113 protein-coding genes and 1 pseudogene (1 of these 114 only partly in view) are annotated in these 115343 nt (G+C 30.8%); 109 read left to right on the plus strand and 5 right to left on the minus strand.

Annotated features, from left to right (window positions below; all coding sequences use genetic code 11):
- The first annotated feature begins 112 nt into the window (after window positions 1-112).
- The 65 genes from nrdD (at window position 113) to uvsE (ending at window position 61656) form a co-directional block, all read left to right on the plus strand.
- Entirely contained in the window at window positions 113-2257 is a 2145-nt protein-coding gene (gene nrdD / locus ACWJKP_RS09280; protein ID WP_462961627.1) for an anaerobic ribonucleoside-triphosphate reductase, read from the plus strand.
- Window positions 2258-2770, plus strand: coding sequence for an anaerobic ribonucleoside-triphosphate reductase activating protein (gene nrdG / locus ACWJKP_RS09285; RefSeq protein WP_462961628.1), 513 nt, complete (start codon window positions 2258-2260; stop codon window positions 2768-2770).
- Between the two features lie 35 nt (window positions 2771-2805).
- Window positions 2806-3528 carry a dUTP diphosphatase gene (gene dut, locus ACWJKP_RS09290; protein ID WP_462961629.1) on the plus strand — a complete coding sequence of 241 codons (723 nt, stop codon included), beginning with the start codon at window positions 2806-2808 and terminating at the stop codon, window positions 3526-3528.
- 147 nt (window positions 3529-3675) lie between these two features.
- Window positions 3676-3909: a hypothetical protein gene (locus tag ACWJKP_RS09295; protein ID WP_462961630.1), complete on the plus strand. Its 234-nt coding sequence runs from the start codon at window positions 3676-3678 to the stop codon at window positions 3907-3909.
- A gap of 1 nt (window position 3910) precedes the next feature.
- On the plus strand, window positions 3911-4462 hold the full coding sequence (locus ACWJKP_RS09300) for a host-nuclease inhibitor Gam family protein (RefSeq protein WP_462961631.1): 552 nt from the start codon (window positions 3911-3913) through the stop codon (window positions 4460-4462).
- A gap of 71 nt (window positions 4463-4533) precedes the next feature.
- Window positions 4534-4833 carry a hypothetical protein gene (locus tag ACWJKP_RS09305; RefSeq protein ID WP_462961632.1) on the plus strand — a complete coding sequence of 100 codons (300 nt, stop codon included), beginning with the start codon at window positions 4534-4536 and terminating at the stop codon, window positions 4831-4833.
- Window positions 4834-4939: 106 nt separating this feature from the next.
- A complete protein-coding gene (locus ACWJKP_RS09310; RefSeq protein ID WP_462961633.1) occupies window positions 4940-5470 on the plus strand; it encodes a guanylate kinase in 531 nt (176 codons plus the stop codon).
- Window positions 5464-5883 carry a nucleoside 2-deoxyribosyltransferase domain-containing protein gene (locus ACWJKP_RS09315; protein WP_462961634.1) on the plus strand — a complete coding sequence of 140 codons (420 nt, stop codon included), beginning with the start codon at window positions 5464-5466 and terminating at the stop codon, window positions 5881-5883. Before ACWJKP_RS09310 ends, ACWJKP_RS09315 begins: the two co-directional genes overlap by 7 nt.
- Before the next feature lie 13 nt (window positions 5884-5896).
- On the plus strand, window positions 5897-6295 hold the full coding sequence (locus tag ACWJKP_RS09320; protein WP_462961635.1) for a hypothetical protein: 399 nt from the start codon (window positions 5897-5899) through the stop codon (window positions 6293-6295).
- A gap of 117 nt (window positions 6296-6412) precedes the next feature.
- Window positions 6413-6556, plus strand: a complete 144-nt coding sequence (locus tag ACWJKP_RS09325; RefSeq protein ID WP_462961636.1) for a hypothetical protein — start codon at window positions 6413-6415, stop codon at window positions 6554-6556.
- A 37-nt stretch (window positions 6557-6593) separates the two neighbouring features.
- Window positions 6594-8312, plus strand: a complete 1719-nt coding sequence (dnaE, locus tag ACWJKP_RS09330; RefSeq protein ID WP_462961637.1) for a DNA polymerase III subunit alpha — start codon at window positions 6594-6596, stop codon at window positions 8310-8312.
- Entirely contained in the window at window positions 8312-9862 is a 1551-nt protein-coding gene (locus ACWJKP_RS09335; RefSeq protein ID WP_462961638.1) for a helix-hairpin-helix domain-containing protein, read from the plus strand. Before dnaE ends, ACWJKP_RS09335 begins: the two co-directional genes overlap by 1 nt.
- Window positions 9863-9965: 103 nt before the next feature.
- Entirely contained in the window at window positions 9966-10124 is a 159-nt protein-coding gene (locus tag ACWJKP_RS09340) for a hypothetical protein (RefSeq protein WP_462961639.1), read from the plus strand.
- A 29-nt stretch (window positions 10125-10153) separates the two neighbouring features.
- The gene (locus tag ACWJKP_RS09345) at window positions 10154-10435 is read left to right on the plus strand and encodes a hypothetical protein (RefSeq protein WP_462961640.1); all 282 of its coding nucleotides are present in this window, start codon (window positions 10154-10156) and stop codon (window positions 10433-10435) included.
- Entirely contained in the window at window positions 10410-10685 is a 276-nt protein-coding gene (locus ACWJKP_RS09350) for a hypothetical protein (RefSeq protein ID WP_462961641.1), read from the plus strand. The genes ACWJKP_RS09345 and ACWJKP_RS09350 overlap by 26 nt, the downstream gene beginning before the upstream one ends.
- Before the next feature lie 71 nt (window positions 10686-10756).
- The gene (locus ACWJKP_RS09355) at window positions 10757-11068 is read left to right on the plus strand and encodes a hypothetical protein (RefSeq protein ID WP_462961642.1); all 312 of its coding nucleotides are present in this window, start codon (window positions 10757-10759) and stop codon (window positions 11066-11068) included.
- 63 nt (window positions 11069-11131) lie between these two features.
- A complete protein-coding gene (locus ACWJKP_RS09360; RefSeq protein ID WP_462961643.1) occupies window positions 11132-11284 on the plus strand; it encodes a hypothetical protein in 153 nt (50 codons plus the stop codon).
- Between the two features lie 13 nt (window positions 11285-11297).
- A complete protein-coding gene (locus ACWJKP_RS09365; protein WP_462961644.1) occupies window positions 11298-11510 on the plus strand; it encodes a hypothetical protein in 213 nt (70 codons plus the stop codon).
- An 11-nt stretch (window positions 11511-11521) separates the two neighbouring features.
- Window positions 11522-11899, plus strand: coding sequence for a hypothetical protein (locus ACWJKP_RS09370; RefSeq protein ID WP_462961645.1), 378 nt, complete (start codon window positions 11522-11524; stop codon window positions 11897-11899).
- A 12-nt stretch (window positions 11900-11911) separates the two neighbouring features.
- Window positions 11912-12538, plus strand: a complete 627-nt coding sequence (thyX, locus tag ACWJKP_RS09375; RefSeq protein ID WP_462961646.1) for an FAD-dependent thymidylate synthase — start codon at window positions 11912-11914, stop codon at window positions 12536-12538.
- Between the two features lie 2 nt (window positions 12539-12540).
- Window positions 12541-13101 (plus strand): sigma-70 family RNA polymerase sigma factor, encoded by a 561-nt coding sequence (locus ACWJKP_RS09380; RefSeq protein WP_462961647.1) that lies wholly within the window; start codon window positions 12541-12543, stop codon window positions 13099-13101.
- A gap of 80 nt (window positions 13102-13181) precedes the next feature.
- Window positions 13182-13637, plus strand: a complete 456-nt coding sequence (locus ACWJKP_RS09385) for a hypothetical protein (RefSeq protein WP_462961648.1) — start codon at window positions 13182-13184, stop codon at window positions 13635-13637.
- A gap of 37 nt (window positions 13638-13674) precedes the next feature.
- Window positions 13675-14325 (plus strand): hypothetical protein, encoded by a 651-nt coding sequence (locus tag ACWJKP_RS09390; RefSeq protein ID WP_462961649.1) that lies wholly within the window; start codon window positions 13675-13677, stop codon window positions 14323-14325.
- Window positions 14322-14477 (plus strand): hypothetical protein, encoded by a 156-nt coding sequence (locus tag ACWJKP_RS09395; protein WP_462961650.1) that lies wholly within the window; start codon window positions 14322-14324, stop codon window positions 14475-14477. Before ACWJKP_RS09390 ends, ACWJKP_RS09395 begins: the two co-directional genes overlap by 4 nt.
- Window positions 14478-14586: 109 nt before the next feature.
- A complete protein-coding gene (locus ACWJKP_RS09400; protein ID WP_462961651.1) occupies window positions 14587-16143 on the plus strand; it encodes a recombinase family protein in 1557 nt (518 codons plus the stop codon).
- Window positions 16118-16516: a magnesium chelatase subunit ChlI family protein gene (locus tag ACWJKP_RS09405; protein WP_462961652.1), complete on the plus strand. Its 399-nt coding sequence runs from the start codon at window positions 16118-16120 to the stop codon at window positions 16514-16516. The genes ACWJKP_RS09400 and ACWJKP_RS09405 overlap by 26 nt, the downstream gene beginning before the upstream one ends.
- Window positions 16517-16714: 198 nt before the next feature.
- A complete protein-coding gene (gene dprA, locus ACWJKP_RS09410; protein ID WP_165414690.1) occupies window positions 16715-17797 on the plus strand; it encodes a DNA-processing protein DprA in 1083 nt (360 codons plus the stop codon).
- 47 nt (window positions 17798-17844) lie between these two features.
- Window positions 17845-19956 carry a type I DNA topoisomerase gene (gene topA / locus ACWJKP_RS09415; protein WP_165414691.1) on the plus strand — a complete coding sequence of 704 codons (2112 nt, stop codon included), beginning with the start codon at window positions 17845-17847 and terminating at the stop codon, window positions 19954-19956.
- Window positions 19957-20180: 224 nt separating this feature from the next.
- Window positions 20181-20957 (plus strand): GTP-sensing pleiotropic transcriptional regulator CodY, encoded by a 777-nt coding sequence (codY, locus tag ACWJKP_RS09420; protein ID WP_165414693.1) that lies wholly within the window; start codon window positions 20181-20183, stop codon window positions 20955-20957.
- A 194-nt stretch (window positions 20958-21151) separates the two neighbouring features.
- Window positions 21152-22213 carry an IS30 family transposase gene (locus ACWJKP_RS09425; protein WP_224578705.1) on the plus strand — a complete coding sequence of 354 codons (1062 nt, stop codon included), beginning with the start codon at window positions 21152-21154 and terminating at the stop codon, window positions 22211-22213.
- 208 nt (window positions 22214-22421) lie between these two features.
- Window positions 22422-23123 (plus strand): 30S ribosomal protein S2, encoded by a 702-nt coding sequence (rpsB, locus tag ACWJKP_RS09430; RefSeq protein ID WP_165412164.1) that lies wholly within the window; start codon window positions 22422-22424, stop codon window positions 23121-23123.
- Between the two features lie 112 nt (window positions 23124-23235).
- Window positions 23236-24156: a translation elongation factor Ts gene (tsf, locus tag ACWJKP_RS09435; RefSeq protein WP_165412165.1), complete on the plus strand. Its 921-nt coding sequence runs from the start codon at window positions 23236-23238 to the stop codon at window positions 24154-24156.
- Window positions 24157-24226: 70 nt separating this feature from the next.
- Window positions 24227-24955, plus strand: a complete 729-nt coding sequence (pyrH, locus tag ACWJKP_RS09440; protein WP_165412166.1) for a UMP kinase — start codon at window positions 24227-24229, stop codon at window positions 24953-24955.
- Window positions 24956-24970: 15 nt separating this feature from the next.
- Window positions 24971-25528, plus strand: coding sequence for a ribosome recycling factor (frr, locus tag ACWJKP_RS09445; RefSeq protein WP_165412167.1), 558 nt, complete (start codon window positions 24971-24973; stop codon window positions 25526-25528).
- A 144-nt stretch (window positions 25529-25672) separates the two neighbouring features.
- Window positions 25673-26377 carry an isoprenyl transferase gene (locus ACWJKP_RS09450; protein WP_263492475.1) on the plus strand — a complete coding sequence of 235 codons (705 nt, stop codon included), beginning with the start codon at window positions 25673-25675 and terminating at the stop codon, window positions 26375-26377.
- A gap of 11 nt (window positions 26378-26388) precedes the next feature.
- Window positions 26389-27195 (plus strand): phosphatidate cytidylyltransferase, encoded by an 807-nt coding sequence (locus tag ACWJKP_RS09455; RefSeq protein ID WP_165412169.1) that lies wholly within the window; start codon window positions 26389-26391, stop codon window positions 27193-27195.
- A 437-nt stretch (window positions 27196-27632) separates the two neighbouring features.
- The gene (dxr, locus tag ACWJKP_RS09460; RefSeq protein ID WP_165412170.1) at window positions 27633-28793 is read left to right on the plus strand and encodes a 1-deoxy-D-xylulose-5-phosphate reductoisomerase; all 1161 of its coding nucleotides are present in this window, start codon (window positions 27633-27635) and stop codon (window positions 28791-28793) included.
- Window positions 28794-28807: 14 nt separating this feature from the next.
- Window positions 28808-29845 carry an RIP metalloprotease RseP gene (gene rseP, locus ACWJKP_RS09465; protein ID WP_462961653.1) on the plus strand — a complete coding sequence of 346 codons (1038 nt, stop codon included), beginning with the start codon at window positions 28808-28810 and terminating at the stop codon, window positions 29843-29845.
- Window positions 29846-29857: 12 nt separating this feature from the next.
- Window positions 29858-30907 carry a flavodoxin-dependent (E)-4-hydroxy-3-methylbut-2-enyl-diphosphate synthase gene (gene ispG, locus ACWJKP_RS09470; RefSeq protein WP_165412172.1) on the plus strand — a complete coding sequence of 350 codons (1050 nt, stop codon included), beginning with the start codon at window positions 29858-29860 and terminating at the stop codon, window positions 30905-30907.
- 203 nt (window positions 30908-31110) lie between these two features.
- Window positions 31111-35433 carry a PolC-type DNA polymerase III gene (locus ACWJKP_RS09475; RefSeq protein WP_165412173.1) on the plus strand — a complete coding sequence of 1441 codons (4323 nt, stop codon included), beginning with the start codon at window positions 31111-31113 and terminating at the stop codon, window positions 35431-35433.
- A gap of 203 nt (window positions 35434-35636) precedes the next feature.
- The gene (rimP, locus tag ACWJKP_RS09480) at window positions 35637-36095 is read left to right on the plus strand and encodes a ribosome maturation factor RimP (RefSeq protein ID WP_165412174.1); all 459 of its coding nucleotides are present in this window, start codon (window positions 35637-35639) and stop codon (window positions 36093-36095) included.
- Window positions 36096-36108: 13 nt separating this feature from the next.
- Window positions 36109-37212 (plus strand): transcription termination factor NusA, encoded by a 1104-nt coding sequence (gene nusA / locus ACWJKP_RS09485; protein ID WP_165412175.1) that lies wholly within the window; start codon window positions 36109-36111, stop codon window positions 37210-37212.
- Window positions 37213-37223: 11 nt separating this feature from the next.
- Window positions 37224-37511 (plus strand): RNase P modulator RnpM, encoded by a 288-nt coding sequence (gene rnpM, locus ACWJKP_RS09490; RefSeq protein WP_165412176.1) that lies wholly within the window; start codon window positions 37224-37226, stop codon window positions 37509-37511.
- A complete protein-coding gene (locus tag ACWJKP_RS09495) occupies window positions 37498-37812 on the plus strand; it encodes a ribosomal L7Ae/L30e/S12e/Gadd45 family protein (protein WP_187351404.1) in 315 nt (104 codons plus the stop codon). Before rnpM ends, ACWJKP_RS09495 begins: the two co-directional genes overlap by 14 nt.
- A 23-nt stretch (window positions 37813-37835) precedes the next feature.
- Window positions 37836-39911: a translation initiation factor IF-2 gene (infB, locus tag ACWJKP_RS09500; RefSeq protein WP_165412178.1), complete on the plus strand. Its 2076-nt coding sequence runs from the start codon at window positions 37836-37838 to the stop codon at window positions 39909-39911.
- A gap of 21 nt (window positions 39912-39932) precedes the next feature.
- Window positions 39933-40340 carry a 30S ribosome-binding factor RbfA gene (gene rbfA / locus ACWJKP_RS09505; protein ID WP_165412179.1) on the plus strand — a complete coding sequence of 136 codons (408 nt, stop codon included), beginning with the start codon at window positions 39933-39935 and terminating at the stop codon, window positions 40338-40340.
- Window positions 40330-41292 carry a DHH family phosphoesterase gene (locus tag ACWJKP_RS09510; protein WP_165412243.1) on the plus strand — a complete coding sequence of 321 codons (963 nt, stop codon included), beginning with the start codon at window positions 40330-40332 and terminating at the stop codon, window positions 41290-41292. The genes rbfA and ACWJKP_RS09510 overlap by 11 nt, the downstream gene beginning before the upstream one ends.
- On the plus strand, window positions 41289-42158 hold the full coding sequence (truB, locus tag ACWJKP_RS09515; protein WP_165412180.1) for a tRNA pseudouridine(55) synthase TruB: 870 nt from the start codon (window positions 41289-41291) through the stop codon (window positions 42156-42158). Before ACWJKP_RS09510 ends, truB begins: the two co-directional genes overlap by 4 nt.
- A 12-nt stretch (window positions 42159-42170) precedes the next feature.
- The gene (locus tag ACWJKP_RS09520; RefSeq protein ID WP_165412181.1) at window positions 42171-43094 is read left to right on the plus strand and encodes a bifunctional riboflavin kinase/FAD synthetase; all 924 of its coding nucleotides are present in this window, start codon (window positions 42171-42173) and stop codon (window positions 43092-43094) included.
- A 131-nt stretch (window positions 43095-43225) separates the two neighbouring features.
- Entirely contained in the window at window positions 43226-43489 is a 264-nt protein-coding gene (rpsO, locus tag ACWJKP_RS09525; protein WP_165412182.1) for a 30S ribosomal protein S15, read from the plus strand.
- Between the two features lie 93 nt (window positions 43490-43582).
- Window positions 43583-45700: a polyribonucleotide nucleotidyltransferase gene (locus ACWJKP_RS09530; protein WP_165412183.1), complete on the plus strand. Its 2118-nt coding sequence runs from the start codon at window positions 43583-43585 to the stop codon at window positions 45698-45700.
- A gap of 95 nt (window positions 45701-45795) precedes the next feature.
- On the plus strand, window positions 45796-47070 hold the full coding sequence (locus ACWJKP_RS09535) for a M16 family metallopeptidase (protein WP_462961654.1): 1275 nt from the start codon (window positions 45796-45798) through the stop codon (window positions 47068-47070).
- Between the two features lie 85 nt (window positions 47071-47155).
- Entirely contained in the window at window positions 47156-47431 is a 276-nt protein-coding gene (locus ACWJKP_RS09540; protein WP_165412185.1) for a YlmC/YmxH family sporulation protein, read from the plus strand.
- Window positions 47432-47446: 15 nt separating this feature from the next.
- Complete coding sequence (gene dapG, locus ACWJKP_RS09545) at window positions 47447-48637, plus strand: aspartate kinase (RefSeq protein WP_165412186.1); 1191 nt, start codon at window positions 47447-47449, stop codon at window positions 48635-48637.
- Between the two features lie 56 nt (window positions 48638-48693).
- A complete protein-coding gene (locus tag ACWJKP_RS09550) occupies window positions 48694-49359 on the plus strand; it encodes a ClpP family protease (RefSeq protein ID WP_411955883.1) in 666 nt (221 codons plus the stop codon).
- 183 nt (window positions 49360-49542) lie between these two features.
- A complete protein-coding gene (locus ACWJKP_RS09555; protein WP_165412188.1) occupies window positions 49543-51861 on the plus strand; it encodes an FtsK/SpoIIIE family DNA translocase in 2319 nt (772 codons plus the stop codon).
- A gap of 182 nt (window positions 51862-52043) precedes the next feature.
- Window positions 52044-53381, plus strand: a complete 1338-nt coding sequence (gene rimO, locus ACWJKP_RS09560) for a 30S ribosomal protein S12 methylthiotransferase RimO (RefSeq protein WP_462961655.1) — start codon at window positions 52044-52046, stop codon at window positions 53379-53381.
- On the plus strand, window positions 53365-53910 hold the full coding sequence (gene pgsA, locus ACWJKP_RS09565; protein ID WP_165412190.1) for a CDP-diacylglycerol--glycerol-3-phosphate 3-phosphatidyltransferase: 546 nt from the start codon (window positions 53365-53367) through the stop codon (window positions 53908-53910). Before rimO ends, pgsA begins: the two co-directional genes overlap by 17 nt.
- A 163-nt stretch (window positions 53911-54073) precedes the next feature.
- Window positions 54074-55129: a recombinase RecA gene (gene recA, locus ACWJKP_RS09570; RefSeq protein WP_165412191.1), complete on the plus strand. Its 1056-nt coding sequence runs from the start codon at window positions 54074-54076 to the stop codon at window positions 55127-55129.
- A gap of 298 nt (window positions 55130-55427) precedes the next feature.
- Window positions 55428-56984, plus strand: a complete 1557-nt coding sequence (gene rny / locus ACWJKP_RS09575) for a ribonuclease Y (RefSeq protein ID WP_224578977.1) — start codon at window positions 55428-55430, stop codon at window positions 56982-56984.
- A gap of 191 nt (window positions 56985-57175) precedes the next feature.
- The gene (locus ACWJKP_RS09580; RefSeq protein ID WP_462961656.1) at window positions 57176-58366 is read left to right on the plus strand and encodes a pyridoxal phosphate-dependent aminotransferase; all 1191 of its coding nucleotides are present in this window, start codon (window positions 57176-57178) and stop codon (window positions 58364-58366) included.
- Window positions 58367-58472: 106 nt separating this feature from the next.
- Entirely contained in the window at window positions 58473-58733 is a 261-nt protein-coding gene (locus ACWJKP_RS09585; RefSeq protein ID WP_165412193.1) for an HPr family phosphocarrier protein, read from the plus strand.
- A 92-nt stretch (window positions 58734-58825) separates the two neighbouring features.
- Window positions 58826-59803 carry a tyrosine-type recombinase/integrase gene (locus ACWJKP_RS09590; RefSeq protein WP_165412194.1) on the plus strand — a complete coding sequence of 326 codons (978 nt, stop codon included), beginning with the start codon at window positions 58826-58828 and terminating at the stop codon, window positions 59801-59803.
- A gap of 272 nt (window positions 59804-60075) precedes the next feature.
- Complete coding sequence (locus tag ACWJKP_RS09595) at window positions 60076-60402, plus strand: CGGC domain-containing protein (protein ID WP_165412195.1); 327 nt, start codon at window positions 60076-60078, stop codon at window positions 60400-60402.
- A gap of 9 nt (window positions 60403-60411) precedes the next feature.
- A complete protein-coding gene (gene uvsE / locus ACWJKP_RS09600; protein ID WP_165412196.1) occupies window positions 60412-61656 on the plus strand; it encodes a UV DNA damage repair endonuclease UvsE in 1245 nt (414 codons plus the stop codon).
- Window positions 61657-62023: 367 nt separating this feature from the next.
- Here uvsE and ACWJKP_RS09605 read toward each other — a convergent pair whose 3' ends face one another.
- Window positions 62024-62878, minus strand: coding sequence for a cell division protein (locus tag ACWJKP_RS09605; RefSeq protein WP_165412197.1), 855 nt, complete (start codon window positions 62876-62878; stop codon window positions 62024-62026).
- A gap of 251 nt (window positions 62879-63129) precedes the next feature.
- Window positions 63130-63225: a recombinase family protein gene (locus ACWJKP_RS09610; protein ID WP_224578975.1), complete on the minus strand. Its 96-nt coding sequence runs from the start codon at window positions 63223-63225 to the stop codon at window positions 63130-63132.
- 367 nt (window positions 63226-63592) lie between these two features.
- Here ACWJKP_RS09610 and ACWJKP_RS09615 point away from each other — a divergent pair, with 367 nt between their 5' ends.
- The 18 genes from ACWJKP_RS09615 to ACWJKP_RS09700 all read left to right on the plus strand — a co-directional run bounded on the left by ACWJKP_RS09615 (window position 63593) and on the right by ACWJKP_RS09700 (window position 80546).
- Window positions 63593-64228: a HutD/Ves family protein gene (locus ACWJKP_RS09615; RefSeq protein ID WP_165412198.1), complete on the plus strand. Its 636-nt coding sequence runs from the start codon at window positions 63593-63595 to the stop codon at window positions 64226-64228.
- Window positions 64229-64264: 36 nt separating this feature from the next.
- Entirely contained in the window at window positions 64265-65455 is a 1191-nt protein-coding gene (locus tag ACWJKP_RS09620) for a sensor histidine kinase (RefSeq protein WP_165412199.1), read from the plus strand.
- Window positions 65456-65469: 14 nt separating this feature from the next.
- Complete coding sequence (locus tag ACWJKP_RS09625) at window positions 65470-66126, plus strand: response regulator transcription factor (protein WP_165412200.1); 657 nt, start codon at window positions 65470-65472, stop codon at window positions 66124-66126.
- Window positions 66127-66260: 134 nt separating this feature from the next.
- A complete protein-coding gene (locus ACWJKP_RS09630) occupies window positions 66261-67199 on the plus strand; it encodes an ABC transporter ATP-binding protein (protein ID WP_165412201.1) in 939 nt (312 codons plus the stop codon).
- Between the two features lie 20 nt (window positions 67200-67219).
- Entirely contained in the window at window positions 67220-68458 is a 1239-nt protein-coding gene (locus ACWJKP_RS09635; RefSeq protein WP_462961657.1) for an ABC transporter permease, read from the plus strand.
- 47 nt (window positions 68459-68505) lie between these two features.
- The gene (locus tag ACWJKP_RS09640; protein WP_165412203.1) at window positions 68506-69681 is read left to right on the plus strand and encodes an ABC transporter permease; all 1176 of its coding nucleotides are present in this window, start codon (window positions 68506-68508) and stop codon (window positions 69679-69681) included.
- 102 nt (window positions 69682-69783) lie between these two features.
- Window positions 69784-70113, plus strand: coding sequence for a single-stranded DNA-binding protein (locus tag ACWJKP_RS09645; protein ID WP_165412204.1), 330 nt, complete (start codon window positions 69784-69786; stop codon window positions 70111-70113).
- 150 nt (window positions 70114-70263) lie between these two features.
- On the plus strand, window positions 70264-70698 hold the full coding sequence (msrA, locus tag ACWJKP_RS09650) for a peptide-methionine (S)-S-oxide reductase MsrA (RefSeq protein ID WP_165412205.1): 435 nt from the start codon (window positions 70264-70266) through the stop codon (window positions 70696-70698).
- Between the two features lie 176 nt (window positions 70699-70874).
- Entirely contained in the window at window positions 70875-72863 is a 1989-nt protein-coding gene (locus tag ACWJKP_RS09655) for a sigma-54-dependent Fis family transcriptional regulator (RefSeq protein ID WP_165412206.1), read from the plus strand.
- 357 nt (window positions 72864-73220) lie between these two features.
- Window positions 73221-73691, plus strand: a complete 471-nt coding sequence (locus ACWJKP_RS09660) for a Na+/H+ antiporter subunit E (protein ID WP_165412207.1) — start codon at window positions 73221-73223, stop codon at window positions 73689-73691.
- Window positions 73684-73953 (plus strand): monovalent cation/H+ antiporter complex subunit F, encoded by a 270-nt coding sequence (locus ACWJKP_RS09665; RefSeq protein WP_165412208.1) that lies wholly within the window; start codon window positions 73684-73686, stop codon window positions 73951-73953. The genes ACWJKP_RS09660 and ACWJKP_RS09665 overlap by 8 nt, the downstream gene beginning before the upstream one ends.
- Complete coding sequence (gene mnhG, locus ACWJKP_RS09670) at window positions 73950-74270, plus strand: monovalent cation/H(+) antiporter subunit G (protein WP_165412209.1); 321 nt, start codon at window positions 73950-73952, stop codon at window positions 74268-74270. The genes ACWJKP_RS09665 and mnhG overlap by 4 nt, the downstream gene beginning before the upstream one ends.
- Complete coding sequence (locus ACWJKP_RS09675; protein ID WP_165412210.1) at window positions 74257-74496, plus strand: hydrogenase subunit MbhD domain-containing protein; 240 nt, start codon at window positions 74257-74259, stop codon at window positions 74494-74496. The genes mnhG and ACWJKP_RS09675 overlap by 14 nt, the downstream gene beginning before the upstream one ends.
- Complete coding sequence (gene mbhE, locus ACWJKP_RS09680) at window positions 74493-75215, plus strand: hydrogen gas-evolving membrane-bound hydrogenase subunit E (RefSeq protein ID WP_165412211.1); 723 nt, start codon at window positions 74493-74495, stop codon at window positions 75213-75215. The genes ACWJKP_RS09675 and mbhE overlap by 4 nt, the downstream gene beginning before the upstream one ends.
- 2 nt (window positions 75216-75217) lie before the next feature.
- Window positions 75218-75580: a sodium:proton antiporter gene (locus ACWJKP_RS09685; RefSeq protein WP_165412212.1), complete on the plus strand. Its 363-nt coding sequence runs from the start codon at window positions 75218-75220 to the stop codon at window positions 75578-75580.
- A gap of 1 nt (window position 75581) precedes the next feature.
- Window positions 75582-77054 (plus strand): complex I subunit 5 family protein, encoded by a 1473-nt coding sequence (locus ACWJKP_RS09690; protein ID WP_165412213.1) that lies wholly within the window; start codon window positions 75582-75584, stop codon window positions 77052-77054.
- Window positions 77055-77070: 16 nt separating this feature from the next.
- Complete coding sequence (locus tag ACWJKP_RS09695; RefSeq protein WP_462961658.1) at window positions 77071-78516, plus strand: monovalent cation/H+ antiporter subunit D family protein; 1446 nt, start codon at window positions 77071-77073, stop codon at window positions 78514-78516.
- A gap of 17 nt (window positions 78517-78533) precedes the next feature.
- Window positions 78534-80546, plus strand: coding sequence for a complex I subunit 5 family protein (locus ACWJKP_RS09700; RefSeq protein ID WP_165412215.1), 2013 nt, complete (start codon window positions 78534-78536; stop codon window positions 80544-80546).
- A gap of 37 nt (window positions 80547-80583) precedes the next feature.
- Here ACWJKP_RS09700 and ACWJKP_RS09705 read toward each other — a convergent pair whose 3' ends face one another.
- Window positions 80584-81684 carry an iron-containing alcohol dehydrogenase family protein gene (locus ACWJKP_RS09705; protein WP_165412216.1) on the minus strand — a complete coding sequence of 367 codons (1101 nt, stop codon included), beginning with the start codon at window positions 81682-81684 and terminating at the stop codon, window positions 80584-80586.
- A 416-nt stretch (window positions 81685-82100) separates the two neighbouring features.
- Here ACWJKP_RS09705 and ACWJKP_RS09710 point away from each other — a divergent pair, with 416 nt between their 5' ends.
- The 8 genes and pseudogenes from ACWJKP_RS09710 (at window position 82101) to ACWJKP_RS09745 (ending at window position 90519) form a co-directional block, all read left to right on the plus strand.
- Complete coding sequence (locus ACWJKP_RS09710) at window positions 82101-82811, plus strand: pseudouridine synthase (RefSeq protein ID WP_165412245.1); 711 nt, start codon at window positions 82101-82103, stop codon at window positions 82809-82811.
- Between the two features lie 45 nt (window positions 82812-82856).
- Window positions 82857-83729: a MurR/RpiR family transcriptional regulator gene (locus ACWJKP_RS09715; protein ID WP_165412217.1), complete on the plus strand. Its 873-nt coding sequence runs from the start codon at window positions 82857-82859 to the stop codon at window positions 83727-83729.
- Window positions 83730-83920: 191 nt separating this feature from the next.
- On the plus strand, window positions 83921-85273 hold the full coding sequence (gdhA, locus tag ACWJKP_RS09720; RefSeq protein WP_165412218.1) for an NADP-specific glutamate dehydrogenase: 1353 nt from the start codon (window positions 83921-83923) through the stop codon (window positions 85271-85273).
- 246 nt (window positions 85274-85519) lie between these two features.
- Complete coding sequence (locus ACWJKP_RS09725) at window positions 85520-86701, plus strand: BaiN/RdsA family NAD(P)/FAD-dependent oxidoreductase (protein ID WP_411955896.1); 1182 nt, start codon at window positions 85520-85522, stop codon at window positions 86699-86701.
- 71 nt (window positions 86702-86772) lie between these two features.
- Window positions 86773-87435: a (d)CMP kinase gene (cmk, locus tag ACWJKP_RS09730; RefSeq protein WP_165412220.1), complete on the plus strand. Its 663-nt coding sequence runs from the start codon at window positions 86773-86775 to the stop codon at window positions 87433-87435.
- A gap of 41 nt (window positions 87436-87476) precedes the next feature.
- Window positions 87477-88310, plus strand: a pseudogene (locus tag ACWJKP_RS09735) (4-hydroxy-3-methylbut-2-enyl diphosphate reductase); the annotation flags it as partial.
- A 166-nt stretch (window positions 88311-88476) separates the two neighbouring features.
- A complete protein-coding gene (locus tag ACWJKP_RS09740) occupies window positions 88477-89535 on the plus strand; it encodes a CotS family spore coat protein (protein ID WP_224578973.1) in 1059 nt (352 codons plus the stop codon).
- 114 nt (window positions 89536-89649) lie between these two features.
- The gene (locus ACWJKP_RS09745; RefSeq protein ID WP_462961659.1) at window positions 89650-90519 is read left to right on the plus strand and encodes a GNAT family N-acetyltransferase; all 870 of its coding nucleotides are present in this window, start codon (window positions 89650-89652) and stop codon (window positions 90517-90519) included.
- 209 nt (window positions 90520-90728) lie between these two features.
- On the opposite strand, the gene ACWJKP_RS09750 is transcribed toward ACWJKP_RS09745, so the two are convergent.
- Entirely contained in the window at window positions 90729-90938 is a 210-nt protein-coding gene (locus tag ACWJKP_RS09750) for a hypothetical protein (protein WP_165412224.1), read from the minus strand.
- Window positions 90939-91208: 270 nt separating this feature from the next.
- On the opposite strand from ACWJKP_RS09750, the gene miaB reads away from it, so the two are divergent.
- The 5 genes from miaB to ACWJKP_RS09775 all read left to right on the plus strand — a co-directional run bounded on the left by miaB (window position 91209) and on the right by ACWJKP_RS09775 (window position 99211).
- Window positions 91209-92534, plus strand: a complete 1326-nt coding sequence (gene miaB / locus ACWJKP_RS09755; RefSeq protein ID WP_165412225.1) for a tRNA (N6-isopentenyl adenosine(37)-C2)-methylthiotransferase MiaB — start codon at window positions 91209-91211, stop codon at window positions 92532-92534.
- A gap of 148 nt (window positions 92535-92682) precedes the next feature.
- A complete protein-coding gene (mutS, locus tag ACWJKP_RS09760) occupies window positions 92683-95373 on the plus strand; it encodes a DNA mismatch repair protein MutS (protein WP_165412226.1) in 2691 nt (896 codons plus the stop codon).
- 43 nt (window positions 95374-95416) lie between these two features.
- Window positions 95417-97354 (plus strand): DNA mismatch repair endonuclease MutL, encoded by a 1938-nt coding sequence (mutL, locus tag ACWJKP_RS09765; protein ID WP_165412227.1) that lies wholly within the window; start codon window positions 95417-95419, stop codon window positions 97352-97354.
- Window positions 97355-97369: 15 nt separating this feature from the next.
- Entirely contained in the window at window positions 97370-98296 is a 927-nt protein-coding gene (gene miaA, locus ACWJKP_RS09770) for a tRNA (adenosine(37)-N6)-dimethylallyltransferase MiaA (RefSeq protein ID WP_165412228.1), read from the plus strand.
- A 21-nt stretch (window positions 98297-98317) separates the two neighbouring features.
- Window positions 98318-99211 (plus strand): MYG1 family protein, encoded by an 894-nt coding sequence (locus tag ACWJKP_RS09775; protein ID WP_165412229.1) that lies wholly within the window; start codon window positions 98318-98320, stop codon window positions 99209-99211.
- Window positions 99212-99314: 103 nt separating this feature from the next.
- Here the strand turns inward: ACWJKP_RS09775 and ACWJKP_RS09780 are convergent, their stop codons facing one another.
- A complete protein-coding gene (locus ACWJKP_RS09780; RefSeq protein WP_462961660.1) occupies window positions 99315-100526 on the minus strand; it encodes a pyridoxal phosphate-dependent aminotransferase in 1212 nt (403 codons plus the stop codon).
- Window positions 100527-101303: 777 nt separating this feature from the next.
- Between ACWJKP_RS09780 and iscB the strand changes: the two genes are divergently transcribed.
- From iscB to ACWJKP_RS09845, 13 genes are all read left to right on the plus strand, one after another.
- The gene (gene iscB / locus ACWJKP_RS09785) at window positions 101304-102539 is read left to right on the plus strand and encodes an RNA-guided endonuclease IscB (RefSeq protein WP_165412231.1); all 1236 of its coding nucleotides are present in this window, start codon (window positions 101304-101306) and stop codon (window positions 102537-102539) included.
- A gap of 79 nt (window positions 102540-102618) precedes the next feature.
- Entirely contained in the window at window positions 102619-104577 is a 1959-nt protein-coding gene (locus tag ACWJKP_RS09790) for an ATP-dependent DNA helicase (protein ID WP_224578969.1), read from the plus strand.
- A gap of 791 nt (window positions 104578-105368) precedes the next feature.
- A complete protein-coding gene (locus ACWJKP_RS09795; protein ID WP_165412232.1) occupies window positions 105369-105542 on the plus strand; it encodes a hypothetical protein in 174 nt (57 codons plus the stop codon).
- 614 nt (window positions 105543-106156) lie between these two features.
- On the plus strand, window positions 106157-106906 hold the full coding sequence (locus tag ACWJKP_RS09800) for a DUF6414 family protein (RefSeq protein WP_165412233.1): 750 nt from the start codon (window positions 106157-106159) through the stop codon (window positions 106904-106906).
- The gene (locus tag ACWJKP_RS09805; RefSeq protein WP_165412234.1) at window positions 106903-108009 is read left to right on the plus strand and encodes an AAA family ATPase; all 1107 of its coding nucleotides are present in this window, start codon (window positions 106903-106905) and stop codon (window positions 108007-108009) included. The genes ACWJKP_RS09800 and ACWJKP_RS09805 overlap by 4 nt, the downstream gene beginning before the upstream one ends.
- Window positions 108010-108623: 614 nt before the next feature.
- Window positions 108624-109220: a hypothetical protein gene (locus tag ACWJKP_RS09810; protein WP_165412235.1), complete on the plus strand. Its 597-nt coding sequence runs from the start codon at window positions 108624-108626 to the stop codon at window positions 109218-109220.
- A gap of 306 nt (window positions 109221-109526) precedes the next feature.
- Window positions 109527-110387, plus strand: coding sequence for a hypothetical protein (locus tag ACWJKP_RS09815; RefSeq protein ID WP_165412236.1), 861 nt, complete (start codon window positions 109527-109529; stop codon window positions 110385-110387).
- 253 nt (window positions 110388-110640) lie between these two features.
- Window positions 110641-111525 (plus strand): DUF2971 domain-containing protein, encoded by an 885-nt coding sequence (locus ACWJKP_RS09820; protein WP_165412237.1) that lies wholly within the window; start codon window positions 110641-110643, stop codon window positions 111523-111525.
- Between the two features lie 272 nt (window positions 111526-111797).
- On the plus strand, window positions 111798-112097 hold the full coding sequence (locus tag ACWJKP_RS09825) for a hypothetical protein (protein WP_165412238.1): 300 nt from the start codon (window positions 111798-111800) through the stop codon (window positions 112095-112097).
- A gap of 149 nt (window positions 112098-112246) precedes the next feature.
- Window positions 112247-112513, plus strand: a complete 267-nt coding sequence (locus ACWJKP_RS09830; RefSeq protein WP_165412239.1) for a DUF7662 domain-containing protein — start codon at window positions 112247-112249, stop codon at window positions 112511-112513.
- Window positions 112507-113361 (plus strand): TIGR02391 family protein, encoded by an 855-nt coding sequence (locus ACWJKP_RS09835; protein WP_224578967.1) that lies wholly within the window; start codon window positions 112507-112509, stop codon window positions 113359-113361. Before ACWJKP_RS09830 ends, ACWJKP_RS09835 begins: the two co-directional genes overlap by 7 nt.
- A 21-nt stretch (window positions 113362-113382) precedes the next feature.
- Window positions 113383-114594: a hypothetical protein gene (locus ACWJKP_RS09840; RefSeq protein ID WP_165412241.1), complete on the plus strand. Its 1212-nt coding sequence runs from the start codon at window positions 113383-113385 to the stop codon at window positions 114592-114594.
- Window positions 114595-114926: 332 nt separating this feature from the next.
- A protein-coding gene (locus tag ACWJKP_RS09845; protein ID WP_165415075.1) for an IS3 family transposase occupies window positions 114927-115343 on the plus strand; the annotation gives its coding sequence in 2 pieces (ribosomal slippage) (window positions 114927-115173 and window positions 115173-115343; 1149 coding nt in all) (it continues 731 nt past the right edge of the window).

The raw sequence follows: 115343 nt of genomic DNA on the forward strand, positions 1-115343 counted from the left end.
ATTCCTTAACATGGAAATCGGAGAAAACGAGAGTAAAATAGAGTAAATGGAAGTAGTTAATAGTATAAAAGAATCTTTTTATAAGACAAAATAGGAGATATGGAGGTATTATATGCAAGTAATTAAAAGAGATGGTAGAAGTAAAGAATTTTCAGAAGAAAGAATAACAAATGCAGTTAATAAGGCGTTTATAGAAGTCTACGGTAAAGATTGCAAGACGGATAGCAATAGTATATCTTATAGAGCTTTAGTAAGGATATGCGAGTTAGATAAAGAAGAAGTTAGTATAGAAGAGATACAGGACGTAGTAGTTGAAGAAATTAAATTAGTAGATAAGGTTGTTGCAATTGCTTATCAAGATTATAGAGAAGCAAGAACTTTTGAAAGAGAAAAGAAAAGTAGCCTTGATAAAGAAGTAGACAATATCATCAATGCAGTATCTGAAGAAACTACTTCAAATGGTAATGTAGATGGGAGCAAAATCCAATCTATTAGAGCACTAATATCAAATGTAGTTGGTAGGGATTATAGTAGGAGACATTATATACCCAAAGAATATTCAAAGAAAAATAGGAAAAGCATATATGTTCATGATGAACAATATTTTGGATTACCATTTTTTAATTGTTGCTTAGTGGATTGGATAGATATGTTTGATAATGGTTTTGACCTAGGAACAACTAGAATAGAATCTCCTAAGTCATTAGATACAGCAATCAATGTATTGTCTCAGGTTGCAAGCCACATATCTAGCAATACTTATGGAGGAACAACATTCCCTACATTAATAACTGGATTAGCGCCATATGCAAAGAAAAGCCTAGAGAAACATAGGGTTATAGCTTTAGAAGAAGATGTTCCCGATAAAGAAGGATATGCTTGGAGAAGACTTGAAAAAGAAATTAAGAATAGTACACAAGCATTGGAATATGAAGTTCAAACACTTATGACGAGCAGAGCAGAGACTCCATTCCTAACGCTAGGTATAGATAATGTAGATTTATCCGCTGACGAAGAAACTCAAAAAATACAGAAAATGATTACAGAGTCTATCTTAAATCAAAGAATAAAGGGGCTTACAGGAGGAATTACACCAGTATTCCCTAAGTTGGTACTCCAATTAAATAAAGGAAATAATTTAAACCCAGGAGATCCATATTATGACCTATTTCAATTAGCTATAAAATGTAGTGCTCTTAGACAATACCCAGACTATTTAAATACAGATAGGATTATAGAGGTAACTGGAGATTATAAGGAACCGATGGGATGCCGCAGTTTTATAGGAACTTATACCGATGAATCAGGGTTAATAAAAACTAGAGGTAGATTCAACTGGGGAGTAATATCAATAAACTTAGTAAGACTAGCAATTGAAGCTAATGGAGATGAATCTAAATTCTTTGATTCATTAAACGAAGCACTAAATGACTGTAAAGAATTAATTATGATTAGATATGATATATTAAAAAACATAAAGGCAAGTCAAGCCCCAATACTTTATATGTCTGGTGCAATATCAAGGCTAAAAACTGATGACATTATAGAACCATTGTTAAACGGTGGGTATTCAACAGTGTCAATTGGATATGTAGGATTACACAATTGTTTGAAAGCCTTGTATAGTGAAGGATTAGAGAATCAGAATGAAGAGATCCTAGACAAAGCAACAATAATAATGCAAAGACTAACAGATTATTGTAATGCTCAGAAGAAAAATACTGGAATAGGATTTAGCGTTTATGGTACTCCAGCAGAAACCTTAGCTACAAAATTCTGTGAAGAAGATGTAAAAGATTTTGGAATAATTAAAGATGTCAATGACAATGGCTATTATGAAAACTCATTCCATTATCCTTCTAATTCATCAATATCTCCTTTTGATAAACTAGATTTAGAATCCACTTTGTCCAAGCTATCTGCTGGTGGAAGCATTTCTTTTATCGAGCTAGGGGATATGACTAAGAATTTAGAAGCTCTTGAAGATATAGTTAGATATTCATATGACAAAACTCATTTTCTAGGGATATCTTCAATAAGTGATAGATGCTTAAAATGTGGATATACTGGTGAAATATTTACTAAACAAAATAGTGATTTTGATTTTCAATGTCCTGTATGTAAGAATGAGGATAAAATGACACTCAGTATTATTAGAAAGTTATGTGGATATTTAGGAAGCATATTTGAGCGTGCCACAGCTCGTGGAAAAATGAAAGAAATTAAAAATAGGGTAAACAACAAAGGATGTAATTAAATGAATTATGCAAATTTATTCTTTGATGATACGGTAAATGGAGAAGGATTTAGAACATCTTTATTTGTAAGTGGATGTAACAGAACCCCTCCATGCAAAGGGTGTTGGAGCCCACAGACAAGAGAGTTTGATTGTGGTAGTAAATTTATTCAAGAGACAAAAGATTCTATCATAGAGAGCCTTAGAAAGCCTCATGTCAAGGGGATTTCAATATTAGGTGGAGAACCTATGGATAATTTATCTGATGGGACTTTGTTAGATTTAGTAGAGACAATTAAAAAAGAATTTCCAACAAAAACAATCTTTTGTTGGACTGGATATACTTTTGAATTATTATTAGGGAATGAGCAATGCTGTGAGTTTCTACAATATATAGACATGCTAAGAGATGGAGAATTTATAGAAGAGCTAAAAGATGTGACTCAATACCTACAAGGATCTAGTAATCAAAGATGTGTGGATGTTCAAGAAAGCTTAAAAAGAAGCAAAACAGTAATAACTATTAAACAATAATATGGTGGCGACTAACGCAGAAGGAGAAAAGGATTATGAGTAGAGGTAAAAGATTATTTAAGGAAGATTTATTAAAAATGGATGGTCAGAAAGTTTTAATATTTGATAAGGAATGGGGAAATGAAGATATGCTCCATGAAATAAAATTATCCTATAGAAAATATTGTATTTCTGATGAAGCGGATGGGTTTGATGCTTTAGTAGATGAAGATGGAGGATACTACGATATAGAAGATGTCTTCAGCACAAATAAAGAAGTTCTAATTTATGAATTTTTAGATGGGAATAATAGAATTAATTGCACAACCGATGCAGAAGAAATAGTTCTACCAAAATATGAAACTATATGTGCTAGTGGAATGGATATTAGGGCATTTAAATTTGCTTTACCAAGTGATCTAAAAACTACACTTGATTTTCCACGTACTCTTAGACCGTTTGAAAGAATATTAGTTAAAAGTGGATTACACATTGAATTACCAGAGGATGTAGAAGCTCAAATAAGACCTAGAAGTGGGTTAGCACTAAAGAATGGTATTAGTATTGTTAACTCTCCAGGGACAATTGATGAGGATTATAGAGGCGATATTGGTGTGGTTCTTATAAATTTTAGCAACAAAGATTTTGTGATACATCAAGGAGATAGAATCGCTCAAATGGTATTTCAGAAGGTTGAAAAGTTTAATTTACAAATTGTAGATACGTTAAACGAAACAGTTAGAGGTCAAGGTGGCTTCAATAGCACGGGAGTAAAATAATATAAAATCGAGTTTTTATAAGAGGAGGAATTTATATGAGTAAATGGTGTATGGAACATCCTTGGATGACATTTTTTATAATATTATCATTGCTTGAAGTAATTGGCAATGTTTTAGTAGCAATAATAAAATAAGAGGAGGATTTATATGAAAAAGGTAAAAATTATCAGTGGAGATTTAAACGGTGGAACATTTGAGGAAAGCATGGTTTATGAAGCATTAAAAGTAGGAGAATTAACTATTGAACAAATAGAAGAAAGTGTAGAGGATATCCATGATTTTGAAGGGGAATACGACTATTTCTTAATAAGTCCGTATGATACAAGGATAGCTCTTTACTATTCAAAATCTGATTTAGAATTTATGAAGGAGGACAAATAGTATGAAGACTACACAATTAGACGACTTATTTGCAGAGATATTCAACGAGGAAGAGAAAGAGGAAGCTTCTCAATATGCTTTTAAAACTGAAGCAGATATAGATGATTCTATAGAAAGCATTAAGCAACTAAATGAGGATGAGAAAAGATTTAAAGCAATGTATGAAGAGAAGATAAACAGATTTAAAATGGAGTTAAAGATTAAGACAGATTCTATTGAGAAAAAGAGAAGTTGGATATTAATTAATCTCAAAGATGCAGTTATGAATGCTAGTGACAAAAAAGAAACAAAGACAATGTTCAAGAAGACCTATTTAAGTGGAGAGATCATCGTGAAGAAAGCAGCAGAGAAAATAGTTAAGCCAGAATTAACAGAGGTAGTATTACTTAACGACTTTAAAGAATTTGTTAAAACTAAGAACGAATTAGATTGGGCAGCATTGAAAAAAGGTCTCAAGATAATGAATGGTAAGACAATACAAGTAGCTACTGGATTAGATATTTCAGAATTTGTTAAGATAGAAACGACTGAGGAGAGTGTGGTTGTAAAATAGAACAGCTTGACAAATAAACAATAATATTAAAAGGTAAGTTTTATATTACAAATTAGAGGAGTGATTATTAAATGGATAAATCATTAAATATGACAAATGTAGAGGAAGTAAAAAAGAACATATCGGACGTTGAGGGTTATGGCGATGGAGATACATTTGCTCTATTGTGTAAGGCTTCAAGCAAAGAACAAGGGTGGATGAAATCAACAAAGGTTTGTAATGTACACAATGGTTGTATAATTCAAGTTTCTACGCAACAAGGAAATAGTGTTGCCGAGGCAATAACCTTTGTACCTATGGTTCATATAGATACCTCATGTGAGCCTAGAAAATTAGTACCGTTTAATTATGCTGTTAATATACAGTACTAATAAAATTTCAGTTTTAATAGAGGTGACTAACAAATATACAATAATATTTAAAAAGGTAGGAGCTAATAACTTCTACCTAAATCTAAATATAGAGGAGTGAAGGGTATTGATAATAATTTGTGGGCATAGTGGTTCCGGCAAAGATTCGATAATGAATCAACTTGCAGAGGAAACAAATCTTAAACCCGTAATAAGTTATACAACAAGGCCTATGAGAGACAACGAGGTGGAAGGTGTAGCTTATACTTTTATATCTGAAGAGGAATTCCAAGAAAAATTTAAATTAGGATTCTTCATTGAGACAAGTAATTATAGAGGTTGGAACTATGGGATGGCTAGAGAAGACTGTGGAGATGACCGTATAGTTGTTGTTGATCCTTGTGGATTGAGTTCTTTAATTAGAGAAGGAATCAAAACAATATCATTTTTTATTGATGTTCCTGAACGTGAGAGGTTATTGAGATTAACTAATAGAGGTGATGGTATCACTGAATTATGTAGAAGAATAATATCGGATAGAGATACATTCAGGGGAATAGAACATGAGGTTGACCATGTTGTTAAAAATAAAAACTTAGAGGATGTTGTATTTAGGGTTAAAGATATTTTGAGAGCATGGGAGGTAATAGAATGTTAGTTTATCTTGCAGGAGCCATGACAATTCATGACATAAATGGAGATTTTTCTAAGGCGGTAGTCTGGAGGAAGGTTGCCATAAGACAATTAAAGGATTCTAATATAAAGACATTTGATCCTAGCGTTGATTATGATTTAAATAAAACATATCCGTCAAGAGGAGTAGTTAGTCAAAACTTAACTTATCTTAAAAACTCAGATATTATTTTAGTTAATCTTGAAGAAATAGATAAATCTCCAGGAACACTATTTGAAATTTTCTATGGATATATGAATCATATTCCGGTTATCGCTTTTAGTAGCAATTATTTATATGGAGCACAGCCACATATTACAGAAAGCATAACGTCTCGGTTTTTAGAATTAGATGATGCTATATATTATATTCAGGGTATGTTTTCACAACAAAATTAGAGGAGGAATTATTATGTATTTAAAATTAAGCAAATTCTTAGAAAAACTAGCGTTTAAGCTTCGCCAGAAGTCATTGTATTTTGAGTTGAAGCATTACGTCAAAAGTGGCGAAAGCTTCTTGAAACCAACGTATTATCATACTAGAGGGATAGGCAAAAGCTATACGTTGATTCAACTAGCACATAAGTATGATTGTCCTATAATTGTCAATACTATTGCTTCATCAACCTACTTACAAAGAATGAATAAGGAGATGTTTAAAAGCCCTATAAAGATTATTGCTTGTAGTCGTTCGTCAAAAGGAATGAGATTCAATTTAGCATTAGTAGAAGAGGGCATAGATTATAGAATTCTGCAAGAGATCATATCTCCAGCATGTAAACAGATAATAGGATTTAATAAAGTAGATTAAAACAAATAAACAATATTATTAAAATGTTATTGACAATTAAACAATACTAGACTATTATATAGGTAAGGCAAATAAATGCTTTACCTATTTTTTATTTTAAGAGGAGGACAAGTAGTTATGGAAGAAAGAGTGGGATTCATAGGATACTACAAAGGACATAAGGTATTCTATGACGGTCTAGGAGTTTACACTGTGACTATCAATGGAATGTATTTTGCGATTGATGAAACAAAAGTAGATTCAGATTTAGAAAGGATATAGACAAATAAACAATAATATTAGAAAGGAGAAGATGCAAATGATAGATTACAAATATACTCCTCTACATGTACACTCAGCTCAAGGTTCATTCCTTGATTCTACAAATATGCCAAGTACAATCATTCAAAGATGTAAAGACTTAGGATTAAAAGCTTGTGCTTTGACCGATCACGGTTATACCAGTGGTCTCGTAGACTTTTTCGTAACTGCTAAGGAACAGAACGTTAAACCAATCTTAGGGTTAGAAGCTTATTTGACTCCAGATGTACAAATAAAGGATAACACTTCACGATATGAACATTTAATCTTATTAGCTATTAATAATACAGGTTATAAAAACATTCTAAAGCTATCAAGTAGAGGTTTCCTTGAAGGTAAGTATTATAAACCTAGGATTGATTATGCAATGCTTAAAGAACACTCAGAAGGAATCATAGGGAGCAGCGCCTGCCTTGGCGGTACTATCGCAAAAATGATAACTAAAGGTGATAGTGATGATGAGATAAAAGAACAGATTAAAATATTCTGTAATATATTTGAATACTTCTATCTCGAACTACAATCAGCAGACAATGAAGATCAAAAACTTGTTAATCTCAAGTTAATACAGCTTTCTGAAGAAATGAATGTTCCTTTAATTGTAACTACAGATTCTCATTTCTTAACTAAGGATGATTTTGCAGCACATGGTACTTTTATAAAAATCAATACCGATAGAGACAATGAATTTTACCAGGACTGTTGGTTGAAAAGTCCTTCTGAGATAATAGAAGTTTTACAATCTCAAGGTATTAGCATGGAAGTTATTGAAACGGCAATGGAGAACACCAATAATATAGCAGAAATGTGTAATGTTAAAATTGAACAAGGACATTCTTATCTACCAGACTTTCCAATACCGGAGCAATTTAAAGATGGAGATATGTATTTAAAATATCTTGTAAATATAGGTTTCGCTAATAGGGGACTAACTGTAAAACCTAACATTCAAGAATATATTGATAGAATCCTAACAGAATTTGAAATAATATCTAAAAAAGAATATACAGGATACTTCCTTATAACAGCAGATTTCTTAGAAGAATGTAGACAAGATGACATACCAACCGGAGACGGTCGTGGGAGCTCGGCAGGAAGTTTAATATGTTATTGCTTAGGCATCACAAACATTGATCCTATTGAAGCAGATTTAGACTTCTCAAGATTTTTAACTATGGAGAGAAAATCTTTGCCAGATATTGATAACGATATTAGTAGTTTAAAAAAACCTCAGTCTATTAATATTCTTAGAAAAAAATATGGATATGATAAGGTTGCTCAGATATGTACTTTTCTAACAATGCAAGGCAAATCAACTATAGGCAAAGTAGGTAAAGTTTATGGAATACCTTATAGTGAAATAGAAAAAATGAAAAGTAAGATAAATGATAAGGAAACTATTAAGGAAGCATTAGTAAATGGAAGTGGATTGGACGAATATCAAGTAAAATATCCTGAGTTATTTGAAATGTGTACTAAATTAGAAGGACTACCAACAGGAATATCAACTCATGCAGGTGGAGTAGTAATATGCCCATCTAACATGGAGATGTCTGATTTTACAGGATTATGTTTAAGTAAAAAGGATGAAATTATCACACAATCCGAAATGCATATTATAGAAAATGTAGGCATGGTCAAAATAGATGTTCTAGCAACAGTAGTTCTTGATACCATAGATAATGCCCTAGATTTAATCTATGAAGGGAGGAAGTAATGAAAGAGAGTTTGAAATTATTAGATGTTGCCACATTAAATTTTAATGATAAAAAAACATGGGATCTAATTGGAGAAGGTTTAACAGATTCTATATTTCAATTAGAATCGGTAGGTATGAAAGATGTTTGTATGAGAATAAAGCCTACCAATATGGAATCCCTCTGTGCCATTCTGGCGTTATATCGTCCCGATAGTATGGCTGAGCTTGAACATTATATTAAGAGAAAAAATGGAGAAGAGGAAATAACTTATCTTCACCCAGATTTAATCCCTATTCTTGAGAAAACTTATGGTTGCATAATCTATCAAGAACAAACAATGCGTATTGCAAAAGTATTTGGTGGATTCTCTGATGGAGAAGCAGATGATCTTAGAAAAGGTTTAGGAAAAAAGGATAAAGCAAAAGTAAAAGAACAAGCAGATAAATTTTATCTAAGAGCTTTAGAAAAAGGTTATGAAGAAGAGGTATGTAGAAAACTTGCAGATGATATGGCTGAGAAAGGCGGTTACTCGTTTAATAAAAGTCATAGTTATTCTTATGCAGTTACATCTTACAAGACAGCATATTTAAAGGTTAATTATGATATTTGTTATGTTTGTTCTCTACTTAATTCTAGTAAAGGTAGTTATGATGATTTATCAAAGTATATCAATATGGGCAGACAATCAGGATTATCAATACTGGAACCGGATATAAATTTATCCTCACATAATTTTTCTATAAGTGATAAAGAAATATTATTTGGAACAGAAATGATAAAAAATGTAGGAGGAGCAAGTATCCCAATTATCATGGAGAATAGACCATTCACTTCTTTTGAAGAATTCAACACAAAATGTAATTTAGATACTAGGTCAACAACCTCATTAATTAAAGGTGGTTGCTTCAACTCATTCAATAAAGACAAGAAACAATTATTACTTCAATATTGTAATTTGCTCTATACTCCTAATCAATATAAGGATGCTTCAAGTTTGGCGACTAAGAAGGAATTATTAAAATTAGGATTGATTGCAGACGAAATAGATTTCAAAAACAAAACACTATGTCTACTTAGATATAATAATTACAGGAAAAATAAATATGATGAGAAAGAAAAGGTTAGATATAAAAAACATTTAGATGAATTTACTGAGAAATATATGCAAGGGGACGAAGCTGATTTTCAGTTCGAAGTTCTATCAATGTATCTAACTATAAATCCATATAAAGGAATGGAAACAATACTGATGCCTTATGATGAAACTGATTTTGGTGAGGCAATAGTAGCTGGAACTGTATCTGCAATTCAAGTAAAGACTGATAGAAATGGCAAGAAGTTTGGAAGTGTCAGTATTCTAAATCATGAAGGTAAAATAATAGAAGCAGTAGCATGGTCGAGTATTTATAGTCAGTACAAAGATCAGCTTAAAAAAGGAACTAAAGTTATTATTAAAGGAAAAAAGAAGGAAAATGGTTATTCTATTGATGAGGTCAAGTTAATTTCAGATTGGGAAGCTGATGTAAAAGCTCGACAATTAAACAATAATGTTAACAAGATAAAATAATAAGGTACGCTGATTTTCTTTCATAATCCAAAAGTAATAAAACTCAAATTTTATAAGACATAGCATAAATAAAATATGAATTAACTTAAAAGGGGAAAATAATATGAAGTGTCCAAAATGTGTTTTAGAGATGGTTGTAATTGAAAACAAAGATAAGACACGAATTTATGAATGTTGGGATTGTGGCAAAGCCTTTACTTATAATTGTATTGTAAAATTTATAAGAAAGATACTTAATTCGCATTTCAACGCTATTGCTTGAAATAACGTAATAAGAATTAGGGGGTAATTATGAAAAAAGAAGATAAAGAATTTTTAAAAGAATTACAACACGAAATGGCTACGCAAGATACTATGTGTCAAGCATCACCTAGATTTTGGGTAGTAATGCAAACAAAAAGAATATATGGAATGGATAGTGAATACGCAGATGATTGTGTAATTTTAGGTGAAGAGGGAGAAGAATGTAGTTCAGATTTAAAAGATATAGATGAATGGCTTAACGATACGCTTGAAATTAATTGTGAGTACAACGAAGGAAATATACATGTCGGGGGAAGAGGAATTAAATAATGCAGAGGTTGTAATATGTTATTTAGAAACAAATACAGGATATGACCAATTCTCAATAGTTTTTTTTAAAGACGAAGAACAAATAGTAGAAAATACTATGTTTTTAACATTGGCATCATGTAAAGAGCATATCAAATTTAATAGTTATCATTACAATAAACCTCATCCATATGCAATGACAGTGTGGAGAAGCCCGCAAGTGCAAAGGCTTTATGAAATACTTGAAAAAACAGATTGGGAAAATTGTTAGAACAACCATATTCATGAGGTCACGAAAAAAGAGCTGTTCGGTAATTCCGGACAACTGAAAAGGAGAAGTTTATGTTAAAAAAATATAAAGGTTATATAATATTTGTTTTTGGTATTGCATTTAACTTAGCGGAGTCACTATATTTTGGGATTGGTACAAGCAGAGGCTTTAATTTAAAACCAATGAGTATTGGTGAATTTGTATGTGATTATATTGCAATGGCTATTATGATTTTAGGATTATTCATAATGACTATAAAAATATATGAAAGAAGTTATGTTATAAAAAATCTCAATGATAGAGTTGATATATTAAATGCTCATATTAGATTGATAAATAAGAATGTACAACGTTTGATGGGCAACTATGTTAAAGAAGATTAGTTTGCAGTTCCAAGAAAAATGTCTATTAAAAACATTCATTTATTAAATTAGGAAGGAGAAGCCATGTTAGAAAAATTAGCAATATGGTATTTAATCAAGAAGATGAAAGGCATAAACAATATTGAGGTAGTAATTAGAAGTGATGGATGGACTTATCACAAACGGAATAAAGAAAGAGAAGAGTCTATAAAAAGAACTCTAGTTAGACTTAAATAGAAAGGAGTAGATTATGGAAGATAAAAAATATTTTATTTCTTATGCTGCTTATACAAATGTATCAAGACTTGGGAATGAATATGACTTGTTCAATAATATCGTTTATGCTGATGCAGATACAACTATGGAAACAATACAAGAAATAGAGAAAGATTTATTAGATCAGTTATGTAGATATAGTAAGGTCTACTATTCCACTCAAATCATATCAATGAATAAAATTTAGGAGGAATTAATGTGAATTACGAGATAGTACAAGAGCATGAATATCAAGACATCTATAGATTAACTCCAGGAGTTCTTTTAAAAATAAACAAGTATGCTGATCCAAGTTTGTTTTGGGATTGGACAGACTCGAAAGAGCATAAAGGGCAATTATCAAAAATAGAAGCACTAGGTAAATGCTATAAGCTTAAGGAAGAAGTAATAACAAGTTACCGAAAACAGACAATTCCTAAAGAAACAATTATATTTGAGGACAGTATTATTGTTCCTATCACAGACAAAAACAAGTTCTTCTATGAGCTTAAAACAACCGGTTCATGCTTCAGTGGAAATTTAAAAGACTTCAATGAATTGACAGAAATGATAGCTGAAATATTAAATAAATATTAGGAGGAATTATTAATGAAAATAATCAAAGCGAACTACACAATTGAAACAGAGATTAACGGTGCTGAAATACTTAAACAAATAGAAAAGGTTGGAAGAACTTGTTATAAGAGTGAAGAAAATATAACGGATGATTCAGCTATTAAGTTTGTAAAGAATTTAATTAAACGTCAGCATTTTGCCATGATAGAACACAATGCAATTACTGTACGATTTACATGCGACAGAGGAGTATCACATGAGATTGTAAGACACAGGATAGCTTCATTCGCTCAGGAATCTACAAGATATTGTAACTACAGTAAAGAGAAATTCGGGAACGAGCTAACCTTTATTAAGCCTTTATTCTTTGATGATACAGATGATTGTCTCGTGATATGGGAAAATACAATGGAATTAATAGAAAAAGCATATTTTAAATTACTCGAAAATAAAGCAAAAGCACAGGAAGCTAGGTCAATATTACCTAACTCATTAAAAACAGAAATAGTTATGACTGCTAACTTGAGAGAATGGAGAAGTTTTTTTAAACTTAGAACGGCAAATGGTGCTCACCCTCAAATGCGTGAATTAACTATTCCATTATTAGCAGAATTTAAAACTCTTATTCCAATAATATTTGATGACATCGAGGTGCTTTAATTATGACAAAAGAGGAAAGAGATAAATTAATAGAAGACCACATGGCTCTAGCAACTTCCATAGCAAGTAAATTTGTTAAGGTTAATACTAATAGAGAATTCGAGGATGTACGTCAATTTGCTTATATGGGACTAGTAAAAGCGGCTAATAATTATAATCCTACACTTGGTTTTGAGTTCAGTACCTATGCTCACAAAATGATTACTGGAGAAATAATCAATAACGTCAATTACAAAGAAAAGAAAACTCTTGAGACAATAGGAATCACTGAATATGCCAATGGTTCTGAAGGAGAAACGATAGAAGATATATTAGAAGACGAATCCATTGGAGAATATGATTTTGTAGAGAATAACGCTTTTGATACTCTGCTAAAAGGATTATCAAGCAGGCAAAAACGAGTTATAAAATTAAGGTTCGTTGATAGATTAACTCAATTAGAAGTGGCTGATATTTTTGGAGTAACAAAGCAAAGAATTACTATGTTAGAAAAAGGAGCTATAAAAAGATTAAGAAAATATTGGGGAGAAGAAAATTCAGATAAGCTTCAAATGGCAATTTAAAACAGTGATTTTATAAGAACAAATAAACAATAATCTTTTAATCAAACTTTTATAAGAATAAATTCGAAAGGAGCCAATCTATGAAAACAATGCAGCAGTTTGTAGAGAGTCTAAAAATAAGAATAACACCAGAATCCTACGCCAAGATAGATGGTCATAAATTACAGACAATTCTCATGGGACAAGGAGTGTTCTATAACTCTAATGGAGAGATAGTCCCATATGATAAGTTTATTGAAGCTGGGATGTTTGAATGTGGATTTGATGGTGTAGAAATTACAGACAAAGGTGAAGACTGGCTTAAGAAAAGTTTAATTGGTTCAAAGATGATAGAACTGAGAGCAGATCCAGTTTGGGTTTATACAGACTACAAATGGTTATTAGAGACAGAATTCACAGATGAACTTTATGTAATGGAATATTCTCCAGGAGAAGGTATCTTCTTTCCATTTTTTACAGAATCCACGAAAGCATGGATACTTAAAAATATTATAAATAAGGATTATCCAATTAGATACCACGAGATAGTTCGTTAAGAACAATTAAACAATAATGTTATAGGAGGGATTTATATTGGAAAAGAAATATTTAATAATAATTAACAAGGAGCTAATACATGAGTATCACCTTAATTATTTAAAGGGACACCCTAAATGTAGAACACTACCTTTCGCAAGACGTGAAACCATAAAGGTATTCAACAAAGATGGCTCTCCTAAACTCACAAAAGGCGGTAATCAGGTCACAAAAAAGCAAGCTATCAATAAAAAGAATTATGTAATGGCTGATTGTATGTATGGAGTAATGTCATTAAATGAGCTATTAGTTATTCAAAATCGTATGACGATGAATGGAAAGAAAGCAGCTTGGGGAGATTTAGGAATTTGGATTGCTGAAAAATTTGGATTAAGTGGTTTAGAAATTTCTAATTCGATGATGGAATATAAAATATTTGGAGCAACTAAAGCTAACCGAGACTGTGATAATATCTCAGCAGGAATCAAGTTCTTAAATGATGGTTTGTGTGTAAAATCTGGAGCTTTTCTTGATGATAATTATAATTTTCTTAATCCATTATTAATTTCTTTAGATGACGACAAGGATATGCCTAGAACTGAGATTAGAATTAGTATTTTTGAGGACAAGTTGAAAGACATATATAAGAAGATAAAAATTCATATTGAGAATTTTAAAGATTTGGATTCAGAGAAGGTGATTATATGATTACAAAAACTGTTCCTAACCCAAGGTTATTCGATTTTCATTTGATGAAAGGCTGGTTAGCGAACTACAAAACTCAAAAGCTAATCACAAATGACGAATATCTCTTAGCGTTAGAATATGTAAAAAAAGAATATGCAGATATTAAAGAATAGGGATTTCCTATTCTTTAGTTTTATCAAATTGATTTAAAAACTATTAATAACAGAAAATCAGTAGTATAATAATACGAAGTGGACACACACAGAAAAGGAGTATCTAATTATGTACAATGTAGTTTTTTACGCAAGAGTAAGCACTGAGGAACAAGGTCAATTAGACGCACTAGAGAATCAAATAGGAATGTTAGAACAATTCGTTGAAGAAAAAGAAGACTGGTTTTTGGTTGACAAATATATAGATGAAGGTAAGTCGGGGACTACTACAAAAGGAAGAACTAATTATAATAGATTATATAGTGATTTAGAATCTAATAAATTTGACATAATAGTAGTTAAGGACTTAAGTAGGCTGCAAAGAAATCCTCTTGATTACTATAAGTTTATTGACAAAGTGATTACAGCTGGAAAGAAGTTATATATCTTTACGGATAACAAATTCTATGAAAGTGACGATGCTTTGGTCAATGGAATTAAAGCAATCCTTGCTGGAGAATATTCAAGAGATATTTCTAAAAAAGTTAATGCAGGACATAAACAGAGACAAAAGCAAGGACTTATAATAACCAACGGGACAATGTGGGGATACAGACAAGAAAGAGGAAGTAAAAAATTAATATTAGATGAAGAAGAATCTAAAATAATAAAACAAATATTCACATGGTATATAGAAGGGAAAGGTTTTAGAATTATTTATAAATTATTAGAAGGAAAAGGAATAAAAAATAGAAATGGAAAGCCTTTTGCAATGACAACTTTAAAAAGGATTATACAGAATGAAAAATACAAAGGTGAACTTATTTGTAATAAGAGACATAAGGATTTCGATACAAAGAAAATATATGCGAATAATGAAACTGAATGGATTGTACATGAAGATATTATACCCAAGATTGTATCTAAAGAGGTGTGGGAAGAAGCTAATGTTATATTGAAGACAAAAAAAAGAAAAAACAATAGTGGTAAGAAAACTATGGCTGGATATTTTTCAGGGACACATTTATATAGCGGCAAAATATTTTGTGGTGCATGTGGAAAAACGTATTGGCATGTCATTTTTAGAGGAAAATCATTATGGCAATGTAAAGAATATAAATCTTTTGGATTACCTAAAGAAGGGGAATTACATGGTTGTCTAAACACCAAGATATATACTGAACAATTAGACGTTATTGCAAAAGATGCCATATTCAAATATTTGAAAAACAAAAATGAAATTAGTTTAAAAATGCTTTGTGTATTAGATAAAGTTATTAGTAACATCAATAATAATGACAATGACCTAAAAAGGCTCACAACTGAAAAGTCTAAAATAAATAATAGATCTAGTAAATTAATAGATATGAAATTAGATGGAGATATTTCTAAGGAAGAGTATATAAACAAAAAACAATCTTATGAGGAACAAATAAGTAAAATAGATTTACAGTTAACAAAACTTAATAATGAACTAAGTGAAGTTCTCGATAGAAAAGAAAAGCTAATTAAGATTAAAGAAATTAATACTACTAATATAGTAGATCCACAAAGTATTACAAATGAAATAATAGAAGATCTATTAGAGAAAATAACAATAGTTGATAAGAATAAGATAATGGTTGAAATAGTTGGAGGATATAACGAGATAGTCAATCTGTGTGTGCCCACTACTCGACCGCATTGATATATTTACAGCAGTAAATGCTCTGCCTTATAATAAAATATCTAGTGGGAAAAGTAGTGAAAAATCTAATGTTATTAAAAAAAGAGTAGAGGTAGCAAGAGATATTCAAGAAGAAAGATTTAGATCGGAAGAAATTCACTGTAATGCAGAGATGAGCCAAAAGCTAATTAAAAGGTACTGCCATTTAGATAATAAAGCTAGTAAAATCATGGAATTAATGTATAATAAATTTACTCTAAGCACAAGAGCTTATTCTAGAATTCTTAAGGTAGCAAGGACTATTGCAGATTTAGATGAAAGTGAGAATATCTTAGATAAACATATAATTGAAGCTATGCAATATAGAAAATTTATAGATGAAAAGATAGTTTAACGACATTTCAGAAGGGAAGTCTCCCACTTCTATAAGTGAGAGTTCCATACTATAACAAAGAGAAAACTTCAGTGGGAGCATAAATCTCCTTCTGAAGTCGTCAATGCATCTTCTGTGAAGATGTTTCAGCTCCTCAGGAGATGATTTAATTGGTAATATTAAAAAATAAATTTAAGTTAGTGGAGGTAAGTAAAAAAAATGAATGACTATGATATATGGTTTTCTTTAGTTAAATTATCCCCTAAAAATAAACTGAAATTAATAAATGATTTTCATAATACAGAAAAAATATGGTATTATGGTGTACATAATAAAAAAACAGAATATTTTAAAAATAATTTAATTGACGTACTTACAGATGCTTGGAGTGAGAGTGAAATTGATAAGGTAAAAAGAAAATTAGAGGTTAATGAAATAAAATCAGTTACTTATTTAGAAGAGGAATATCCTAAAAAATTAAAAAATTATGATGATGCACCATTTGCGTTATTTTATAAAGGAAACATATTGCCATTAGAGGATGGATTCAATATTTCTATAGTTGGTTCGAGGAAGTATTCAAATTATGGTAAGGATGTTACTAAAATTATATGCTCGGATTTATGTGCTAATAATATTAACATTATTAGTGGAATGGCTAAGGGTATTGACACTTTTGCCCATGAAAGTTGTTTAGAAGGCGAAGGCTATACTTGTGCAGTTTTAGGTTCGGGGTTAGATATAGTATACCCAAAAGAAAATCTTAAAATTTTCAATGAGATAATTGAAAAAGGTGCTGTTATTTCAGAGTTTTTACCAGGAACACCACCACATGCTTACAACTTTCCCCAAAGGAATAGAATAATAAGCGCTCTCGGTGATATTATTATTGTAATAGAGGCTGGTGAAAAAAGTGGATCTTTAATTACTGCAAATCTAGCACTCGAACAAGGTAAAGATGTTATGGCTGTGCCAGGCTCTATATTTTCATATGAAAGCAAAGGAACCAATAAATTAATTAAGGATGGAGCATACCCTATGACTTGTTCTGATGATATATTTAATTTAATGGGAATAGAGATGAAAAATCAAAAAAAAACCACTGTGCGGTCTTTTAATAGTCAAATTAACAAAAAAATATATAGCATTATAAATGATAGTCCAATACATATAAACGATATTATTAGAATAACTAACATTGACATAAAACAATTATATGAGGTATTATTTGAAATGCAGATTAAAAATGAAATATTATGTCTATCAGGAAACTATTATGTAAAAGTAAATGACAAAATATAAGTAAATATATATTAACTATATTAGAATACATTGATGGAGGGGATAAGATGGGACAAAAACTTGTTATAGTTGAGTCGCCGGCTAAAGCTAAAACTATAAAAAAATATTTAGGAAGTAGTTATGTAGTTGAGGCGTCCATGGGGCATGTTAGAGATTTGCCAAAAAGCCAATTGGGGGTTGACATAGAAAATAATTATGAACCTAAATATATAACTATCCGTGGTAAGGGAGAACTTCTTTCGAAACTAAGAAAAGAAGCAAAAAAAAGCGACAAGATTTATTTGGCAACAGATCCTGATAGGGAGGGTGAAGCTATAGCTTGGCATTTAGCAAAAGCCTTAAAAATAGATGAAAAAGATAAGTGTCGGATAGAATTCAATGAGATAACCAAAACAGCGGTTAAAAACGCTATAAAGTCGCCAAGGGTAATAAATGCGACGCTTGTGGATGCCCAACAAGCAAGGCGTATACTTGATAGATTGGTTGGATATGAAATTAGTCCTATACTTTGGAGAAAAGTTAAATGGGGACTTAGTGCAGGACGAGTTCAATCAGTTACACTTAAAATAATTTGTGACAGACAAAAGGAAATAGAAAAATTTATAACCAAAGAGTATTGGACTATAGAATGCGAGTTGTATAAAGAAGGAGATTCTCAGAAATTAAATGTTAAATTAGCCTCTAAGGGTAAAGAAAAAGTTGAAATGAATTCTAAAGAAGAAAGTGATAATGTCATTAATGAACTTAAGGAAAAAGAATTCATTATAAGCAAAATAAAGAAATCGTCAAAGGCTAGAAAACCACTACCACCATTCATAACAAGTACATTGCAGCAAGATGCATATAGAAAACTTAATTTTGCAACTAAAAGAACTATGTCTATTGCGCAACAATTATATGAAGGTATGGAGATAGAAGGACATGGAACAGTGGGATTAATTACATATATGAGAACTGATTCTACTAGAATAGCTGAAGAAGCTCAAATAAATGCGAAAGAATTTATTGAGAGTAAATATGGGGAGCAGTACTATCCGAGTACCCCTAGAATATACAAAAGTAAAAAAAACATACAAGATGCTCATGAAGCCGTTAGACCTTCTTATGTTGAAATAACGCCAGAGATAGCAAAAAAAACACTTAAAGCTCCACAATACAAACTATATAAATTAATTTGGAATAGATATGTAGCAAGTCAAATGGAATCATGTTTACTAAATACTATATCTATTGATATAGTAAATGGAGACTATGTGTTTAAGGCATCAGGATCTAAAGTATCCTTCGATGGATTCAGAAAAATTTATGATGAAGAGCTAGATGAAGAAGAAAATACTTTGAAAATTCCAGAATTGAATGAAGGAGATATTCTACAATGTGAAAAAACCGAAGGAAAGCAGCATTTTACTCAGCCACCTGCTAAATTTTCTGAGGCATCTCTTGTAAAAACATTAGAAGAAAATGGCATAGGAAGACCTAGTACTTATGCACCTATTATTACAACTCTTCTAAATAGAAAGTATGTAGAAAAAGATCAAAAGACTTTAGAAGTTACAGAAATAGGCAATATTGTGAATGACATTTTAAGTGAATACTTTAAACAGATAGTGGATATTGAATTTACAGCACAAATGGAGAATAATTTAGATTATATAGAACAAGGACAGGAAAAGTGGCAAAATATAGTTAGTGAATTTTTTACACCATTAAAAGAAGATATTGAAATTGCTGAAAAAGAGATAGCTAAAATCACAATAGAAGATGAAGTTACAGACGTAGAATGTGATAAATGTGGCAAGTTAATGGTAATAAAACATGGAAGATTTGGTGATTTCATGGCATGCCCTGGTTACCCAGAATGCAAAAATACAAAAGCAATTACTAAAGAACTAGAACTTCCATGCCCTAAATGTGGCGGGAAAATTTTAGAAAGAAGAAGTAAGAAAGGAACTAGATTTTTTGGATGCAGTAATTATCCAGAATGTGATTTTGTAAGCTGGTTTGAGCCTACCGAAATAAAATGTTCTGAGTGTGGTACATATATGTTAAAAAGATATAGTAAAACTAAAGGCGATTATATCGAATGTTCTAATAAAGAATGTAAACATAAGGAATACAAAGTCGAAGAAAATAGGGAAGAGGGTAGTGAGCAAAAGTAAAATTTATACAATAAGTTAAAAAATTTACTAGAATTTAATAAATATAATGTCGAAATTTAAAAAACACTGTTGATATAGCATGAATGTTGTGATAGTATTAAGTGGACAAGGAACGATTCTAAAAATTTGAAATATTTTGAATTTTGCTTATGCTAAAGCAAGATAGATTTATGAATTGGATTAAATAATATAGATTGTGTTTTATAACATAAATGAGGAGGAATATTGTGTCACTATTAGCTAAAACAAGAATGTTAAATAAAATATTGCAAAAATCAGGAACGGAGCCAGTAGTTTTTGATGATATTTGTAATTTGCTAAGCGATGTATTGCAATGTAATGTATATATTATTAGCAGAAAAGGAAAAATATTGGGTTATAATTTATCAAGCGGATTTGAATGTGAAATCGTAAAGGATGAAATTATAAAAAATATGAGATTTCCGGAAAATTACAATAACAGTTTGCTTAATGTCAACGAAACAAGGGCTAATCTTACGAATAAAAATATTTGTGTATTCCAAGATGATAGGGAATGCTCAATAGAAAATAAATTATCCACTATAGTACCGATAAATGGTAACAGAGAGAGATTAGGTACTCTTTTACTTGCAAGATTTGATAAAGAGTTTACAGATGATGATTTAGTTTTAGTTGAATATAGTGCTACTATAGTTGGACTTGAGATTTTGAGAGCTAAAAATGATTTGATAGAAGAAGAAGAAAGGAAAAAAGCAGTAGTGCAACTTGCTATTGGAACACTATCTTATTCTGAACTAGAAGCTGTACAACATATTTTCAATGAATTAGACGGAATTGAAGGATTGTTAGTAGCATCTAGAATAGCAGACAAAGTTGGAATAACTAGATCTGTTATTGTGAATGCACTCAGAAAATTTGAAAGTGCAGGAGTAATAGAATCAAGATCACTTGGAATGAAGGGTACTCATATCAAAATATTAAATGAGAAGCTAATTGACGAGCTTAAAAAAATAAAATAATTTAAGGCAGAGCAATTTTGTTCTGCCTTAAATTGTTTTTAATTATTAAAATATAAATACATATGAAACAAGTATTTCAATTTTATGGTAAGTTGTAAAATGAAATGACCATAGAACAAAAAATAAAGACTCAAGAGAAAAAATCTTGTACAATGTTAAGTGACTAAACCAACACAAGTACAGGAGGATTTCAAATGAGTCAATCAAATTTTATCACAGAGAACAAAAAAGGTAAACACCTAACATATGAGGATCGTATAAAGATAGAGACATTATACAAAATGGGGCTAAATTCAAGCTGTATTGCGGAGCAAATAGGTGGACGTTCAGAGCGTACAATAAGGCGTGAAATTGCTAAAGGAATAGTAGAATTATTGAATAGTGATTTAACCACTCGAATGGAATATAGCGCAGAAATTGGGCAGTCAGAACATGACAGACAAGGCACAGCAAAAGGGCCTGCATTGAAAATAGGGAAAGATCACAAATTGGTGAAGTACTTAGAAAAAGCCATTGGTAAATATGGCGAATCTCCGTATGCAGCTATTCAAAATATAACAAATAAAGATCTACAATTCGAAACAACTATTTGCTTCAAAACTGTGTATAACTATTTGGATAATAATTTATTCTTAAACATAAGTAACAAAGATCTGCCTGTTAAAAAGAATGCCAAAAAGAGAAACTATAAAAAAATAAGGCCGGCGTATAACAATACCAAAGGGACAAGCATATCAGAAAGACCTACAGCGGTAGCTGCACGTGATGAGATAGGGCACTGGGAAATGGACACCGTAGTAGGAAAGCAGGGTACAAAGACTGTATTAATGGTGTTAAGCGAAAGAGTAACTCGCAAGGAGTTAATCTTTAAAATACCTTCTAAATCACAGGTCGCTGTTGTGAAGGAATTGGACAAATTGGAGCGTAAAATGGGAATGGCATTCTCAAAAACATTTAAAACAATCACCTGTGATAACGGCTGTGAGAACCTTGATTTCGAGGGTATTGAGACCTCAGTAAGGAATAAACAAAAGAGAACTAAAGTATATTATGCCCATCCATATAGTTCATGGGAACGAGGCACAAACGAGAATATCAATAAAATGATACGACGATTTATCCCAAAAGGTGTGGATATTTCAGCATTCTCTAAAAAACAAATTATGCAAATACAGCACTGGATCAACAATTATCCAAGAAGGATTTTTAACGGTCTATCTGCTAATATGATGGAACGGAAAACCATTACAACTTAACATTATATTTTTCTTGAAAATTTCGGACATTTTATATTGCAATCTACATATTTCAATTTTATTAAAAAAAATATTGAATACATTATCACATTGTGATATACTATGTAGGTAAGAAAATACACACATTGCTTGATTATGGAAGGGTTCCGATATTTGGACTTCAATAAGATGATGGTGATGGAGGTAAAAACCAAGGAGGTTATTATTAATGGCAGTTATTTCAATGAAACAATTATTAGAGGCAGGTGTTCACTTCGGACATCAAACTAGAAGATGGAATCCTAAAATGGCACCATACATATTTACAGAAAGAAATGGTATATACATTATCGATTTACAAAAAACAGTTAGAAAAATAGATGAGGCATATGATTTCATAAAATCTGTATCTGAAGAAGGTAAGGATGTTCTATTTGTAGGAACAAAAAAACAAGCTCAAGAAGCTATTAAATTTGAATCAGTAAGAGCAGGAATGCATTTTGTAAACAATAGATGGTTAGGTGGAATGTTAACAAACTTTAAAACAATTAAAACAAGAATACAAAGATTAGAAGAATTATTTAAAATGGAAGAAGACGGAATATTTGAAGTTCTTCCAAAAAAAGAAGTTAGTCACCTTCTAAATGAAAGAGAAAAACTAGAAAAGAATTTAGGCGGAATAAGAAGCATGGATGCAAATAAAATTGGAGCTCTATTTGTTGTAGATCCAAGAAAAGAAAAGAATGCGATTTCTGAAGCTAAAATTCTTGGAATTCCTGTAGTTGCAATAGTTGACACAAACTGTGATCCAGATGAAGTTGATTATGTAATTCCAGGTAATGATGATGCTATAAGAGCAGTTAAATTAATAACTGAAAGATTAGCTGATGCTATTATAGAAGGCAGACAAGGTGAACAATTAGCTGAATAATAGTAACTATATTTATCTAATAATATAATTATTGATATAACAGTTGGGGGGTAGGTGAAAGTTAATTCTTTCATTTACCTTTTAAATTAGATAGGAATAGGAGGAAATAATAATGATTAGTGCAAGTATGGTTAAAGAGTTAAGAGAAAAAACTGGAGCCGGTATGATGGATTGTAAAAGGGCTCTAAGTGAAACAGAGGGTGACATAGAAAAAGCGGTTGAACTTTTAAGAGAAAAAGGTTTAGCAGCAGCTGCAAAAAAATCTGGAAGAATAGCTGCAGAAGGATTAGTAAACTCATTTATTTCAGATGACATGAAAGTTGGATCTGTTGTAGAGGTTAATTGTGAAACGGATTTTGTTGCTGATAATGAAGATTTTGTTACTTTAGCGAAAAACATAACAATGCAAGCAGTGCAAACTACTTCAACTACTATTGATGAATTAGTTTCTGAAAAATACATAGCTGATGAAGCAATTAATGTTACGGATGCGGTAACAGCTTTAATAGCAAAATTGGGCGAGAACATGTCTGTAAGAAGATTTCAAAAGTTTTCTATTGAAAATGGTATAGTTCAAAGCTATATTCACGGTGGCGGAAGAATAGGTGTTTTAGTAGAACTTGCTTGCGCAAAACAAGATGATGTATTAATTGCGATTGCTAAAGATGTTGCAATGCAAATTGCAGCTACTAGTCCTTTATTCTTAGATAACACTTGTGTTGATAGTGAAACTTTAGAAAAAGAAAAAGAAATATACAGAGTACAAGCAATAAACGAAGGAAAACCAGAAAAAATCATTGAAAAAATGGTTATGGGTAGAGTAAATAAATATTATAAAGAAGTTTGCTTGCTTGAACAAGTTTGGGTTAAAAATGCTGACTATACTATTAAAAAATATCTTCAAGAAGAATCTAAAAAACTTGGTGCTGACATAACTATAACAAGATATGTGAGATTTGAAAGAGGAGAAGGCATAGAAAAGAAGGAAGAAAACTTTGCTGAAGAAGTTCAAAGACAAGTACAGGGTAAATAACAATTAAAGAGAACACTACGTGTTCTCTTTTTTAAAATAAGTAATACTATAAATTGGAGGTATAATGTTTATGGAGGTTGCTAAATATAAAAGAGTTATGTTAAAGATTTCAGGAGAAGCTTTAGCTGGTGAAAAAGGATTTGGAATAGACTTTGAAATTACAAATGAGATAGCACTTCAAATAAAAGAATTGGTTGAGTTAGGTGTTGAGATAGGCATAGTTGTTGGAGGCGGAAACATATGGCGTGGTAGAAGTGGTGAAGGCATGGACAGGACTACTGCGGATTATATGGGAATGATGGCAACTTGCATTAATGCATTAGCGCTTCAAGACTCTTTGGAGAATATAGGCGTAAATACTAGAGTACAAACTGCCATTGAAATGAAGGCGGTAGCAGAACCATTTATAAGAAGAAGAGCTATGAGGCATTTAGAAAAAGGTAGAGTTGTTATATTCGCAGCTGGTACAGGTAATCCATATTTTTCAACAGATACAACAGCGGCACTTAGGGCGGCAGAAATAGAAGCTGAAGTAATTTTGCTTGCTAAAAAAGTAGATGGAGTTTACGATAAGGATCCTCATAAATATAATGATGCGAAGAAGTTTGATAATCTTACATATCTTAATGTTCTTGAAAGAGGTCTACAAGTTATGGATTCTACGGCTACATCATTATGTATGGACAATAATATACCTATATTAGTTTTTGGACTAGATAATCCTGAAAATATAAAAAGAGCAATTTTAGGAGAAGAAATTGGTACTTTAGTATCAGATTGTACTATAGAATCAATATAAAATGGAGGGAATTCTATGATTAAACAAATTATTAGTATTGCTGATGAAAAAATGAATAAAACTATTGCTGTTTTTAAACATGAGATTTCAGGTATGAAAGCAGGGAGAGCGAATGCTACAATGCTAGATAGGATTCATGTTGAATGTTATGGAAGTCTTATGCCATTAAATCAAATAGCAAACATTTCAGCACCGGAACCTAGAGTATTACTTATCCAGCCATGGGATAAATCTTCTATGAAAGATATAGAAAGAGCTATATTGAAATCCGATTTAGGATTAAACCCATCAAGTGATGGATCAGCAATTAGATTAATTATTCCTGAACTTACAGAAGAAACAAGAAAAGTTTTAATTAAAACTGTAAAGAAAACAGGGGAAGATGCTAAAGTAGCTATTAGATCTATTAGGCGAGATGCTAATGATAAGATTAAGGCTTTGAAAAAAAACACCGAAATTACTGAGGATGAAGCTAAAAAATCAGAAGATATCATCCAAAAAGAAACAGATAAATTTATTAAAGAAATAGATACATTAATAGAGGTTAAAGAAAAAGAAGTAATGGCCGTTTAATATATAATTTTAAATAGAACCTGCAGTTATGCAGGTTCTATTTAAGATTATAATATAACTAATAAAAAGGAGGGAATTTTATTGAAAACATTATTCGCTTTTTTTAAAAAAAATAAAAGTACAAGTAATAATATTGAGTTAGACATGTCGAGAATACCTGAACATATTGCAATTATAATGGATGGGAATGGTAGATGGGCTAAGGAGCGTAATTTGCCGAGAGCACTTGGACATAAGGCTGGAGTAGAAGCAATAAGAAGAATTGTAAAAGAGTGCAACAAATTAGGGGTTAAATATTTAACATTATACGCATTTTCAACTGAAAATTGGAATAGACCTTTACAAGAAGTGGACGCTCTAATGAAATTATTAGTAGAATATTTAAAAAATGAGTTCGAGGAATTGAACGCCAATGATGTTGTTATCAATTCTATTGGTAACATATCAAAATTACCACAGATTTGCATAACAGAATTAAACTCTGCTTATGAAAGGACAAAGAATAATAAGGGGTTAATTTTAAATCTAGCTTTAAATTATGGAGGAAGAAACGAAATAGTAGATGCTGTAAAAGAAATTTGTTTAGATTTGACGAATAAAAAAATATATGAAGATGAAATAACTGAGGGTTTATTTTCAAAGTATTTGTATACAAAAGGAATGCCCGACCCAGACCTTATAATAAGACCTAGTGGGGAGTTAAGATTAAGTAATTTTTTACTATGGCAGAGTGCATACTCAGAACTTTGGTTTTCGGATATTAATTGGCCAGATTTTCATGAGAAGCAATTGAAATGTGCAATATTAAATTATCAAAAAAGAGACAGAAGATTTGGAAAGGTTAAATAGAGGAGAAAATTATGAATAATAGATATATAGGAGCACTGATGTTAGCTCCGTTAATAATATTTTTAATTTTAGGTGGAGAGTACTTAAAATATAGTGTAATGGTACTTTCACTTTTTGGAATGTATGAGTTCTATAAAGTTTCTAGAAAAAAACACTATAAGCCAATTGGAATTATAGGATATATTTTATGTATAGTATATTACTTGAAAATGAGCAAGGATTTTCCAGCAAGTTTTAATGTATATATTTTAATAGTAACAATTCTTTTACTATTATGTATTCCGGTGATTTATACAAAGTATAATTTTGTTGATGTGGCTCTCACTATATTTGGATTTTTATATGTGGCAGTATTTTTTAGTTTTATAGTGTTTATAAACAATAAAACCTACGGTCAATATTTAGTTTGGATTATATTTATTTGCTCGTGGGTCTGTGATACGTCAGCCTATTATTGTGGAAGATTTTTAGGCAAAGGTGGCAAACATAAGCTCTGCCCTAAAGTTAGCCCTAATAAAACAATTGAGGGCTCAATAGGAGGTCTTTTAGGCAGCACTATAGGGTGTACAATTTATGGCTATGTTATTTCAAAATATGGTGTACCTATTCAATTATATCATTACGCTATAATTGGTGTTCTTTGTGGCAGTTTTGGACAACTTGGAGATTTAATTGCGTCATCTATAAAAAGATTTGTAGGAGCCAAAGATTACAGTAGCCTTATTCCAGGACATGGTGGAGTTTTAGATCGGTTTGATAGTATTCTATTTGTGTCTGTGGTAGCATTTTATTATATTACATTTATATTAGTAATTTAAATTCATATATACTAAAGGTACAAGAAATTAATAGTGCACCTCCGTAGGAGATGATTTAATATACTTTAGTGATTAATAAAATCATATATTGAACAGAATGCAAATAAACAATTAGTTGTAAATTGGCATTACTGGCAATGTATGATTTTATTATTACGTAAAATTTTAAAATAATAATTGGGTTATATTTTATATTAATATCCGCGTTGATTAATGAATATAATAAAAAGGAGCACTATATAATATATGTGAAATAATTACCCATATATTTGTAAATATTACTAGTTACTTTATTTTAGAACATAAATATGTTATATTATATGCTGTAGAAGAATTGCTTGCTAAAAGAAAACAGGTAAATTTATAAGTGTGAAATTAAAGGAAAAAATAAGATTTTGAAGTATAAATAACAGAATTACGTGAATGGAGAGAGTTACATGAAGAAGATTACTATTTTAGGAGTTACTGGGTCGATAGGAACTCAAACTTTAGATGTTATTCGAAATGATATTGATAATTTCACTATTGTGGGAATTTCTGCTAACACCAATTATGAGAAGATTATACCCATCATAGAAGAATTTAAGCCTAAATATGTTACCATGATGGACGAGGCGGCTTCATTAAAACTTAAAAAGCATTGCATGCTAAAAAAATATTCAACAAAAATATTGCAGGGACTGGAAGGACTAAATTATATAAGTACACTACCCGAAGTTAATATTGTAGTAACCGCAGTTGTAGGTATGATAGGCTTAGTTCCCACCATGAAAGCAATTAATGCTGGTAAAGATATTGCCTTAGCTAATAAAGAGACACTAGTTGCAGCAGGGGGACTAGTAATGGAGGCTGCTAAAAAAAATCATGTCAATATTTTACCAGTTGATTCAGAACATGGTGCTATTTTTCAATGTCTACAGGGTAATAAGTCGGAATCTGTTAACAAAATAATAATAACCGCATCAGGTGGTCCGTTTAGAGGCAAAAATAAGCAACAATTAATAGAAATAAAACCGGAAGAGGCGCTTAAACATCCTAAATGGGAAATGGGTAGAAAAATATCTATTGACTCCTCAACACTTATGAATAAAGGCCTAGAGGTTATAGAGGCACACTGGTTATTTGGGGTAGATTACGAAAATATACAAGTGGTAGTTCATCCTCAAAGTATAATACATTCTATGGTAGAATACATGGATGCAAGTGTAATAGCACAAATGAGTTCTGCTGACATGAGACTTCCTATTCAATATGCTATAAACTATCCTGAAAGAAATAATGCTGTTATCGATAAATTAGACTTTTATAATATGGGCAATTTAACTTTTGAAAAACCAGATATGGATACGTTCAAATGTCTTAAATTAGCATATAAAGCAGGTAAAATGGGTGGAAATATGCCTGCTATTATGAATGCTGCTAATGAAGTAGCTGTTGAATTATTTTTGGATTATAAAATTAAGTATCTTATAATAGAAGATATTATAGAAAAATGCATGAATAAATTTGAGCATAATATTAATCCAGATTTAGAAGAAATTTTAGAAGTTGACTTAAAGGTAAGAGAATATGTAAGAAATTATTATGATAAAGAGTAGGGAGGAAAATTATTATGAGTAATATTATAGCAAACATACCATACTTTATTATGGCTATATTAGCATTTAGTCTTTTGATTATAATACATGAATTAGGCCATTTTACTCTATGCAAGCTAAATGGAGTAAAAGTAAGTGAATTTTCTTTAGGGATGGGACCGAAAATATTTGGAATTAAAGGGAAAGAAACGGAGTATTTGATTAAAGCATTTCCTATTGGAGGATATGTTAAAATGGAAGGGGAAGATGGAGAAAGTAATGATCCGAGATCTTTCACAAATAAAACCCCGGGTCAAAAACTAAGCATAGTTTCTGCTGGAGCAATTATGAATTTAATATTGGCAGTAGTTTTATTTGCTATGGTAGGGGCGTCTAAAGGATATATATTACCAATAATTGGGGAGTTGGTACCAAATAGTCCAGCTGTGAAAGCTGGGATACAAGTTGGAGATGAAATTACTAAGATTAATAAGACTAAAATAGATAGATGGGATCAAGTTCAAAATGAGATTTTTGTTTCTAAAGGTGAAAGTATGGATATTGAAATAGTCAGAAATTCAAAAGTGGAAAAAATCACCCTTAAACCCATTAAGAGCGAGAAAGAAAAATTATTTTTTGTAGGAGTCTCTCCTTCTATGGTTGAGAAAAAAATGAACCCTGGCAAAGCTGTGGGTTATGGATTTGATCAAATTGGTAATACTGTAAAACAAATTTTTGAATTTTTCGGTAACGTATTCCACGGGAAAGTTTCAGCAAATGATGTTGGAGGACCGATAAGCATAATAAGATTTTCTGGAAAAGCGGCACAAGCTGGAATTACAACCTTAATGTATTTTACTGCATTAATGAGTGTACAATTAGGAATATTCAATATAATACCTTTTCCAGCACTAGATGGAGGATGGATTTTTATGTTGTTATTTGAAATAATATCAGGTAAAAAATTAGATGATAATAAAGTTGCAACTATAAATTACATTGGATTTATGTTTTTAATGGCATTTATGGTGTTAGTAGTTATTAAGGATATAGTTAGTCCGCTAAAATTCTAGGAGATGAAGACTATGAGGGAGCGTAAAACGAAGAAGATTAGAGTTGGAAATGTATATATAGGTGGAGATTCATTGATAGCAGTACAGTCAATGACCAATACAGACACAAGGGATGTAGAAGCTACAGTAAATCAAATTCTTCAGCTAGAAAAGGTAGGGTGTGACATTGTAAGATGCGCGGTCCCAGATATGCAAGCGGCTGAGGCTGTTAAGAACATAGTGAAAAGAATTCACATACCACTTGTGGCAGATATTCATTTTGACTATAGGCTAGCTTTAAAATCTATTGAGAACGGGATATCCAAATTAAGAATTAATCCAGGTAATATTGGAAGCCGCGATAAAATAAAATTAGTCGCAGAAGCAGCTAAAGAGAAAGGCATTCCCATTAGAATTGGTGTGAATTCAGGATCACTAGAAAAAGATATTATTGAAAAGTATGGTCATGTATGCGCGCAGGCACTAGTTGAAAGTGCGTTAAGACATGTTAAAATACTTGAAAGTTTTAATTTTTATGACATAGTTATTTCTATAAAATCGTCAGATGTGGTCATGATGATTGAAAGTTACAAATTATTATCAGGTAAAGTAGATTATCCGCTACACCTCGGTGTTACTGAGGCTGGAACTACATGGAGAGGGACAATAAAATCAAGTATAGGTATTGGGGCGCTTTTAGCTGAGGGGATTGGAGATACTATAAGGGTGTCACTAACGGGGGATGTAGTAGACGAGGTTAAAGTCGGCATAGAAATCCTGAAATCCTTAGGGTATATAGATGATGGAATTAAATTTGTATCATGCCCAACATGTGGTAGAACTCAAATTAATCTTATTAAAATTGCAAATGAAGTAGAAAAAAGATTAGAATGTTGCAATAAGAACATAAAGATTGCAATAATGGGATGTATAGTTAATGGCCCCGGTGAAGCAAGAGAAGCTGATATTGGCATAGCTGGAGGTAACGGAGTTGGTCTCATATTTAAAAAAGGTGAAATAATTAAAACCGTTAAAGAAGAAGATTTAGTGGAAGAACTTATTCGCGAGATAGATAAATTATAGGCGCATTCAAATTTATTTTAACGACATTTCAGAAGGAAAGTCTCCCACTTCTATAAGTAGGGGTTACTTACCCTAACAAATAGAAAACTTAAGTTGGAGTATAAATTTCATTGTGAAGTCGTTAATGCATATTCCACGAAGATGTTGCAGCGACCCAGGAGATGATTTCATGTGCCTAAAATGTCTTATCAGGAGGAATATTAATGAATGTAAATTTAGCTGAAATTCTGAAAAATGATTTTAATTTAAATGAAGAAACATTAGCAGATGATATTAAGGTATTGAGAGTTCAATACCTTAAAAAAAGCAATAAATTAAGGGTGCTAATCAAATCTTTAGAGGATATAGATGATAATAAAAAGCTACTAATCAAAAATATTATTTCAAAACGAGTAGGTAGTTTTGAGGATATACAGTTAATTTGCTACAAAGATGTGTCAAATGCCACTATAGAAGATATAAAAGATAAGTTTTGGGTAGATGTTGTAAATGTAATAGCTACCTCGCAGCCGTCAAGTAAGGATAGTTTACTTAAATCTTCTAGAATAATTGAAAACGGCACTCTAAAAATCCAGTGTGGAAATGATTTTATGTGCAAAATTTTAAGAGATAAGAACATAGAAATTCTTATAAAAGATACTATAAATGATATGTTTGGGGTTAGTTCATTAGTGAAATTGGAACATAACAGTAAACTTTCTAAGGAAGATTATTTTGGTAAAAAGGAAAAAGAAAATGAAGTTATTATAAAAGAAATTATTAAAAATATTAATATAGAAAAGAAGGACAAACCTCAAAGTAATAATCAAAATAATGATAAAACAAGTAAATTTAGCAAACCGGGCTACAGAAAAGATGAAGCAGCGGATGCAAACACTATAATGGGAAGAAATATAAAAAGTGAGACCATAGCGATAGAAGAGATAGATGAAGCTTCAGGAATAGTCTGTGTCTGTGGAGATATCTTTAAAATTAAAATAATTGAAACAAAAACGGGTAGAATAATCATTACATTCTATATTACAGATTATTCAAGTTCAATTACAGTGAAATGTTTTCCAAAGCCTAAAGATGTAGAAAAGATAATGGACGAAATTAAAGTGGGACTTTTCTGTAAGGTGCGAGGAGAAGCAAGTTATGATACCTACGCAAAAGAAGTTGTTGTAATGGCTAGGGATATAATTAAACTTAAGAAAATAGAAAGAATGGATACTGCGCAGGAGAAAAGGGTTGAACTTCATTTGCATACACAAATGAGTGCAATGGATGGGATAAGCCCTGCGGCTAAACTCGTAGAAAGAGCGGCTAAATGGGGGCACTGCGCAGTAGCGATAACTGACCATGGCGTGGTGCAAGCTTTTCCAGAAGCTATGGATGCAGCTAAAAAGAATAAAATAAAGGTTATATATGGTGTAGAGGGCTATTTAGTAGACGATGGAGTACCAATTGTTATTAATAGTAAAAATGAAAATATAGATGATTGTTTTGTAGTTTTTGATTTAGAAACAACAGGGCTTTCTAGTGAAAATGATAGGATTACTGAAATTGGTGCAGTTAAAGTTGAAAATGGGAAAATAGTAGATAAATTTAATGAATTTGTAAATCCGGGGATAGACATACCTTATAAAATTACTGAACTAACTGGGATTACAAATGATATGGTTGCAGGCTCTGCTTCTATTGAAGAAGTGCTTCCTAATTTTTTACAGTTTACATGTGGTAGCGTAGTGGTAGCCCATAATGCTGACTTCGATACATCTTTTATCAAAAAAAATTCAGAGAGGTTGAATTTGAAGTTTGAAAATGCAATTATGGATACAATTCCTTTAGCTAAATATTTACTTCCAGACCTTAAAACATTTAAGCTAAATGTAGTAGCTAAGCATTTGGGCATCTCCCTGGAGAACCATCATAGAGCTGTAGACGATGCTAAAGCCACAGCACAAATATTATTACATTGTTTTGGTTTACTTAAAGAAAATAACATTTTTGACTTAGATACTTTAAACAAAGAGTTTTTAGGTGACTTTAATATAAAAAAGGCAAATACTTATCATGTGATTATTTTGGCAAAAAACCAAGTAGGTCTTAAAAATCTTTACAAGCTTATTTCAGCTTCAAATTTAGAACATTTTCATAGAAGACCTAGGCTTCCTAAAACCTTAATTGAGAAGTATAGAGATGGTCTTATAGTAGGATCAGCCTGCGAAGCTGGGCAAGTGTATAAGGAAGTTCTACATGGAAAATCGGAAGAAGATATTAGGAAGATTGTGAAGTTCTATGATTATTTAGAAATACAACCTCTACTAAATAATAAATTCATGATTAAAAATGGCACAGTAAAAGATGAAAGTGAATTAATGGATATTAATAGAAAAATATGTGCTATAGGAGAAAAAAATAATTTGCCTGTAGTTGCTACAGGTGATGTACATTTTTTAGAAGCTTCTGATGAAGTTTTTAGAAAAATTTTAATGGCTGGCAAAGGTTTTTCAGATGCAGATGATCAACCGCCACTATATTTTAAAACTACTAATGAAATGTTAAAAGAATTTTCATATCTAGGTGAAAAAAAATGCAGAGAAGTTGTAATTGGTAATCCTAATAAAATTGCTGAAATGGTAGAAGTTATAAAACCAATACCAGATGGAACTTATACCCCTAAAATAGAAGGTGCAGAAGAGGACATCCGCAAGATGACATCAGATAAAGTTCATTCAATATATGGAGATCCCTTACCAGAGGTAGTTGAAAAAAGATTGGAGAAGGAATTAAATTCTATTATAAATAATGGATATGCTGTACTTTACTTAATAGCTGAAAAATTAGTAGCAAAATCACTTGCTGACGGTTATTTAGTAGGGTCGAGAGGCTCAGTTGGATCTTCTTTTGCAGCTAATATGTCTAATATAACAGAAGTAAATGGGCTTCCACCTCATTATGTATGTCCTGATTGTAAAAAGAGCGAATTTTTTTTAGATGGATCTATTGGTTCGGGTGCTGATTTACCTGATAAAGAGTGCCCAAATTGTGGTGCACTATATAAAAAAGATGGTCATGATATTCCATTTGAAACTTTTTTAGGGTTTGAAGGAGATAAAGAACCAGATATAGATTTGAATTTCTCAGGTGAAAATCAAGCAGATATACATAGGTATACAGAGGTGTTGTTTGGAAAGGGGCATACCTTTAAGGCTGGAACAATTGGAACAATTGCTGACAAAACTGCTTATGGTTATGTGAAAAAATATTTAGGAGAAAAAAACGTTATGGTCCCTCAAGCTGAAATAGAACGACTTGTGCTAGGGTGTACTGGAGTTAAGAGAACATCAGGGCAACATCCAGGTGGAATAATGGTTGTTCCAAGTGACAATGATATACATAATTTTTGCCCAGTACAACACCCTGCTGACGATCCAAATTCAGATATTATTACAACACATTTTGATTATCATTCCATAAGTGGAAGGCTATTGAAACTGGATATTCTTGGACATGATGATCCTACAATGCTTAAAATGCTTCAAGATTTAACTGGACTCGACCCTATAACTATTCCACTATCAGATCCGAGTGTAATAAGTTTATTTACATCTCCTGCGGCACTGGGGCTCACCATTAAAGAGTTGGGCTGTGAAGTAGGAAGTTACGGTGTTCCAGAATTTGGTACAAAATTTGTTAGACAAATGCTTTTAGATACACAGCCTAAATCTTTTTCAGACTTGGTTAGAATTTCTGGACTCTCTCATGGTACTGACGTATGGATTAATAATGCACAATATTATATTAAAGAAGGATTTACTACACTTAAAGATTGTATTTCTACAAGAGATGATATAATGGTTTATCTAATGCAGAAAAATCTTGAACCTAAGACTGCTTTTACTATCATGGAGAAAGTACGAAAAGGTAAAGGTCTTACGGAAGACGATGAGAAAGTAATGAGAGAGCATGACGTGCCAGATTGGTATATAGGGTCATGTAAAAAGATAAAGTACATGTTTCCTAAAGGGCATGCAGTTGCATATGTAATGATGGCGGTAAGAATAGCATATTATAAGGTTTATTACCCAAAGGAATACTATGCTACTTTCTTTACTATAAGAGCAGATGACTTTGATGCTAATTTGATTGTAAAAGGTGAGAGCGCTATAAGTGCTAAAATGGATGAACTAACAGCTCTAGGTAAGGACATAGGTATGAAAGAAAAAGGACTTCTTACAGCGCTGGAGTTATCTTTTGAAATGTATAAAAGAGGGATAAAATTATTAAATGTAGATCTTTATAAGTCTGAGGCAGTTAAATTTATAATTGAAGATGACGCAATAAGACCTCCACTAAGCGGGCTTGAAGGTGTAGGTGAAAATGCCGCTAAAAGCATAGTTTTGGAAAGACCTGAGGGGGAGTTTATATCTAAAGAAGATTTGAGAATTCGCTGCAAGGTCTCCAAAACAGTTATTGAATCCTTAGATAATCATGGGTGTTTAAAAGAACTACCTGATACAAATCAGTTGTCGTTTTTTTAGCTAAATGCAATTAACCCTTGAAATAGCAAATTTTATATGATAGAATAATATATATTAGTTACCGTTGGTAATTTTATTTCAAGAGAGTAGGCTCGTCCTACTCTCTATTTATTGAAACGCAACTCATGGTTGCGTTTTAATTATAATATTACGATTAATTATGTAATAATTGTAGAAAATTTTTATAAAAGGAGGGTGTTAAAATGAAAAATGCCTTGTTGCAAAAACTTAGAAAAATAATTCAACCAATAGCAGAAAAAAATAATTGCGAATTATATCATTTGGAGTATGTAAAAGAATCAGGAGAAAATTTCTTGAGGATTTATATAGATAGTTCTAATGGGATATCTTTAGAAGATTGTGAAAAAACAAGTAGAGCTGTAAGTGAAATATTAGATGTAGAAGATCTGATAACTGATAGTTACTGTTTAGAAGTCTCCTCTCCAGGAATTGAGAGAATTTTATATGATGACAATCATCTGAAAAAATATATAGGCCAAAACGTATTAATTAATTTAAATAGTCTATATGAGGGAACAAAAAAAATTGAAGGCAATTTATTAGGATTTTCGGATGTGCAAATAGAAATTGAATATGATGGGAATAATATATCTATTCCGAAAGAAAAGATTTCCATTGTGAGTTTGAAACCGGTGCTGTAAGGAGGAAGTTAAAATGAATCAGGAATTTATTGAAGCATTGAGAGAAATTGTAGAACAAAAGGGAATCAGTGAAGATTTACTTTTTGAAACTATTGAGGATGCATTAGTTGCAGCATATAAGAAGAATTTTGCTACTCTATCTAATAGTAACCAAAGTGTAAAAGTGTCAATGAATAGAGAAACAGGTGAAATACATATTTATGGTCAAAAAACAGTTGTAGAAGAAGTATTTGAGGATGCCAATGAAATATCACTAGAAGGAGCTAAAGAATATAGCCCTAAATATCAAATTGATGATACTGTTGATATTGAAGTTACTCCAAGAAAATTTGGAAGAATAGCTGCACAAGCTGCAAAACAAGTGGTTATTCAAAGAATTAAAGAGGCTGAAAGAAATATAATTTACAATGAATTTATAACCAAAGAATTTGATATTATTACAGGAAGTGTTATAAGAAAAGATAGAGGAAATGTATTTATAGATTTAGGTAAAATTGAAGCTGTGCTTGGAGCTAATGAACAAATGCCTGGCGAGGAATATAATTTTAATGAAAAGTTGAAACTATATATTGTTGAGGTTAAAAATACTACTAAAGGTGCTCAAGTAGGAGTATCAAGAACGCATCCAGGTCTTGTAAAACGATTATTTGAATTAGAGGTGCCAGAAGTTTTTGGTGGAGTGGTTGAAATAAAAAGTATTTCAAGAGAAGCAGGATCAAGAACTAAGATTGCGGTATATTCAAACGATGAGAATGTTGATGCTATGGGAGCTTGTGTTGGGCCAAAAGGTGTCAGAGTCCAAAACATAGTTAATGAATTAAGAAATGAAAAAATTGATATTATTAAGTGGAGCAAGAAATCTGAAGAGTACATTTCAAATGCGCTAAGCCCTGCAAAAGTATTGAATGTAGTAGTTGAAGAAGTTTCTAAATCTGCAAAAGTTATAGTGGAAGATAATCAATTATCATTAGCTATTGGAAAAGAAGGTCAAAATGTTAGATTGGCAGCGAGATTAACAGGTTGGAAAATTGACATAAAAAGTAGAACACAAGCCCAATATAACATGGAAGATATTGAAAATGAAAATAAAGTAATTGAAACCATTACTGAAGAGTAGGTGATAGCTTTATGAAAGTAAAAAAAATACCTCAGCGCATGTGCACAGGTTGTATGAAAATGAAATGCAAAAAAGAATTATTACGCATAGTTCATAGCAAAGAAGGCGAAATTTCTATAGACTTAACAGGAAAAAAGCCAGGTAGAGGCGCATATGTTTGTAAGAATATAGAATGCTTTGAAAAATCTTTTAAAACAAAAAGATTAGAGCGAAACTTAGGTGGAAAAATAAGTGAAGAAATTTATGGTAAACTAAGGGATAAGATAAATTACGAGGATGAGGTAAATCATGAACAATAAATTTTTTCAATTTTTGGGTTTAACTAAAAAGGCAGGCAAACTTATTGAAGGTTACAATCAATGTGAAGATGCACTATCACACGGGAGAGGAACCCTCATAATTTTGTCAGAGGAGAGCGCTACCAATACTAAAGATAAATTTAGAAGATTAGCTATCAAAAGGGTTATACCTCTTATAGAAGGAATATCCAATGAGACTTTAGGCAAGTGCTTAGGTAGAGCAGAAATCAATGTTTTGTGTGTAAATGACAAAAAAATGAGTAATAAGCTATTAAGCTTATGGAATGAAAATGATGAATAAATTAAATTTCGGGGGTGAATGATTTGGCAAAAGTCAGAATATATGAATTAGCAAAAGAGTTAGAAGTGTCAAGTAAAGAATTAATTAATGTACTATTAGAAGAGTTTAGTATAAAGGCCAAAAATCATATGAGTGTGATTGAGGAAGAAGATGCTGAGTTAATAAAGGAACTTTATAGTGATGAAAATTCAGGACTTAAGGATAATAAAAATGAAACAGTGGAACACTATGAAAACTTAGCTAATGAAGATGCTAATAAAGTTGTTATTAGAAAAAGAGGTAGAAAAGGTAGAGACGAATTAGGAAGCGGAAACAATGCTGTTGAAGCAATAGATGATGAAGTTGTAGTAATCAAAAGTACTATTACAGTTAAAGACTTAGCTGATACGTTAAAGAGACCTTATGTAGAAGTAATAAAACAACTTATTTTTATAGGTGTTATGGCTGGAATGAATCAAGAAATTGATTTCGCTACAGCTGAAAAAGTAATAGAAAAATATGGTGCACTTGCTGTGCTAAAAGATGAAGAAGAAGGAAAAATTGCTGATGAAGAAGACTTCGGAAATGTTGAAGTTGAAATAGATACAGACAAAAAACCAGCAGTTGTTACAGTTATGGGTCATGTTGATCACGGCAAGACATCGCTACTTGACTGTATTAGGAAAGCTAAAGTTACAGAAACAGAAGCGGGCGGAATAACGCAACATATAGGTGCATATACTGTCGATATTAATGGCGAAAAAATTACATTCTTAGATACACCTGGTCACGAAGCTTTCACAGCAATGAGAGCAAGAGGTGCCCAAATAACAGATATAGTTATACTTGTTGTAGCTGCAGATGATGGTATTATGCCACAAACTGAAGAAGCTATAAATCACTGTAAAGCGGCTAAGGTACCAATGATAGTAGCTATAAACAAGATAGATAGGCCAGGAGCTAATGTTGATAAAGTTAAGCAAGAATTGACAGAACATGGACTTGTAGCAGAAGATTGGGGTGGAGACACAATTTGTGTTCCAGTATCAGCTCATACTAAAGAGGGTATAGATACTTTGCTTGAAATGGTAGTGATTACAGCAGAAATGTTAGAGCTAAAAGCAAATCCTAGTAGACTTGCAAAAGGAACTGTAGTAGAAGCTAAACTTGACAAAGGTCGCGGACCACTTGCTACTTTACTAGTGCAAAATGGTACACTAAATACTGGAGATTCTATAATAGTTGGTTCAACTTATGGAAGAATAAGAGCAATGTTTGATGATAAGGGTAACAAAATAAAGACAGCAGGACCTTCTATTCCAGTAGAAATACTTGGATTATCTGAAGTTCCAGCAGCTGGAGATAGATTTAACGTAGTTAAAGATGAGAAAACTGCAAGAAATATGGCCGAAACTAGAAAAACAAATTTAAGAGAAGAACATTTTGAATCTAGCAATAGAGTTTCCATGGAAAACCTATATAGCCAAATACAAGAAGGATCTGTTAAAGAACTTGGTGTAATTGTTAAAGCTGATGTTCAAGGATCTGTAGAAGCTGTAAGACAATCTCTTGAAAAATTATCTACTGATAATGTTAAAGTAAGGGTTATCCATTCTGGAGTTGGCGCTATTACAGAAACAGATGTTGTGCTTGCAGCAGCTTCAAATGCAATAATTATAGGATTTAATGTAAGACCAGATAATAATGCTTCTTTAATTGGTGAGAAAGAAAATGTAGAAATTAAAACCTATAGAATAATTTATGACGCTCTTGATGATATAAAAGATGCAATGGTTGGAATGCTCGATCCTGTATATAAAGAAGTTGTCTTAGGTAGAGTTGAAATAAGACAAATATATAAAGTTTCAAGTGTAGGAACAATAGCAGGGTCTTATGTATTGAACGGTAAAATCACGAGAAACAGTAGTGTACGAGTACTTAGAAATGGAATAGTAATTACTGAATCAACTTTAGCTTCCTTAAAAAGATTTAAAGATGATGCAAAAGAGGTCGCTGCTGGATTTGAATGTGGATTAAGTGTAGAAAAATTCAATGATATTAAAGAAGGCGACATTATTGAAGCATTCATAATGGAAGAAGTAAAACCAAAATTAATATAAGTATAAGGAGTAGTGAATTGTATGGTTAGTTATAGAAATGGTAGAATAAATGAAGAAATTAAAAAAGATGTAAGCAATACAATTCAAAACAAAATAAAGGATCCAAGATTAAGTGCTATGGTAAGTGTAACAAAAGTAGACACAACAAAAGACCTAAGCTATACAAAAATTTATGTTAGTATATTTGGTGACAAAAATGCTAAGAAAGAAACACTTCAAGCACTTAAGAGTTCAACTAGCCTCATTAGAAAAGAAATAGGGAGTCATGTTAAGTTAAGACATGTTCCTCAGGTTATTATAGAGGTAGATGAAACTATAGAACGTGCAATACATTTAGAAGGCATTTTTAATCAAATAAAAGAAAAAACTAAGAATAATGAAGATATAAATGAGGAAGATGGCAACGAAAAAGATAACAATGAAGATTAATGATATTGTTACCAGAATTAAGTTATTCAAAAAAATTGCTATAACTTTTCATACTTCGCCAGATGGTGATTCAATTGGTAGCGCATTAGCGCTGCTTATTGGTCTTAGAAAATTAAACAAGGAAGTATATATAATTTCAAAAGAAGCTATTCCGCAAACTTTTTTATTTTTGCCTTGCTCTGATGAAATTAATGGTGAAACAAGTCAGCCGTTAAAGGATACGGAATGTGTAATAGTGTTAGATTGTGGTGATTTTAAAAGGATTAATGCTAATTTATGTATGCAAAACAAAAAGTTTGAATTAATAAATATAGATCATCATTTATCTAATGATTTATATGGAGATTTAAATTTTGTCGATACAAAATCTTCTGCAGTGGGAGAAATTGTATACGAAGTTCTTAGACTTCTCCATGTAGAATTAGACAAAGGAATAGCTGCATGTTTGTATGCTTCCTTACTTACAGATACAGGCTGCTTTAGACATTCGAATACCACAGCAGTAACTCATGGTATTGCTGGTGAACTTATAAATACAGGTATAGATTTCAGTAACATCCATAGAAAAATTTTTGAAAATAAGAAATTTGAAAAGATAAAATTTTATGGAGAAATTATTAGTGATATGACAGTAGAACTCAATGGTAAAGTCTGTATTATGCATATATCTAAAAATGTACTTGGAAAATTCAATTTGGTATCATCGGATACATCAGATGTTATTACATTTGGTGATTCAATAGATACCGTTGAAGTTACTATTCTTATAAAAGAAGCTGAGAATGGTGTTAAAGTAAGTTTAAGATCTAAGTCTTTAGTAGATGTTAGTAAAATTGCAGAAGGTTTTAGTGGTGGAGGTCATATTAGAGCTTCAGGTTTTTATGCAGAAGCAAATTTTGATGATACTAAAGTTAAATTAATAGAAATTTTAGAAAAAGAGTTGATGAAATGAACGGTATATTAAATGTATTTAAACCTACCGGAATTACTTCTTTTGATGTAGTACGTAAAATAAGAAAAATCAGCAATGTAAAAAAAGTAGGCCACGCTGGCACTCTAGATCCTGAGGCTAGCGGGGTTTTACCTGTTTGTATAGGAAAAGCAACGAAGGCTATTGACTATATAATGGGTGACTTTAAAATTTATGAAGCTGAATTAAAGTTGGGAGTTATTACAGATACTTATGATAGAGAAGGTAAGATTCTTAGTGAAAGTGAAGTTAATGCAACCGAAGAAGAAATTATTCGCGCTATTAATTCATTTATAGGTGAAATAAAACAAATTCCTCCTATGTACTCAGCTCTAAAGGTTAATGGGAAAAAACTTTATGAATTGGCAAGGTCTGGAATAGAAATAGAGAGAGAAGCAAGGTCTTTAGTAATTTATGATATAGATATTATTGATATTAAAACACCTTACGTAAAGTTTAGGGTTAAATGCTCTAAGGGTACATATATTAGAAGTCTGTGTTATGATATTGGACAATTATTAAAATGTGGTGGTATGATGTGGAATTTACAAAGAATTGCTACAGGGCCATTTCATATTGAAGATGCTATAAATATCGAAGATTTAAACGAGGGAAACATAAACAAACATGTTATGCCTATAGAAAAGATTTTCCAAAACAATAGTAAAATTACCATAGAAGATAGATTTGTTAAATTCTTATTAAATGGTGTTGTAGTAAAAGATAAAGCACTAACTCGCAAATTTGAAGTTGATATAATATATAATATATATAATAAAGATAATGACTTTATTGGAATTGCACATAGAAGTAATGATAGTGTTAAGCTAATAAAATCATTTATATAGGAGTATATTAAAATGTTAGTTATAAAAGATAATTTTAAAACAAAACTTAAAGAACCAACGTACATTGCTTTAGGAAGTTTTGACGGCATCCATTTAGGGCATATGTCTCTTGTAAATAGAACAGTAGTATTAGCAAAAGAAAATAATGCTAAAAGTATGATTTGTACCTTTAAAAATCATCCATTGTCTGTTATTAACAAGGAAATTTGTCCAAAGTTAATAATGGATAATGACACCAAAATAAATTTGTTAGAAAACACTGGTATTGATATTGTTAACTTAGTTAATTTTAATAAAGATTTTATGAAGATAACTCCGGAGGAGTTCATAAAAAATATGGTGAAGTTTTATAATGCAAAGGGAATAGTTGTTGGTTTTAATTATAGATTTGGATATAAAAATTTAGGTGATGTAGAAATGCTTAAAACATATAGTACTATTTTAGGATATAAACTATATATTTGTGAAGCCGTTAGTATTAACCATGAAATTGTAAGTAGTTCAAAGATACGCCATCTAATAGCGGAGGGTAATATCACTAAAGCGGATGAGCTTTTAGGACGACCACACACTATTAGTGGGAAAGTAATTAAGGGAAAACAATTTGGGAGAACTATTGGATTTCCAACTGTAAATTTAAATTACAATAAAGAGTATATCATTCCTAAGGGAGGGGTGTACTATACTTTAGCGGAGTACGACAATAACTTTTACAGAGCTATAACCAACATAGGTTACAATCCTACTGTAGAAGGTGGCAAGCTATCAGTAGAAACGCATATTTTGAACTTTGATAAAAAAATTTATAATGAAATAGTTAAAATTTATTTTATAAACAGAATAAGAGATGAAGTTAAATTTAATTCTATTGATGAATTAAAAAAGCAACTTTTAAAGGATAAGGAATATGCAATAAATCAAAAAATAGAAAAATAAGTGCTAAGATGTAAAAATTAATTTACAATTTAATCTTAGTTTGTTATAATTGATTTGAACCTTATGCTAAGTTCACCGAATCACCAACGGTGTACTTGGAATATGGGGATTATATTCGGAGGTGTTGTAAAATGCAAAAAGCTAAAAAACAAGAAGTAATGTTAAAACATGCAAGACATGAAGGAGATACAGGTTCTCCAGAAGTGCAAATCGCACTACTTACTGAAAGAATTCAAGAGTTAAATGAACATTTGAAAATTCATAAAAAAGATCACCATTCAAGAAGAGGTCTATTAATGATGGTTGGACAAAGAAAAGGTATGATCGGTTACTTAAAGAACCAAGATATCGAAAGATATCGTGCAATTCTTGCAGAACTCGGACTAAGAAAATAATTCAGAGCGGCTTAGCCGCTCTATTATTTTAGATTAGGGGAAATATATACAATTAGCTAATATTATTAGTGCAAATTGAAGGGAGGCAAATATATGATTCATATTATAGAAACTACTGTAGCAGGCAGAAATCTCAAAGTTGAATATGGTAAAGTTGGAATGCTATCAAACTGTGCAATAGTCATGAGTTATGGAGAAACAGTAGTTTTAATTAATGCAAATGCATCAGAAAAACCAAGGGATGGTATTGATTTCTTCCCACTAAGTGTAGAATATGAAGAAAGACTTTATGCTGTTGGTAAAATTCCAGGGGGATTTATAAAGAGGGAAGCAAGACCATCAGAAAGAGCAATTTTAACAGCAAGAGGTATTGATAGGCCATTAAGACCATTATTCCCTAAAGGCTATAAAAATGATGTCCAAATTGTTTGTACAGTAATGTCAGTTGAACAAGATAATTCACCGGAGATACTTGCTATGAACGGAGCATCACTGGCATTATGTTTATCAAGTATACCTTATACGGATGCTGTTGCAACTGTTTCAGTGGGTTTAATTGATGGTAAATTTATATTGAGTCCTACTGTAGAAGAGCGAAGTGCTAGTTCTATGAAACTTACAGTTTGTGCAACAAAAGATAATGTAACAATGATAGAAGCAAATGGAGACGAAATACCTGAAGATGTAATGATAGATGCAATTGACTTTGCTTTTGAAGCATGTAAAAAAATTGTAGCTTTCCAAGAAGAAGCTGTAGCTAAGTTTGGAAAGAAAAAAGTTATACCTTTATTAAATAAAATAGATGAAACTCTCGAAAGTGAAGTAAGAGAATTTTCAGTTGATATGACAAAAACAGCAATGTACATAATGGATAAAGATGAGAGAAACAAAAAAGTGGACGAAATTAAAGAAAAAATAAGTGTTGAATTTAATGAAAAATACGCAGATAAAAAATCAGATATCGGTGAAGTTTTCTATAATATTCAAAAAGAAATAGTTAGAAATATGATGTTAAATGAAAATAGAAGACCAGATGGAAGAGCTTTTGATGAAGTTAGACAAATAAGTTGTGAAGTAGGAATTCTTCCAAGAACTCATGGTACTGGTTTATTTACAAGAGGACTTACTCAAGTAATGGGAGTTGCAACACTCGGAGCATTAAAAGAAGCCCAGATACTAGATGGAATAAGTACTGAAGATACTAAAAGATATATGCATCATTACAATTTTCCAGCCTATAGCGTAGGAGAAACTAAGCCAATGCGTGGACCTGGAAGACGTGAAATTGGGCATGGTGCACTAGCAGAAAAAGCAGTAGAACCACTTTTACCATCTATAGAAGAATTCCCATATGCTATTCGTGTAGTGTCAGAAGTATTAAGTTCTAATGGTTCAACATCTCAAGCTAGTGTAAGTGCAAGTATTTTAGCACTATTAGATGCAGGGGTTCCTATTAAAAGACCTGCTGCGGGTATCGCAATGGGACTAATTACAAACGCTGACTTATCTAAAGAAAAAGTATTAACGGATATTCAAGGCATAGAAGATTTCTTTGGAGATATGGACTTTAAAGTAGCTGGAACTGTTAAAGGTATTACAGCTATACAAGTTGATACAAAGCTTCATGGATTATCTAATTATTGCATTAAAACTGCAATTATAGATGCCAAAAAAGCTAGACTTCATATAATAGAAAAAATGAACGAATGTATACCGCAACCAAGAAGTGAAATGTCACTTTATGCTCCTAGAATGTATGTGCTAAATGTAGCACCAGACAAGATTAGGGACGTAATAGGTAAAGGCGGAGCAACTATAAAGAAAATTATAGCAGAAACCGGCGTTAAAATAGATACTAATGACGATGGACAAATTGTAATTATGTCGAGCGACAGTGTTAGTGCCAATAAAGCAGTGAAAATTATCGAAGATCTAACTAAATCTGTTAAAGTAGGAGAAATATATTTAGGAAAAGTAACAAAAATTGCTGCTTTTGGAGCTTTTGTTGAAATACTTCCTAATAAAGAAGGCCTAGTGCATATTTCTAAACTTGATTTTACAAGAGTAAATAAAGTAGAAGATATAGTTTCAGTTGGTGATGAAATATTAGTAAAAGTAATGGAAATAGATAATCAAGGAAGAGTAAATCTTTCGAGAAGAGATGCTATGAAAGATAGCGAAAATGAAAATGAAAACAAAGATAAAGAATAATAATAGAAGGGCTTAGATGCCTTTTTATTTTTTTTTAATAATATTGCCCTAATATGCACATAGTAAATATAAATTCTCATTAAGGAGAGGCGCATATGTATAATTTGTTTAAGTTAAATAATGGGTTAAGAGTTGTAGTGGAAAATATTGAGTATGTAAATTCGGTTAGTGTAGGCTTATGGGTAGAAAATGGGTCAAGAAATGAAAATATAACTAGCAGTGGGATATCACATTTTATTGAGCATATGCTCTTTAAAGGAACGTGTGATAGAACTGCAAAACAAATTGCTGAAGCGATTGAAGATGTTGGTGGTCAAATAAATGCCTTTACAGGTAGGGAAGCTACATGTTTTTATATAAAAGCATTAGACACTCATTTAGAACTATCCTTAGATATTCTTTCAGATATGATTTTCAATAGTAATTTATCAGAAGATGATATTGAGAAGGAAAAAGGCGTAATTGTTGAAGAAATAAATATGAGTGAAGATTCGCCAGAAGATGTTTTAGCAGATTTACACACAAAAGCAATCTGGGGTACAGATTCTATTTCGTTACCGATTTTAGGAACGATTGATACTGTAAAATCTTTTAGTAGAAAAATGATAGCAGATTATATTGACTCGCATTATATACCCGAAAACTCAGTAATATCTATTTCAGGTAAATTTGACATGAGAATGATAGAAAGTCTTGTTGAAAAGTATTTTGGTAAATGGCGTTGTAAAGACAAAAATATTACTAAATATAGTAGCCCTGAAATATTAAATCAACATTATTTCAGAAAAAAGGATATTGAGCAATTCCATGTGAGTCTTGGAATACCTGGTGTAGGTCTTGGAAATGATGATACATACACGTTAATCTTACTAAGCAATATATTAGGGGGAGGAGCATCCTCAAGGCTATTTCAAAAAATCCGTGAAGAGCTAGGTTTGTGCTATTCAATCTACTGTTATATATCTACGTTTAAAAACACAGGAGTTGTAAGCGTTTATGCGGGACTCAGTCCAATGAACGTGGAAGTTGCCATTAATGCAATAAAAGAAGAGGTTAGTAAATTCGCTAAACTCGGAATTGACAATGAAACGTTAAGTAAAGCTAAAGAGCAGTTAAAGGGTAGTTATATCCTAGGGCTTGAAAGCACAAGCAGTAGAATGTTTAGTAATGGGAGATCAGTAATGTTTATGAAAAAAATTAATACGCCAGAAGACGTATTGCGAAAAATCAATGAAATAGACATGGAAAGGGTAAATTCTGTCATGCAAAAAACTTTTGAAAAAGGTATAATAAATTCTGCATATGTAGGAAAAGAAAAAGAGATGCTTAAAAAAGTTTTTAAAGGTAATATTATTTCTATGGATAAGTAAATTTATCTATAAAAATGTAGAAATTATGCATAAATCCTTAACAGATTTCATAGTATTTTATGAGAGTTGTTAAGGAGATGATAATATGGAAGATAATATAAAACTGTATAGTGAAATGGAAAGATATGAAATTATCAATATCAATGATGGTGACAAATATAGCAATTTAGGTAATAATGATGTAGTTATTGATGAGAATGGGCTTTTAAAATTTTTAATTATAAATGAAGGAAGCTCTAAATTTAGTTTTTTAAAAAATAATGATATTATTGAAGTACCTTGGGAATATGTTAAAAAAATTGGTTCCAGAACTATAATAATTGATGTTGATAATGAATTTTTAAAAAAATCTCATATATAATTTTGGAGGACAGAAATGAAGATATTAGTGCAAAAGTTTGGAGGTACATCTGTTTCAACAGAGGAAAAGCGGAAGCTTGTAGTAAACAAAGTTTTAAATGCAAAGGTTCAAGGATATTTTCCTGTGGTAGTAGTATCTGCAATGGGAAGAAAAGGTGAGCCTTACGCTACAGACACATTGCTATCTTTGGTAGATGATAATTTCAAAGTAGCAAATCCATTAGCAATAGATTTGCTAATGAGTTGTGGTGAAACTATAAGCACTGTAATAATGTGTAGCGAACTAAATAAAAGTGGAATTGATGCTGTGCCTTTAACTGGTGGACAAGCAGGTATAATCACAGATTCTAATTATAACAATGCAGCAATACTTAATGTGGACACAAAAAAAATATTGGATATTTTACAAAAAGGGAAAACCCCAGTAGTAGCAGGATTTCAAGGTATGGATGAAAACGGCTATGTTACGACTATTGGGAGAGGTGGGAGTGACGTCACTGCTGCAATACTAGGGGCAGCACTTAAGGCCTCTCAGACTCAAATATACACTGATGTAGATGGGATTATGACAGCGGATCCAAGAATAGTTTCTGAAGCGACTTTAATAAAAAAAATAAGTTATGATGATATCTTTCAATTTGCAGATCAAGGAGCAAATGTTATACACCCAAGGGCAGTTGAAATATCTAGAAAGTATAATATACCATTAGTAATAAAAAATACTATGAATGATTGTGATGGAACAGTAATTAGTAATTTGGGAAATGAAGGTTATGAAAATATAATTACAGGTATTACGCATATGAACAATAGAATTCAAATAAAAATATGTGAAAATTCAGGTTCTAGTTATGATGATATATTTGATATTTTAGCTGATGATCTTATAAGTATAGATCTTATAAATATTTTTCCTAAGGAAAAAATATTTACTATTGATGAAAAAGACTTTACTAAATTTGCTGATTTAATAGGAGACCTTAATATGTCCTATTCATTTGTGAAGGATTGTAGTAAACTTTCAATTATAGGTTCAAAAATGAGAGGTATGCCTGGCGTTATGGCGAGAATACTTAAGGCGTTAACTAGAGAAAATGTTGAAGTACTGCAAACAGCAGATTCTAATATGACTATATGGTGCCTTGTAGAAACAGGATATGTTGAAAAAGCAATTAATGCTCTACACAGGGAATTTAAATTAGGATAAAAAATGTATATAGTTTCTCTTAATGCACAAAATAAAATGGATTAGGAGGAATGAAAATGTTGAAAACTGAAAAAAACGTAAATGAACAGGTTGAAAATATTAAAGAACTGGGAACAACTAATATCCCAACTCAGGATGCTAAAATTCAGGTTTTGTCTATTATAGGTCAAATAGAAGGACACATGATGTTGTCCCCTCAAACAAAAACTACTAAGTATGAACATGTTATTCCAGAGCTAATTGCTATGGAGAGGGATGAAAAAGTAAAAGGTATTCTTATAGTTTTAAATACTGTAGGAGGAGATGTGGAAGCGGGTCTTGCAATAGCAGAGATGATTAGAAGCCTTAGCAAACCAACTGTATCACTTGTAGTAGGTGGAGGCCATTCAATAGGTATACCACTGGCAACAGCAGCTAAGTACTCATTCATTTCCCCATCTGCAACTATGATAATTCATCCTATAAGAATGAATGGTCTAATAATAGGGGTACCTCAAACTTTTGAATACTTCAATAAAATGCAAGAAAGAATAACAGAATTTATTATTAGAACCTCTAAGATTGATAAGGAAACGGTAAATAGATTAATGCTTCAAACTGATGAGCTTTTAAATGATATGGGTACTATACTTATAGGAAAACAAGCAGTTGATAATGGGTTAATAGATGAGGTTGGTGGCATTAGTGAGGCATTATCAAAATTAAACGAAATGATAGGTTAAAAATAAATTAGATATAAACAGGTTAAAATAGCCTATTTATGTCTATTTTTAATGATTTGTTACTATGACGAATATAATCTAATAATTTTTTTATATGACTAGTTTAAAATTGATTTATAAATCTATTGAAAGTTAGAGGATATTTCTAAATTTTGTAGAAATAATAAGGATAGAGGTGATACTTTGGCTAGAAAAAAAACTAAAACTAAATATAAAGTTGCAAGTAATGTAGATGCTAATAGTGAAATTTATGGAATTATTTTGATAACAATAGGCATATTAATTTTATTAAGTATCTTCTCAACTGGGGGTTCAAATTCTAATTCCATATCAGGTATGATAGGTAATCTGATTAATCATATGCTTTTTTCAATATTAGGAGTGGGTGCATATCTTTCGCCGTTCCTTATAGTATTTATTGGCATTTGCAAAATCGTTAAGAAAGGTAAGATAAATTTTAGTAAGAGGTTTTGTGGAATAATGCTTTTTATAATAAATACACTATTATTTATACAAATGTTATCTTTAAATAAGTATTACACCAAAGGAGATTTTTTGCTCGGAATAAATAAGATATACAATTCAGAAAGTGTACTACATGGTGGGATTATTAGTTATTCAATTGATGTACCATTACATACACTATTTGGAGCTGCGGGTAGCTATATAATTTTTATTGCTATTTATGTTATATGCTTTATTATAATATTAAACGTATCGCTTAATGATGTCTTTTTTTATTTAAAGGATAAATTTATTATTAAAAAGACTGCGAGTAAAAATGATAGTAAGGATTTATATATAGAAAATAATGATAAGCAAGAAGACTTAGTAGTTCCAAATGGAGAAAAAAATAAATTTATTAAAGCTATTAGCAGCAATAAAATTAAAATAATCGATTTTATAAAATCAAATGAAATTGCTACAGATGCGGAAGGATTAAATAAAGAAGAAACTGTTAGTGGTGTTAGGAATGACAATGCACGTACTTTAAAAGAAAGTCATATAGATAATTCTATCGACCAAGAGTTGGAGAAAGAAATTCAATTAAATAGTGTAAATTCAAAGCCAAACTATAAATATGAATACCCCACTGTAGATTTATTAAATGAAAATAATACTTCCAAAATGAATAAAAACGATAAAAAAGAATTGCTTAATAGTGCCAATAAGCTACAAGAGACACTAAGTAGCTTTGGAGTTGAAGCAAAGGTTATTCAAGTTACAAAAGGACCCTCAGTGACAAGGTTTGAACTTCAACCAAATGCTGGTGTTAAGGTGAGTAAAATTGTAAATTTAGCAGATGATATTGCACTGAATTTAGCTTCTTCCGGGGTAAGAATTGAGGCACCGATACCTGGCAAGGCAGCTGTAGGCATTGAAGTGCCAAACAAAGAGTTAAGCGCAGTATACTTAAGAGAAGTAATAGAATCTAATGAATTTTCAGCTTCAAATAAAAATTTATCCTTTAGTTTAGGAAAAGATATAGGCGGTAACTGTGTTGTTTCGGATTTAACAAAAATGCCACATTTGCTGGTAGCAGGGGCTACAGGCTCTGGAAAAAGTGTTTGTATAAATTCATTAATAATAAGCATACTTTATAAGTATTCTCCAGAGGAGGTTAAGCTATTATTAATTGACCCTAAAGTTGTCGAATTAAATATTTATAATGGGATACCTCATCTATTAATACCAGTGGTAACAGATCCCAAAAAATCTGCAGGTGCTTTAAATTGGGCTGTAAACGAAATGTCAAGAAGATACAAGAGTTTTGCTGAAAACAATGTGCGAAGTATAGGAGGATATAATGAATTAGTAAATAAAGGCATTGTTGAAAATAAATTGCCGTGGATTGTTATTATAATTGATGAGTTAGCAGATTTAATGACGGTTTGTGCTAATGATATAGAGGAATATATTGGAAGACTTGCGCAAATGGCAAGAGCGGCAGGAATGCATTTAGTAATTGCGACGCAGAGACCATCAGTTGACGTTATTACGGGTGTAATAAAAGCCAATATACCTTCAAGAATATCTTTTGCAGTTTCGAGTCAAATAGATTCAAGAACAATTTTGGACTCCTCTGGTGCAGAGAAATTACTTGGGAAAGGTGATATGCTTTTTTATCCGGTTGGAGAGGCTAAACCATTTAGAATACAAGGAGCTTTTGTGTCAGAAGAAGAAGTTGAACGAGTTGTTGATTTTATAAAAAATCAGACGACAGAAGTAAACTATGAAAAAGAAATAATAGATGAAATAGAGAGTAGTTCAAATAATAAAAGTATTGATGATGATATTGATGAATTATTAAATGAAGCAATAAGAATAGTAGTTGAAAATGGACAAGCATCTACTTCCTTATTGCAACGTAAGCTAAAAATAGGGTATAATAGAGCAGCAAGAATTATTGAACAAATGGAGGAACGAGGGATTATATCAGGTAGAAATGGAAGCAAACCTAGGGAAATATTATTAAGTGATAGTGAATTAAAGGAACAATAAAAAAAATGTAAGAATAATTGTAAATACCCTTGTTTAATTTGCAAATCACATTTACAATAATTTATGGGTACAAATGTAGCAAGATAAAAATAATTAGCTATTATTTACATAAAGAGTCAAACAAGTAGTATGATATTTGGTAAATAGGAGTTACTCAGGTTGATAAACAAGGAGGATGACTGGTGGAAAAATTAAAAGTTGGAGTTATAAATTTAGGCTGTGATAAAAATAGAATTGATAGTGAGATTGTAATAAGCAGTTTAAGTGGGAAATATGATATGACAAATGATCCTAAACTAGCAGATATAATTTTAGTGAATACTTGTGGATTCATAGAATCGTCAAAACAAGAATCAATAGACACTATTCTAGAAATGTCAGAATACAAAAAGAAATATAATTGCACAGTATTGATTGCGACGGGTTGCCTTACTCAGCGTTATGGGGCGGATCTGATTGAATTGATGCCAGAACTTGATATAATCCTCGGTGTTAATGATTATGACAAGTTACTAAGTAGTATAGAAGAGGTTCTTTTAAAAAATATTAAAGTACAACATTGCACTTATAGTGATGATAATATTAATGAAGGACAAAGAGTATTAACTACAGAAACATACTCTGCTTATATTAGAATTTCCGAGGGCTGTGATAATGCTTGTGCATATTGCGCAATACCCAATATTAGAGGAAAATATAGAAGCAGAAAAATGGAGAACATAATACAAGAGGCTAAGGATTTAAGTGAACATGGTTGCAAGGAAATTATTTTAGTTGCTCAAGATACCACTAGATACGGGATAGATTTATATGGTGAAAAAAACCTACATAAGTTAATAAGAAAAATTTCTCAAATAAGTGGGATTGAATGGATTAGAGTACTTTACTGTTATGCAGAAGAAATGACGGATGATATTATTAATGAAATTTCTTTAAATGATAAAGTTTGCAAATATGTAGATATACCAATTCAACATATAAGCGATGATCTTCTTAAATCCATGAAAAGGAAAGGAAGAAAAAATATCATAACAGAAAACATAAATAAGATGAGGAAGGGTATTAAGGGATTAACCCTTAGAACTACATTAATCGTTGGATTTCCAGGAGAAACGGAAGAAAATTTTGAAGAATTGAAACAGTTTATTAATGAAATTAAATTTGATAAATTGGGAGTGTTCAAGTACTCAATGGAAGATGGTACTGTAGCTGCAGAGATGAAAAATCAAATTCCAGAAGAAATAAAGGAAAAACGTGAAGAAGAATTAATGATTGTGCAACAAAATATATCAAAAGTGATAAATAGTAAAAAAATAGGAAAGATTTACAAAGTTTTAGTAGAAGGATTTAATGGTAAAACTTATTTTGGTAGAAGTTATGAAATGGCACCAGAAGTTGATGGAACTATTTTCTTTGAATCTGACAAAGCTTATAATAAGGGAGAATTCGTAACAGTAAGTGTTACCAAAGCGTTAGAATATGATTTAATAGGAGTTGTGTGCTATGAATCTTGCAAATAAACTTACAATGATTCGAATTTTTTTAGTACCTATATTTTTAGTATTTATGGCGGTTAAAGGAATACCTTATGGAAGAGAACTGGCTACAATTGTTTTTATAGTAGCATCTCTCACTGATAAGTTGGATGGCTATGTAGCTAGAAGCAGAAATCAAATAACTAATTTCGGAAAATTCATGGATCCTCTAGCAGATAAACTTTTAGTAACTGCTGCACTTGTTTCATTAGTGGAGCTTCAGATTGTGTCTAGTTGGGTAGCTATGATTATAATTGCTAGAGAATTTGCAGTTTCAGGACTTCGAACAATAGCTGCTTCAGAGGGAAAAGTAATTGCGGCTAGTAAATGGGGGAAACTTAAAACCGTTATTCAAATAGTAGCTATAATTACAGCATTGATAAATTTATCTTACGCAAATACAATATTAAATGCGTTAACCAATATTTTCATGGCTGCCGCAGTAATTATTACAATAATATCTGGTGTTGACTATTTTGTAAAAAACAAAGGTACAATTAGAGTCGATAAGTGATTAAATTATTAGAGTTTGTTAATAATACAAATAAAAGGATTTCTTTAGTAAATGAAAATGGCAGATATTGCTTTGTATGTTGACCATATAAAATAAATGGTGTATACTTAAGTTCAGAACAAACGTTCGTCGAAAAAGGATGGTGAACCCGCAGGGGAAATTTATGAATAATGAAAAATTAAAAGCGCTAGAAGTAGCTATGGGTCAAATAGAAAAACAATTCGGAAAAGGTTCTGTAATGAAACTTGGAGAAAATAGTAAGTTAAATATAGAGGCTATTTCCACTGGTTGTTTAGGACTTGACATAGGTCTAGGCATAGGTGGTGTACCTAGAGGAAGAATAATAGAAGTTTTTGGACCAGAATCTTCAGGTAAAACTACAGTTGCACTTCATATAGTTGCAGAAGCTCAAAAAAATGGTGGTACAGCTGCATTTATAGATGCAGAGAATGCTTTAGACCCTGAATATGCTAAAGCACTAGGAATAGATATAGAAAATTTAATAGTATCACAACCAGATACTGGTGAACAGGCGTTAGAGATTACAGAGGCTTTAGTTCGCTCTGGGGCTATAGATGTTATCGTCGTGGATTCGGTAGCAGCTTTGGTGCCTAAAGCTGAAATTGAAGGCGAAATGGGAGACTCCCATGTAGGACTCCAAGCAAGACTTATGTCGCAAGCTTTAAGAAAACTTGCGGGTTCTATAAATAAATCCCAATGTGTTCTTGTATTTATAAATCAATTAAGAGAAAAAGTAGGAGTAATGTTTGGTAACCCAGAAGTAACCCCTGGTGGTAGAGCATTGAAATTTTATGCATCTGTTAGACTAGATATTAGAAAAATAGATACAATTAAACAAGGCGATGAATTTATGGGTAATCGAACAAGAATAAAAATAGTTAAAAACAAAGTAGCTCCTCCATTTAAGAAAACTGAATTTGATATTATGTATGGTCACGGCATATCTCGAGAGGGAGATGTTCTAGATATAGGAGTTGTAGAAGAGATTGTACAAAAAAGTGGAGCATGGTTCTCATATGGAGATATACGACTTGGACAGGGAAGAGAAAATTCAAAACAATATTTTAAAGAAAACCCTTTGGTTATGTTAGAGATAGAAAACAAAATTAGAGCAAAACATAACCTACCATTATACAAGAACGCAGAGACTAGTAAAAAAGAAGTTAGCAAAAAAGAAGCAAGTAAAAAAGAAGCATAAAAGCAAGTTTTTACTTGCTTTTTTTCTTTAACTTATAATTAAGGAATATTATTATGGTATCAGGCATATGCATTCTATGATGCAATATGCTAAAGTTTATCATAACTACTATATAATAGTAATAATAAAGACTTATTTAAACGTTAAAATCTTGACATTAACTGAAAAGTAATATAAAATAAATACAAATACTGGTTTAGTATATTAAAATTGTTACCAATTAAATATAGCACCTTTTCTAGCTTTCATATTTACTCTTAAATAGATTTGAAATAAGCAAAGGAGGTGTTGATAATCAATGGATACTAAAAGTCAAACAATGCTCATAGTAGTTTGTGCTATTTTGGTTGTTGTTTTAGCATGTATTTTTGTTATAATTTATATTAGAAAAAATATATCTCAAGCAAATATTTTCAAGGCCGAAAAAGAAGCTAAAAAAATTATTGATGAAAGTGTAAAAGATGCTGAATCAAAAAAGAAAGAGGCTATTTTAGAAGCCAAAGAAGAAGTTCACAGACTTAGAACTGATTTAGAAAAAGAATCAAGAGAAAGACGTAATGAAGTTCAAAGGTTAGAAAGAAGAAATATCCAAAGAGAAGAATCATTAGATAAAAAAAGTGATGTGCTGGAGAGAAAAGAAGAAAATCTTAATAAAAAACAACAAGAAAGTGAAATGCTAGAAGCAAGTGTACAAGATTTATACACAAAGCAAAGAGGAGAATTAGAAAGATTATCAGGGTTGACATCTGATGAGGCAAAACAAGTTTTATTAGATGAAATTAGAAAAGAAATTAAACATGATGCTGCAATTATGATTAAAGAAATTGAAACTAAGGCAAAAGAAGAAGCTGATAAAAAAGCAAGAGAAATTATTACTTATGCTATTCAAAGATGTGCAGCCGATCATGTAGCAGAAACAACAGTTCATGTGGTTTCGCTTCCTAATGATGAGATGAAAGGAAGAATAATAGGTAGAGAGGGTAGAAATATTCGAACTCTAGAAACGCTTACAGGTGTAGATTTAATAATAGATGATACACCTGAAGCAGTAATTCTTTCAGCATTTGATCCTATAAGGCGTGAAGTTGCTAGAATAGCACTTGAGAAGCTAATAGTGGATGGAAGAATTCATCCTGCTAGAATTGAGGAAATGGTAGAAAAAGCTAAAAAAGAAGTTGATAGTGACATAAAAGAAGAAGGAGAACAAGCAACTTTTGAAACAGGAGTGCATGGACTTCATTCGGAAATTATCAGGCTGCTTGGAAGGCTTAAATACAGAACCAGTTATGGTCAAAATGTATTAAAGCATTCTATAGAAGTTTCATATTTAGCTGGACTTATGGCATCTGAACTTGGAATTGACCCAACACTCGCTAAAAGATGCGGTCTACTTCATGATATAGGTAAAGCTGTAGACCATGAAGTTGAAGGTCCACATGCGCTTATAGGTTCAGAAATAGCTAAGAAACACCATGAGTCCTCTATTGTAGTAAATGCTATTGCAGCGCATCACGGTGACGTTGAGTTAGAATCCCTTGAAGCAATACTAGTTCAAGCGGCAGATGCTATATCAGCGGCAAGACCAGGTGCAAGAAGAGAAACTTTAGAAGCTTATATTAAAAGATTGGAAAAATTAGAAGAAATTGCAAATTCTTATGAAGGTGTAGAAAAGTCATATGCTATTCAAGCTGGAAGAGAAGTTAGAATTATGATTAAACCAGAAATAATTGATGATGCAGGTGCTGTTGAAATGGCAAGAAATCTAGTTAAAAGGATTGAAAATGAACTAGAATATCCTGGTCAAATTAAAGTAAATGTAATTAGAGAAACACGAGCTATTGACTATGCTAAATAATCAAATGTAAGATTAAATCCTCTTGAGATTTAGAATATTTCTAAATCACAAGAGTTTTTTTTATTTCATAACACACATTATTTGAAAAAATATGTAATATGAAATCGGATTGCTCCATTTACATCACAAAAAAAAAGTGATATATTAGTATCATAAGAATTAGATTAATATAAGTATTGGGGGTAAGAAAAATGCTATTATCTAAAAAAGCAAAGCAAATAACAACATCTTTAACACTAGATATAACTGCAAAGGCTAAAAAAATGAAGGCCGAGGGCATAGATGTCATAGGATTTGGTGCTGGTGAACCTGATTTTGATACACCCAAAAACATTCAAGAAGCAGCTATAAAAGCAATTAAAGAAGGCAGGACAAGATATACAGCTGCTTCAGGTATTATCGAACTAAAACAGGCAATAATTGGAAAATTAAAGAGAGAAAACAACTTAACTTACACACCAGCTCAGATTATAGTTTCAGCTGGAGCAAAACAATGCTTAGCTAATGTATTTCAAGCTATTTTAAATCCGGGAGATGAAGTTTTAATTGGAGTTCCATATTGGGTTAGTTATCCAGAATTGGTTAAATTAGCGGACGGAGAACCTATCTATATAGAAACAGAAGAAATTAATGAATTTAAATTAACAATTGCAAGCCTTAATAGAGCATTAACGTCTAAATCTAAAGCAATAATATTAAATAGTCCCAATAATCCTACAGGTACCGTATATTCAAAGGACGAACTTATGGAAATTGCTGATTTTGCAAAAATAAATAACTTAATCATAATATCGGATGAAATTTATGAAAAATTATTGTATGGTAGTAATGACCATATTAGTATAGCAAGTCTTTCAGAGGATGCTTACAGAAGAACTATCGTAATCAACGGCCTTTCTAAGGCTTACGCTATGACAGGATGGAGAATAGGATATGCTGCTGGCAGCACGGAAACAGTATCGTTAATGTCTAATATTCAAAGTCATACTACATCAAATCCCAATTCAATTGCGCAATATGCATCAGTTGAAGCTTTAAATGGAAATCAAGATGATATAGGTAAAATGATTGGACAATTTAAGCTAAGAAGAGATTATATGGTGGAAAAAATTAATAGCATTAATAATTTATCTTGCATAAAACCTGAAGGCGCTTTTTATGTTATGGTGAATATAGGGGATGTTTTAAATAAATCAATCGACGGAAAAGTTATAAAAGATTCGATTGCTTTTTCAGATGTTTTACTTGAAAAAGAAAAAGTTGCTGTTATACCGGGTATAGCATTTGGGGTAGATAATTTTATAAGATTGTCTTATGCTACTTCTATGGAAAATATAAAAATTGGACTTGATAGAATAGCGAGGTTTGTTGAAAATATTTAAAATTGATTTACATGGTTTTTAGTGATATTATAATAGCATGCGTTAATAAATAAGATATTTTATATTATCGCATGCAATAATAAATAAAGTATTGAGGTGAAGTTAATTGGTAACAAAGGAAGTTCTCGTTAGTAATTCTAAAGGATTGCATGCTAGACCAGCTACATTATTAGTAAGAAAAGCCGCGTCTTTTAAATCAGATATAGGTATAGAATATATGGGCAAAAAAGCTAATATTAAGAGTTTAATAGGCATTTTATCTCTAGGAGTCGGTCCTAATACAACTGTAAACGTTATAGCTAATGGTGATGATGAAAAATTAGCTTTAGAAGAAATAGTAAACTTGATTAATGATTTAGAAGAATAATTATAGCCTGTAGATTTTAAAAAGCTGCTAACTTACTGTTTGCAGCTTTTTAAAATGTATAGAAATTTAAAAAATATTAAAGGAGAATACATATGATAAGCAATCTTACAGAATTCAACTATAATTCAGATTTGACTTTAGATAACAAAAATTTTATATGGTATTTTCTTGAAATCAAGTCTAGAAAAAGTAAATATACTGCTGAAAGCTATGAACGAGATATAAAAGATTTTTTTTGCGTAAGTTCTATTTATGACATCACTATAGAAGATATTAAAAAGGTATCTATACTACATTCTCAAAATTTTATAATGAAATTAATGGATAAAAACATGTCCTCAGCTACTATAAATAGGAAAATATCATCATTGAGTGCTCTATATAAGTGGTTATTAAAATATCAAGATAATTCTACAGGCATATATATAATTAAATATAATCCTTTTGGAAATTTAAAAGAAGAAAAACCAGTGATAAATAATAAGGAAACTGAGTTTTTAACAAAAGAAGAGTGTAAAGTCTTATTAAATAGTATAGATACATCCACTATATTAGGACATAGAAATAAAACTATATTAGTACTTGCTTTAACAACTGCTTTAAGGAAATCTGAGATTATAAATATTAAGATTAAGCATATTACGACGCACACAGGTTATGATGTAATAAAAGTAATAAGAAAAGGAGGTAAAGAGGATATAGTAAAAATTCAAGGAAACCTTCTTACTATGATGAATGAATATATTAGGTTGACTAAAAGAAATAAGTTATCAAGTGGCGGGGAGTATTTGTTTATTGGCCATTCAACTAATGGAAATAATAAAGAAAAATTAGATGCAAGCACTTTAAATTACATGATAAAAAGAGTATGCAAAAATGCAGGTATAGATAAAGATTTACGAGTTCATTCTACCAGGCATACAGCTATTACACTAGCAATTTTAGCAGGGGCTACAGTAGAGAAAGTTAGGGATTTTGCTGCACATAAAAATCTAGCTACTACTAATAGGTACATTCACTCCGTAGATAAGCTGAAAAATAATGCTGGAGATCTAATTGATGTATTTTAAATCAAAGTATCGGGAAGGGTTAGCGTATATTGAAAATACGGTTATTGAAAATAATGATAAATATGGCTATATGGCTATATGGTTAGCCGAAAGCATTAGGATGCAATTATACCTTTAACTTGGTTTCGTACCTCTAAGAAGGCATGAGGTTGGTTAAAACATGTAATAAGCAGGAAGTTTAAAACATTAATTAAATATGTTACATAAATCACATCTTATACTTTTGTATTTAGATATAATATAGTATATAAATTATTAAGGTGGTTATAAATATGAAAAAGATTGCTGTATTAAGATGTTTTAAAGTTTCTAGTAAATGCTCAGGTTCAGGTTGTATAAAGGCATTTAACAATAAGACAGCCTCATTTAATGATTATGATGCTAGTTTAGACATGGTAATGCAAATACCATGTAGCGGATGTAACGCAGATTCATTAAAAGAAATGCTTAATTCCTCAGAGGAATTAAAAAAACAGGGTGTAAGCAGTATACATTTATCAACATGCATTAGAGCAACATGTCCTTATTATAATGAATTTGTTAAAGGACTTTCAAAGGAATTTGAGGTTGTTGGATACACTCATGGGAGGAAAAAATAGGAGGTAAATATGAAAATCGGATATGCATGCATACCACTTACAACAAATGCAAGAACAAATAGAAGATTAACGCTCAAGAACTTTTCGGAAGAAATGTTTTTAGAAATATTAGAGCAAAACTTAATAGATCTAAGAGGAATATTAGAGAATAATGAGAAGTATAACATAAAGTTATTTAGAATAAGTTCAGATATAGTTCCATTAGGAAGTCACAGTATTAATGAAATTCCATGGCATAAAAATTTTCAAAACGAATTAAATGAAATAGGCGAGTATATAAAAGAATGTGGCATGAGAGTGTCAATGCATCCAGGTCAGTACACAGTACTCAATGCAGAAAAACAAGAGATTGTAGCAAAAGCAATTAAAGATTTGGAATACCATGCTAGATTCCTTGATTCATTAGGTGTGGATTCAAGCAATAAGATAATACTTCATATTGGTGGCGGTTATGGTGATAAAAGTGCTGCTATGAATAGGTTTATTGAAAATTTTAAAAGATTATCATCTTCGGTAAAGGATAGGCTCGTAATTGAAAATGATGGAAAAATATTTAATATTGATGATGTACTTTTAGTAAGTAAGGAAATTAATATACCAGTAATATTTGATAACCTTCACCATCAGTGTAATCATGAAATAGAGGTGCCTATAAAAGAAATAATGAGGAAGGTAGCTAAAACATGGCAGAAAAAAGATGGTAATATAAAAGCCCACTATAGTCAGCAAAATTTGCATAAACAGATAGGGGCTCATTCAAATACGATAATAGTTAAAACCTTTCTAGAATACTATGATGAAGTTAAAGAATTTAATATTGATATTATGCTAGAGGTAAAAGACAAAGATATTTCGGCTATAAAATGCAATATTATAATTAATAACAGGGATAAGAAATCAAAGGCTGGAATTATAGAAAAACAGTGGGCTAAATATAAATATGTATTAATGGAAAGAAATTATAAATATTATAAAGAGTGTAGTAAATTGATAAAAGAGAATTGCAGTATTGAGGAATTCTATGAGTATACGGATGAAATAATAAATTTTGATGTAGAGAATGGAAGTTTTGTAAGTACTGCAGAGCATGTTTGGGGATATGTTAAAAATGCTGCTTCGGATAAAGAACTAACTCATTTTAAAAAAATCCTTTTAGATATGGAACATAAAGAAAAGGTTAAGCTTTATTTGAAAAAATTAAGTGTTAGATATAATGCTGAATATATACTTAATTCCTATTATTTTTATTATTAATAAAGATTGTTGCAAATAAAAAACGCCATATGGTGTTTTTTATTTGCAATTTTTTATATCAAGAATTTGTTTGAATAAACTATAAATATAAAATTTCTGGATTAAATCATCTCCTGCGGAGCTGCATATTAACGACTTCAGAAGGAGATTTATACTCCCACTGAAGTTTTCTATTTGTTAGGGAATGTAAACCCCACTTATAGAAGTAGGAGACTTTCTTTCTGAAATGTAGTTAAAATATAAATTAAAGCATAGATAGACTAGGAGTATAAACTAAATAAAAGTATATTTGGTTACCATAACTAGGATTATACTCGCAAATTTCTTGATTTTGATACTACAAAAGGGGGGCGGAACGTTAAGAATATTATGAATTAATTTTGGATTTTGCGAACCAAGTTATAGATATAAAATAACCTATTATCGGGGAAACTCCGTATCCCATCAATGGAACTGGAAAATTTCCAAATAGAGTAGAAATTAAAATAATTATAAAATACATACCAATGCTTACTGATAACAATTTATATTTTTTTGGTGAAAAAAATATAAATGGCAATGGCAATATTACAAGAGAAATAACCCCTAAACTAAGCCATATTATTCCCATATTTGCTACCAAACTAACTATATTTTCAACATAAGATACAGGTTGTAATCCATCTAAAAACACCCATGAAATAATAATCAACGCAGAAAGTAACACTACAATACAAGAACGAAAAATATTGTTATTAATCTTATTCCATAACAACATTATCATTGGAATAGCAAATGCAGTTAGCATAGAAGCATCAGGTTGTAAAGTAAGCAAAACTGATATAACTATTGTAATAGCAGCTGAAAGCCACCAATCTCTTATTAGTAACAATTCCCATAAATCTATAATTATAATAGGTATGACAATTACTGCAACGTAAAACTTAATTGGCCCAACAGATACCCATCTATGAACGCCTTCTATTCCTGAACTAATAAAAGTTAGAAATAAAAGAATTACTGCAACTATAATAGTAGTGGTATTAGTGCTTGCATTATTTTTAACTTTAGATTTTTTTAATAGTATAAAGTATGAAATTATTCCAGCTAATACTAAATAAAAAATGTTTTGAACAAAAATAGCAATTGGTACTTTATTGGTGTACATTGCTATCCCTCCAATAGTTATTGATGGTACTGCCATCAATAACGGTATAAAATTCAATAACCTCAATTTTTTCATTTTTAACTCCTTACCAAATAAATATTATTTTGAAATTTATATTAATGAATGATAAAATACAATCCTGAATTAACTGATTTGAATATATTACTATTAGAGTTGTTAGTTTTAATCTCTCCAAAGTATTTTTAAATTATTAGTTTTACTTATCTCCTCTATTGATTTGTATAAAGTTGGCTTTGAAATATCAAACATACTGCTAATATCCTATTTAACTCTGGCATATCTGCTTTAGTTCCTGTGATCTTCTCCTAAATTATTTCTTCAGCCCCTGCTAATTTTAAAGCATCGAGCTGTCTATCTAAACTTTGTCCCATTGTACTTACTCTTGCATATCCGAATATCATTTACATTACCCCTTTTATTTATCTTTATAGTAAACTAAAGGGTTATAATTGTAAATAAGTTTACCTTGATTTATTTACTAAGTTTATTTACCTGTAAATGGCTTATATTAATCAACATCAAAAAGAATAATAAAGTAAATTAAACGGTCGTTTGTTTTACTTTATTATTATATCACTTAAGTTATAATAATATCGGATAGTTTACACGATATCAAGTTCAGATTTAGAAATTGTTAATCCTAAATATTTTTAATTAAGTCCCAGATTAAAGTACAAACTAAAAATTATGACTTCTACTTTCGAAATAAAAGGAAAATACATATAAAAATAGAATGTAAATATGATAAGTAATAGGGGGGAATTATAAATGTCTTACAATATTGAAATAATTAGAAAAAATCAACATAAAACAAGTGAATGGTCTGGTGGTACAACAACAGAGCTTTATATTTATCCTAATGATTCACTATATGGTAATCGTAATTTTAAATGGAGGCTGAGTTCTGCAAAGGTTGGAGTAGAACAATCTACATTTACATCTTTACCCGGAATATCAAGGATTATTATGATTATTGAAGGAAAACTACTTCTTGGCCATGAAGGTCATCATAATGCTGTGTTAAAAGCATTCGAGCAGGATAGCTTTAGTGGAGAGTGGAAAACAACAAGTTTTGGTAAAGTTGTAGATTTTAATTTAATGATGGCACAAGGCTACACGGGGAGATTAGAATCAATTTCAGTTAATAAAGGGGAGTTTAAAGATATATTGTTACACAATAATATCAATGATGTTGAAAAATTTCATCAAATCACAGAAGCATTTTATATAGTGAAAGGTGATGTAGAAATAGCTACAGAAACAAAGGAAAAAATAAATCTTAACAAAGGTGATTTAGCATTAGTAACTACAACAGAGAAAGAAAACAATTTAGAACTTAAGGTTTATAGTAGCAGTCAGGAAGAATCTAAAATTATAAGAGCTTCAATATTTTATTGTGAATAATTTTAATATTAATATATATAAACTGGATGTGGTAAATTGAAGAAAAATAATTATCCGTTTTTAGAATTAATTAAATATATAGTATATTTTCTAGTGGCGCTTTCAGTTGTTATGACCAGTGAATATTCTATGAATATTATGACTAAATTCATTATTTGTATGCTGACATATATATTGAATACTCAGATAAGAATGTATTTTTTATATAAGAGAAAATATGCAGTGATAATTTCTCTTTTTATAGATTTAGTATTAATTTCTATAATCTATTATAGTTTTGATGGGTTTATTTTTATATATTATTTCATTTCAGTTTTGGATGCTGCTTTGATGCTTCCTAAAGCATATGCATACGTAGTTATTTCATTTTTATATGCAGCGGTAGTATTTCAAAGTAGTAAACCAGTTTATGGTAAGATGCAGAATTATATTTTAGTTAATGTGATTTTTAATACGGTAATTGTAGTTATATTTGGAGTCTTGGGAAGATATATTGCAGAAGAAAGCGAGAGGAAAAGTGAAGCACAGCGCTTATATGATAAGCTACGAATATCAGAGGAAAATTTAAAAGAGACCTACGAAAAATTACAGCAGTATTCAAATACTGTGGAAGAACTAACTATTTTGAGAGAAAGAAATAGAATATCGAGAGAAATCCATGATTCTGTTGGGCATACCTTATCTACACTGCTTATTCAGCTTCAAGCAATTCCTTATGTAATGAAAAATGACCAAAATGAAGGTGAAAAAATGGTGAGTAATTTAATCCATTTCACTAAAAATGGAATTGAAAATGTTAGAAGGGCAGTAAAAGAGCTTAAACCAACAGATTTTGACAGTTATCAAGGGGTTTTTGCCCTTCAAGAACTTACTTCTAATTTTGAAAAACTTAGTGGAGTTAAGGTAAGTTTTATTGTTTCTAATGAAAAATGGACATTGAATGGAGATCAGAGCTTCACTTTATATAGAATAGTTCAGGAAGCACTTAATAATTCACTTAATCATGGTAATGCATCTAGTGTGATTATATCACTTCAGTTTTTAGAAGATAGGTTATATTTACATATAAAAGATGACGGAAAAGGCTGTCTTAAAATTAAAAGTGGTTTTGGATTAAAGGGTATAGAACAGAGAGTTAAAAGTCTTGGGGGAGAAGTTAATGTTCATGGTGATAAAGGCTTTGAAATTAGTATGTCCATACCAAAAATTGAAAGCTTTATAGAATAACAGGGGGCAGGAATTTGGAAAAGATTAATATAGCAATTGCAGATGATGAAGTACTTATAAGAGAAGGATTAAAGATTATTTTAAGCTCTGATTTAGAAATAAATGTAGTGGGGTTATGTGGTAATGGAGAAGAAGCTCTAAAATTATGTAGAAATGAAAAAGTAGATGTAGTCCTAATGGATATAAGAATGCCTTTGTGTGATGGAGTTATGGGTACTAAACTTATAAAAAGTGAGTTTAAGGATATAAAAATTCTAATACTAACTACATTTAAAGATGATGAGTATATATATGATGCTATGAAGCATGGTGCAAGTGGCTATCTTCTAAAAGATACATCCTATGATATTATTATGGATGGCATTAAAAGTGTGTATAGAGGCAATGTAGTTATGCACCCTGAGGTAGCAGCCAAAATTATAAATAATACTAAGTCCAATTCCAAAAATACACTAAGTAATATTATGGATAAATATAAGCTAACGTTAAGACAAGTAGAATTTATAATTGGGATTGGAACAGGGCTTACAAACAAAGAAATTGCTAGCAATCTTTTTGTTACAGAGGGAACAGTAAAAAATCACATTACAGAAATACTCTCAAAGCTTGAATTAAGAGATAGAACTCAAATAGCAATTTTCGCACTTAAAAATTCTTTAGTGGATTTTTAATTTTATGACCATTACTTAAGAACATGACTTAAGTAATGGTCAATTTTTTATAGTCATTACTTAACTCAATTGCTATAGATACTGGAAATTTATATAATATAATTATAAGCAAATTATTTAAAGGAGTGTTGAATTTGTCAATAATTGAGATAAACAATGTAACAAAAAAATATGAGGATAAATTAGCTGTTGATAGTATAAATCTTAATATAGAAAAAGGGGAATTGTTTGGATTGGTTGGACCTAATGGTGCTGGAAAATCCACTCTTATTTCAATGATTTGTGGGTTATTAAAAGCCGATAGAGGTGATATAAAAATTTTTGATAATTGCATAAATAAAAAGCCTGTAGAAGCTAAAAGACACATAGGATTTATACCTCAGGAAGTGGCACTATATGAGAATTTAAATGCATATGACAATCTTGTATTTTGGGGTAGCATGTATGGATTAAAAGGAAGCACGCTTAAAAATAGAATTAAGGAGGTTCTTGAAGCTACAGGACTTACTGAAAGATCAAAGGACAAAGTAAAAAAATATTCGGGAGGTATGAAAAGACGTCTTAATATTGCAGCGGCAATAATGCACCATCCAGATATTATCATTATGGATGAACCAACAGTGGGGATTGACCCCCAATCAAGAAATCATATACTGGAGTTTACTAAAAACTTAAATAGTGAATATGGGACAACTGTTATATATACAAGTCATTACATGGAAGAAGTAGAGAGTTTGTGTAATAGGATTGCAATAATAGATGAAGGCAGGGTCGTTGCTAGTGGTACTAAAGATGAAATTAAGAGAATGGTAACAAATGAAGAAAAATTAGAAATTATTGTAGATAATTTTAAAGAAGAAATCATATTAAAATTGAAGAGGATAGAGGGGGTTAAGAGAATAAAATATAGTGATCCGTTGCTAATGTTCACTGTTGAAAATTCGCAGAGGAATCTTCAGGATATTATTATGATCCTTATGTCTTCATCTGTAAGAATAAATAATATAAGTGTTGATTCACCAAACTTAGAAACTGTATTTTTAAGTTTAACTGGAAAGAACTTAAGAGACTAAAAAATGTGGAGGTGGGATAAGTGAAAATATTTAGGATATTTATAAAAGACATCAAGGTATTTTTAGGAAATATAAAATTCTATGTACTTATATATTTGATTATGCCTCTTTTATTAGGAGTTCTTGACGGTATGATGTATGAAAAACAACTTAATCCAGATAGGCATATTCCTATAGTAAATGTAGCCTTAATAGATATGGACAAAAGCTCATACACGGCTCCTTTAAAGGATATTCTTACAAATGATAATATGAAAGAGTTTATAGAACTCAGTAATGTAGTTGATATAAATGGAGTAAAAACTAAACTTGAAAAAGGAAAGATTGAAACAGCAATAGTGATACCAAAGGGTTTTTCAGAAAAGGTTCAAAAGGGTGAAAATATTAATATAAAAATTTTAAAGTCACCTTCTTCTGGTATTGAATCACAGATTATTCTTGATATAGTAAATTCTTATGTTCAGGTACTTAATAATAATGCGAATATATTTTCTATAATAGACGGGAGTGTTAATGATAAAACCTCTATAGGTATGCTGAAAAAAGCAGTTATAACCCAGACAATCACTTTAAATAGTGAAAATTTTATAAATACAGTTAATATGACTAAAGATAAGAAACTTAGTGGAAAGCAAAATTTTACAATCTCAATGTTAGCATTTATTAGCCTTTATCTATCAGTAATAGGGGCACAAAATATGGTAAGAGAAAAAGAAGAGGGCACATTTGCAAGATTAAAATCTACCACTTTAAGTATGAGGAATTTGTATGTAGCTAAAATATGTTTTGTGTTTTTTATAACTCTAGTAGATATTACATTATACATGGGCATTTGCAAGGTCATTGGAATAAGCGTTGGAGACAGTTATGTGAAGCTGATTTTAATTAGTATTCTACATGCCTTTGCTATAACAGGTATTAGCGCTTTCATAATGAACTTATATAAAAGCCAGAAAAATTTAAATGCAATCTTTACAGCAGTAATTATGGTATTTGCTATGATTGGTGGAAGTTTCTATCCTCTTGGAAACAGTGGGAAGATCATGCAGGAAATTGCTAAAGCAACCCCTAATTATTGGATTCAGAATAGCTATAATAAAATAACACTTGGAGGAAGCATAAAAGAGCTAACAGTAAATATTATAGTACTCTTAAGTATTGGAATTTTAGGAATAGCTTTTGGTGCATTTTTCATGAGAAAAAAAGAAGGGAATAATCTATTTAAAACATTAAATAGGGGAGAGAAGGTTGAGATATAGTAAGGGATTTTGAAAAAAATATTGTTAGGAGCAAGGAGGCGGAAAGAATGCAGGTTATTTATATGGCATTTTTACATTTAAAAAGAATGTTAAAGCAAAAAACACCTATATTTTCAATGATTTTAATACCGGTTTTAGTAGTAGGCACAATTGCATATTTTACAAGAGATTCTAAAGATTCATTTAATGAGATTGTTGATATTACAATAGTTAATAAAGAAAAGGGAAGATTAGGTAATAAACTTATAGAAGAATTAAAGACAGATAAAAATTTTGAAATCAAAGAATTAAATATTAAAGAGGCGCAAATAAGAATAAAAGAGAATAAGACAGGAGCAGCTTTGGTTATACCTGAAGGCTTCACCGAAAATTTAGAAAGTGGTAGTTTAAAGAAATTAGACATAATGAAATTGTCAGATAGTAATGTGGACATTGTTATTTCTAAAAAGGTAAACAATTTTGTAACTCAAAGACTTCTTTCAAATAAAGTTATGTCCGTTATAAAACAGAATGATATTGTGACAAATAAAAGCTATGATGAAATCTCAAGGAAAATAGATGCTTCTTTAAGTAATAACCCGGTAAAAGTGGAGCTAGAAGAGATTAAAAAGGATGGAACGCGCACTTTATCAGGTTCATTATCTACAAGTCTTATAATTAATTTTCTTATGTTCTCAATGATATACATTGTCATAGAAATGGTGGAACTTAGAAATAATAAAACCCTAAGAAGAAGCATTTCAACACCAAATAAAAATGGTAGTATAATAGGCTCTGTCCTTTTATCTATGCTATTCTTATGTTGGATTCAAATAGGACTTATGGTAATAGTAACAAAATATATTTTTCATATATATTGGGGAAAATCAATGTTTGCAGTATTTCTAATATTTACTATTTTTATAGTGGTTGTTTTAAGTCTTGGATTATTAATATCAAGGTATGCTAAAAATCAATCTCAGGCTGTTGGTATAGTTAATTTGGTAGTAACCCCAACATGTCTTATTAGTGGAACATTTATGCCACTTGAATTTCTTCCAGCAGTATTTAAGAAAATAGCTTATTTTACTCCACAAAATTGGGCATTGTCTGCACTTAATGATGTGGCATTAAAAAACAGTGGTGTCATAGATATCATCCCAAAGTTAGGGATCTTAATTTTGTTTGCACTTGTCTTTTTTACAGCAGGATCAAAATCATTAAAGGAAATGGTTGAAGTGTAGGCAAACTACTATATAAAAGAATAACAAACATTTGTTTGTATAAAATCTCTTCTTATTGTCAACAATTTTAAAAAGTTAGTAAATAAAAAGGAGAGATATTATATGAATAATGTATCAATAATTGGAAGAACAACAAGAGAACTGGAACTTAAGAATTTTAATGAGGGTAAAGGGTTTTATACTAGATTCACATTGGCGATTAATAAAGTATCACATAAAGATATACAACCTGAAGCTGATTTTATAAACATTGTGGCATGGAATGGAATGGCAGAGACGCTGTGTAAATACTTGAAAAAAGGAAGTCAAATTGCTATAACAGGTAGACTATCAAGTAATAGCTACACAGATAAAGATGGAAATAAAAGATATAGCATAGAAGTTGTAGCAGAAGATTTTAAATTTTTGGATAATAAACAGCAAATAGTATAATTCTCATACTCATTAGATTATTGCTGTGATATAATTTTAAAAATAGTAATAATATAAAATTTGTATCATAAGGCAACTAAAATAAAATAACGCTCCAGAAAGCAGTTGAGTTTATTTTAGTTGACTGAATACAAAAAGTGAGGTGTTATAATGAGAAATATTGTTGTAGCAGGAGGATGTTTTTGGGGTGTAGAAGCTTATATGTCAAAAATAAATGGTATTGTTGAAACTAAGGTGGGATATGCTAATGGTACAAAGAAGGAACCTACATACGAAGAGGTTTGTAAGGGAAATACTGGACATACAGAAGCCTGTTTAATAAGCTATGATGAAGATGTGATATCCCTAGAAAAAATATTAAATAAATTTTGGGGAATAATAGATCCTACTGTTTATAATAGACAAGGAGCTGATATCGGTCATCAATATAGAAGTGGTATTTATTATACTGATAAGAAAGATTTAGACATTATGTTAAGAACAAAGGATGAGGTCCAAAGTAGATTCGATAAGCCAATAGTTACAGAGATACAACCTCTTTCTTGTTTTTATGATGCTGAAGATTATCACCAAAAATATCTATAAAAAAACCCAGGTGGTTACTGTCATATCAATTTAAATGATGATTAAGTTAAATTAATTGATTCTTAAAAATTCCTTGTTTTTTCAGGGAATTTTTTTGCTTATTCGATATTTTCAATAGCCATTTTATACAATTAGACATATAATGATATTAAAATGCTATGAGAGGAAGGATTTATTTGACAAATAAAAAATTGCTTGGTAATTCTGAAGATATTATAAAAATGCGGCAATTATTTGTTTCAAAGGGTATTTTAAATAAAAATGGACTTCGAGATATTATCTCAAAGTCTTGGGAACGAAGTAAGTTGAATGATATAGATCCATTTAAAAAGGATTTTACAATTGAACTTACGCAGGATGATCTAAAAAACAAGTATAAGGAATTTATGCCTCTATTACAGACAGCTAAACCATTTATGCAAACACTGTACAATCTACTACAAAATTCTGATTTTATGATTCGTTTAACAGATAGAGATGGATATGTATTAGATCATATTGGAGAGGATAGCTTAATGCGGCAAAATAAATTTCTGGTATTACAAGATGGATATAATGTAAAAGAAGAAGTAATAGGCACTAATGCGATTGGTCTTTCATTAATAACTGGTGAGCCAATACAAGTACTTGGTGGAGAACATTATTTACATGAGTATCATAATTGGACTTCATCTGCATGTCCTATAAAAAATGAAAAGGGCAGAGTTTTAGGGGTATTAAGTATTACAGGTAACTATGAATTTGTACATCCACATACGCTAGGTATGGTAGTAGCCGCAGCAAAGGCTATAGAAAAAGAAATGAAGTTAGAGTATTACAATAAAAAATTGAGAATAGTTAATGAACAATTTTACCAAATTACAGAATCAATTTCCGAGGGCATTATTAGAATAGATAATCAAGGTAATATAATTAGTATGAATAGATTTGCAAGAAAGCTATTGGGATATAGTGGGAAGGATGTGCGTAATATTCACATAAGTAATCTTTTATCTACTAATAGTGGTAAGGATATTATAAATGTTATGAATAATGGAAAAGAGTATCAGGAGGAAGAAATAGATTTTACTACAAAAATGGGTAGAAATAAAACTTGTATAGTTAACGTTACCCCCATAAAGATTTTTAGCTCTAGTGACTTAGGTGGGGTGCTAATTACTTTTAAAGAGAAAAAGGCAGTTCTAAGTATGATTAATAAAATTGTTGGAGCTAATGCAAGATATACCTTTGATGATATATTTGGAAAAAGTCAAAGTATAACCCATTCTATTAAATTAGCATCAATTGCGGCTAAGACTGATGATACTATACTTTTACAAGGCGAGAGTGGCACAGGCAAAGAAATGTTTACACAAGCTATACATAATGCTAGTAGAAGGAAAGATAGGCCCTTTGTATTTTTAAATTGTGGTGCTATTCCTCGTGATCTAGTTTCTAGTGAACTCTTTGGGTATGTAGAAGGGGCTTTTACTGGAGCTAAAAGAGGTGGACATCCAGGGAAATTTGAGCTCGCAAATGGTGGAACAATATTTCTTGATGAAATAGGCGACATGCCCTTAGACGCTCAGATAAGTTTACTTAGGGTTTTAGAAGACCACATGGTAGTAAGAGTTGGAGGACATGATGTTATACCAATAAATGTTAGAGTTATAGCAGCTACTAACAAAGATTTAAAAAAAGAAGTTGAACTAGGAAAATTCCGAAGTGATTTGTTTTATCGGATAAATGTTATGCCAATTTATATTGCTTCCATTAGAGACAGAAAAGAGGATATTAAGATATTTATTGATTATTTTTATGAAAAATTCAGTGAATCTAATGAAAAAAATATAAAAGGAATAAGTGAAAGCTTTTATAAAAGTATGATTAATTATAATTGGCCTGGAAACGTTCGGGAATTACAAAATGTTATGCAACTTGTATTAAATGTAGCTGAAAATAATAGTGTAATTACAAATAAGTGTTTGCCAAGTTATATAAATGAAAAAGAAAATGTTGGAGAAGTAAGTGGCGCAAAGCAACTACTTACATTAGAACAAATCGAAAAAGATGCTATTATGCAAACATTGATTAATGTAAATGATAATATGGCAGCAGCTTCCAGAATATTAGGTATAGGGAGAACTACATTGTATAGAAAAATGGGAAAATATAAGATTAGTTAAATCATCCCTGGGTCGCTTTAATAAGTTGAATTTCTACACAGATAATGATTAGTGTAGAATAGAGTAATCATTACCAGTTAATATAACTATAAAAATCGTATCAATGTGATACAAGTGTTTCAAAATGGTGCATGTAATCGTTAGCTATAATAATATAGTGTATCGTATTGGTACGATTTTGAATAAGGTGCTTTTATAAAAAAGAAAAATTTCAGTTAAAACAAAAAATGAAGTTTATAAACTATTGAAAATCAATGGTTTATAAACTTCATTTTTTTGTAATAGAAAATTTGGCATGTTTATTGCTAGTTAATTATATAAAGAAACTAAGTGAAAATTTATAGGGGGATTTTTAAAATGTATTTTGGAATTGTATATTTATTATTTTGGATTGTTCTATCAGCAAATGCGAAAGTTGAAACTATTTGTATTGGTATAATAATAAGTTTATTAGTTAGAAATTTAAATAAGGATTTGATGTGTAGTAATAGACAAGTAAATTTCAAGAAAAGTATTGGAAAATGGTTATCTTACACAATTATATTGATAAAAGAAATAATAGTTTCCAATTTTAATGTGGCGAAAATAGTTTTGAGCCCTCGAATAGTAATATCGCCACAGATAGTAACAATAAACACAAAAATAAAATCTGATTTTCTTAAAACAATTTTTGCTAATTCTATAACGCTAACGCCGGGAACCTTAACCATTTCAATGGATAAAGATAAAATTACTGTGCATTGTTTGAAAGATGAATTTGCAAATGGGCTAATTAATTCGGATTTTGAAAAAAAAATTTTAGAAGTTGAGGAAGACATTTATGAGTAAACTATTGATTTTTTCCATTTTATTTTTATCAGCTACAATTTTTTTATGTATGCTGCGAGCAATTAAGGGACCAAGTGCAGCAGATAGACTTATTGCTATTAATGTTATAGGCACTAAAACTATTGTACTTATTCTTATAGTTTCATTTTTACTTAATGAAACTTTTTTTGTGGATGTAGCAATAGTATATGCTTTGATTAGTTTTTTATCTTCTATTGTAATAGCTAAATTTATTGAAAATTCAGAAGGGGGAAATATATGAGAGATTTGATTGTTGCTATTTTTCTCTTTGGAGGGTTATTCTTTTTCATGGTTGGAACACTAGGGATTATAAGATTTCCAGATGTGTTTACAAGAGCCCATAGTGCGGCTAAATGTGATACCTTAGGGGCTATATTATGCCTATCTGCATTAGTAGTATTAAGTGGATTAAGCATGGTTAGTTTGAAAATTGTGTTAATTTTTGTATTTGTATGGATTGCGAATCCAATAGCCACACACCTAATTGCTAAGGCTGAGTATACTCGGCAAGCGTCTCTTGCGAAAATAAATGGGGTGAAAAAACATGAAGATATTTAGTTTGATAATGCTGATGTTTTTAATAGGCTCCGCTGTAATCGTTTCTACTATAAAAAGTTTACTTGGTGCAATAATAGTATTTATGGTTTATAGCCTTATCATGACAAGTCTATGGCAACAGCTTAATGCTCCCGATTTAGCAATAACTGAAGCCGCAGTTGGAGCAGGTATTACTACAATTTTATTTATACTTACACTGAAAAGAGTTAAAGGAGTAAGAAAATGAGAAAACTTTTATCTATTGGGATTACAACAACTTTAATTATGATTTTACTTTTGGGAGTTAATGAACTTCCGAAATTTGGACAATATGATAATCCTGCTAATAATGAAGTTGCACATTATTACATAGAGAAAACAACAGAAGAAACTGGTGCAATGAATATTGTTACAGGTATTATTTTAGATTACCGTGCCTTTGACACTTTTGTTGAGTCAAGTGTATTGTTCACTGCCTCAATTATAGTTTTGTTACTTCTAAAGAAGGAAAGGTACTCTAAGGATACAGGTACTTACGAAATTATTATAAAAAGTACTATTTTAAAAGAAGTAAGCAAAGTACTAATACCTTGTATTCAGATTTTTGGAATTTATATAATTTTTTATGGACATCTAAGTCCAGGTGGGGGATTTGCAGGTGGAACAATTATAGGTACAAGTCTCATCTTATATAGAATAATTTATGGTAAAAAGTTCACAGATAAAAAATTACCATACTCAAGATTAATAACCTATCTATGTGGAGCAATTATATTTTATGGATTATTAAAAGGGTATAGTTTTATAACCGGTGGAAATCATTTAGGGCTTCCGCAGCCTAGTTTAGGAACTCCAGGTAATATACTCAGTGGTGGGTTTTTATTGCCACTTAACATATTAGTAGGAAGTATTGTAGCGATTACTATATACTTTTTTTTCACTTTATTTGACAGAGGAGAAATTTAATTATGGAAGGATTAATAAATAATTATTATGAGACTGGCGCAATCATACTGTTTGGAATTGGGTTTGCAATACTATTATTGCATAATAATTTAATAAAAAAAATAATTGGTATGAATATAATGGATACAGCAATTTTTTTATTTTTTATTGGAAAGGGATATATTTTAGGAAAAGATGCCCCCATTATTATAGGGGCACATAAAGGAATTCAAGGTTACATCAATCCTGTTCCTTCTGCTCTTATGCTGACGGGGATAGTTGTAGCAGTCAGTACAACAGCATTTGCCCTTGCACTAACAGTGAGGCTGTATGAAGGATACGGTACCATTGAACTAGATGAAATTATTAAGATGAGGAGTGATTAAAATGAGCCTAATCGAGAGTTTTCCACTTACAATTATATTGATATTGTTCATTCCGGCATTTATAATGCCTTTAATTAAAAAAACAAAGATTGTTAAGGGGATTAGTTTAATATCAATGACAATAGTCATAATTTTAGCAGTGATAAATTTAATCTTTGTTATTAACAAGGGAGGATATTTATATAGAATTGGACATTTTAATGCACCTTATGGAATTGAATTCCGCATTGGAATAATTGAGGCTATAATGGGTTTGGTTTTTACATTTGTTTCACTTATGATAATTTGGTATTCAATTTATAGTATAGAAAAGGAAATCAAAGAATCAAAGGTAGCTTTATATTATTTACTTATAAACATTTTAATAGGTTCCTTACTCGGCGTAGTATATTCTAATGATTTGTTTAACTGTTTTGTATTTATAGAAGTAGGGACACTTGCGTCTTGTGGCACTATTATTGTTAAAGACAAAAAAGAAAACATAAAAGCCACTATGAAATATTTAATTATGAGTTGCCTCGGATCCGGTCTTGTACTTATGGGAATTGCTTATTTGTATTCAATGACTGGGCATTTGAATATAGATTACATTCATGAAATATTAATTAAAAGCCACTTAAATTATCCAAATGCAGTACTAATTTCTATAGTTTTATTTATTGTTGGCCTTGGAGTAAAAAGTGCTATGTTCCCACTTCACAATTGGCTACCAGATGCCCATTCAAGTGCACCTACCTCCTCAAGTGCACTTTTATCTTCTTTAGTTTTAAAGGCATTTGTTTTACTTTTAATTAAGATATTATATAGACTTTATGGAATGGAAATAATTAAGTATTATTCTGTTTTGAATATTATATTGATATTAGGTAGTTTAGGAATGATAATGGGCTCAGTTTTTGCTATCTTTCAAAAAAACATAAAAAGAGTTATAGCATATTCTACTGTGGCACAAATGGGGTATATATTTCTTGGTATAGGTCTTGGAACTGATTTAGGAGTTTCCATTGCTATATTCCATATTATTGGGCATTCGGTAACTAAATCAGCTTTGTTTTTATTAGTTGGTGGAATGATAGAACAAACAGGACATAAAACATTAGAACATTTAAAGGGGATAGGGAGAGAAATGCCACTAACCTTAGGATTATTTTCTATGGGTGCATTATCTATGATAGGAATTCCAATATTGCCTGGATTTATAAGCAAGTGGCACTTATCTTTAGCATCTATAGCATCTGGAGATACAATTTTAGTTGCAGTTATATTGCTTAGCAGTTTATTAAATGCAGTATATTATTTTCCAATCATAATAAATGGATTTTTTGGAGAAGAAAATTTACAAGATAAAGTATATAAATCTAAAAGCAAACCTGTAAAAGAATTGATGCCTGTAATTTTTCTAGTGATTTCAATGGTTTACGTGGGATTAACGTCTAGTGGTATTATAGATTTAATTAGCTTGGGACTTAAGTAGAGGAGATGCTTCGCAGTTGAATAATATCACAATAATAATACCAATTTTATTCCCATTTATATTAGCAATAATTATGGCAACAATAAAATTAGATGAAAAGAAAAGAAATATTTTTGTTAGTATGGGCGTTATATTAAATTTTATTTTTCTAGTTACTATATTTTATGTGTTTGGAGAAAGTAGAATTCATCTATTTAAAATAAATGAATTTCTAGATATTTATTTTAAAATAGATAAGTTAAGTATATTGTTTTCTTTATTAGTTGCAATTTTATGGATTTTCACTACCTTCTATGCCATGGAATATATGAAACACGAAGGTAAAGAAAGGAAATTTTATACTTTTTTTCTTGCAACGCTTGGTGTAACCATAGGAATCGCCTTTTCAGGAAATCTTATAACACTTTACGCTTTTTATGAATTTCTTACCTTGTCAACATTCCCGCTTGTAATTCACACTGATTCAAAAGAAGCGTTAAAAAGCGGAAAAAAATATCTGATATATTCATTTGTAGGTGCCACATTGGTTTTGCTTGGAATGATTTTATTATTCAGCATTACGAATGATACAACATTTAATGCTCATGGTATTTTGCCATCACTAACAAATGATAATAAAAATCTATATTTGGTAAGCTACGCTTCAATGTTTTTAGGTTTTGGAGTTAAAGCAGCCCTTGTACCATTCCATTCATGGCTACCTGCGGCAATGGTTGCTCCAACTCCAGTTAGTGCACTGCTTCATGCAGTCGCCGTTGTAAAATCGGGAATTTTTGCTATTATACGGATGAGTTATTTTATCTTTGGGACAGAAATAATCAGGCAGCTCCATATAAATATATTTTTAAGTATTCTGATAGTAATTTCAATTTTAATGGGTTCATTCTTAGCATTACATCAAGAAAATTTAAAAAAGAGGTTAGCTTACTCAACAATTAGTCAATTAGGATATGTATTATTAGGCGTGGTTCTTTTAAATGAAGATGCATTTGTTGGAGGTCTGATTCATTTAATTAATCATGCAGTAATTAAGATTGTTCTTTTTTTCTGTGTTGGAGCGATAATGTACACTACGGGGAAAACAGAGATTAGTCAGATTAGAGGTATTGGCAAACAGATGCCAATAACAATGGGATGTTTTAGTGTAGCTGCAATATCACTTATCGGAATTCCACCAACAAATGGTTTTGTTAGTAAGTGGTATCTAGCTCAGGGCGGACTTACAGAAGGGAAAATGGTTTTTCCTGCAATATTGCTTATTAGTGCATTATTAACTGCACTATACCTTCTTCCAGTTATAACAGAAGCCTTTTTCAAAAAAGGGGAGAACACTATAGTTAAAGAAGCGCCAATAAAAATGTTACTACCCATAGTTATGATAACCATTATAATTGTTTTACTTGGATTATTTCCTAATATGCTTATCTCATTTATTCAGAAAATTGCCAGTGAGGTAATTTAAGAAAGGAGGGTATTATATTGAAATCCACTACGTATTTACTGTTTATTTTGTTGTTTCCACTTATTAGTTCTTTAATAGGTTACATCATAGGCATGAAAAATGAAAAATATAGGGATATCTTTAATATTGTAATGACTGCCATTGTATTTGTAGTTATTACTATATTATATAAATATGTTGTAGTACAGCCAATAGAGTTATCTATACCTTATATTATGGGTACAGGTCTTCATTTGAAATTGGATATGTTTAGATATGTTTTTGTCTGGCTTACAGCTATGATATGGTTTTTAACTACAATATATTCAACACAGTATTTAAAAAATACTAAAAACAGGAATAGATATTATCTGTTTTTTATGTTAACCCTAGCAAGCACCATTGGGATTTTCATATCAGAAAATTTTTTAAATTTGTTTACTTTCTTTGAAATTATGTCATTTACATCATATGCCTTAATAATTAACGATGAAGATGATTATTCGCATGATGCAGGAAATACTTACATTATAATGGCAGTAACTGGTGGTCTTATTTTGCTTATGGGGTTATTTTTGCTATATAATTATACTCAAACATTAGATATCAGTGAACTTAGAGCTTGCGTAAGCAAGTTAGGCGATGTAAAGTATCTCATCGTAACTTTAATTATTATAGGTTTTGGTGTGAAAGCAGGAATGGTACCATTACATATATGGTTACCGAAGGCATATCCTGCAGCGCCAACGCCTGCAACTATTGTTTTATCTGCAGTTTTAGCGAAGACCGGTATATTTGGAATTATATTAACTATTGAAGTAATTATGAGTGGAGATTTTATGATTTCTATTATTATTCTAGTGATAGGTCTTCTAAATATGTTCATTGGTGGTTTTCTAGCCATGATGCAGAGAAACATAAAAAGAATTCTTGCATATAGCAGCATGAGTCAAATTGGTTATATCCTTGTTGGAATAGGACTCATAGGAATTTTGAAAGAGCATAGGACTATAGCTATTTATGGTACATTGTATCATGTTATAAATCATGGAATTTTTAAAGCCCTATTATTTATGGGCACAGGAACCATATATTTAGTGCTAAATGAGGTTAGCATAAATAAAATTGGTGGCTTTGGAATTAATAAACATGCATTAAAGATAATGTTTTTTATAGGCGTTCTATCAGTAATAGGGATGCCTGGTTTAAATGGATTCACTAGTAAAACAATGCTGCATGAGGCACTTATCGAAGCGGAGCATATGTATGGGTGGATGTTTTTTAAAATATGTGAAATTGTGTTTATAATAAGTAGTAGCTTTACTGTAGCCTATTTACTGAAAATATTTATAGCTGTATTTATAGAAAAAAGCAATCAAAATATTGAAAAAGTAAAGGCGAAGATAACTAAAATGACACTTTTACCAATGGCTATATTTAGCTTAATGAGTATTTATATTGGACTTAATCCGAGTGTAATCTTACATGTGTTAGATAAAGCTTTAAAGCCATTTGGAAATGCACAACCAATAGCCGTGGATTTCTACACTTTTAATAATATTAAAAGCTCCTTTATAATAATATTAATTGGTATCGTAATTTATATGGGATTTATAAGAAAAGTGTTAAAAAAAGGGGAAGGTACTAATTGGTATTATGTGAATCCAACCTTGAATTGGATAAGTTTAGAAAAACATATATATAAGCCTCTAGGAAAAGGTATTATTTTTATTAGTTGCTTTATTTTTCATATAATTGACCGTTCAGTAGTTAACAGTGTTACTTTTATAGGGAGCAGTATTGATTCAATTAGTAAAAGGGAAATCGATTATGGAAAATCTATTATAAGAAGAATGAGAAGCGAATTTGTTAATTTATTTAGTACTCAAGATATTAACAAATGCAAAATTGAGAGGGAAGAGGAAACGTCAGAAATTGTAAATATAAAATCAAAAATAGAAGAAATAGGGTATAACATGAATAGTTTAACTTACTCACTATTTATATTTGGTATTCTACTCGTGGTGTCTTTGTTATTTTTAATGCCCTAAAAAAAAAGCAAATATTGATTTGCTTTTTTTGGAATATTTATAATTTGAAACTATTCTTATAAATATTTAGTATATCTTCTCGCTTTACAGGTGTGGGATGATTTTTTAACTTATTATTGTTTAAGGTCATTTTATCACTATAAGAACATATGTCTTCATAAGTTACACTATTTACATCACCAAGCATAGAGTTTAAAAAATAGCCAAGTTCATCTAAATTCTCTAGGGTTAATAGATATAAAATCTTTTTAACTTTACTTTTATCATCGCAAAATTCTAAATATGACTTTAAAAGTACTCCATTTGCTTTCCCATGAGGTATATTATGAAAATATGTAAGAGCATAACCCATTCCATGTGGAAGAGATGTTCCAGATTGCGCTATAACCATACCAGCTAAAGTTGAAGCTACCATTAGTTTTTTTCGTATAGTATAGGTGAAATCTTTTTCTTTTATCATATTTAGACATTCACCAAATAATTTTAACCCCTTTTCTGCTAAAGCATCACTTAAGATATTTGCGTTTGTTGACAAATATCCTTCTACTAAATGTGATAAAGCGTCTACTGAAGTATTAATAGTTATTTTTTCTGGTAAAAACATTAGATATTTTACATCTAGCATAGCATATTCAGGAAATATTCTTTGACATATACCATGCTTTGTTTGTAGTTCATTATCTGTAACTATAGAGTATGGAGTTGTTTCGGTTCCTGTTCCAGCTGTTGTTGGTACGGCAATTATAGGTATAGATTTTAAATTTGGGCTTTCAAACAAATTATATATTGTATCATTTGGGTTATTTATGAGCACACCGGCTGCTTTTGCGGCATCAATGGGAGATCCCCCTCCGATTCCAATAATGAAATTAGATTTTTGTAATATTCCAAGTTTTGCAATGGTTTCTACAGTTTCTAAAGAGGGATTTTCTTCTACATTATTAAAAACATCATATGTAATTCCTTCTTTTTTCAACGCATTAGTAACATCTTTTAATGAACCATTAGTGATTGAAGAGGTTTTACCAGTAACAATTAAAGCTTTTTCTCCATAATTACAAAATAAATTGCTGTTTTTTAGTACTACGTCTTCATCTAGTAATATTTTTGTTGGCATGTAGTAATTAGTAAAGTTCATAGTATATCCTCCTTTTATAATAATATATTTTGTGTATATTATAGCATTAGATACATCAAAATAAAAACAAGTTAAATCTATTAGTAATTGAAGTCGTCAATAATGCAATATATTTCCTTGGAAATATATTGCATTATTAACGGTGCTTGTGTTTTAAAATGAAAAATAATTTTTCAACAATTGATTTTTTATTAATATACTATATAATTATCCGTGAAGACTTATTTATATATATATTAATTTTAATTTTAAATCAATTTTAATTCATAATAGATTATGGAATGTGGTTAGAAATATTTGGTGAAAAATACATTTATTGTGATATTCATTTATTAAGTGGAATTTAGCTTATGAAATTTTTTTAATAGGAGATATATATTTATACAGTGACTAAAATAATATTAGGAAGTGATATAGTGGAAGAACGATTGCAAAAATTCATGGCGAGCTGTGGTGTTGCTTCACGAAGAAAATGTGAGGAAATAATTACAGCAGGAAGAGTAAAAGTAAATGATTTAATGGTTACAGAACTTGGTCATAAAGTTGACCCTGAAAAAGATAGGGTACATGTGGATAATAAAATTATCAATATGGAAGAAAACAAAGTTTACATTGCACTAAATAAACCAGAAGGGATAGTATCTACTGTAAAGGACGAAAAAGAAAGAAAAACTATTCTAGATTTGGTGAAGGTAAAAGAAAGAATATATCCCATAGGACGGTTAGACTATGATACATGTGGTTTAATTATATTAACGAATGATGGGGATATCTATAATAAGGTTATTCATCCAAGACAAGCAATCAACAAAGTTTATTTAGCAATACTAGAAGGATGCCCAAATGAAGAAGAAATATCTAAGTTCTGTAATGGGATAGATATTGAAGGATACATTACAGCGAAAGCGGATCTTCAAATAAATAAGAGGGTTGGATTCAACTGCAGGGCTACAATTACTATACATGAAGGAAAAAATCGCCAAATCAGAAAAATGTGTGATGCAATAGGACATCCAGTTATTGCATTAAAAAGAGTTTCTGTGGGCAATATTTTATTAGGCGATATGGAAAAGGGTTCATGGAGAAACTTGACTGAAGATGAAATAAAATATTTGAAAAATCTATAATTAAATGATGCATTATATGTGGGATATGAAAGGATTGAGTTGGTTATGGAAAACAGCAAACAAGATTTGATGAGGTCTATTCAAATCAAGTTTCCACGGTTAAGTAAGGGGCAAAAATTAATAGCAGAATATATTTTAAAACACTATGATAAGGCAGCATTTATGACAGCAGCCAAATTAGGTACTAGTGTAGGAGTAAGTGAATCTACTGTTGTAAGATTTGCTAATGAGTTAGATTTCACTGGTTATCCAAAACTACAGAAAGCTCTTCAAGAATTAATTAAAAATAAGCTAACTACCGTTCAAAGAATTGAGTTGTCTAACGACTTCATTACGCAAGAAAATGCATTAAAAGGTGTATTAAAAGCTGATATGGAAAATATTAGAGCTACTCTGGAGAAGATTAATTATAAAACTTTTGAAGAGATAGTAAATTCACTATTTAAGGCTGAAAGAATATACATAATCGGACTTAGAAGTTCATCTGCATTAGCAGAATTTTTGGGTTTTTATTTAAATCTTATTTTAGATAATGTTAAGGTCGTAGCATATGGTGTCAGCGATATATTTGAGCAGATGCTTAATGTTAATGAAAAAGACGTAGTGATTGGAATAGGGTTTCCAAGGTACGCAACAAGAACAATTGAAGCTTTGGCTTTTGCTAAAAGTAGAAATGCTAATGTTGTAGCAATTACAGATGGTTTATTATCTCCACTAGCTGCTAAAGCTGACTATACATTAATAGCTCAAAGTAATATGGCTTCATTTGTTGATTCTTTAGTAGCGCCACTCAGTGTAATAAACGCATTAATTATTGCTGTGGGATTAAGAGAAAAAGAAAAAATTTCAAGGACATTTTCTAATTTGGAGACCGTATGGGAAGAATATCAAGTTTATTCTTATAAAGATAAAGATTAGGATGATTAGTATGAGATAAGTGGATATAAATATTTGCTTTTTATTTTAAAATATAATTATAATTCTTTAAATGAGGAAGAAATAGTGCATACTATAAATTATGTGCAAAGTAGTAGCAATCTAGTATATATATACATACATATATATGTATTAAATCCAAATAAAACATTAATTTAGGGAGGAAATAAATTATGGAAGTAAAAGAATATATAGAGCAAGTATTAGAAAATGTTAAAAAGAGAAATCCTAATGAACCTGAATTTTTACAAACAGTTGAAGAAGTTTTAGGATCTTTAGGACCAGTTTTAGAAAAACATCCAGAGTATATTGAGGCAAACCTGTTAGAAAGATTCTGTGAACCTGAAAGACAAATGATGTTTAGGGTTCCATGGATAGATGATGCAGGCGTTACACAGGTTAACCGTGGTTTTAGAGTGCAATTTAATGGATGTATAGGACCATTTAAAGGCGGTTTAAGATTTCATCCTTCAGTTTATATTGGAATCATTAAATTTCTAGGATTTGAACAAGTGTTAAAGAATTCATTAACTGGACTTCCAATAGGTGGAGGTAAAGGTGGTTCTGATTTCGATCCAAAAGGGAAATCAGATGCTGAGATAATGAGATTCTGCCAAAGCTTTATGACTGAACTTTACAGATATATAGGGCCAGATGTTGACGTTCCAGCTGGAGACATTGGTGTTGGAGGACGAGAAATTGGCTATTTATATGGACAATACAGAAGGATTAAAGGAACTTTTCAAAATGGAGTTCTTACAGGAAAAGGGTTAGCGTATGGCGGAAGTTTAATAAGACCACAAGCTACAGGTTTTGGGATAGCTTATTTCTGTGAAGAAATGCTTAAACATGAAGGGCTAGATTTTAAAGGTAAAACAGTATCTACTTCAGGTTTCGGAAACGTTGCTTGGGGTGTTTGCACTAAAGTTGCTGATTTAGGTGGTAAAGTAGTTACACTTTCAGGTCCAGACGGATATATATACGATCCAAATGGAATAACAGGAGAGAAAATAGATTACTTAGTTGAAATGTTAAGGGTAAATAAAGGCTCAAGGGTTAAGGACTATGCTGACAAGTATGATGTTGAATTCCATGCTGGAGAAAAACCATGGAATGTAAAAGTTGATATAGTAATACCCTGTGCTACACAAAACGATATTAATATAGAGCACGCTAAACAAATAGTCGCAAATGGAATAAAATTTGTTTGTGAAGGTGCTAACATGCCATGTACTAACGAAGCAGTTGACTACTTCTTAGAAATGGGCGTTAATGTAGGACCATCTAAGGCTGCAAATGCAGGCGGAGTTGCTACATCAGCACTTGAAATGAGTCAAAATAGCATGAGGTTATCATGGACGGCTGAAGAAGTTGATGAAAAATTACATGAAATTATGATTAATATATACAAAAATTGTAAAGATGCTTCAGAAGAATTTGGATTTGGTTATAATCTAGTTTCAGGAGCTAACATCGCAGGATTTGTTAAAGTTGCAGAAGCAATGCACGCACAAGGAAATTATTAATTCTTAAGTATATATTTCAAAGAGAATCCTTTTAGGGGGATTCCCTTTTTTATTTTTTTATTTTTTAGTTATATAAAAGAGTGTGATATAATAGAATGCATATATTTATTTGAATTACGGTGTTTATTTTTAAATAAGGTTGAATAAATTAATGTATTATATTAATTTATAAATTTATAATTGTAAGTATTATAAGGGAGTGATTAGGTGGCAAAAGTAGTTATTATTGGAGGAGGACCAGCAGGTATGATGGCAGCTGTTACAGCTTCATCAAAACATGATGTGGTACTCATTGAAAAAAATGAAAAATTAGGGAGAAAACTTTATATAACTGGGAAGGGTAGATGCAATATTACAAATGCGAAGGATATTGGTGATTTTTTTGAACATATACCATGTAATCCTCATTTTTTATATAGTTCTTTATATTCCTTTACTAATGAAGATACAATGAATTTCTTTAAAGAATTAGGAGTTAACCTTAAGGTTGAAAGAGGAGATAGAGTATTTCCAGAGTCAGATAAGTCTTCGGATATTATAAAAGCGTTTACTACGGAATTAAGAAATAAAAATGTTAAAGTGCAATTAAACTCAAAAGTGAAAAAGCTAGTTAGGGATAATCAGAAGATTGTCGGAGTACAGCTTGCTGATGGAAGTTATGTATATGGAGATTACTTTATATTATGTACCGGCGGTTTATCATATCCACAAACGGGATCATCTGGTGAAGGTTTATCTTATACTCGTGCTTTAGGACACAATATAATTAAACCTAAAGCATCACTTGTACCAATAGAGTTTGATGAAACGTGGGTTTCGGATTTACAGGGCCTCTCTCTAAAAAATGTAGAATTAAAAATTACTAATAGTAAGAATAAGAGTCTATATAAAGAGTTTGGGGAAATGCTTTTTACACATTATGGTGCTTCAGGACCTATTGTTTTAAGCGCAAGTAGTTTTATAAAAGAAGGAGAAAAATTTAAGGCTGTGATAAATCTTAAACCAGCATTAAGTGAAGTTGAACTTGATAAGCGAGTTCAAAGTGATTTCTTGAAATATGCAAACAAAGCTTTTAAGAATTCATTAGATGATTTACTTCCTAGAAAACTAATTAATACAATAATTCAATTATCTAATATTGATGAAGATAAAAAAGTGAATTCTATTACTAAAGAAGAAAGAAAAACCGTAGTAAATTTACTCCAAAATTTAACGTTTAATATTAAGTCTCTTCGCCCAATAGAAGAAGCAATTATAACTAGTGGTGGAGTAGATACTTTAGAGATAGATGCTTCTACCATGAAATCAAAAAAAATTGATAATCTTTATTTTGCAGGTGAAATGATAGATGTAGATGCATATACAGGAGGTTATAACCTTCAAATAGCATTATCAACAGGGAATTTAGCCGGGAATAATGTAGGGTAATTTAATGCTACGTCTAGTAGCAAATTAATGCTATTAAAACTAGCATCTTTATAAACGAGGGGTGAATTAGTATGGGAATTTCCGTTGCCATAGATGGACCTGCAGGTGCAGGTAAAAGTACTATAGCTAAAATGATAGGTGAAAAATTTGGTCTTATGTATATTAACACGGGAGCAATGTATAGAGCAGTTACTTTAAAGGCAATGAATGCAAACATATCAGAAAGCAATGTAGATGATTTACTTAAAATGGTGGAATCTTTAGAAATTCATTTTGAAGAAGATCGTCTATTTGTTAATAAGGAAGATTTGACAGATATGATAAATATGCCTATTATAAGCAACAATGTTTCAAAGTATGCAGCTATTCCTGAAATCAGAGAAATACTTGTTAAGCTACAACAAAATATAGCCAAAAAATTTAATGTTATTATGGATGGACGCGATATTGGTACAGTTGTACTTAAGGATGCTACTTTTAAATTTTACTTAACTGCTAGTAGCGAAGAGAGAGCGAAAAGAAGATATGAAGAATTAATTTCTAAGGATATAGAAGTTGATTACAATACTATTTTAAAGGATATTATAAAAAGAGATTATATTGATACACATAGAGAGACTAGTCCACTTATAAAAGCGGAAGATGCTATAGAAATCGATTCCTCTGATTTAAGCATTAATGGAGTAGTTGAAACAATTGTGGAATATATTAATTTGAAAATTAAGAATAGTTAATTCAGTACTTTTTACGATTACTTATATATGGAGGTGGCAGTATGAGAAAAATAACACTAGCAGATTCAGCTGGTTTTTGTTTTGGAGTTAAACGAGCTGTAGATACAGCTTTAAATATGAAAGAAAAATATAATAATGAAATCTATACACTAGGGCCACTTATTCATAATACTGATGTTGTGGATTTTTTGAAAGAGAATTCAATATTTCCTATAGAACTTGATAATATCTCAAGATTAAAAGAAAATGATACGATTATTATAAGATCGCATGGAGTATCTGAAAAAACAATAAATATTTTAAAAGAAACTAGCCTTAATGTAATAGATGCAACATGTCCTTATGTAGCCAATATTCATAAAAAGGTGAAAAAATATTACGATTTAGGATATCATATAATTATAGTTGGAGATAAAAATCATCCCGAAGTTATTGGAATTAATGGATGGTGTAATGATTCTGCAGTAATACTTAAGAGTGGCACGGAGCTCGGTAATATATCAAATAAAGTATGTGTGGTATCTCAAACAACAGAGAGGCAGGCTACTTGGGAGGATGTATTAACCAAGGTAATAAAAAGCTGTAAGGAAATAGTTGCATTCAACACTATATGCAGTGCAACTGAAGTGCGCCAAAAATCAGCAGAAGAACTTTCAATTAAAGTTGATGCTATGGTTGTTATTGGCGGTTTTAATAGTTCCAATACTACAAAGCTTTATGAAATATGTAAGAAAAATTGTGAAAATACAATACATGTAGAAAATTTATTAGGTATTCCTGATGAATTTATAAAAGATAAAAATGTTAAGAGTATAGGGGTCACAGCCGGAGCCTCAACACCGGATTGGGTTATTAAAGAGGCAATTTTAAAAATGAAATAATAAATTATAGAAGAACAACATTTTCTTTAAGAAAATTTCTCATAAAAAACGTGTTGCATAAAATTATGCAAGCACGTTTTTTTATAATTTTTACGAATTATTGAATACTAAATTAAATTAGCTAATATAATTTAATAGTACTATTATGGGAGAGAGAAAATTGAAAGGTAATTCAAGAACAATTGATCGCTTAAATATAATTACTAATAAAAAGATGCAAACATTAATAAATGTAGTTAGGAAGTATAAATTAGAGTTAATAACTGCTGAAAAAGTTAGAAGTGCATATAAGATTACAACAGATAATGGTGATTTCTGTTTAAAGAAAATGAGGCATGGAAGAAGTAAGGTTAAAAATGGTTGTATTTTAACAGAAGAACTACTACTGAATAACTTTACAAATACACCTAAATATTTTAGAACAAAAGACGGAGCTTTTTCTGTAAGCTATAAAAAAAATATATATTACTTAACAGAATGGTTAGAAGGCTGTGAATGTGATTTAACTGATATTGATGAAGCTGTGAATTGTACAAAACTCTTAGCACAATTTCATAACACCTCAAATAAAATTGACCATAATAAAATTCATATACCAAACAATTTAAAGAATTGGCCTAAAATTTTCACTAACAATTTAAATGATTTTAAAAGATTCGAAAGAATAATTACTGGCAAAAGGATAAAAAATGAATTTGATATTCATTTTCTAGAAAACATTGATAACTTTTATAATAGAGGTATGTCTTCCATTAATATTCTAAATAAGTCACAGTATTATAAGTTATCAAAAGTAGCAAATGATAAAAAAATAATATGTCATAATAACTATTGTTATCAGAACATAATTAAAAAGGATGGAGAGTACTTCATAATTAACCTTGATAGTATTATGATTGATTTACAAATAAGTGATTTGGGGAGACTTATTCGGAGATTGATGTTCGAAAAAGCTTATGGGTGGGATTTTAATTTTGCTAAAGTTCTGATTGAAGCATATAATTCTACTAATAAATTAAACAAAGAAGATTTAGAGATAATGCTTGCCTTAATAATATTCCCTCATAAGTTTTGGAAGTTAGCGGGGACGAGATATATGAAACAAAAAAAATGGTCTGAGACTAAATATTTGCATAAACTTAATAAAATAACATGCCACAATGAAGCTCAAGAGAAGTTTTTTAATGAATATTTAAGCTTTTTAGAAGAATATTCATAAATTATAATAAATTTCTTGTAAAACTATTAATAGTAGATTTATAATTATAAATGTATTAAAATTTTATAAATAATCAAATTTATTTAAAAATAAATATTATTGGAGTAAAGTTAAATGTATAAATTAATAAGTCTAACTTTAAAAAATATTGATAGTTTTAGAAAAATCAGTAAAATTAATACTAACTTTAGCTTATCGAATACAGGTTTCTTTGAACAGTATGATAATAGTAACATTATTCAAAAATTGTTTTTAAGAAAAACTGTAAACTTACTATTAGAAAAAAATAATTATATAGGTTATATATGGTTTGAAAAACATACTAAATATCATAGTTCCATTAATTCAATAAATGTAATAGAGGATAATAATTTAGTCTACTGCTATAAAACTTTAATTAGTTCACTGGTAAGTAATAGCTTAATAACTTATGAATGTGAAGATAATGGAATGAACATAGATATTTTAACTGAGTTAGGATTTACGAGATTAAAGGGAGTTATGGAACTAGAAGTAGAGTGCAAAGAATATTTTAATACCCTTGTTCCTAGTAATATTACTTTTTCTATAGTAAAAAAGGATAAAAATGAAAAAGAACGCTGTTTATTACAAAATGAAATATTTAAAAATGATGATAGAATTCCAATAAATATAGAAGATATCTATTATGATGAAGCACAGGAATATTATTTTAATAAGGGCGCAATATTTATTGAACTTGATAATATACCCATTGGATATGGACAAATTATAGTTGAAGATAAGGTAGCAGTCATAGTAAATTTCGGAATAGTAGAGAAATACAGAAAAGAAGGATATGGGAAAGTGCTTTTAAGGTATTTGCTTAATATAGCTATGGATAATGACTTTTCTAAAGTCTCACTTAAGGTGGATTCTAATAATGTTTTCGCTTTAAAATTATATATTTCATTAGGTTTTAATGTTAAAAAGGAAGTTTATACTTGGAAAAAAACCAAAGCTTAATAATGCACATAAAAAGAGATAGAGGATTCTATCTCTTTTATATTTTATCTTCAATATCAGAAAGCATTCTTATTTTGTTATAGTAAGGAATTCTCACTAACAGAAGTGGGGGATATTCCTTCTGAAATGTCATTAAATCATCTCCTGCGGAGCTGAAATATCAATGACTTCAGATGGAGATTAAGACTTCCACTTAGGTTTTTCTTTTGTTATAGTAAGGAATTCTCACTTATAGAGGTAGGTGACATTCCTTCTGAAATGTCATTAAACTGGTTTAGTATAAGTTCAACAGGAACATAGGATGCTTTCATGTTTAGCATATTACTATGGTTACACATACAATAATAACTTCTGTCACCTATGCAATTGTATTGTAAACTCGTATCTTTAATAGTCTTTTCTTTTTTTGCATCATACATATAAAATCACTCCTCTTAGGTAGGTTATCCTAAAAACAGAAATTTAATCTAGAAATAAAAAACAAATATAAGTGCTAATTAAAAGATTATAATATGTAATTTTTGCTATATTAAAATAGAAAAACAACTGGTAAAAGTATAATCTGATTCATACATATATTTAAAATAGATTAATTATATAATCAATTATTAAAAATGACTTTAAAAAAGCTTTCATATTATATATAATGGTATGTATTAATACTTTTTTTTATAAAGGAGAATGCACTAATGAATAAAATACTTAATTACTACATAGAAACATGGGGATGCCAAATGAATGAGGAGGACTCTGAAAAATTATCTGGTATGCTAATACCAGTGGGATATAAGAGAACTTTGGATAAGGGAACTGCTGATATAATTATATTCAACACTTGTTGTGTTAGAGAGAACGCAGAGCAAAAGGTTGATGGAAATATAGGCGCTTTAAAAACAATGAAAAAAAATAATCCAAAGCTTATAATTGCGATTATTGGATGTATGATGCAGCAAGATGGTATGGCAAAACATATAATTACTAAATTTCCATTTGTAGATATTATCATTGGAACACATAATGCTCATAAATTCCCAGAGTACTTAAATAGAATACAAGGTGGAGAATCATCTATCGTTGAAATTTGGGATAAAGAAGAAAATATTATAGAAGGAATTAAAATAGATAGGGGAAATAATTTAAAAGGTTTTGTTACAATTATGTATGGTTGCAACAATTTTTGCACTTATTGCATAGTACCTTATGTGAGAGGCCGCGAGCGAAGTCGAAAGCCTGAAGAAATTATTAATGAAATAACAGCTATGGTTGCACAAGGGTACAAAGAGATAACCTTACTTGGTCAAAATGTTAACTCCTACGGTAAGGGATTAACTCCTGAAATAAATTTTGCACAGTTACTTAGAAGAATTAACACTATTGAAAATTTAGAGAGATTAAGATTTATGACATCTCATCCTAAGGATTTATCTAATGAGGTAATGCAAGTGATTGCTGAAGGTGATAAGATTTGTGAACATGTTCATTTACCAGTACAATCAGGTTCGTCTAATCTTCTAAATAAAATGAATAGACATTATGATAGGCAGCAATATTTGGATTTGGTTAAAGATATTAGAACGACAATACCTAATGTAGGAATAAGTACAGATATTATCGTTGGATTTCCAGGAGAAACAGAGGAAGATTTTGCAGAGACTCTAAGCCTTATGGAAGAGGTAAAATTTAATTTAGCATTTACGTACCTTTATTCTAAAAGAAAAGGAACTCCTGCTGATGAAATGCTAGACCAAGTGCCAGACGATGTTAAGCATGAAAGATTTAATAGATTAATTGAAGTTGTTAATAGAAATTGTGCAGAAAGAAACAGAGAATGTGTAGGTAAAATAGTGGAAGTGTTGGTAGAAGGTTATAGTAAAAATGATAAAAACAAATTAAGTGGAAGAACTAGAAATGGAAAATTAGTGAACTTCGAGGGGAACGACAAAGCTATTGGAGATCTCGTATCAGTTCAAATAACTGAGGCACACTCTTTTTCACTTTTAGGAGAAGAAATATAAGGTGCATGAGAATAAATGCATATTAGGGGCATGAAAGTAAATAACAAGTCATTAGGCTAGAATACCGACTTGTTATTTACTTGAATGTCCCTTATATAAAAATTAACAATTATTATTTACATGCAGATGAAAGCAAGGTGGTATGACAATGGCATTAACTCCAATGATGGTACAATATTTTGAAATAAAAGAAACATGCAAGGACTGTATATTGTTTTTTAGATTAGGTGACTTTTATGAAATGTTTTTTGACGATGCGCAGGTTGCATCAAAAGAATTAGAATTAGTCCTTACAGGACGTGACTGCGGCCTTGAGAAAAGGGCACCTATGTGCGGAATACCGTACCATGCTGCCAATACCTATGTAGGAAGGCTAATTGCAAAAGGATATAAGGTTGCCATATGTGAGCAAGTGGAAGATCCAGCACTTACAAAGGGCATAGTTAAAAGAGATATTATTAAAATAATTACGCCGGGAACTTACACTGATTCCGGTTTTTTAGAAGAAACTAAGAATAATTATATTATGAGCATTTACATTGACAGAAAAATTAACTTCTGTGGAGTGTGTTTTTGTGATGTATCAACTGGTGAATTTACTTGCACAGATACTAAATTTAACATTGTTACTATATTAGATGAAATTTCAAAGTTTAATCCAAAAGAAATTATTGTGTCAGAGGATATATCTGAGGAGATACTGCGCGCTATAAAAGAAAGATTTAATGTTTTGTATTCGTCTTACCCAAATGAGTATTTTACTCTGAAAGACGAAAGTTTAATTACAAATCAGTTTCATAACTTTTGTGAGAACACCTTCTCACAAACTTTAATTAGCAGCATTTCAGGATTGCTTAGTTATATTATGGATACACAAAAAAAATCACTTTCTCACATAGATACTATAGAATATTATGATATTTTAGATTATGTAAGTTTAGATGCGAATTCTAGGAGAAACTTAGAGCTTACGGAAACTTTAAGAGATAAAACTAAGAAGGGCTCTTTGCTTTGGGTATTAGATAGAACTAATACTGCCATGGGAGCTAGAAGACTCCGTAAATGGTTAGATCAACCTTTAATAAACAAGAGCTTAATAGATGAAAGATTAGAGGCCGTAGAAGAACTAAAAGGTAATACTACCTTCCACGAAGATTTAAAAGATGTGCTCGTGGATATTTATGATATAGAAAGACTTGTAGGGAAAATTTCTTCAAAGAATGTTAATGCAAAAGAATTGATTTCTCTTAAAAATTCTATAGAAAAAATACCAAGGGTTAAATCCATTTTAGCAGGACTTAATAGCAAATTAACGAAAAAAATATATTTAAACTTAGATGATTTGCAAGATATATATAATACTTTAGATAATTCTATCATTGGAAATCCATCTATTTCTATTAAAGAAGGAAATATTATTAAGGAAGGCTTTAATAGTGAAATAGATGAGCTAAGGCAAGCTAAGGCCCATGGCAAAGAATGGATTGCTACATTAGAAAATGATGAAAAAAGAATAACTGGAATAAAGTCATTAAAAGTAGGGTACAACAGAGTGTTTGGTTATTTTATTGAAGTAACCAAATTAAATATTGGGTCAATTCCGGAGGGCAGGTATATAAGAAAACAAACCTTGTCTAACGCGGAGAGATACATTACTCCTGAACTTAAGGAAATGGAAGAGAAAATTTTAGGAGCACAAGAAAAATTAGTCAATATCGAATATGAGGTATTTACAGGTATTCGAGAAGAAATTGAAAAACACATAGAAAGAATGAAAAATACTGCAAAGTTAATATCAGAAATTGATTGTTTAAGTTCCCTAGCTACAATCGCCCTTGAAAATAATTATACCAAACCTAAAATAAATACTAAGGGTATTTTTAATATAAAAGGTGGGAGGCATCCTGTAGTTGAAAAAATGATGCCTACAAATACTTTCATTGAAAATGATACATGCATGGATGCTGAGGATAATCAATTACTACTAATAACTGGACCTAATATGGCGGGTAAATCTACCTATATGCGTCAAGTCGCATTAATAACTATTATGGCTCAGATAGGAAGTTTTGTTCCCTGCATAGATGCAGATATATCCATATGTGATAAGATATTTACGAGAATAGGCGCTTCAGACGATCTTGCTGCGGGTAAAAGTACCTTTATGGTTGAGATGTGGGAAGTATCCAATATATTAGAAAATGCAACAAATAAAAGTTTAGTTTTACTTGATGAGGTAGGTCGTGGTACTAGTACTTATGATGGATTAAGTATTGCTTGGTCAGTAATTGAGTATATTTGTAAGAATTCTAATTTAAGGAGTAAAACCTTATTTGCTACCCATTATCACGAGTTAACAAAACTTGAAGGTATGATTAAGGGTGTTAAAAATTATTCTGTAGCTGTAAAAAAGATTGAAAATGAAATTGTATTCCTTCGAAAAATTGTTCCCGGTGGAGCTGATGAATCCTATGGAATAGAGGTTGCAAAGCTTGCAGGTCTACCAGAGGATGTAATAAATAGGGCAAATGAAATTCTAGCGTCACTAGAGAATCTTAACAATACTACGGAAATTGACTTAAAAAGCAATAAATTTTCCAAAATTAAACAACCTAATAAAGCTAATAATAAAAAAGATATTGAAAATATCGTGGCGAAAGAAGCGGCTGTAACTTATGTACCGAAGATAGAAAACGATGAAATTACTCAAATTAATTTTACAGACATAGAAAAGGATAATATGTTAAAAGAAATTAAAAATATAAATATCCTTAATCTAACACCTATGGATGGGTTTAATAAGCTATACGATCTAGTTAATAGGGCTAAGTTGCTATAGTGATAGGCGGGGGCTATAAAAATAGCTAAGGATGTGAGTTGTCATGAGAATTAATATGTTAGAAGTTGAAACTTCAAATAAAATTGCTGCAGGTGAGGTTGTAGAGCGGCCGTCGTCTGTAGTCAAGGAGCTCGTGGAAAATAGTATAGATGCTGGTGCTAAAAATATTAGCATAGAAATCGTTGATGGTGGTCAAGAAACCATAAAGATAACTGACGATGGTACTGGAATACATATAGATGATATAGAAAAGGCTTTTTTGCCTCATGCTACTAGTAAAATAAAATATGTTGAAGATATTTATAAAATACATACGTTAGGGTTTAGAGGAGAGGCATTACCGAGTATTGCGTCCGTATCTCGTACTATATTAAATAGTAGAACTGAAGAATCCTCATTTGGAAAAGAGATATCTCAGTCATCAGGAGATATACTCTACGTTAAAGAAGTAGGATGTAATGTTGGTACAACAATAGAAGTTAAGGATCTGTTTTTTAATGTTCCTGCAAGGCAAAAATTTTTAAAAACGCCTCAAAGAGAATCGGCTTTAATATCAGATATTATAGGCAGGCTTGCATTAGCCAACAATGAGATTTCTTTTAAACTACTAAATAATACTAAAAAGGTTTTGTCTACCTATAGCTCTACAAATCTTTGCGATACGATTAGATATATATATGGCAAAGAAGTTGTAGATAATATTACTAGTTTTGAAAGGTATAACGATATAATGTCTGTTCATGGATATATTGGTAATGCACAGATAAGTCGTGGAAGCCGAAATAGACAAAGTATTTTTGTTAATAAAAGGTATATTAAAAGTGGTTTAATTACTGCGGCCGTTGAAAATGCATTTAAATCTTTTTTGACTGTTCACAAATTTCCTTTCTTTGTTATATTTTTAGATATTTTCCCTGAGTATATAGATATAAATGTTCATCCACAAAAAACTGAAATTAAATTTCAGGAGGATAAAGCTGTGTTTAAAATTGTTTTTGACGCAGTGCATACAGCAATTGCTGATAGTTTAAGAGGCAATTTTGATATACCAGAAGGAGATAAATCACATGGTAGTGAGAAAGAAATTGAAGAGAACACATTAAGAAAAGAAATTTATGATTTTAACAGGACAGTAATAGATGAAAAGGATAGGGAAGAATTAGAAAAGAGTGTTCAAATCCCAATAGATTTTAATTATAAAACATTAAACAATGAAACGGATAATTTTAAAGAATCATCTTATACAAATGTGAGTGATCTAAAAGTTACAAGTAATTATGGTAGTGAAGCTACTAATGAATTGCAAAGCTCGTGGGTAAGTGAGAATGCTAAAGATAGTAATAGAATTAATTATGAGACGGGTGAAATCACATCACCAAATGAAGTTTCTAAAATTTCAAAGTTTCCAGAGCTTCGAATTATAGGACAATTTAATAAAACCTATATATTAGGCGAAGTATATAATGAGCTTTACCTAATTGACCAACATGCAGCTCATGAAAAAGTATTATTTGAAAAATATAAAAAAGAAATTGCAAATTCCGAGGTGCTGTCCCAAATTTTACTTACGCCAATAGTAATAGAGCTTAATCAAGATGATTATACTTATTATATTGAAAATGAAGCAGTGTTTAAAAATTCTGGTTTTGACATTATTGAATTTGGTGAAAACACAATAAGTATTAGGGAAGTTCCAATAATACTTGGTAAACCGGATATTAAAAATCTCTTTAATGAAATATTAGATAATTTAAAAAATATGGGCAGCGGTAAAACTATAGAAGTTAAATATAATCGTATAGCATCTATGGCATGTAAAGCAGCTGTAAAAGCAAATAATCAACTAACAGAGCTTGAAATGAACAAATTAATTGATGATTTAAGATATATTGATGAACCTTTTACTTGTCCCCATGGAAGACCTACAATAATAAAAGTTACACTTAATGAACTAGAAAAAAGATTTAAAAGAATACAATAGAAAAAAGGTGAAAATATGAAAGATTTATTTATTTTAGCAGGCCCTACAGCTGTAGGTAAAACAGAAATTTCTATAAAACTTGCGCAAAAGCTAAATGGAGAGATCATATCAGCAGATTCAATGCAAATATACAAATGTATGGATGTTGGTTCTGCTAAGATTTCATTCGAGGAGATGAGGGGAGTTCCTCATCATCTAATAGATATCATAGAGCCTAGTGAAGAGTTTAGTGTGGCTGAGTTTAAAGAAAGAGCTGAAAGTGCTATTGAAGATATAAGTAATAAAAATAAACTCCCAATGCTCGTTGGTGGAACTGGGTTTTACATAAATTCGTTAATATACAACTATAGCTTTGCGCGTACCAACAAAGATGAAGAGTATAGAGAGTATCTTACAAAACTTTCAGATGAAAAAGGAAACGAATATGTACATAGCTTACTTAAAGATATTGATGAGGAATCCTATAATAAACTATATCCTAATGATTTAAAGAGAGTTATTAGAGCTTTAGAAGTGTACAAAGTAAGTGGTAAACCTATGAGTGAGTTTAAAGCAGAGCAAAACGTTTTGGATATTCCTTATAATGTACATTATTTTGTACTAAATATGGATAGACAAAAATTGTATAACAGAATAAATCAACGCGTAGATATAATGTTTGAAAACAATTTAATAGATGAAGTTATAAAATTAAAAGAAATGGGCTACAATTCAAATATGCAGTCAATGAAGGGTATAGGATATAAAGAAGTGCTATACTATTTAAATGGTGAAATATCTTTAAATGAAGCTATAGAAATGATTAAACAAGGAAGTAGAAATTATGCTAAAAGGCAGCTTACCTGGTTTAGAAAAGATCCAAGAGTAACTTGGATTAATAAAGATGATTTTAGCAGTGATGATGAAATTGTAGAATATATTGCAGGAATAAGTAAATTATAATAAATATAAAAGAGGTAAATAATGATTAATGAAAATAATATTAAAACCTTAGGAACACATAACGGAAAATTTCATGCAGACGATGTTATGGCTACAGCTATACTTAGTCTACTACTAGGGGATATAAAGGTAACAAGGACAAGGGATGAGAATATACTTAGAACTTTAGATTTTGTATATGACATAGGATTTGGAGAATTCGACCATCACCAATTAGACAAAGAAATAAGAGAAAACGATGTTCCATATGCTGCTTGTGGTTTGGTTTGGAGAGAGTTTGGGTCAAGAGTAATACAAAAGTTTAATTCTGAATTTGATGAAGAGGACATAAGATCCATTTTTGATTGTGTTGATAAAAATTTAGTTCAGGGTATTGATGCTACAGATAATGGAATAGATATAAAATCAGAAATTAATGTAACTACAATAAGTGATATAATCCAAAGTTTTAATCCTGCATGGGATTCTGATGATTCAAAAGATGAGGCATTTGAAGAAGCTGTTGGGTATGCTACTGAGGTTATAAAAAGAATAATAAGCAGACAAGTTTCTGTTATAAAAGCAAGGGTAATAGTAGATGAAGCCTTTCAAAATAGAAAGACTAATGAAATAATGGTTTTAAAAACCGGTTGTCCTTGGCTTAAACAGTTACTAAAAGTAGATATAAATAATGAGATATTATTCGTTATTTCTCCAAATGATAATAATGCAGAGTATAAGATTCAAACTGTAAAGAAAACTGCTGATACTTTTGAAGCAAGAAAAGATCTATTAGAATCAATTAGAGGAAAATCAAGTGAGGAAATAAATTCTATACTTAAAATAGATGATGCTATATTTTGTCACAAAGCAGGGTTTATAGCATCTGCTAAAAGTTTGGAAAGTGCTATGAAAATAGGGAAATTATCTATTTAAAACTGATATAAGGAAAAAAATATAAAAAGGGCCATCTCGCAATAGAAAGTAATTTCTATTGCGAGATGGCTCTTTTTTCTTTTGGTGTATAATTTAAGTATGATTAACGTATATCCTCATATTTTCTTAGAAGCTTAACGAATAATTCAGGAACTTTTGCCATGTTTTCTGGAGTTTCTACGAATGCGATACGCATCTGAGTGCTTCCTGGATTAGATTCGCCTGGTTTAAGATCATAGAAACCTTTCATAGGTGCTACCAGAAGAGTTGTTTCCACTCCGTGGAAATCCACTGAGCCTTCTTGGGCACAATACATAACAAATTCGATTGAATCAAATCCTGGTTTTACAACATTTCTAACGTCGACTACTGAGTATATAGCTGAATCAGGGCTAGAAACAATAAGACCTGGGTCCAGTTTCTTCATACAACTATAGAATTCAAACAAGAGTTTTTTGTAATACTCACGGAGGCCTGTACACCATTCATCAAGCTGTTCTTTACTTTCATGAGCTAGTGCTCCGAAGATATACTGACCTATTACATTGGCGCAAAGGTTAGCAGCATATTCAGCTACTGATTGAGTATGGAACTCTTCATTATCAGTGATTAAAGCGCCTATTCTTAAACCGCAGGCATTCCATACCTTTGATGCGGTATCAAGACTTATTCTTCTGCCTTCTATGCCAGGTACATCTGCATCGGTGATTCCCCAGATACTTATGAGGTCACTGTTAACATAATATAGTTCACGATAAGCTTCATCGCTAATCATCCACATATTATATTTTACGCATATTTTAGCAAGCTCTTTAAGAGTTGCATAGTCGTAGAGCTGCCCTGTAGGATTGTCGTAAGGGATTACAAGAAGTGCGCAAGGCTTATTCTTTTTAATAGCTTCTTCAATTTTGTCTAGCTCTGGAAGGCTGAACTTGCCATCATCGTCTAAATGACGTTTTACTGTAATAGTTTTACGGCCAATTCTTTCTGCAAAAGAAATATAATTTGTATAGGCTGGGTCAATCATCATAAGAGGTTTATCATCAGTGCCTGCAGCTCCGCAAACACCAAGTAATAACATCTCAATACCAGTGGATCCACCATCGGTTACCTGAACAAATAATTTACTAGTATCAAACCCTTGGCAATTGAGAATGTTTTTAAATGCATCCTGAGCCTCGGCTACACCGGCAGTACCTGAATATCTTACAGCACCATTTGCAAATGGGCTTTCAGGTGAATCCAATGCAAACATTCTTTTCTGCATAGCAGGATTTGTTGGTAGGGAAACGTTTCCAATCGCTACGTTGACCAACTCAGGTTTAACTTTACGCTCATTAAATTTCATTTGTCCAATTATTACGGCTGATGGCATCCTTTTCTTAAAAAGTTCCGATATTACTGGCTTGTTCATAAAAAATACCCCCTAAAATTATAATTGTAATTTATGAAATATTTAGCTTCTAACAATATTATAACATTAAAGTCAAATCATGGGTGTAATTATGGTGAGATTAAATTTACTATCTGATATTGGGATCGACTTTGAGGTGAAAGTAAGTATATATCCAGGAAAGTGACTAGATTTTATGTAATATAAATTAGAATTATTAAAAGATGTAATTTTTTCTCCATTGTTAATGTTATAATACTTATTGAAAAAGTTTAGAATGTAAGGGTGTTTATGTTTAGTATATAAAGAAAAACTATGTGCATGTACATAACTGACAGTAAATTTTCGCATAATATTTTCTATGGTATTCCATAGGTTAACAGGAGCTACTAAACTGCTTAAAAAAATCTAAACAATTTTAAACAAAAGTGAACATATTTAGTTGTTCATGCAGTGAACGTTGCTTTCAAGCTTAAGTGAGTGTAGCATCTGAAAAGATCGTAGCACGATGAACTACGTGAAATGACAGGTTAAAGACGTACCTTTAGATGTACTTCAGTCTGATGCTCTACGATAATGAGGAGGAAAATAATCTAAGGTTTTGCTACGGCTTAATTATGATTAGACACACCGAAATTCAGTGCACCATCATTTTACATTGGCAAGAAGAAAAATTTCCCGTAAGGAGGTTGACTAGAAATGGTCGAATATTCATTTGTACTGGACTTAGCTGGCAACAGACTAAGCCCATGCAACAAAAATAAAGCTTATTACCTTATTAGAAATAAAAAAGCCAAAATGCTTAATAAATTTCCGATGGTAATACAATTGTTTAAAATAGTTAAGGAGAATAACAATAATAAAACTAAAACCTATCTTGGAATTGACGATGGGAGTAAACATGTTGGGCTAGGAATAATTCAAGATTGTAATAACAAAGTAAAACCAATTTTTAAGGGGACTATAGAACTTAGAGATGACGTTTCTAAAAAAATGGCTATAAGAAAAGGGTATAGGACATATCATAGATATCATAAAAGGTATAGAGAAAAGAGATTTGATAATAGGCAATCATCTAAAAGAAAAGGTAGACTTGCTCCAACGATAATGCAAAAGAAACAATCCATTTTACGAGTTGTAAACAAAATAACCAAATGGATTAAGATAGATTCGATATATTTAGAAAATGTGTTAATAGACATACGAGTTCTAACTGAAGGTAGAAGTCTATACAAATGGCAATATCAAAAATCTAATAGACTGGATAATAACATTAGGATAGCGGCACTCATGAGAGATAACTTTACTTGTGTTGATTGTGGTTCTAAAGAAAATTTACAAGAACACCACATTAAACCAAGACGTGCTAAAGGAGCCGACAGCATACATAATGTTGTAACATTATGCAAGTCCTGTCACACAAAAACCTTTGGCAGAGAAATCGAGTTAATAGATCAATATTTAGCTATAATAAAAGGTAGAAAATTAAATCTTAGTGATGCATTGCATGTTATGCAAGGTAAAAAAAACTTACAGACTGAACTTAAAAAAATAGCCCCATTATATTTAACTACGGGTGGCGATACTGCAAACCATAGAAATGATTGGGATATAGAAAAAACACACTCAAATGATGCTTTAGTTATATGTAACGTAGATATCAAAAAAAATAATATTGATATCAAAGACTGGCAAATATCACCTTTACGTAAAAAATCTAAGGGTGACGCAGAGCTAATTGTAAAAGGATTTAAGCATAGAGATTATGTAAAGTATACCAAGAAAAATGGAACCGAGTATATTGGATATATTACAGCATTATACCCAAGTAAAAATCAATTTAACATGACACGAACAAATGGTGAGATATTAAAAAGATATGGTCTAAAAAGCTTGAAACTATTATCGAGACCAAAATGTATACGGTGGATATAATATTAAAAATAAGGAGGTGAACTGGTTAATTAAGTCAAATGTATAATTATGTTCAGATTTAATTAACCAGGATAAAATTTTGTATAAGAAAATAGGACCCACCTTTGATTATAAAACAAAAAAAGAGTTTCCAAGTAAGTTGATGGATTGGATCGGCGATGTTTTTTACGATATTCTTCCGAAACACGGATATGAGATACGTGATGAGCAAATATATACTGCTTTTCAGCTTGCTGATGCAGTTTGTAATAAAAAAGTTCATCTGGCTGAGGCTGAGGTCGGTACCGGAAAGACCTTCGCCTACTTACTCACCGCAATTGCCTACGCTGGTTTTAGCGGAAAACCTGTAGTAATTGCATGTGCCTCAACAGCACTTCAGGAACAGCTGGCAGGGCCAAAGGGAGATATTCAAACACTTTCCCGAATACTGGGATTAGAAATAGATGCGCCAATGGCAAAGGATCCTCGTCAGTATGTTTGTGATGAGAGAGTTAGTGGAATAGGGGGAATGTTTGGCGATGCGACAGCCTCTGATGAGATCAATCAATGGTTAGCCAGGACTACAAAAGGTGAACGCTCAGAAATGCCGCATATATCCGATGGTGTATGGAGACAGATTGGATGGGATGAGACTATGCCCTGTGATGCCTGTCCCAGAAGAGGCTTTTGTAAGCTTGTTAAGGTAAGGGAACATTACAGATCTTCCAAGGATTTAATTATCGCTGATCATAATATATTTTTTCAGGACCTCTGGACAAGGGATGAAAGAATTGCAGACGGTAAAATGCCTATGCTTCCAGATTACTCGCTGGTGATTTTTGATGAAGGACATAAAGTCATACTGCCGGCAGCCATGGGTGCTGGAAGACAAATTCATAAAGAGGATATTGATAATATTATCCTTTCGATAGAGGAAATCCAGGGAGCAAGAACTTCACTGGTTGTAAGTGCAATTGCCTTGGACCAGGCCACTTCTAACTTTTTCGAAAAACTTAATCAAAACGTAATAGATGATGAGCAATCAGAGCGTCTGGCGGTTAGCACCGATGATATACTTCTGAAAGCAGCTGATACTTTTCATAAGGCACTAGATCGGTTGCTCTTAGAGATACAAATTGAGGAAGAGCTATACATAGATGAGCTACCGGAAAGCACGTTACATACCTTTGAAATTCAAATAGAACTATCAAATACAGCCTTAGCTAGGTTTGGTAGGGATAAAGGTAGAGAGGTTATTACTTGGGTAGATAGGGCAGACGGCAGCTTTTGGGTAGTTCCTCGGAATTTGAGCAATATGCTAGATAAACATTTATTTTTGAAAAAATTGCCTGTGGTGTTTACTTCAGGAACTTTAAGTGATAAGGGGGATTTTGGTTACCTTATGAGGACTCTTGGTTTAAAAGATCCAGCAATATCAACGGTTGGAAGTCCCTTTGATATTGAGGAACAGGTGGTGGTTTATTTACATCAGCCATCCTTTGAGGACACTGACAGTGCCAAGTTTTCACTCAAAATTAAACAATTACTATGTTTGCTGAAAGAAAATGGAGGAAGAGCGCTGATACTTGTTAACTCTTTGAAGGAAGTTAGGAAAATAAGAAAAGAAATTAGTGGCTATGAGCTACCTTTTGAAGTTTTATGGGAGGATAAAGGTGAGCGAGGATATCTTGTCCAAAAGTTTCGTGCGGAAGTTACATCTGTATTAGTAGGTTCTACCTTTTGGGAGGGAATTGATGTGCCTGGGGAGTCTTTATCTCTCGTTGTAGTTTGGCAGCTTCCCTTTCCTTCCCTAGACCCTTTGATTGAAATGAGGCGTAAAGAAGCAGAAGAAGAGGGGATGAATCCACTTATAACCGTTGATTACCCTGAAATGGGGTTGAAGTTAAAACAAGGTTGTGGCAGATTAATTAGAACTAAGGATGACCGTGGAGTAATAGCTGTCATGGACCAAGTAATAGGAACTCCATGGGAAAAGGTGGTTATGAGGGCTCTACCTAGAGGAGTGAAAATCAAAACTTTGGAACATAGGGATATTTAAACTTAAGAATATATAAATAAATAAAAATTAGCACTAGCTTGAGAAACTGGTGCTATTTTTTTTATGCCATTTGAAAAGGTAATTTGAAATATAACTCAAACTTCGCACATGTAAAACTGTGATAGATGCTTGTTGTATCAACGTTTTAAAGCATTAATAAGTAGGGGAATACTCCTAAAAATGATATAATGTAAGTAACTACACATACAATAAATATCAAAATTAGGAGGACTTATTTATATGTAATATACCACAAATTAGTGAAACTGAAAATAATATTATAACAGTAAAGTGAAATCGTGGATGTAATTATGGTACGATTAAATATACATTCTTATCAAGAAGAAGCTGTTTTCAGTTTATTCTAGGGGGTCAGAACATATTGCAAAATTTTATCTATTTAAAACTGATATAAGGAAAAAAAAGAAAGAGTGTATCTGTATAACTTTCTCCTGCGTGACTTGTAATAAGAGATTGAAACGTGAAATTTCATTAAGAAATTCTAGTGTTTCGCAAATATTAAATTCTCTGTCGCTTACATTCGGAGTCCTACCGGTCCGCTAGCCTGACGTCCTGTCAGGCTTACGAGAATTTAATATTGGCAAAACAAGAATTTCTAAATGGAATTTCAATGTTTCTGCTCTTCTTATTGCAAGTCAATTCGGTCGAAAGTCATACCGACCTGTTATTTACTTGAATGTTTCTTAGGCAGTTATCCTAATATGTATCTAAGGAAAATGGGTAGTTTTCAATAATATGTTATAATATATCAATAAAGAGGGAGATGAATTATGAAAAAGGATAAAGTTATACTTAAAAAGTATAAGGTTATAATTGGTAGTGATGAATTTGAATGTGTTTATTATGAGATAAATTATATATGTATCGAATTTTTTCAGTGTGGTGATGAAAATTACAATAAAATTATTCCTACAAATGTAGTATTCTTAATATATCACATATAAAAACAAACCATAATATAATAAAAAATGATTAAGGTAGCTTTGAGTAATGCTCAGGGCTACTTTAATTTAGGTTGTGATCTATAATTACTGGGTATGATTAGTTTTTTTTATTAAAAATAGTAAGTCATAGGACTTTTTAGTACTTGTTATTACATTATTCTACAAATATAGAAGGATAATAATGGGGCAATGTTGAATTATGTAGGTGAGAAGTTTTTATAGTTAATTAGTGGATTGAAGTGTAGCTAATGTCTATAATGCGAAGGTGAATGTTTTAATTTTTATACGCTATTTATACAAAATTCACAAAAGGTTCTTTACCCTTAGGGGAGATTCTTAGGACATGCAATGGACAAAGTTGCTTCCTTAGTTGATGGATAAGCTAAAGGGTGGTCAAAAGATTAAATTTAATTAGTTGGGTGTAAGAGCATCTAAGTATGATTTGAGAGAGTGGGATGGGGAAAGGGGTTACGCTACACCTAATGGGTTTTTATTTTTATATTTATGTAAAATTCACTATAGATTATATTAAATCAAATGATGTAGGGATTGTTCTAATAGAAAAAACATCATCGAGGCAACAGAGATAACAAATAGGGTAGATGGGGGATATTATGGCAAAAAGTAAACAAGAACGAAAAATGATAAAAATAGTATACTTTGACGAGCAGTCAGCAAGTGAGTATATTGATATTGTAAATGGTGGACATTTAGATTGGAGTACAGAAAAAGATAAAGAAAAAATAGCGAAAATAATTGCAGAGATAGATGCAGAAATCGGTGGTGGTTTTAATTTTCTGTCTTGGATAAAAGCATCTATTAGTGGCAAGGTAAATAGTGCATATGACCATGAGACAAAAACAGCAATTGGAACAAAAATCACGAACACTTTATTGACGGATTATTTAGCTATTGCTGATGAAGATAAGAACATTAAAAAATTTGTCGATGTTGTCTATGCTCCTGAGAATTCAATTTCAATGTACAAAATGTATAGCCCTTATACAATTATTTTTCCAAAAGATGAGATTCCAATAGATCTTGAAAAATTAAACGAAGCTCTTGAAAATGCAAGAGGTTATTATGAGATGTTATTAAGTAGTGAAAATTCTCCTAAAACTATTTTAAGGCTAAATAGCAAAGTATTTAGAAATAACTATAATTTATCCGACTTAACAAAGATGAAACTTGTATATTATGGAATTTGTGTAGGGGTGTGTGACATATCAAGTTTAGATATGTCTAAGGAATTTGATTTTTCTAGAATAGCGCCCACAGCAGAAGAAGTGGTCGACGGCGAAAGTGGATCAAAAGATACACAATTAAAAGTTTATGATATTGTGTTGGCAGGTGTTGAACGATGAATAAAATTGTGATTTTTTATGGTTCACGCTCTGCTTTCGAAGAAATATTACCTAAAAATGGGTGTAGAAATTTAACTGATTTAGTCATGGAAATTGACACAGATAATCGCAGTTTTATATTAGTAAACCAAGAAAAACCCTTGTCTGAAAAACAGAAAACCAAAGTTGAAAATTTCATTATAGAATCTGATGAGTATTCCGGTGTAAGAGAACATGTGATTTTAAATTTCGCTAATTTTTTAGCTAAATTGGATGTTGAAAATTTATATATTCAAAATCCACCTATCTCAATAAGCTCACAAATAGAAAAACTATATTCACAGGTAGATATAATTAAGCAAGAATATAGCACTATTAAAAAAGATGATTTAGTATTATTGTATAATACCTATGAGAGCAGGATTAAAGGACAAGGAAAAGCATTGAAAAGTCTATTGCAAGCTCTTTATCCTATAACAAATGCTAATCGAAATAAACCGGTTGTGATCTTGTTTTATGGTGATACAGGATTGGGAAAAACAGAAACTGCTCATGCAATAAGTGATGTTGTAAAGGAACGATTATTCCGAAAACAATTCTCTATGTTTCAAAATAATCAATTTGCTACATATTTGTTTGGAGGTGCTCATTACGAAAAAAGTTTTGCTAAGGAATTATTAGATAGAGAGTCAAATGTAATACTCTTGGATGAGTTTGACAAGGCGAATTCGACTTTTCATAGTGCATTTTATCAACTGTTTGATGAAGGTATATATGAGGACCCAAATTATCATTTGGAGCTCAAAAAATCAATCATCATCTGTACATCGAATTATAAATCGATTGATGATATAAAAAGTAATCTTGGAAAAGCGATATTCTCAAGATTTGATTCAGTGATAAAATTCGATGATTTATCCATTAATTCGAAAAAAGAAATTGCAAATATGCAATATGAACAAAAATACAAATCTTATACGTATTCGGAACAAACGTTAGTTAGCAACTTTGGTATTAAAAATAAATTGATTGAAAGATGTACACTATGTAGTAACGCGAGAGAGATATCTCATTTAATTGATAATACGTTTGCATTAATATTGTTGAGAGATCTTGTTTCGTAATAAATGAGCTGAAAGGAAAACAAAATTGTCAACAAACATACAATTTTAGTAACAAATCTAGAAATTGTTACTAAATTATGAATAGAGTGGATAATTTAGTTTTAGTATATAATATACTAGCAAAAGGAACTGGGGAATTTTTTATAGGGGAAATAATATAGATTTAATAATTAACTAGAATATAGAAGATGCTATAGTATCAAAAACAATATATTGCAGTCTGTTTTAGTAGCAGAGTTTTAAAGGGGACAAGTACTATATTTGAATATATGTTTATTATTAAGAAAATTCTTCAAGTCACAGGAAAGAATTATTCCTTTATCAAGCCGTTACGATAATGGTAGCAACGTTAGTAACACGGAACACTATGGCTATACCAATTAGGCTAATAATGGAAAGTTTAGACAAACAGTTAAATAATAAAAATAAGAATAATGTATAGGGAGTTGCATCATTTGAAAATCTTTAAAGTATAAGATAAATAGTAATTTACCGAGTTGTTTATTATTATATTATGGAGAAAATTAATAAACAATGAAATGCACAAATTAGAATTTGTCGATGCTATTTCAAAAGTTAATTATTTTTTATATAAATGAAGGGTGAGTGAAAATATGTCATTAGCAAATAGTTTTTATGATTTTAAAAAAGAAATCGATCTTATAATTAAGCAGAATCCTTTGGAGTGTGAATTATATTCAATTATTGCTGCTATTATTCGTGAAAGAGATAGTAGTAAAAGTATTTCATTAAGAGAGGTATCTGCTCTTAAGCTACAAACATATGACCAGAATCAAACAGATAGGATGTATAAAATTAATGAAGCTAAATATGCATCTTCAGATTTTTTGATAATTAGTTTAGATTATCGTTATTCAGAAAGAGAAACCAAAAAAATTCTTGGAGTGATTGAAGTGAAAGCTTTATATTTGAATTTAGAAAAGGAGAAAAACAGTCCACAATTTAATGGTGAATTAAAAACATTCGGAAAATTAATTTACACAAACGGAATAGAATGGCGTTTTTATGAATATAATTCGGATTTAGATAAGGAAGAATTGGTATGGAAAGTTATACTTGGTGAATATTATCTTCTTGGACAAGACAAACCGAAAATATCTGATGAAGATAAAATAGAGTGGCATGATGTTAGTAATTGGCATTTATTATTAAACAAGATAGACAAAATTGATTGGAACGCAACGAAATAATAATTTAACATAGAGTATAATTAAAGAAAATATATATTTTACAAATTCCAATTTGTAGAGTTAGTTTAGCATAATTTTAGCTTCAGTTCCGTTCTGTATTTCTTAAATTATGACATAGCTCCTGAATAAGTAATGGGATTAAGAAAGCATAATACAACTTCGCATTATCCATAAAATCGGACATGTTATGTTTATAATAGACAGTCCCCAAAATCAGCACTAAATTTATGAATGTTAGGAATATCGTATTATGCGATATTAGTTAAATAAAAGGTATAATTTAAAAAAGACGAGGAGGGTAGGTAAATGGAAAGTATTATAGTAAAATTACTTCCTAATAACTTTAGGGAATTAATAGCAAGCGTAGCAATAATTGTTTCTTTTTTATTTATTATTATTTCAATTTTTAAACCTATCAGGGAACACTCATTAAAAATTATAGGTGTGTTAATAGTATCGGCAGTAGCTTTATTTGCTAATGATAGCACATGTTATTTCTTGGCGATTATTATATTAGCTACACTTGTAACAAATTTAGATTTTTTAGAAAATATATCAGCAATTGTACGAAATAGTGATGCATACTTTAAATTTAAAGAAACACAAAAAACGCCAAAAGAAGTTGAGCAATCTATAGAAAAAGAAAATGAAGCTATGGAAAATGCTTTAAAGGAAGATCAAAGTAACGATACATCAAAAACGATGATAAACATATCATTAGACAAATCAAATTTAACACCAGTACAATTTGGATTATTGACAGAGGAATACACAATCAGGTATTTAGAAGGGAAATATGGGCAACTAATTAAAAAATATATTAAGCTAGGTGGTGCTGGAAAAACTGCTGAATTTGATGGAATAATAAATATGAAATCGAAAGACGTAGTTTTAGAAATAAAAACTAGTAAGAGAGGGATTATATCAATAAATTATTTGAAAGAATTAATTCATAGAAACGACAGGTTAATAAGGGAATATAATTCATATTTCAAGAATTTAGTTGAATTACGATTTATTTTAGTTGGAAACTTTACTGAAAATTATAAAAATAGGGTACTTGAGTTAAAACGTAATGAAGAAAATTTAATGACTACAGTGAAACTTGAATTTGAATTTTACACGTTTGAGGAAATTGGATTAGAAGATATTCTAAATATAGAGTAATACCGTCTAACCCAAAACTTCCGTTCATTTTGGTATAAAAAGACTGCAAAAACACATTTTTTCACCAAGTTCGGTTTCACTAGGGATCAAGAATGTTGGGAGTTAGCAACGATATACAAATTTTAGTGCAATTTGAACTTCTTATTATCCAGCTACCCATTAGGCTAATAATTAGAAACCCAGTAAATTACAATTTATAGGCAACATAGTGTTAAAATAATTAATATGATCCATGGAAGGAAGTTTTTTAGAAATGGAATTTAATCTTGAAAAGTGGCGAGCGGAAAATCCTATGGACTATCTACTGGCAATGAACTTGATAAATCAGTCTTCAAACAAGAATGAAGTTTTTATGACGATATATAAAATTACCAGACTACATTTACCAGATGTACTTTTCAAGTATATTTCTTTGACAGATGATATAACCTTAAACGAATCCAAACTTGATACCTTAGAAAAACAAGAAATCTATATGTCTGATGTTAAAAACTTGAATGACCCATTTGATAGCAAAGCATATTTTTACAGGCCAGATGAACTGAAAAAACATGAGAGATTAAAAGAATATGATGGTAAATTGATTGACGATTTCACTTTGTTTGTGAAAATAGCTTCGCTTACAGCTAACAGCGTAAATAACATGCCAATGTGGGCGCACTATTCAAACAATCATAAAGGATTTTGTCTGTCGTACGATTTAAAGGATAAAAGAAATGTTCAACTTTCCAGCTGTACTTTTCCTGTACAATATACCAATAAGAGAATAGATATAACCGATTTAATGGACAATCAAGCTAGTAAAATGTTTTTAGAAATAGACAATCAAATTGCAGAAGGTAAAAAAGAGATTAAACTCGATGACTTATCTCTGGGTTTTATGGCATCACTTTTCTGCAATATAAAACATGAGACATGGAGCTACGAAAAAGAGTATAGATGTACAGTGGGCGCTATCGCTAAGGGGATGCCTTTTTTTTCTGCAAGTCCTAAAGCAATATATATAGGTATGAATTGCTCACAAATTTATGTTGACAAACTCATTAAAATAGCAAACGAGTTGCAAATACCAGTCTTTCGAATGGGCTTTAATGAATATGATACTAATTTTAATTTATCTCTACAAAGTGTGACTTGAATTGTATGTATGATTTTCACTATACTGTGCTTCTCATTATTCTTAAACTGTACAGGCTGCGTCTGGGTTTAGAGAATATCTTAGTAATAGAGGACTGAAAGAAATATTTGTTGAGGATGATACAGTGGATAAAAATGATGACCAGTCGCTATATTGATTATACAAAAGGAGAAGATTATGCGCGAGAATTGTTGCATAAATGCGATTCATCAAACAGTTCAGTTGAGAAAGATAGTTAATTTAGAAAAAATATTTATTTAAGGAGTTCTATTATGAATGAACGAGATAAAAAAATTAATACAATTGAAAGATTTAAAGAGCTTAAAAGGAAAGTTGATAAATACGATAGGTATAATTATTATATCAATGTAAAAGGACGAAAAACACCTGCACTTATAGTAATGGAGCTTAAGCATACAGGAAATGGATATATAAATGGACATTATGCAAATGCAGAGCCTTATGAAATGACCAAAGCCGGTGATATAAAAATGAAGAATCTTACAGATGATGAAATAACAAAATTAATTGAAGAGGCTATGCAGAATATAAAAAATCAATTTAGTATTTAAGTAATATACTTAGTCATTCACTTAAGAAAACCAATTATAAGTATTTGTGAATAAAAAAATTGTATATAAAAAAGAGTGAATTTGAAGTAGATTTTAGCTTTAAATTACCCATATTTGCATCGTACAAATTAAAAAAAGGAGGATATAACATGCCAAAGGGAGAGAAGTACATTGGTTTGACAAACTACTTAAAGAATAAAACGGTAAGGTCTATTCGTATTTCGTTTAATGAGATTGAAAAACAAATAAGGGGTACATTACCAGAGTCAGCGTATAAACATAGAGCATTTTGGTCTAACACCCATACTCATTCAGTTGCTTTTGGTTGGTTAGAAGCAGGGTACAAAACCATTAGTGTAGACTTTAAAAATCAACAAGTAACTTTTGAAAGAGTTAGATGGGAGCTTATATGCTAACCAAAACATTAGATCAACAACAGTTAAAAGCAGTATGTAATGTTTTGGCACATACGAGCCTAGGTTTTACCAAAACAGAATTATTAAGACTATTACAACAGAGTCAAATAGCCTTAGTAGACGATGGTTGTTCAAACAATGGATATACTTATACAATAGGATCGAATAAACGAGATTGGTTATATAATTGCTTGGCAAATGAAGTGAATACCAGTAAATCCATTCAACGAATTTATGACTTTATTATAAAAGCATTAAATCCGGTTGCTTTTACCGGAGAAAGCGATAGAGAAAAGTACAATCACATTTTAGAAGAAACTAATAAGGTACTATTGTTGGCAGGGCTATTGGTTAATCATGAGGGTAGGCTCATAGAAGTTGTGCAGGCTAAAACCTTGGATGAGGTAGATAGACGTGTAAATCACTTAAAAAGGGAACTTTATAATAGAGCAATTCATAGTGAGGTTCAAAAGTATTGCATTAAAGACTATCTACGTAAAGACTACTATGACGCAGTATTTGAAGCCACTAATGGATTAGCGGAACGTGTTCGCCAAATTACAGGTTTAACTACTGATGGTGGTGAGCTGTTCCAAAAAGCATTCGCCAAAGGTAATCCTTATCTGTTTTTTAACACAATGCAGACAGATAGTGAAAAAAGTGAATTTATAGGAGTAAAGGAACTAATGGAAGGAATATTTCATTTAGTTAGAAATCCGGCTGCACATACTCCAAAAATAAATTGGAAAGTGGATGAAACTAAGGCGTTGGACATTTTAACTTTAATTTCATTTGCTCACAAATATTTGGATGAGTGCCATAGAATGCCTGATAAATTACAGATGTAAAGAAGATAGGAGGAATTACACTTGAATATTACTTTTGAGAAATATAAAGACTTTTTGAATGAATACCAAATATATCATACACATACATGCTCTAAATGCGGAATGCCAATGGAGATTACCTTACTCCCCGTTTTAGTAGAAATAGTTGATATAAAGTTGAATTTTGAAGAATTACATGTGTTAGAGTGTATCGATTGTTGTTTTACTTGCTTGCCTAAATATTCAAAAGAAATAATTGGTGGTTGTTATCAAAATGTAATTGAACGTGGCGAAAAGACAGGGATTTTTTCGAGAAAAGGATATCGTAAAAAGTTTAATTATTGCATAGAACAGAATTTTTTATACGACCATAATGACTTTTACAATATTCCGGGATTATCTTATGATGATGAGCATTCTGTAGAGGGTTTTTTAACACCTGTTTACTTTACCAAGAAAGTTCTTCTCTATTTTATGCAAGACCCAGATTATAAAGTTAATTTGTACGCAGAAACTTATGGTGAATTCAGATTAAAAAATGAGTGGAGTATTCCTTTTGGAATCAATCGAAATGATAAAGTAGTCTTTTGGCTTGGAGATTTAAGTTACTTAGATGAGATGACTTTAAGCATAATGAAGCCACATAATGTGGAATCAGATCATCAGATAGTTGCATCAGAATTTTATGCTGGACAGATGTGTTGCATTTGGAGTCATCCAAATAGAGAAATCCGAATATGTGAGCAAAAAAATAAGCTATTTGATGCCTTGAACAAAACTTATGAAGTATCACTTTTTCATCTTAACGATGAGATTAAGCAACAAAAGGAGAAGTATGTAAAGCCTATTATTATCACAGAAAAAACTATTGAACCTACGATTAATATGCTTCATAAAGTTTTAATCGAAGGTATTAATATGCCTGAACTTAGAAAATTATATTTAAAAATTGTTGAAATTCCGGATAAGAAATATGAAGAATGGGGATCAATAAAATTTTATGAAGTTCTTCTCAAAAATATTATTAGCGGAAACGATGATGTCAAAAATATTATTTCGCCACTTTATTTATTAAATGATTTTCGACAATATTATGACCATTTATTATCAGAGAAGGTTAAAGAGAAAAAACGTAAAAATATTATTCAGTCCTTAGGTATTGAGTCATTTGATGAAATGGAAAGAATATATGATGAACTTTTGAAAAAACTTGCTACACTCTTTGAATATATGATTTTAGGATATACATCATAAAAGTTTTAAACGTTATGCAAATAAGGAATATCTTATTTGAAACACAATTAAGATATAATATTTTATATCTATAAATTGGGAGGGTCAGTATGATTGAAAAAATATGTGAAATTATTAATGATGAGTATTGTTGCGATATTGATTAGTTGATTAAACTATATAAAAATGATAAATGTGAAAATCGAATAATAGAATTTAGGCATCAGCAAGTAATTAATTAAAAAATAGCATTGCCTTAAAACCGCAATTAAAGCAGTACGGTGAACTGACCTGATATACTAAAGTTGTAACACTTAGTACTAATAAAATAGTATAATAAAATTAGGAGAGTGGTGTTACAAATGGCAAAAAAAATGTATGATCAAATTTTTAGAGAAAAACTAGTAAAATTAAATCTAGAAAATAGTAGAACTATCCCAAGTCTAATTAAAGAATATGGTGTATCTAGATCAACCCTTAATGTGTGGATTAAAAGCTATTGCGAAGAATGCAAAGAAGCAGAAGAAAAAATATCTCCTAGTGTTTATGAGGAAAATAAATTACTAAAAAAAAGAACTATTGAATTAGAAAAGGAAAATGCTTTCTTAAAAAAAGCTGCGGCATTCTTCGCCAAGGAAATAGACAATTAATCTACCAGTTTATATCTACCAACAATAAGGAATTTGGTGTCAGATGGTTATTACGCCGTTTTGAGCTATCACCCAATGCATATTATAATTATTTGAAATTCAGAAAAAGTATCTATAATG

This window comes from Clostridium sp. CM037 (assembly GCF_055081095.1).

Excerpts from the sequence above, each read along its gene's own strand:
- nrdD (WP_462961627.1), top strand. The coding sequence starts at position 113 with ATGCAAGTAATTAAAAGAGATGGTAGAAGTAAAGAATTTTCAGAAGAA.
- nrdG (WP_462961628.1), top strand. The coding sequence starts at position 2,258 with ATGAATTATGCAAATTTATTCTTTGATGATACGGTAAATGGAGAAGGA.
- dut (WP_462961629.1), top strand. The coding sequence starts at position 2,806 with ATGAGTAGAGGTAAAAGATTATTTAAGGAAGATTTATTAAAAATGGAT.
- ACWJKP_RS09295 (WP_462961630.1), top strand. The coding sequence starts at position 3,676 with ATGAAAAAGGTAAAAATTATCAGTGGAGATTTAAACGGTGGAACATTT.
- ACWJKP_RS09300 (WP_462961631.1), top strand. The coding sequence starts at position 3,911 with ATGAAGACTACACAATTAGACGACTTATTTGCAGAGATATTCAACGAG.
- ACWJKP_RS09305 (WP_462961632.1), top strand. The coding sequence starts at position 4,534 with ATGGATAAATCATTAAATATGACAAATGTAGAGGAAGTAAAAAAGAAC.
- ACWJKP_RS09315 (WP_462961634.1), top strand. The coding sequence starts at position 5,464 with ATGTTAGTTTATCTTGCAGGAGCCATGACAATTCATGACATAAATGGA.
- ACWJKP_RS09320 (WP_462961635.1), top strand. The coding sequence starts at position 5,897 with ATGTATTTAAAATTAAGCAAATTCTTAGAAAAACTAGCGTTTAAGCTT.
- ACWJKP_RS09325 (WP_462961636.1), top strand. The coding sequence starts at position 6,413 with ATGGAAGAAAGAGTGGGATTCATAGGATACTACAAAGGACATAAGGTA.
- dnaE (WP_462961637.1), top strand. The coding sequence starts at position 6,594 with ATGATAGATTACAAATATACTCCTCTACATGTACACTCAGCTCAAGGT.
- ACWJKP_RS09335 (WP_462961638.1), top strand. The coding sequence starts at position 8,312 with ATGAAAGAGAGTTTGAAATTATTAGATGTTGCCACATTAAATTTTAAT.
- ACWJKP_RS09340 (WP_462961639.1), top strand. The coding sequence starts at position 9,966 with ATGAAGTGTCCAAAATGTGTTTTAGAGATGGTTGTAATTGAAAACAAA.
- ACWJKP_RS09345 (WP_462961640.1), top strand. The coding sequence starts at position 10,154 with ATGAAAAAAGAAGATAAAGAATTTTTAAAAGAATTACAACACGAAATG.
- ACWJKP_RS09350 (WP_462961641.1), top strand. The coding sequence starts at position 10,410 with ATGTCGGGGGAAGAGGAATTAAATAATGCAGAGGTTGTAATATGTTAT.
- ACWJKP_RS09355 (WP_462961642.1), top strand. The coding sequence starts at position 10,757 with ATGTTAAAAAAATATAAAGGTTATATAATATTTGTTTTTGGTATTGCA.
- ACWJKP_RS09360 (WP_462961643.1), top strand. The coding sequence starts at position 11,132 with ATGTTAGAAAAATTAGCAATATGGTATTTAATCAAGAAGATGAAAGGC.
- ACWJKP_RS09365 (WP_462961644.1), top strand. The coding sequence starts at position 11,298 with ATGGAAGATAAAAAATATTTTATTTCTTATGCTGCTTATACAAATGTA.
- thyX (WP_462961646.1), top strand. The coding sequence starts at position 11,912 with ATGAAAATAATCAAAGCGAACTACACAATTGAAACAGAGATTAACGGT.
- ACWJKP_RS09380 (WP_462961647.1), top strand. The coding sequence starts at position 12,541 with ATGACAAAAGAGGAAAGAGATAAATTAATAGAAGACCACATGGCTCTA.
- ACWJKP_RS09385 (WP_462961648.1), top strand. The coding sequence starts at position 13,182 with ATGAAAACAATGCAGCAGTTTGTAGAGAGTCTAAAAATAAGAATAACA.
- ACWJKP_RS09395 (WP_462961650.1), top strand. The coding sequence starts at position 14,322 with ATGATTACAAAAACTGTTCCTAACCCAAGGTTATTCGATTTTCATTTG.
- ACWJKP_RS09400 (WP_462961651.1), top strand. The coding sequence starts at position 14,587 with ATGTACAATGTAGTTTTTTACGCAAGAGTAAGCACTGAGGAACAAGGT.
- dprA (WP_165414690.1), top strand. The coding sequence starts at position 16,715 with ATGAATGACTATGATATATGGTTTTCTTTAGTTAAATTATCCCCTAAA.
- topA (WP_165414691.1), top strand. The coding sequence starts at position 17,845 with ATGGGACAAAAACTTGTTATAGTTGAGTCGCCGGCTAAAGCTAAAACT.
- ACWJKP_RS09425 (WP_224578705.1), top strand. The coding sequence starts at position 21,152 with ATGAGTCAATCAAATTTTATCACAGAGAACAAAAAAGGTAAACACCTA.
- rpsB (WP_165412164.1), top strand. The coding sequence starts at position 22,422 with ATGGCAGTTATTTCAATGAAACAATTATTAGAGGCAGGTGTTCACTTC.
- tsf (WP_165412165.1), top strand. The coding sequence starts at position 23,236 with ATGATTAGTGCAAGTATGGTTAAAGAGTTAAGAGAAAAAACTGGAGCC.
- pyrH (WP_165412166.1), top strand. The coding sequence starts at position 24,227 with ATGGAGGTTGCTAAATATAAAAGAGTTATGTTAAAGATTTCAGGAGAA.
- frr (WP_165412167.1), top strand. The coding sequence starts at position 24,971 with ATGATTAAACAAATTATTAGTATTGCTGATGAAAAAATGAATAAAACT.
- ACWJKP_RS09450 (WP_263492475.1), top strand. The coding sequence starts at position 25,673 with ATGTCGAGAATACCTGAACATATTGCAATTATAATGGATGGGAATGGT.
- ACWJKP_RS09455 (WP_165412169.1), top strand. The coding sequence starts at position 26,389 with ATGAATAATAGATATATAGGAGCACTGATGTTAGCTCCGTTAATAATA.
- dxr (WP_165412170.1), top strand. The coding sequence starts at position 27,633 with ATGAAGAAGATTACTATTTTAGGAGTTACTGGGTCGATAGGAACTCAA.
- rseP (WP_462961653.1), top strand. The coding sequence starts at position 28,808 with ATGAGTAATATTATAGCAAACATACCATACTTTATTATGGCTATATTA.
- ispG (WP_165412172.1), top strand. The coding sequence starts at position 29,858 with ATGAGGGAGCGTAAAACGAAGAAGATTAGAGTTGGAAATGTATATATA.
- ACWJKP_RS09475 (WP_165412173.1), top strand. The coding sequence starts at position 31,111 with ATGAATGTAAATTTAGCTGAAATTCTGAAAAATGATTTTAATTTAAAT.
- rimP (WP_165412174.1), top strand. The coding sequence starts at position 35,637 with ATGAAAAATGCCTTGTTGCAAAAACTTAGAAAAATAATTCAACCAATA.
- nusA (WP_165412175.1), top strand. The coding sequence starts at position 36,109 with ATGAATCAGGAATTTATTGAAGCATTGAGAGAAATTGTAGAACAAAAG.
- rnpM (WP_165412176.1), top strand. The coding sequence starts at position 37,224 with ATGAAAGTAAAAAAAATACCTCAGCGCATGTGCACAGGTTGTATGAAA.
- rbfA (WP_165412179.1), top strand. The coding sequence starts at position 39,933 with ATGGTTAGTTATAGAAATGGTAGAATAAATGAAGAAATTAAAAAAGAT.
- ACWJKP_RS09510 (WP_165412243.1), top strand. The coding sequence starts at position 40,330 with ATGAAGATTAATGATATTGTTACCAGAATTAAGTTATTCAAAAAAATT.
- truB (WP_165412180.1), top strand. The coding sequence starts at position 41,289 with ATGAACGGTATATTAAATGTATTTAAACCTACCGGAATTACTTCTTTT.
- ACWJKP_RS09520 (WP_165412181.1), top strand. The coding sequence starts at position 42,171 with ATGTTAGTTATAAAAGATAATTTTAAAACAAAACTTAAAGAACCAACG.
- rpsO (WP_165412182.1), top strand. The coding sequence starts at position 43,226 with ATGCAAAAAGCTAAAAAACAAGAAGTAATGTTAAAACATGCAAGACAT.
- ACWJKP_RS09530 (WP_165412183.1), top strand. The coding sequence starts at position 43,583 with ATGATTCATATTATAGAAACTACTGTAGCAGGCAGAAATCTCAAAGTT.
- ACWJKP_RS09535 (WP_462961654.1), top strand. The coding sequence starts at position 45,796 with ATGTATAATTTGTTTAAGTTAAATAATGGGTTAAGAGTTGTAGTGGAA.
- ACWJKP_RS09540 (WP_165412185.1), top strand. The coding sequence starts at position 47,156 with ATGGAAGATAATATAAAACTGTATAGTGAAATGGAAAGATATGAAATT.
- dapG (WP_165412186.1), top strand. The coding sequence starts at position 47,447 with ATGAAGATATTAGTGCAAAAGTTTGGAGGTACATCTGTTTCAACAGAG.
- ACWJKP_RS09550 (WP_411955883.1), top strand. The coding sequence starts at position 48,694 with ATGTTGAAAACTGAAAAAAACGTAAATGAACAGGTTGAAAATATTAAA.
- pgsA (WP_165412190.1), top strand. The coding sequence starts at position 53,365 with ATGAATCTTGCAAATAAACTTACAATGATTCGAATTTTTTTAGTACCT.
- recA (WP_165412191.1), top strand. The coding sequence starts at position 54,074 with ATGAATAATGAAAAATTAAAAGCGCTAGAAGTAGCTATGGGTCAAATA.
- rny (WP_224578977.1), top strand. The coding sequence starts at position 55,428 with ATGGATACTAAAAGTCAAACAATGCTCATAGTAGTTTGTGCTATTTTG.
- ACWJKP_RS09580 (WP_462961656.1), top strand. The coding sequence starts at position 57,176 with ATGCTATTATCTAAAAAAGCAAAGCAAATAACAACATCTTTAACACTA.
- ACWJKP_RS09590 (WP_165412194.1), top strand. The coding sequence starts at position 58,826 with ATGATAAGCAATCTTACAGAATTCAACTATAATTCAGATTTGACTTTA.
- ACWJKP_RS09595 (WP_165412195.1), top strand. The coding sequence starts at position 60,076 with ATGAAAAAGATTGCTGTATTAAGATGTTTTAAAGTTTCTAGTAAATGC.
- uvsE (WP_165412196.1), top strand. The coding sequence starts at position 60,412 with ATGAAAATCGGATATGCATGCATACCACTTACAACAAATGCAAGAACA.
- ACWJKP_RS09605 (WP_165412197.1), bottom strand. The coding sequence starts at position 62,878 with ATGAAAAAATTGAGGTTATTGAATTTTATACCGTTATTGATGGCAGTA.
- ACWJKP_RS09610 (WP_224578975.1), bottom strand. The coding sequence starts at position 63,225 with ATGATATTCGGATATGCAAGAGTAAGTACAATGGGACAAAGTTTAGAT.
- ACWJKP_RS09615 (WP_165412198.1), top strand. The coding sequence starts at position 63,593 with ATGTCTTACAATATTGAAATAATTAGAAAAAATCAACATAAAACAAGT.
- ACWJKP_RS09640 (WP_165412203.1), top strand. The coding sequence starts at position 68,506 with ATGCAGGTTATTTATATGGCATTTTTACATTTAAAAAGAATGTTAAAG.
- ACWJKP_RS09645 (WP_165412204.1), top strand. The coding sequence starts at position 69,784 with ATGAATAATGTATCAATAATTGGAAGAACAACAAGAGAACTGGAACTT.
- msrA (WP_165412205.1), top strand. The coding sequence starts at position 70,264 with ATGAGAAATATTGTTGTAGCAGGAGGATGTTTTTGGGGTGTAGAAGCT.
- ACWJKP_RS09660 (WP_165412207.1), top strand. The coding sequence starts at position 73,221 with ATGTATTTTGGAATTGTATATTTATTATTTTGGATTGTTCTATCAGCA.
- ACWJKP_RS09665 (WP_165412208.1), top strand. The coding sequence starts at position 73,684 with ATGAGTAAACTATTGATTTTTTCCATTTTATTTTTATCAGCTACAATT.
- mnhG (WP_165412209.1), top strand. The coding sequence starts at position 73,950 with ATGAGAGATTTGATTGTTGCTATTTTTCTCTTTGGAGGGTTATTCTTT.
- ACWJKP_RS09675 (WP_165412210.1), top strand. The coding sequence starts at position 74,257 with ATGAAGATATTTAGTTTGATAATGCTGATGTTTTTAATAGGCTCCGCT.
- mbhE (WP_165412211.1), top strand. The coding sequence starts at position 74,493 with ATGAGAAAACTTTTATCTATTGGGATTACAACAACTTTAATTATGATT.
- ACWJKP_RS09685 (WP_165412212.1), top strand. The coding sequence starts at position 75,218 with ATGGAAGGATTAATAAATAATTATTATGAGACTGGCGCAATCATACTG.
- ACWJKP_RS09690 (WP_165412213.1), top strand. The coding sequence starts at position 75,582 with ATGAGCCTAATCGAGAGTTTTCCACTTACAATTATATTGATATTGTTC.
- ACWJKP_RS09705 (WP_165412216.1), bottom strand. The coding sequence starts at position 81,684 with ATGAACTTTACTAATTACTACATGCCAACAAAAATATTACTAGATGAA.
- ACWJKP_RS09715 (WP_165412217.1), top strand. The coding sequence starts at position 82,857 with ATGGAAAACAGCAAACAAGATTTGATGAGGTCTATTCAAATCAAGTTT.
- gdhA (WP_165412218.1), top strand. The coding sequence starts at position 83,921 with ATGGAAGTAAAAGAATATATAGAGCAAGTATTAGAAAATGTTAAAAAG.
- ACWJKP_RS09725 (WP_411955896.1), top strand. The coding sequence starts at position 85,520 with ATGATGGCAGCTGTTACAGCTTCATCAAAACATGATGTGGTACTCATT.
- cmk (WP_165412220.1), top strand. The coding sequence starts at position 86,773 with ATGGGAATTTCCGTTGCCATAGATGGACCTGCAGGTGCAGGTAAAAGT.
- ACWJKP_RS09745 (WP_462961659.1), top strand. The coding sequence starts at position 89,650 with ATGTATAAATTAATAAGTCTAACTTTAAAAAATATTGATAGTTTTAGA.
- ACWJKP_RS09750 (WP_165412224.1), bottom strand. The coding sequence starts at position 90,938 with ATGTATGATGCAAAAAAAGAAAAGACTATTAAAGATACGAGTTTACAA.
- miaB (WP_165412225.1), top strand. The coding sequence starts at position 91,209 with ATGAATAAAATACTTAATTACTACATAGAAACATGGGGATGCCAAATG.
- mutS (WP_165412226.1), top strand. The coding sequence starts at position 92,683 with ATGGCATTAACTCCAATGATGGTACAATATTTTGAAATAAAAGAAACA.
- mutL (WP_165412227.1), top strand. The coding sequence starts at position 95,417 with ATGAGAATTAATATGTTAGAAGTTGAAACTTCAAATAAAATTGCTGCA.
- miaA (WP_165412228.1), top strand. The coding sequence starts at position 97,370 with ATGAAAGATTTATTTATTTTAGCAGGCCCTACAGCTGTAGGTAAAACA.
- ACWJKP_RS09775 (WP_165412229.1), top strand. The coding sequence starts at position 98,318 with ATGATTAATGAAAATAATATTAAAACCTTAGGAACACATAACGGAAAA.
- iscB (WP_165412231.1), top strand. The coding sequence starts at position 101,304 with ATGGTCGAATATTCATTTGTACTGGACTTAGCTGGCAACAGACTAAGC.
- ACWJKP_RS09795 (WP_165412232.1), top strand. The coding sequence starts at position 105,369 with ATGAAAAAGGATAAAGTTATACTTAAAAAGTATAAGGTTATAATTGGT.
- ACWJKP_RS09800 (WP_165412233.1), top strand. The coding sequence starts at position 106,157 with ATGGCAAAAAGTAAACAAGAACGAAAAATGATAAAAATAGTATACTTT.
- ACWJKP_RS09805 (WP_165412234.1), top strand. The coding sequence starts at position 106,903 with ATGAATAAAATTGTGATTTTTTATGGTTCACGCTCTGCTTTCGAAGAA.
- ACWJKP_RS09810 (WP_165412235.1), top strand. The coding sequence starts at position 108,624 with ATGTCATTAGCAAATAGTTTTTATGATTTTAAAAAAGAAATCGATCTT.
- ACWJKP_RS09815 (WP_165412236.1), top strand. The coding sequence starts at position 109,527 with ATGGAAAGTATTATAGTAAAATTACTTCCTAATAACTTTAGGGAATTA.
- ACWJKP_RS09820 (WP_165412237.1), top strand. The coding sequence starts at position 110,641 with ATGGAATTTAATCTTGAAAAGTGGCGAGCGGAAAATCCTATGGACTAT.
- ACWJKP_RS09825 (WP_165412238.1), top strand. The coding sequence starts at position 111,798 with ATGAATGAACGAGATAAAAAAATTAATACAATTGAAAGATTTAAAGAG.
- ACWJKP_RS09830 (WP_165412239.1), top strand. The coding sequence starts at position 112,247 with ATGCCAAAGGGAGAGAAGTACATTGGTTTGACAAACTACTTAAAGAAT.
- ACWJKP_RS09835 (WP_224578967.1), top strand. The coding sequence starts at position 112,507 with ATGCTAACCAAAACATTAGATCAACAACAGTTAAAAGCAGTATGTAAT.